Source organism: Streptomyces sp. SID5464 (genome assembly GCF_009862985.1).
Classification (GTDB): Bacteria; Actinomycetota; Actinomycetes; order Streptomycetales; family Streptomycetaceae; genus Streptomyces; species Streptomyces chartreusis_D.
Genome location: NZ_WWIQ01000003.1, coordinates 164,289 through 279,631, shown reverse-complemented (window position 1 = coordinate 279,631; position 115,343 = coordinate 164,289). Strand labels below are relative to the sequence as shown.

Below are 115,343 nucleotides of genomic sequence, written 5' to 3'. Positions count from 1 at the left end.
TGGTGATCGTTTACCTGTACTTCCTGATCCCGCTGATGGTCCTCACCATCACCCCGGCCCTGGAGGGTTTGCGCTCCCAGTGGCGCGAGGCCGCCCACAACAACGGCGCCACCACCCTCCAGTACTGGCTGCACGTGGCCCTGCCGGTCCTCGCGCCCTCGCTGCTCGGCGGGCTGGTGCTGCTGTTCGGCAGCGCCTTTGCCGCGTACGCCACCGCCGCGGCCATGGTGGGCAGTTCCGTGCCGCTGGTCACCCTGCAGATCGCGGACGCCCTGTCCGGGAACGTGCTGGTCGGCCAGGAGAACGTGGCGCTGGCCCTCAGCCTCGACATGGTCCTCGTCGCCGCCCTGGTGATGGCCGTGTACCTGCCCCTGCAACGGAGGAGCGCGCGATGGCTCGCCTGAACCTGTGGCGCTGGGGCGTCCTGGCCTGCACCGGCCTGTACTTCCTGGTGCCGCTGGCCGCGTCCGTCGTCTTCACCATCGACGTCCCCGGCCAGGGCTTCACCTTCGACGCCTACACGCGGATCCTCTCCACCGGCGGCTTCGGCTCCAGCCTGCTTCTCTCCCTGGAGCTGGCCGCCGCCACCATCGTGCTCGTCCTGCTTGTGATGGTGCCCGCCGTGGTCGCGCTCCGGCTGGGCGCACCCGCACTGCGGCCGGTCGTCGAGGTGGTCTGCTCCCTGCCGCTGGTGGTGCCGCCGATCGCGTTCGTCGCCGGCATCGGCACCGTCCTGAAGTGGGGGCCCGACCACCTCTCGCGCACCCCGCTGTTCCAGACCTTCGTGGCGATCCAGAACCCCGGCTTCCCGTTCGTGCTGGTCCTCGCCTACGTCGTGATGGCGCTGCCCTTCGTGTACCGGGCGCTGGACGCCGGGCTGCGCGCCATCGACGTACGCACCCTCGTCGAGGCGGCCCGCAGCTGCGGTGCGAGCCGCACGCAGGCGCTGGTCCAGGCCGTGCTGCCGAATCTGCGCGGGGCGCTGCTCAACGCCTCCTTCCTCACCCTGGCGCTGGTGCTCGGCGAGTTCACCGTCGCCCAGCTGCTCGGCTTCCAGCCGTTCGCCGTGTGGATCGTGAACGTCAGCGGTTCGCAGGCCCAGCTGTCCGTCGCCGTCTCCGTGCTCAGCCTGCTCGTCACCTGGGCACTGCTCCTCGCACTCGCCGGCGTCGGCGGGCGTAACCGAACCGCTTCCTCCCGGGGATGAACATGACCGCCACCATCGCCGGCCCGCCCGAGAAGGCAACCGCCACGGGCCAGGCCGCCACCGTCGAATTCCGGGGCCTGCGCCGCGAGTTCGGTTCGACCGTCGCCCTCGACGGACTCGACCTGGCCGTGCGGCCGGGCGAGCTACTCGCGCTGCTCGGCCCGTCCGGCTGCGGCAAGACCACCGCCCTGCGCGTGCTCGCCGGATTCGAGCAACACGACGCCGGTGCCGTGCTGGTCGACGGCCAGGACGTCACCCGCGTCCCGGCCCACCGCCGCGACGCCGGAATGGTCTTCCAGTCGTACAGCCTCTTCCCGCACCTCAACGCCGTCGACAACGTCGCCTTCGGGCTGCGCATGCGCAAGGTGAGTACCGGCAAACGTCGGGAGCGGGCCGCGGAGCTGCTCGACCTGGTGGGCCTCGGCGACCAGGGCGGCCGTTTCCCGCACCAGCTCTCCGGCGGGCAGCAGCAGCGCGTCGCACTCGCCCGCGCTCTCGCCCTGCGCCCGCGCGTCCTGCTGCTCGACGAACCTCTGTCGGCGCTCGACGCCAAGGTGCGCCTGACCCTGCGCGAGGAGATCCGCCGCCTCCAGCAGGAGCTCGGCATCACCACCCTGTTCGTCACACACGACCAGGAGGAGGCCCTGTCCATGGCCGACCGGGTCGCGGTCATGCGCGCCGGGAAGCTCGAACAGTGCGCTCCCCCGGCCGAGTTGTACGGCCGCCCCGCCACCGCCTTCGTCGCCGAGTTCGTGGGCACCATGAGCCGGATCCCCGGGCGGCTGCACGGCACGACCGTCGAGGTCCTCGGCCGGCGGCTCCCGGTCGACGGGCAGGCACCCGCGACGCCGGAGGTGGACGTACTGGTGCGGCCCGAAGCGGTCCATGTCGCGGCGGACGAGCACGGCGACGCCCGCGTGCTTGCCGCGGCCTTCCTCGGCGCGGCCACCCGTCTCACCGTACGGCTCGCGGACGGCACCGAGGTCAAGGCCGACCTGCCCACCCACGAGGCCGCCGCGCTCGGCGTGGGGACCACCGTACGAGTGTCGCTGCCCGATCGGCCGGTGCTGGTGGCCGAACGCTGAAGCTCATCGCACAAGCCCCCCACCGGAAAGAGAGAAAGAGAGAACCGTGACTCGACTCCCGCTCCAGGCTGTCCTGTTCGACATGGACGGCACGCTCGTCGACACCGAGCGGCTGTGGTGGGAGGCGGTGGAACAGGTCGCGGGCCGGGAGCTGACCACGGCGGACCAGCCGGAGGTGCTCGGCCGGCCGGTCGAGCACACCGCCGCGTGGCTTGCCGCGGCCACGGGCCGGCCGCCCGCCGAGCTCGCCGCCGCGCTGCACCGGGAGTTCAGCGACCGCGTCCACACGGGCATCGTGCCCCGCCCCGGTGCCATCGGCCTCCTCGACGCCCTCGCCCGCGACGGTATTCCGACCGCCCTGGTCACCGCCTCCCCCCGAGCTGTCGCCGACACCGTCCTTGCCGCCCTCGGCACCCACCGCTTCGCGGTCTCCGTCACCGCCGACGACACCGTGCGCACCAAACCGGCTGCCGACCCCTATCTCGCCGCATGCCATGCCCTCGCCGCCGACCCTGCCCGATGTGTGGCCGTCGAGGACACCCAGACGGGCGTCATCTCTGCCGAGGCCGCCGGCTGCGCGGTGCTCGCGGTGCCGTCCCTGGCGCCGATCGCCAGGGCGGCAGGGCGGACGGTGCTGGACAGCCTCGAAGGGGTCACCCCGCAGCGGCTGCGCGCCATGCTGCCCCGCGAGTTGCGCGTGCTCAGCTGGAACCTCTGGCACGGCGGGACGCAGGTGGACGACCACCGGGCCAAGCAGCTCAAGGTCATCCTGGACACCGGGGCCGACGTCGTCGGCCTGCAGGAAACAGGTGGCAGCGCCGCCCGGGAACTCGCCGAGGCGCTCGGCTGGCACCACCACGCGGCAGGCCAGAATCTCGGCGTCATCAGCCGCCACCCGATCATCGCCCGCCTCGGCGACCCCGGCGTCGGCTTCTACGGCGCGGCCGGCGCCCGCATCCTTGTCGACGAGGCTCATGAGGTCGACGTCTGGACAACCCACCTCCACCACACGCCCTACGGCCCCTACGAAGCAGCCTTCGACGGACTCCCCGCGGCCGAACTGATCGCCCACGAGGAGGTCCGGCTCGCGCAGATGCGGGACACCCTGCGATGGATCGCGCGGTCGGCCGCCGACACCACGCCCGTGATTCTCACCGGGGACTTCAACACCCCCTCCCACCTGGACTGGCCGGACGTCGCATGGCCGGTGACACAGGCCGCCGAGGAGGCCGGCCTGCGCGACTCCTACCGCGAGGCCCACCCCGACCCGGCCACCGACCCCGGCCACACCTGGTCCCCCGTCCACCCCGAACACGAGGACGGCAGCGGCCGCCCCGAGCCCCAGGACCGCATCGACTACGTCCTCCACAACGGACAGGGCCTGAAGGTCCTCGACTCCCGCACCATCGTCAGCGGCACCCCACGCGCGTGGCCCGACGTCACCGACAACGACTGGCCATCGGACCACGCCGCGGTACTCACGGCCTTCACCCTGCTCCGCGCGGAGTGACCGGCAGCGTCCGTCATCACGGCGTCGGGTGGAGCCGCTCCCGACCGCGCCCGACGACGACAGCCGGAAACACCGCGCCGCGCCGAGTCACATCGGTGGCGTCAAGCGGTTGCCCGCTGCCTGCGGCGCCGATTCAGGTAGGTTTCCGTGGCGCCGGCGAACCCGCATTCCGCCCCGGGGTGTGCCGCGCGATGTCACGCAGGGCGTGCAGCACGGTGTCAGGGTCGTCGGCGTGCAACTGGAGGCTGAGGTCGCCGCGGCACCAGTCCGGCTGGAGGTCGTGGTCGGGGAAGGAAGGCATCGCGGTCAGACGGCGGGGCCCGACCCGCCGAGGCCGAAGCGGTCGTCGAAGAGGCTCAGTCGGGTGAGAGGCATCCACCCGTCCCCGTGGCGGAAGCCGTCGAGAGTGCCCTGTGCGCGGTCCAACCTCCTTTCGCGACCGGCAGATCGGCATACCGGGTGGGGAACTGCACAGTGTCCTCGGCGAGACCGATGACGCCCCACAGACGCGGCGACCTTCGCCCGAGGCCGGAACACACCATTCCGGCCTCCCCGGGTCGTACCGTTCGTGACCGCGTCATGCTAGGCACGAGCCTTTGCTCGAACGGTCGTCCATGGGAACCCATGACCAGGAGTTCCCTCCCGGTTCCACCGGACGGCGCCGCGCGAGCGGGTTCAGCTTTGGCCGGCCGTGTCGCTCACTCTTTTCACAGAGGCCAGGACGTGCTGTGCGAGCCTCTTGGCGCTCGCAGCACCGTTGTCACCGCCGTCCGTGGACAGCACGCTGACGACTGCCGTGCCCGCGCGGGCGGCGATCAGCGTGGTGCCGCTTTCCCAGGCACTGTCGGTGAGCGTGATGGTGTACGCCTCGTCTCCGAGCCCGGTCGTGGAGGCGCCGGTGACCTTCACGGTGCTGTGGGTGTCGGCGTCGGTGTAGCTCGGGCACGCGGCGGCGACCTTCGCCACGTCCTTCATCACGTCCGCGGCCGTAGTGCCGCGGTAGACGTCGATCTCCTGGTCGAGCTCGGCGGACGTGTTCTTGTTGATGTGGGAGTCCTGTGCGAACGACACACCCTCCACGCCGGTGAGGCTGATCCAGCTGGTGGCTGCGAGATCGGCGCAGTGCGGCCTGGTGGCGCTCTTGGTGGCCGGTGCCTGGTAGGTGTCGCCGGTGTCCCGGGCGAGGCCGGGGTCGGCGGCGAAGCCGGACGGGAAGTACGACGCGGGAGCCAGGGCCTTCTTCAGCTGTGTGCCCGTCAGCAGACCGGCGTTGGGGTCCTTGGGCTTGGCCGGTGCGGTGGCCGCGGACGTATCGGCGGACGAGGCGGACGAGCAGGAGGCCAGGGCCAACGGGAGTGCCGCAGCGGCGAGCACCGTCAAGGCACGGGACGACAGACGCATGGAGGTCCTTGAAGAGAGGTACAGAGTGCGCCACGCCGAAGTGGGGGGGCCGGGACTGCTTGCATCCCACCATCGAGGATGCGTCCGGGAACGAGCGGGCGGGGCCCGGAAGTCAGCGGCCCGGCCGGACTGTAAAGCACCTACGGCCACGAACGAATGTGTGATCAGCCAAGGCTCGGTCAAGAGCGGTGCCGAAACACACCGGCCACCTGGCTCGGGGCGGGTTACTCCACGGACAGCAGGTCGTGCACGACGTATCCGGCGGAGTCCACGCCGGAGCTGCCGCCTTCCACAAGCGCCGCGACGGCGATGCGGGAGTCGTACGCCGTCAGCCAGCCGTTGGTGTGGTCGCCTTCCTCCGCGGTGCCCGTCTTGGCGCCGACGCCCGCCAGTCCGGCGAGGCGCGGTGCCGCCGTGCCGCTGGTGGCCACACTGCGCATCATCGACTGCAGATAGCCGGCCGTGCGGGCGGAGATGGGGCGGGACGCGGTGTCCTGGTGCTGCCCGGGCAGGATGATCGGCTGCTCGAAGCCCGCGTTGCGTACGGTCGCCGCCACCGAGGCCATGAAAAGCGGTGTGGCCGTGACCTTGCCCTGACCGATGAACTGGGCCGCCTGGTCACCGCCCTCGATGTCCGGCGGGATGCTCGGGTCGGTGGTGGCGACACCGCCCCCGATGGACCAGCTGCCCATGCCGAAGACGTTCACCGCCTCGTCGTGCAGGGCGGAGGCGTCTCCGTCATGCACGAGGTAGTGGAAGCCGTCCTTGATGAAAGAGGTGTTGCAGGACACCCTGAACGCCTGGGCGATCGTGGAGCCGGGGTCGGCCCTCACTCCCGGGTCGTTGTGGAACAGCTGGCTGTCGGCCATGAGCGAGTCCGTACAGGGCGCCGGACTGCTCGGTGTGAGACCCGCCTGGTCGAACAGGGCCGCCGAGCTGATGATCTTCATGGTGGAGCCGGGCGACTTGATGCCGTTGATGGCGATGTCGCCGTCCGCGCCCGTGTGCGCGATCGCGAGGATGTGGCCGGTTCGCCAGTCGAGCGCCACCGTCCCTGCGGGCCGGTCCTGGAGATGAGCGTCCTTCACCGCGGTTTCGGCCACCGACTGAAGACGGGCGTCGATCGTGGTCCTCACGACGGCAGCCCGCCCCTTGGAGAAGACCTTCAGCGTCTTGACGCCCGCGCCGGTACCGTCGACCACGGCCACGCCCGTGCCGGGTGTTCCGCCTGTGGGCTTGGCGTTCTTGCGGATCACCGTCGTGATGTCCCGCAGGGACGGGTAGGCGGACAGGTCCGTCTTTCCGTCGCCGGCGACCACCTTCACGGTGGTGGTGTCGGCCGGCAGCTTGCCTGCGGTCAGCGACTGGTCGTCGCCCAGGCCCGGGTAGAGCACCGAGTTGTTCCAGTGGGCCGCCAGCACACCGTCTGTGCTCTTCCGCACCGCCACCGCGCTGGGGTAGTTCCACGTGCCGCCCGCGACCTGGGCGGTGACGTCGAAGGTGACCTTGGTGGCGCCCTGCGTGACCGTCGAGGGCCCCACCGAGTGAATGTGATCGAACGACAGCTTCTTCAGGTGCAGGCCGTTCGTGTATCCCCGCAATGCCGTTGCGGCCGTGCCCGGCAGATCGGTTTCGTCGGCCGCGCCGCCGAGGTCCTGCTTGGACCAGCCGTCCAGGAACGCGCGGGTCAACCTGACGGCTTCGGCGTCCGTCGGCGGCGTGCTCGACACGGCTGACGCGTCGAACGTGCGCGCCGCCTTTGTCCGAACGTCACCCCCGGAACCGGAGGTCAGGGCATGCACCATGTTGTAGGCGCCGATTCCGCAGACGACGACCAGCGCGGTGCACGTACCGGCTAGGCCGATCTTCGCAACTCTGTTCACACGCCGGATCGTATGCACGTTCCATATACGCATATGCAGATCTTGGGTGGATCATTACCGGATCGATAGGACAACCGGCACCGGCCGGGGGCTCACGCGCCGTGACCGAGCTGACGGCCCGGGGTATGAGGGAAACGGTCCGTCACCGGCCCGTCACCTCAGGCTTGATCACGAGCCGGGGGCGGAGCCGGTCCCTGGTCCCGCCCCGGTCAGGGCCGCCTCGACGGGGCACGCGCAGTCGCCGTCTGCGGCACCGTCCGCCAGCGCCGCGAGGGCCTCGCGCATCCGCGCAAGGTCGGCGATGCGTGAGTCGAGGTCCGCGAGCTTGGCTTCGACGACGGCGCGCAGGCGCGATGACGGGACGACGCCCTTCTCCGAGAGCGTCAGGAACGCCGCGACGTCCCCCATGCCGAATCCCAGCCGTTGTGCCCGCTGCACGAAACGGGCGCGGCGGACATCCTCCTCCGAGTAGCGGCGGTATCCGGAGTGCGGGTCTCGCTCTGGGGAGAGGAACCCGCGCCGCTCGTAGTAGCGCAGAGTGCTCACCGGCACGCCGGCGGCGCGGGCGGCGTCGGTTGGCGTCATGGGTTCACAGTCTCTCGGGGGCTGATGGCACGTGCTCGCCGTGTCCGGAGCAACTCCCGCCCCTGCGCGAGCAGGAAGCCGATCTCGATCACGAGGAAGACCGCGAGCGCGAGCGTTACGCCGGCGGTCAGGGCATACATCATCAGCAAGGCGAAGGCCGCCCGTCCAGCGGTGTCGGCCGCTGCGGTCACGACGTCGGCGCGCACCAGGCGCACCACCGCCCACATCGTCACCAGGACGCCGAAGAAGTTGACGAACAACAGGTGCTCCGGCCCGAATCCGGCCGGTGCGCGTCCTGGCAGGCCGAGGGCGGTGTGCACGGCGCTGACCCCGTCGATGGCGAGCGGTGCTGTCAAAGGGGTCGCGAACACGGGCGCGACGGCGAGGTCGTAAAGAGCGCCGATCCGGACGGGGTCGGTCCGCAGGCGGCGGTTGGGATGCGTCATGCCGGCAACGGTGCACCCTGCACCGCGGTGCAGGGTCAAGCCCAGCCCGACACCGACCATGTTCAAGCAGGACGCCGGGCTACTCGGCCCAGGCGTCCGCCACACCTTCGGACCTTCGGTGCCCCATCCCTCTCCGCACCGTACTGCCCGTCAGGCCGCAGCCCGCCGTACCGGGAACATCGTCGGTACGGGATCGTTCGTGAGGAAATCGAGAATGAGCCGGTTGACCTGCTCGGGCTTCTCCATCGGCAGCGCGTGAGAGGTCCCCGGGACGACGGCCAGTTCGGAGTGGGGGATCGCGCGATAGAGGGCAATCGTGTGCTCGAGTGTCGTCAGGTCGTCGTCACCGACGAGGACGAGTGTGGGCGCACTGATACGAGCCAGGTCGTCGGTGGAGATGGTGGGCTGCGTACGGATCATGTCGACCACCTTGTTCACGACGACCGGCCAGTGGTCGGCGCCGTCGGGCGACGCGGCTTCGTACATCCCCCGGAACGCCGCCATGTCGGGGGCATCCGCCGACATGTGGTCCAGCAACGCCGGCGCCGCGGAGCATTCCGGGGCGGGGAGGAAGTTGGCCCCCATGGCCACTACCTTCCGGACCAGGTCGGGGCGTGCGATGGCGACGAGCAACGCGACGATCCCGCCGTCGCTCCAGCCGACGAGATGGGCGGGGCCGCCGACGACCGACTCGATGAAGGCGACGGTGTCGTCAGCCATGTCCTGATACGAAAGTGGCCCTTCGACGTCGGGCGTATGCCCGTGTCCGCGACGCTCGGGCAGGATCAGGCGGTACCGCGCCGCGAGGTCGGCTCGCTGGGCGCCCCAGGTCTCGTTCGTACAGAGGCCGCCGTGGAGAAGGAGCAACGGATCACCAGCGCCTTCCGCCTCGTACCACGTCTTCACGCCGGGTAGCTCAACGTATTCGCCCACCGTCCAGGCCCTTCCGCAGTGCAGCCGCTCACGGTCAGTATCCGCCGCCGATCGGACAAGCCGCAACGCGACAGATCGGGAACTCGCAGGTGGCAGGCCCTCAGCATCACCCGGTCAGCCCCCTTTGCCGGGCATCGCCGCCGGGGAGCCTAGCTGTGCACCGAGGACCGAGTGCCGGCCGGGAGATCTGCGGGGAGCACGATGAGCGAGTCACGTCCGGGTCGAGAACGCGTTCTTGCCGTAGGGATGGCCGTTGCCCGTTCGGGACGGCTGGCGACCCTGAAGCCTGGGAGCGGGCCATGGATCTGACGGCAGTGCGTGAGGTCGTCGACGGGCGGATCCCGTTGCCCTGGCGGCAGGGGGACGCCTGGCTGGCCGGCGGCACGACCCTGTTCGCCGAACCCCGGCCCGGCCTTCGGCGGCTGCGCGATCTGACCACCCATGGGTGGCCGCCGCTCACCGTGACCGAGGCGGGGATCGAGGTGGCGGCCACCTGCACGATCACCGAGCTGCTGGCGTTCGCCGAAACGCCCGGCACACGGTGGCCGTCGGGGCGGGCGCTGATCGCCGGCTGCTGCCGGGCGTTCTCGTCGTCCTTCAAGGTGTGGAACACCGCGACGGTGGGAGGCAACCTGTGCGCCGCCCTGCCGGCCGGCCCCATGATCTCCATGGCCGTGGCGCTGAGCGGCACCTGCCGGGTACGGGGCCTGGACGGAGCAGAGCGTGTCATGCCCGTCCAGGACTTCGTCACGGGGCCCGGGTCCACTGGATTGGCTCCGGGTGAGCTGCTGCGCTCGCTCACGCTGCCGGCCGGAGCACTCGCCGCGCGCAGTCTGATGCGCAGGGTCAACACACACGCGTGGGGCAGGTCGGTGGCCCTGGTCACCGGCACCCGGGGTCGGGAGGAAGGGCGGCTGAGCGTCACCGTCACCGCCGCCACGACCCGACCGGTGACCGTCGTATTCGAGTGCGTGCCGTCCCCTGACGAGCTGCGCGGCAGCCTGTTGTCCGCGCTCCCTCGCCGTCTCCTCCTGGACGATGTCCACGGGCGGCCGCCTTGGCGCCGGCACCTGGCCGTGCACCTGGCCGAAAAGGTCCGCAGCACCCTGGCCGAGGAGAGGTGACCCCGATGCCTTTCACCGTGTGCATCAACGGCCGTGCCGGCGATCAGCCGCCCCGGGCGGGGCAGTGTCTGCGCACTTACCTGCGCGAGCAGGGCTGGACGGGGGTGAAGAAGGGCTGCGACAGCGGGGACTGCGGGGCATGCACCGTGTACGTGGACGGCATGGCCGTGCACAGCTGCCTGTATCCCGCCCACCGCATCGACGGCCGCACGGTGACCACCGTCGAGGGCCTCAGCGCGGGCGGGCTCCTGCATCCGGTTCAGGAGGCGTTCGCCCGGGCCCAGGGGTTCCAGTGCGGCTACTGCACACCGGGATTCGTCATGACCACCGCCGCCCTGAGCCAAAGCCAACTGGACGACCTGCCACAGGCGTTGAAAGGCAACCTGTGCCGCTGCACCGGCTACGATTCGATCAGCCGGGCAGCACGCGCCGCCGCCGGGCACGGCACGCCACCGTCTGCCTCCCGCTGCTCCCCCGCCTCGGCGGACCCGGCCGCGCTCGATGTCGTCACCGGGGCCGCGCGATTCACCCTGGACGGCCCCGAGCCGGACGGGATGCTGCACCTGGCGCTGGTGCGCTCCCCGCACCGGCACGCTCGCATCCTGGACATCGACACCCGCGCGGCGCTCGCCGTGCCGGGCGTGCACGCCGTCCTCACCCACCGGCACGCTCCTGCAACCCGTTACTCCACAGCACTGCACGAGCGCACCGAGGACGACCCGGCCGACCTGCGGGTCCTTGACGATGTGGTGCGCCACGTCGGCCAGCGGGTCGCCGCCGTCATCGCCGACCACCCCGCGCCGGCCCAGGAAGCCAGCCGTCTGGTCCGCGTCACCTACCAGGTGCTTCCCGCCGTAGTCACTGCAGAGGAGGCGATGCGGCCTGGTGCCGTGCAGGTCGACGACGGGCCCAACGTGATCGCGCACCTGCACCGGTCCACGGGCGACGTCGACGGCGGCCTGGCCGAGGCCGACACCGTCTACGACCACACCTTCACCACCCAGCGGGTCCAGCACACCGCTCTGGAGTGCCACGCCGCCCGCGTCTGGACGGACGAGGGACGGCTGCGGGTGCACACCTCCACGCAGGCCCCGCACCTGGTACGCCGGCGCCTGTGTGACATCTTCGGCTTCGACTCGGCGCAGGTGCGGGTCACCGCGGGCCGCGTGGGCGGTGCGTTCGGCGGCAAGCAGGAGGTCCTGACCGAGGACATCACCACCCTCGCCTGCCTGCACACCGGTCGCCCGGTGCAGCTGGAGCTCTCCCGTGCCGAGGAACTCACCGCGACCACCACCCGGCATCCCTTCCGGACCAGGGTCACCATCGGCGCACGCCGTGACGGCACGCTCACGGCGATGAAGATCCACGTGCTCGCCGACACCGGCGCCTACGGCAATCACGGCCCCGGCGTGCTGGAGACCGGCTGCGCGGAAGGGCTGGCTCCCTACCGGTGCCCGAACATGACAGTGGACGCCTACAGCGTGCGCACCCACAACGTCCCCTCCGGCGCGTTCCGCGGCTACGGTGCCGCACAGATCGTCTTCGCCGTCGAATCCGCGCTCGACGACATCGCCCGCCGCCTGGGCCTGGATCCGCTGACCATGCGTGAGCGAGCCTGCCTGCGCCCCGCGGACCGGGCAGCGTTTCCCGGCGTGGGCGGACAACACGCCCTCATGGGAAACGCCCTGCACGACGTACTCCACGCCCTGGGGCAGGCACGTCAGGACCGCCGCCTCGAGGGCGGGCGGTCTGCCCCACCCGGGTGCCGCGTCGGTGAGGGCCTGGCCGTCGCCGCCCACCACAGCGTGCCGGCCGACGGCCACATCGCCCAGGCGAAGGCATCACTGGGTGCCGATGGCTGCTATGACCTCACCACCGGAGCCCCGGAGTTCGGCAGCGGCGCCGGCACCGCCCTGTGCCGTATCGCCGCCCGGACGTTGGGGACCAGCACGGCACGCATCCGGCTGCACCATGGCGACACCGACATCCTCGAACACGACACCGGAGGATTCGCCTCCACTGCCGTGCCTCTCACCGGCCAGGCCGTCACCCGCGCCTGCCAAGGACTTGCCGGACTCCTCGTCGACACGGCAGCCGCCTTCACCGACACCCCACCGGACGACTGCCACCTCACGAAGGACGCCGTTCGCTGCGCCGGAACGGTCGTGCCCCTCTCCGCCATTCACCGCTACGCCGAGTCGGCCGGTCTCCGCCTGCGCGCCGACGCCACGGCCGCCGCGGACGACGGTGACCTGTCCCTGTCCGTCAGCGCCCAGTGGTTCCGCGTCTGCGTGGACCCGGACACCGGCATCCTCAGCGTTCTCGACAGCGTCCACATCGCCGACGCCGGGCACATCGTCCACCCCGAGCAAAGCCGCGCCCAGATCGAAGGAGCCGTTGTCCAAGGCCTGGGCTGCGCCCTCAGCGAAGAACTGCCCACCGGTCCGGACGGTCTCATCGCCACGCCCGACCTGCGTTTCTACACGATCCCCCACCTTGGTGACTTTCCCCCCACCCATGTCCAGTTCATCGACCACGAGGGCGCAACTGCCCCCAAACCCCTCGCCGAACTGGCCATCAACCCCATCGCCGCGGCACTCGCCAACGCTGTTCACCATGCCCTCGGCATCCGCATCGACACCCTGCCCCTGCGCCCGGATTCCGTGTGGTCAGCCCTTGCCTCGGCTTCCGGCAGGACACGGACAGATGCCCGCAGCGGGACATGACGTAAGACTTGTCGAGCGACCTGTTCGGCAGACTGAGTCGAATAGGATGACGACATGGCTCATGTATCCGTGGCGGAGCGCCGCCCCCAACTGATCAAGGCCGCCATCGACCTGATGGCCAGGGAGGGCGTCGCCGCCGGCAGCACGCGCGCCATCGCCGCGGAGCTCGGTGTGGCACAGGCGACCGTGCACTACACCTTCGGCACGAAGGAAGATCTGTACCGGGCCGTCATGGAACAGCTCACCCAGGACCTCGTCGCCCAGGTGGAGCAGGCCGCGCCCACGGACGCGGGTTTCGAGGACACTGTCGTCACGCTCGCCGAGGCCCTGTGGCACACCGTGCTCGAACAGCCCGGGTCCTACCAGCTCCTCACGGAACTGTCCTTGTTCGCCCTGCGCACGCCCCATCTCCAGGACGCTCTGCAAGGCCACTACCGCGGCATCTCGGCCGTGACGGCGAAGCTGATCAGCGAGGCCGCCGAACGCACCGGCCACCAGCTCGCCCAGCCCGCCGAGACGATCGCGAGGTTCTTCCTCGCGGGCTTCGACGGGCTGACGATGCAGCACCTCACACTGCCGGACGAGGAGGCCGAACGGGCCTGCCTGCGGGCCCTGATCTCCGCCGTCCTGGCCATGACCTGAGGTCGCCCCCGGCCGGCGGGAAACGCGTCGAAAACCCTGTCGGCCGGGGCCGGGACAGACCGCCTCAACGAGCCGGGGCAGCCGGGGGGCTCCGGGTGCGGCGGGTGCGAGCGGCTGCGGGGACGCCACGGCAAGCAACGCCGTCACCCCGCCGGGAGTGTTATCCGGCGGGGTGCGTGGATCCCGGGCGACGGTTCAGGCGGTACCCGGACGCGGCGGCGATCAAGGATTTCTCGGTCGTGCGGTACAACAACCACTGGCTGATTTCCGAGGCGCTGGCCCACGCCCGACGGATGTACTACAGGGGAGTCTGCCCGGACCGCAGCAGGGGCGGCCGCGCACGGGCACCGGATCACCGGGGCCACCGCCTGCCACGTGGCCCGCGCCGGCGGCACCGTCGACCAGCTGACCCAACTGCCGGTTCCTTGGCGGTCTGCCGCTCACTGGCCGAGGGCCGCTGAACGCGCCGGATGATCAGCATGCCGATCCCGCCGGACACCAGGGCGAAGAAGGTCAGCAGGACGTAGAGGCCCGAGGGGCTCCATTCGATCAGTGCCGGAGTGACGAGTGCGAATCCCGACGCGGCGAAGCGGGCGACCGCCATGGTGGCCCCTGCACCGTGGCGCGTGCGGTCCGTCCCCGCGATTCGATCTGCCGTAGGCCGTGCGCTCGCCGGCCGCCTGTCAGCGGCTGACGCCGGAGCCCGGCGCTGTGCGGATCGGCGCCGATGAGCCGTAGCTCGATCCGGCGCCGTGCCCTCACGGTGTGCCGTTCCGCCGTCGCGCCGCGCGTCGTGTGGACCGGCGAGGGAGCAGCACCGGTTGCACGAGCCGACGCCGGTCCACGACGCCGCGGGCGTTGATGACAGCGAGCAGCAGGTCGACCGCTTCGGCGCCCACCCGGTCGGGGCGGAGGCTGACGGTGGTGACGGGCGGGGTGGTCGTCGCGTAGTCCGGATCCTCGCTGACGCACGCCACCAGCAGGTCGCCCGGCACCCGAAGACCGTGGTGCCGAGCGGCGGCGAGGATGTTGTGGCCGGAGTCGGAGTAGACGCCGATGACGGCGTCCGGTCTCGGATCATGGCTGAGCAGCCGGCTGACCGCGTGCTGTTCGGCCGTGAAGTAGTCGGGCAGCGAGGCGTACTCCTCCACGAGTGCGGGCGTGCGGTGTTCGTCGCACCAGGACCGGTAGGCATGCGCGATCAGGCGCGGGTACGCGTCGTCGTGAAGGGGCAGGGAGAGCCCGATCCGCCGGGCGCCGGACCGCGCGAGGTGGTCGAGCAGCAGGCGCAGGCCCGCTTCGTGGTCCGCGTCCACCCATGCGTCGCATCGACGCGGCTCGGGCGGCCTGCCTTCGCTGATCATCGGTACGCCACGCTCCCGCAGGATGGCACGCACCGGGTCGTCGGCGCGCGGTCCGCCGTGGATGACGCCGTCCAGCGGCGTGTTCAGCCACATCCACGGTGACATGGAACTCGGCATCGCCAGCAGCAGATAGCCACGCTCGTGCGCCGCCGACATCGCGCCGAGTGTCAGCTGGGCGTAGTACGGAATCTCGATGTACGGGACGGGCAGGTCGCCGTACGTCGTCATGGTCAGGCCGAGCACTCCGGTGCCCCCGCGGGCCAGAGCACGGGCCGTGCTGGCCGGGGCGTAACCGAGTTCCCGCGCCGCGGCAAGCACGCGCTGCCTGGTCGCCTCGGACAGCCGTCCGGTGCCGTTGAGCGCGTTCGACACCGTGGCCGTGGACACCCCTGCCCGTGCGGCCACGGCACCGAGTGTGGGACGCCGCCAAACAGGTGTGCTCTCCATGGGCACCCCAACTGCCGTGTGATCGCTTGCGGTCAAGAACGTAATCACTCACCGTACCGGGCGACGGCGACCCGGACCCGCCGCCGGGTGAGGAGTGATCTGATGCCAGATGTCCTCGACGACACCCTTGAGGGGCCCGTGGGCGGGCCGCTTCAGCGGCGGACGTTCGTGGCGGCGGCCGGGCGGGCGCCCTACGAGGCCCTGGCCCGCCGGTCGGGCCGACGGACGGCACACCATCACCTACGTCGCCGCGGGTCGGCTCCAGCCACACCGGGTACGCTCGGCGCTCCGACCGGTGGCGCATGAGGCGGGCTACACGGGCGTCGACCCCGACGGCGCGAACGGTGCCCCGTGTCCCGGCACGATCAGCGCCGGCCCGAGGGCCAGGACCTTCTCCCTGGCCGCTCGGAGCTGCTCGCGGTCGGGCGCGAAGGGGTCGTCGGCCGGTCCCTCGGCGGTCCACCACAGGTGGGTCAGGACCACCAGACCCTCGTCGGCCGTGACCAGGGTGCTGACGCCCTCGGCGGTGTGACCTGGTGTCGTCATGAGCGTGATCGACGGCGACAGCTGGTATCCGTCGGCATCACGGTCCTCCCAGATGTCGTTCTGGTAGATCGCCATGTGGTCGTGGAAACGGGCCTCGGCGAACAGGGCCGCGTTCAGCGTGTGGTCCGGGTGATGGTGGCTGAAGACCACGTCGGTGACGTCTTCGGGGTGCAGTCCGTGGTGCGCGAGCGGGTCCAGGATGAGACGGCGGTCCGCGACCATGCCGGGATCGACGACCGCGACCGTCTTGCCGTCGACGAGCAGGGTGACGGTACCGGCCACCCGCTCGTCGGCGTAGCCGGTGGTCAGGACGTGGAAGGCAGCGGTCATGAGGGTTCCTCGAGGATGGGTGTGGTGTGGGGCCGCACGAGCCGGTCACCGGGGAAGGAACGCCCGGGAGCCGGTGAGCGGGGTTCGGGACCAGTGTCGAGCGACGGTCTCTCGGGGCAGGGCGGAGACCACTCGCCGTGGACCTCGTCACGCCAGGCGCGGCGGCGGCCACCGATGCGGCGGCCGTGCGCACGCGTCCCGCCGCGTCGGTGCCACGGTTGAGGCGGCACTGGCGGTCGGTGGCCCAGCCGCCCACGGTCGGCCCGTCGGCCAGGCAGAGCGCTGCGGCGCGACTCCAGCTGCGTGAAGGCGATTCCTTCGACCGCCGCTACCTCTGCGAAAGCTCCGTAGCCGAACCCGTCACCGCCGAACGGCCGCCGTCAGGCCCCGGCTGCTTCGATGAACTCGCGCACGGCGCTGCGCGGGTCCCCCGAGCGGACCAGTGCCTCGCCGACCAGTACCACGTCGGCTCCCCAACCGCGGTACTCCGCGACATCCTTCGGGCCCGTCACTCCCGATTCCGCTACCCTCACCGTGCCTTCCGGGATGCCCGTCACGAGGTCGGCGAACACACCACGATCCACGTCCAGCGTCGTCAGGTCCCGCGCGTTGATGCCGAGGAGCTCGGCTCCTGCGGCGACGGCGCGCCGCACTTCGTCGGCCGTGTGCGCCTCCACGAGCGGCGTGAGACCCAACTCCCCGCACAGTCCCATCAGGTCGGCGAGCCGTCCGTCGTCCAGTGACACGACCATGAGAAGCGCGAGATCGGCTCCGTGAGCGCGGGCCTCCCACAGCTGATAGGGGTCGATGATGAAGTCCTTGCGCAGGACGGGCACGTCGACCCGGGCGCGTACGGCGTCCAGATCGGCGAGTGACCCGCCGAAACGCCTGCTCTCGGTCAGCACGCTGATCGCAGCGGCACCGCCCGCCGCGTACTGGACCGCGAGGGACGCAGGATCGGGAATGTCCGCCAGCGCCCCCTTGCTGGGGCTCCTTCGCTTCACCTCGGCGATGATGGACACCCCGGGCGACCGGAAGGCCGGCAGCGGGTCACGCGCGGGTGCCGCGTCCGCTGCCCGGGAGCGCAGCTCCGCCAACGGCGTCACACGCTTACGCTCCTCCAAGTCCTCGCGAACTCCCGCGAGGATCCCGTCAAGAACGCTCATAGTCCTCTCCCTGTCGAATCGTCTTGCACGGCCATGCGCAAGCCGTGGCCGGACACCGCCGCAGGCGGGGCTCAGGCCAGGCCGAACCGCTCGGCGTGCACTTGCCGGTGGGGAACCCCCAGCCCGCGCAGGGCGTTGAGCACGGCCGAGGTCATCGCGGGCGGACCGCAGACGTACACGTCCCGTTCGGTCATGTCGGGAACGAGGGCCCGGAGACTGTCCGGCTCGAACGGCGGACTCCCCTCCCCCGTGCGGCCGGTGAGCAGGTGCAGCTGCCCACCGTTGTCCGCGACCAGGGCTCGTACCTCGTCGACCAGCACGGCGTCGTTCTCGCTGCGCACCCGGTAGAGCACGACGACGTCGCCGGCCGGTTCCTCCTCCAGCAGCGCTCGAACCGGCGTGATCCCCACTCCTCCGGCGATCAGCAGGGCGCCGGGCCGCGTGCGGTGCAGCGACGTGAACGCCCCGTACGGCCCCTCGACGAACGCGCGGCTCCCGACCTGGACGTGCCGCAGCCCGGCGCTGGTGCTGCCGACCGCCTTGGCGGTCAGGCGCAACGTTCGGCCGTCGGGGGCCGCCGACAGGGAGAACGGATTGGCCAGCCACCAGTGGTTGTGCCCGGGGAACCGCCAGATGCAGAACTGGCCGGCCCGGGCCGGCAGCTTGTCGAGGTGGCGGCCGGTGACGCGTACCGACACCACGTCGTCCGACTCCGCCACCACCTCAGCGACCCGGAACCTGTGGTAGGCGTTGCGCCACAGAGGCATCACGATCCGCCCCGTGACCAGGGCACCGAACGCGAACAGCCACAGGGCCCACCAGTAGATTTTCGCGGGCCCGGAAGAGCTGAAGGTCGTGGTCTCCTGCAACTGGTGGACGAACGCCAGCCCCAACGCCAGGTACAGCAGCAGGTGCAGGCCGTGCCAGGTCTCGTACCGCAGCCGCTGCCTCACATACCGGGCGGAGACCGCGGCGACCACGACGACGATCGCCGCGGCCAGCATCCCGAGCAGGGAGGCCGGCACTCCGGCCAGCGCGAGGAACGTCTTCGTCATCGACGTGTCCTCGAGCCTCGCGTAGCCCAGCACCACCAGCACGGCGTGGGTGAGGATGGTCCACAACAGCGTGAAGCCGACCCACCGGTGCCACACCGTCAACCGGTCCATGCCGATACGGCGGTCGAGCCACGGCAGCCGGGCCACCAGCAGCAGCTGGAACAGCATCAGCACGGCGGCGTGCAGGCCGAAGAACTTGGCGACCGTGAGCACCCCGTTCTTGCCGGTTCCGGCGGTGAGGAACAAGACCTCGACGATCACCAAGTTGACGATGACAAAGGTCCACAGCGCCCACCGCGCCGCAACGACCGGAGGTAGGGTGCCTTGCCGCACCCGTGAAATCGTCGCCTCCACCGCTTCCCCTCTTGTCCATGTGACGCACACCGCGACAGGCACCGCGAGGCCGTGAGGACCCCGGCGTCCTCACGTGATGCTCCCGGCCGCCGTCGCCGGGTACGCTGGCTGATTAAAGTCTTAACCACAAGACATCACAAGGCTGTTCAGGTACATCGGCCCGGCTCTGAACGGCCCTCTTCACGGCGGGGACAGTGCGCTGATCCAGCATGACGGGGCAGCCGATCCCGGGTCGGTGCTCGCGGTCGATAAGCCATACATGGGATGTTCGCGGTCGACTCGGAGAAGAAGAGAACAGCAAGCAGGCCGCAGAAGCACCCATCGGCACGACGCAGCCCAAGAATGGCCCACGCGCACCGATCCTGACTCTGACATTCATGGGATGTTCCAGCCGCAATCGTGGTATCTATACGGATGCGCTTGTGGGCCGGTTCCGGCCGACCCGCTCGGTACAGGAGGGCCGGGGCAGAGGGGGACACCAGGCGGGCTCGGTGTTGTCAGTGCTCACAGCGCAAGAGACACCCCCACTCACGCCGTTCTGCCAGTACGTCAGGGCGGCCGCCGACGCCGAAGGGAAGGCGCTGCGGCCGAGCCGCTGACACGTACGGCGATCAGCCCCGCTGATTCAGCAATCACTCGCAGAAGAGGACGCTGCATGAGAAAGCCTTGGGTTCTACCCCTGATCGCCCTTGTCGCTGGCGCGCTCGGTGTGACAACGGCAGGTGCGGCCCCTGCCTCCGCCGCCTCCACAACGCCCTTGCGGGTCATGCCGTTGGGCGACTCGATAACCTGGGGCGTGGGAAGCAGTACGGGCAACGGCTACCGCGGCCCGTTGTGGGACAAGCTCGCGGCGGACGGCCATCCGCTGGACTTCGTCGGCACGCTGCGGGGCGGTTCGATGTCCGACCCCGACAACCAGGGCCACTCCGGGTACCGCATCGACCAGATCGCCGCACTCGCCGATGCCTCGCTGACCCGCTACCGGCCCAACGTCGTGACGCTGCACATCGGCACCAACGACCTCCAAGGCGCCTCCGAGGTCGACAGCGCCATCGCCCGGCTGAAGTCGCTGGTCAACCAGATCACCGCCGACGTCCCCGACGCAACCGTCCTCGTCGCCTCCCTGGTCGTGTCCACCAGCAGCTCGGAGGAGCGGTTCCGGGGCACGTACAACCAGGCCACCCGGAACATCGTCAGCGACGCACAGGCCGCGGGCAAACACGTCGGATTCGTCGACATGAGCAGCCTGACCACGGCCGACCTGGCCGACCCCCTGCACCCCAACGACTCGGGCTACCAGAAGATGGCGGACGCCTTCCACCGCGGCATCCGGTCCGCGGACAGCGCCGGGTGGCTGAAGAACCCCGCCCCCGCCCCGGCACGCGTACAGTCCGGAATCACCGGCAAGTGCATGGACGTCAACGGCGCCAACACCGCCGACGGGACCGCCGTCCAGACGTGGAACTGCGGCGACAGTGCCAACCAGTACTGGTCCGCCTACACCGACGGCACCCTGCGTTCCATGGGCAAGTGCCTCGACGCCGCCGGCGGGGCCACCGCCAACGGCACCAAGGTGCAGCTCTGGTCCTGCCACGGCGGCGCCAACCAGGTCTGGCAGCCGTACAACGGCGGCTACCGCAACCCCGCCTCCGGCCGCTGCCTCGATGTTCCGGGCTCCTCCACGGTCGACGGCACACAGCTCGTGCTGTGGGACTGCAACGGCGGTGCCAACCAGAAGTGGACCACTCTGACCGCCGGATGACCCCCGCTCCCGGGAGCTGAGCCCTCCCCGGGGCTCAGCTCCCGGGAGAACGTCCAGGCCCTTGACAGGAACAAAGGAATTACCTTGCCCTACAGCATCCGCGCGGGAGGTCTGGAACGGCACACCGCCGAAGAGATCCTCCGCATCGAGCCCTGGGGACCGGACGCCGTCCGCGTGCGGGCTTCGTCCGGGACCGTCGACCCCGCCGCGCCCGGCGCGCTGGAGAGCCCCTCGCCCTCCCCGCACGCCGAACTGTCCTTGTCGGACGACGGGTCCGCCCACCTGGTCAACGGCCGCATCGCCGTCGAGGCCGCGGCGGACGGCCGGCTGAGGTTCCTCCACGCCGCCTCGGGCCGTGAACTCCTCGCCGACAAGAGCCCGTACACCCACCACGCCGGCCCTCGCGTCTACGCGGCGGGCGGTCGGACGGAGCAGCACTTCGAGGGGTACGACGGTGAGCGACTGCACGGCCTGGGGCAGCATCTGCACGGACGCCTGGACCAGAAGGGCTGTGTGATCGACCTCGTCCAGGGCAACACCGTGGCCGCCGTCCCGTTTCTGCACTCCTCGCGCGGCTACGGACTGCTCTGGAACAACCCCGCCACCGGCCGCGTCGAACTGGGCGCCGACACCACCCGGTGGACGGCGGACGCCGGCGGGCGCGTCGACTACTGGATCACCGCCGGCGACGCCCCGGCCCAGATCATCGACACGTACACCCGGGCCAGTGGACGCCCGCCTCTCCTCCCCGAGTGGGCGTCCGGTTTCTGGCAGTCGAAACTGCGCTACCGCACCCAGGACGAACTCCTCGCGGTGGCACGGCAGTACAAGGAGCGCGGACTGCCGCTGTCGGTCATCGTCTGCGACTTCTTCCACTGGCCGAGGATGGGCGACTGGCGTTTCGAGGAGAGCGAATGGCCCGACCCCGCCGCCATGGTCGAGGAGCTGACGGACCTCGGGGTGAGACTTGCCGTCTCGGTGTGGCCCACCGTCGAGCCCGGCAGTGACACCCACGACGAGCTGCGATCGGCCGGACACCTCGTACGGGACTCCGGCGGCGGCCTGCTCACCTTCCCGTGGCCGTCCCGGCACAGCGGGGAAGCGCTGACACGCCCGATGGCGTACTACGACGCCACCCACCCCGGAGCACGCGCCGCGCTGTGGCAGCGGCTGGACGACAACTATCGTTCGCTGGGGGTGGGGTGCTTCTGGCTGGACGCCTGCGAGCCCGACCTGCCCAGGGAGGTCGCCGACCGCGCCGTCTACGCGGCCGGGCCGGCGGCCGAGGTCGCGAACCTCTACCCCGTGCTGCACACCCGCGCGGTGGCCGACGGCCTGCGCGCGGCGGGCGAGGACCGGCCGCTGTCGCTGGTCCGCTCCGCGTGGGCGGGCAGCCAGCGTCACGGGGCCCTGCTGTGGTCCGGCGACATCCCCACCACCTTCGACTCCCTCGCGCGCCAGATCAGGGCCGGGCTGAACGTCGCGATGAGCGGCATCCCCTGGTGGAACACCGACATCGGCGGCTTCGGCGGCGGCGACCCGGACGACCCCGCGTACCGTGAGCTGCTGATCCGGTGGTTCCAGTACGGCACCTTCAGCCCCGTCATGCGACTGCACGGGGACCGGAAGCCCAACCACCCCACCTTCTCGGCGGACATGACCGGCGGCCGGAACGAGGTCTGGTCCTACGGGGAGCAGGCGTACGGCATCCTCCGGGACCACCTGCTGCTGCGCGAGCGCCTGCGCCCGTACCTGATGAGGCTGTCCGAGGAGGCCCACCGCACCGGCGCACCGCCGATGCGCCCGCTGTTCTTCGACTTCCCCGAGGACGAGCGCGCCTGGGACGTGGACGACCAGTTCCTGCTCGGCCCCGACGTGCTGGTGGCACCCGTGTACGAGGCGGGCGCCCGGGCCCGCCGGGTGTATCTGCCGTCCGGCGCCCGCTGGCTCGACCTGGTCACCGGACATGGGAGGGAGGGAGGGACGGCGCTCGAAGTGGACGCCCCGCTGGAGCGCGTTCCCGTCTTCGTCCGCGAGGGGGCCTACGTCGCCGCTTTGCTCGGCTGACCTGCTTTGGCCGTAGGCCTGCTGATCACCGCGAAGGGGTACTCCCGCCAAGAAGGAGAGGAACCCCAGCCGACGTGCGGCTGGGGTTCCTCGCGGGTCAGCGTTGCAGGGTGAGCAGGCCCGGCCGGTACGGCAGTCGCACGTAGGGGGTGTCCGACGGTGTGGTGGGGGACAGGCCCTGGTAGAGGAACTGCAGGTTGCACGCGTCGACGGTCATGGTCTGGTCGGGGTTGTTGCGGACCAGGTCACCGTGGCTGATGCTGTTGGTCCAGGTGGCGCCGCTGTTGGCCTTGCCCGCGAAGGGGTTGCTCTCGGTGGCGGCCTGCGGGGTCCACGGACCGTCCAGGCTGGAGGCCGTGAACGACCGGAAGAAGCGGTCCTCATTCACACCGCGAGCCTCGACGATCATGAGGTACTGGTTCCGGCCCTGGACCTTGTAGACCTCCGGCGCCTCGAACAGGTTCTTCTCCGTATCGGTCATGACCGTCGTGTACGACGAGCCGAAGCTGCTCGGGAAGTTCCCGATCGGCATGGTCGACTTGAAGATGCCGCCCTTGTCATTGGCGAAGAACAGGTACATGTTCTGGCCGTCACCGATCAGGGTCGGGTCGATCGGGCCGCCGGTGGGGAGGCTGCCGGTGAACAGCGGCTGGGCCGCGGACCAGCCGTTGGGGTTGGTGGGGTCGCTCGACGTGCGGTAGACGAAGGGCCATTGGGTACCCCACCCATTCGAGGCCAGCACCCATATCTTCTTGGGCGCGAAGTAGAACAGCTTGGGCGCCACCGCGGACTGGCTCATGCCGGTCTGTCCGGCCGTCGCCATGTCCGACCAGTTCGTGAAGGGGCTGAAGCCCATCGATTGCCAGTTGCCGTCGGAGTACGTCGCGTAGACCAGGTGCTTGCCGTTGTACGTCGTGGTGGTGAAGTCCTTCAGCGAGAGCCACCCGTTGGCCGGCTGCGCCAGCGGCCCCGTCGAGCTCCACCGGTACGTCGACGGAAGAGCACAGGAGTTGGTCGTCCCGGACAGGCCGGTCCACTTCTGGTTGCTGCCGCCGGTGCAGTTCCACAGCTGCACCGCCGTGCCGTTGGCCGTGGCGCCGCCGCTGACGTCCAGGCACAGCCCGGACTCCACAGCGACGACCGTGCCGTCGGAGTTCACCCGCCACTGCTGGTTCGTACCGCCGTTGCAGGACCAGATCACCGGCCGGGTACCGGCCGTGGTGGCGTGGCCCGGGACATCGAGGCACTTGTTGCCGTACACGGTCAGCTGGTTGCTGTCCGTGAGCGTCCACTGCTGGTTGGTCCCGCCTGTGCAGTCCCAGATCTGCACGTTCGTGCCGTCGGTCTGGCCGGCGCCCGGCACATCGAGACACCGGCCGGAACCCACACCGCGCAGGGCGCCGCTGGTGGCCGCCTGAGCCGGGTTGGCGACGAGCATCGCCGCCAACGAGACCAGGACCGCAACCGTGGCGGCCAGGCCCGCAGGCAGGTGTCTGCGGCTGAAACTTCGTCTGTGCATGGGGGCCTCGTCTTCCTTGAGTGAGCTCGCGTGATTCGGGGGTGTTCGATCAGGGGCGTCAGGAGACGGTGAACAGCTGGTGGTCGGCGCCGTCGTACGGGCGTTGCTCCAACCGGTCGCCCTGGGCGGCGCCCGCGGTGAGGTAGAGACCGCTGTGGCGATTGAGGAGCCGGATACGGCCGTTGCCCGCGTCTTCCGCCAGCCATTCGTCGTTGGTGTTCGCGTTGGCTTCGTACGGGTACTGGATGGCCTTCGCGCCCGCGTCGCGTGAGGCCCACTGGACGACGACGTCCTTGTCGCTCGCCTGGTTGACGATCCGCGTGTATCCGTCGCCGAGGGGCACGAACGCGAAGCGCTGGTTGGTGCCGCCGGTGCCGGGCCAGCGGATGATCTCGGCGTCGTCCGCGAGGCTTGCGCCCTTCACGTCGAGTACGTGGCTGCTGCCGGCGACGGTCACCGTGCGGTTCCCGGTCGGGATGGCGGGGACCTTGGTCAGCTTGACCACGTGGCCGCCGCCCGCGACCGCCGGGACGCTCAGCGTGTCACCGGCCTGGATGACCTTGCTGGTGCGGGTCAGGCCGGTGGAGCCGTCGGTGGTGATCTCCGCGTGCCAGGTGCCGGAGCCGAGGAACGTGGTCGGGTAGCTGATGGTGGTGGCGCCGCCGCGCCGGAAAGCCCCGACGAACCAACGGTCGCCGTCGCGGCGCGCGATGACCCCTCCGGTGAGCGGGTCGCCGGAGACGTACTTCGTCTCGTCCCACGCGGTCGGCAGCATGCGCATCCACCGCTGTGCCTCGGGCCGGGCCTGGTAGTCCGAGATGCGGCTGCCGGGCAGCATGATGCCGCTGTCCAGGAGTACGCCGAGGGCGAGTTCGGCGGCGTCGCTGTTCGGGTTGCGCTGCTGGAAGCTCATCGGCGAGTAGTCGGCCGGGCCCAGGAGGCCGCGAGTGAACGGGAGTGCGGCCACGTGCCCGATGTCCCGGCCCCCGGGGTACTCCTCGCCGCGGACGGCCTCGTTGGTCAGCACGTGCGGCCAGGTGCGGTGGACGCCGACGGACAGGCGCGAGCCGTGCAGGTCGACCATCAACTTGTACCGGGCGGTGTCGGCCAGGGCCGCGTCGTACCACTGCTGACGGGCCTGGCTCTCGGACCCCATGAAGTCCATCTTGACGCCGACGACACCCCACCCGGTGATCTTGGTGAACTGGGCTTCCCGCTCGGCGGCCGTGTCCAGGTCCTGCCAGTGGTACCAGAGCATGATCCGCACGCCGCGGTCCCGGGCGTAGGCCACGAGCTCGGGAATGATCGCCTGGTTGTCCTTCCACCCGTCGTCCACCAGAAGGTAGGGCCAGCCCTGCGAGGAGGCGTAGTCGGCCCACTGCTTGAGCTTGGTCAGGTCGCGCTGGGTGTCCCACATGCCGTCCAGCCACGGCCACGCGGCGACACCGGGCTTGATCCACGAGGTGTCGGAGATCTTCGACGCGGGCGCGACGTCGTCGACCAGCGTGGACTCCACGACCGTCGCCGTGCTGCCGATGGCGGCGGTGCGCCACGCTGTGGTGAACGCGCCGGACCGCACGATCTGCGCGTCGGCCAGCGCGACGGTGAACCGGCCGGTGCCCTGGGTGTGGGTGAACTGGCCACCCGAGTAGTTGCCGTCCACACCGGACTCGGCGAGCAACACCCGTGCGCCGTTGGTCTGTTGGGCGAACATGCCCATGTCGTAGGAGCCCGTCGGGACGTCGGCGACCGTGGAGGTCGCATAACCCCTCTCGTGATCGGGACTGAACACCTGCCGGGACAACTGGGCGTCGGTCGGCAGTTCGAACGACGTCGCCTCTCTCAGCACCGTCGCACCCGACGGCAGCTCGTAGCGCAGCGCCATACCGTCCGCGGACGTGCGGACGTGCACGGTCATCTGCGCGGAGCCCTTCGCGAACACCAGTCTCGTCTCGGTCGCGGAGCGCGCCCGGACGCGGGACTTCCCCGCTTTGACCTCGTAGTCGTACGAGACGGGCGTATCCGTGCGTCTGACGAAGTCCAGTCCGGTGGTGAAGTCGGCCTGGCTGGTCACCAGCCCGATCGGAGCGGGTAGCAGGGCTTGGCGGCAGTTCCAGCTCGCGCCGAGCGAGAGGGCTCCGTTCACGTCCAGCGCCACGGTGGCGCGCACGCCGTCACAGCCGCTCTGTGCAACACCGGGCTGGACCGAGGTCCAGCTCCCCGGCGTGGCGGCGGACGCGGGCACCGCGGTGACCGAGCCCAGGCCGGCGAGGACGGCGGCGGCCGTACCGGCGACTCGAACCCCGCTTCGTTGGAGGAGTCTCATGTGGCCTTCCGGTGGTTGCAGGTGGTCCGCCGCACATCGCTCGCGCCGGGATTCGGAGGGAGATTGCCTTTACATCCCATCACTGTCAAGGGACAAGTCCCCCAAATCCTGGAGTTGGCCTTCAGCTAGGGCTTACCTCACGACTTTTGATGGGATGTATGGCGCTCGCTGCCTGCCGGTGGCAGGTCAGTTCGTGACGCGGAAGGTGGCGTCGCTGCGTCCTGTCGTGGTGGTGATCGGGTCGAGGCGCAGTTGGTAGGCGTAGTGGCGGATGTAGCGATCGGGGTGGTTGTAGGACTGGAAGGAGGACCAGGTCGAGTCGGCGAGTCCGGCGACCTGACGGAAGGTGGCGTCCCCGGCGAACTGGGCGGTGCCGTCGTTGCGGACCAGTTGGAAGTCGTTGTTGACGTGCCGCAGGAAGTAGCCTCGGTAGTTCACCGACTCGAAGGAGACGGTGCCGGAGCCCGCAAGGCCGGGCCGCAGCCGGAACTGGGCGTCGGGGCCGGTGATGTTCTGGTCGATGCGCACGTCGAAGGCGGCGTGGCGCACGTACCGGTCCTGGAAGTTGTACGACTGCAGCCGCTTGGCCGGGATGTCGCTCCAGCGGGCGAGGACGCGGGACTCCTCGGCGGCCGTGAGGTTCAGGATCGAGCCGTGGCGCTTCTTGAGTGCGCCCATGTCGTAGCTTCCCGCCGTCGGCATCTGGTAGGTGCCGGGGGCGGAGGGGTTGGTCGTCGTGACGGGCATGTAACCGCGTCCGGAGGAGTACTGGTCGAGGTAGAGCGCCCACTCGTTGCGGTCGCGGAACTTCATCCACATCGGGCCCTCGACCTGGGCGCCGGTCAGGCCGATGCCGGAGAGGTCGCCGAGGTTCGTCCAGGTGCCGAGGATCGAGTTGCTGCCTTCGAGGGTGATCTGGCCGTCGCCGGAGGCGCGCACGTAGCGGTAGTTGCCGACGCCGGCGGGCATCTCGACGATCTGGGTGTCGATGATCTCCTGCATGCCGGGGCGCTCGATGTAGATCTGCGGGGTGGTGATGGTGCGGAAGTCGCTGGTGTGGGCGTAGTAGATGCGGTGCTTCTTCACGCCGTTGACAGGCTTGTTCGTCGCCCAGTACAGGACGTAGTTGTTGGTGGCCGGGTCGAAGTGCGCTTCCGGCGCCCAGGCGTTGCGTCCGTCGGGGATCGCGCCGGCGACGTCGAGCAGCCACGGCTCCGACCAGTTGATCAGGTCCGTCGACTCCCACACCACGAGGTTGCGGCTGCCGTTGTACACGGCGGTCTCCCAGTTCTGGCCGCAGCTGATGCACAGGTCGGTCGCGATGATCCAGTACTTGCCGCCGTCGGGGGATCTCACGAGTGCGGGGTCACGCACCCCCTTCGTGCCGACCGTGGAGCGCAGGATCGGCGCCCCGCCGTTGAGGTCGTTCCAGTGGAGACCGTCCGCGCTGTGCGAGAGGTACATCTGCTGACCGTTCGCCCCCTCCCCGGTGAAGTGCAGCATCAGGTAGCCCGGGTCGGCGGCGGCTGCCCGCTGCGGTGTGACCAGAGCTTGGCCTGTGAAGAGCAGGCATACGGCGAGCAACATCACCGACAGCCGGGCGCGAAGCGCGGACATCCACATCTCCTGTCGTTGAGCCCAGGGCGGGCTACCGCACGACGCGAAAGAGCCGACTGGATCCCGGTGAGCGAGGGTGTCTCCTGCGTCCTGTTCTCGTGCGACTCCCGGTGGTCGGGCCGGGGGCGGCCTCCGTAGCGAACTCGCTGTCACACCAGTCGAGTTGTGCGGTATATCGAATGGCGTTCGTAAGATCGGGCAGACATTAAGTGGGCGAAACAGGGTGCGTCAATACGTCCGACATCCGCCGCACTCCCCCGACTCGATCGCGCGCATGCCGCACTCAGGCTCGCCTTTCGGAAGTGCTCCGAGCGCCGCCGACGCCAGGCATGCCTTTGTGACAGAAGCGTTGACCTGGACAGGTGCAGGACCTATCTTCTGGCCGAGTTTACGAACGGTGTTCGAAATACCGGCAAGGTGCGAACAGACGGTATCTCCGCACCATCAGCACCAGAGGGAGCACTCCGTGAGACCTGCGCTCACCCGTCGAACGGTCCTCGGCATGATCGCCGGCTCGGCAGCCGCCACCTTCACCGGTGTCTCGGCCGGCCCCGCCCACGCCGCCGTGCCCGCGTCACCCGGTGTGACGTACACGAACACCATCGCCGAGCAGCGGGCCGACCCGCACATCTTCAAACACACGGACGGTTTCTACTACTTCACCGCCACGGTGCCGGCGTACGACCGGATCGTGCTGCGCCGGGCCACCACGATCCAGGGGCTCACGTCGGCCCCAGAGACGACCATCTGGACCAAGCACGCCACCGGTGAAATGGGCGCCCACATCTGGGCCCCGGAGATCCACTTCATCGACGGCAAGTGGTACATCTACTTCGCCGCAGGCGCCGCGAACGACATCTGGCGGATCCGGCCGTACGTCCTGGAGTGCACGGCCGCGAACCCGATCACGGGCACCTGGACGGAGAAGGGCCGTATCGCGCTGCCGCTGGACACCTTCTCCCTGGACGCGACGACCTTCGCCGTGAACGGCAACCGCTACCTCTCCTGGGCGCAGAACGACCCGGCCGTCGGCCGCGGCACCAACATCTACATAGCGCGCATGTCCAGCCCGTGGACCATCACCGGCACTCCGGTCATGATCAGCCGGCCGACCGCCTCGTGGGAGACCGCAGGAGGCGAGACGGTCAACGAGGGCCCGGCCGTGATCCAGCGGGGCGGCAAGGTCTTCATGACCTTCTCGGCCAGCGCCACCGACGCCAACTACTGCATGGGCATGCTGACCGCGTCCGCCTCCGCCAACCTGCTGAGCGCGTCGTCGTGGGCCAAGAGCGCCGGCCCGGTCTTCGCCAGCAACGCCGCCACCAGCCAGTACGGCCCCGGGCACAACCAGTTCACGGTCTCCGAGGACGGCAAGTCGGACATCCTCGTCTACCACGACCGTAGCTACAGGGACATCAGCGGTTCCCCGCTCAACGACCCCAACCGGCGCACCCGCGTCCAGAAGATCTACTGGAAGGCCGACGGCACCCCCGACTTCGGCATCCCGGTCGCCGACGGTCTCACCCCGATCCGGCTCTCCTCGTACAACTTCCCCGACCGGTTCATCCGCCACTGGGAGTACCGCGCCAAGATCGAACCGAACGTCTCGCCGCTCGCCGACTCGCAGTTCCGCTTGGTCACCGGTCTCGCCGGCAGCAGCACCGTCTCGCTGGAGTCGGCGAACTTCCCCGGCTACTTCCTGCGCCACAAGAACTCAGCTGTGTGGGTGGAGAAGAACGACGGGACGTCGCTGTTCGCCGGTGACGCCTCCTTCACCGCCCGGGCCGGCCTGGCGGACTCCGCCGGCATCTCGTACGAGTCGTACAACCTCCCGGGCCGCTACATCCGGCACTACGACTACCTGCTGCAGGTCCAGGCTCTCAGCACGGCGACCGACCGGGCCGACGCCACCTTCTACACCCAGTGAGCCACAACCGCGGCCTGTTACCCCGCGGGCAGCTCCGACGGACTCTCTCGTCACGAAAGGGTGCAAGATGTCTTACTCCGTCAGCAGACGGCGCCTCCTGCAAGCAGCCGGGGCCACCGCCGCCGCGTCTGCCACCGGATCCTTCTTCGGCAGTTCTCCCGCCCATGCGGCCATACCCCCCGCACGGGCCGACATCGGTGTCTCCGCGCACCCCTTCGAACTCGGCCAGGTCCGGCTCACCGCAAGCCGGTGGCTGGACAACCAGGACCGTACGCGCAACTACCTGCGGTTCGTCGATGTCGACCGGCTGCTGTACAACTTCCGCGCCAACCACCGGCTGTCCACCAACGGCGCGGCCGCCAACGGCGGCTGGGACGCGCCGGACTTCCCCTTCCGCACCCACGTCCAAGGGCACTTCCTCACGGCATGGGCACAGCTGTACGCCGTGACCGGGGACACCACCTGCCGGGACAAGGCCACCACCATGGTCGCGGAGTTGGCCAAATGCCAAGCCAACAACAGCACCGCCGGTTTCAACGCCGGGTACCTCTCCGGCTATCCCGAGTCCGACTTCACCGCTCTCGAGCAGCGGACCCTGAGCAACGGCAATGTGCCGTACTACACCATCCACAAGACCCTCGTCGGCCTGCTGGACGTATGGCGCCACATCGGCAGCACGCAAGCCCGTGACGTGCTGCTCGCCCTGGCGGGTTGGGTCGACTGGCGCACCGGCCGCCTGAGCGGCCAGCAGATGCAGGCCATGCTGCAGACCGAGTTCGGCGGCATGAACACCGTGCTGACCGATCTCTACCAGCAGACAGGCGACGCGCGGTGGCTCACCGTCGCCCGGCGGTTCGACCACGCCGCCGTGTTCGACCCCCTGGCCGCAGGCCAGGACCAGCTCAGCGGACTGCACGCGAACACTCAGGTACCCAAGTGGATCGGGGCCGCCCGGGAGTACAAGGCCACCGGCACGACCCGCTACCGGGACATCGCCACCAACGCCTGGAACATCTGCGTCAACTCGCACACCTATGCCATCGGCGGCAACAGCCAGGCCGAGCACTTCCGCGCCCCGAACGCCATCGCCGGCTTCCTGAACAAGGACACGTGCGAAAGCTGCAACACCTTCAACATGCTCACCCTCACCCGGGAACTCTTCGCCCTGGACCCGAACCGGGTGGCGCTGTTCGACTACTACGAGCGGGCCTGGCTGAACCAGATGATCGGCCAGCAGAACCCGGCCGACGACCACGGCCATGTCACCTACTTCACCCCGCTCAACCCGGGCGGCCGACGCGGTGTGGGCCCGGCGTGGGGCGGCGGCACCTGGAGCACCGACTACGGCACCTTCTGGTGCTGCCAGGGCACGGGCCTGGAGATGCACACCAGGCTGATGGACTCCATCTACTTCCGCAGCGACAACACGCTGATCGTGAACATGTTCGTGCCCTCGGTGCTCAACTGGTCGGAGCGCGGAATCACGGTCACCCAGACCACGTCGTACCCGAACAGCGACACCACGACCCTGCACGTCACCGGCAACGCCAGCGGAACCTGGGCCATGCGCATCCGCATCCCGAGCTGGACCACCGGGGCCACTGTCAGCGTCAACGGCGTCGCGCAGACCATCACCACCACCCCCGGCAGCTACGCCACCCTCAGCCGCTCGTGGGCCTCCGGCGACACGGTGACCGTCCGCCTGCCCATGCGGGTCATCATGCGAGCGGCCAACGACAACGCGAACGTCGCCGCGATCACCTACGGCCCGGTGGTCCTGTCCGGCAACTACGGCAACTCCGCGCTCAGCTCCCTCCCGTCGCTGAACACGTCCTCGATCACACGGACCAGCAGCAGTTCGCTCGCCTTCACCGCCACCGCCAACGGCTCCACCGTTAACCTGGGCCCGTTCCACGACGCGCACGGCCACAACTACACCGTCTACTGGAACACCAGCGGAACCGTCCGTCTCGCCAACGTGGGCAGCGGTCTCGTGCTGGGCATCCAGAACATGTCCACGGCCGACGGTGGCCGCGCTCTGCAGTGGCACGACTCGGGCACCGCCGACCACGACTGGCAAATGATCACCGACGGAAACGCGGTCCGCTTCCGCAATGCCCACAGCGGCAAGGTGCTCGGCGTTCAGGACATGTCCACGACAGATGGTGCGACGGTCCTGCAGTGGTCGGACAACGGCACCGCCGACCACAGATGGACGCTGCTCGACCAGGGAGACGGGACTTACAAGATCCGCAACGTGCACAGCGGCAAGTTGCTCGCCATCGCGGACAACTCCACCGCTGTCGGCGCGTTCGCGGTCCAGGACTCGGACAACGGCACTGCCGACAACCGGTGGCGCATCTTGAGAGATTAGGGCCTGTGTGACGCTGTCGTCCCGAAAGGGAGAGGTGCGCCTGAGCGCAGGTGTTCCCTCAGCCACTGCTCGGTGTTGCTCACGTGCAGCAGCGCGGCGGCCTGGCTGAGGGCGGCGTCGCGGGTGGACAGGGCGTTGAAGATCGCCTCGTGCTCGGCCAGGGTGCGGCCCGCCGCCTTGTCGTCGACCAGACCGCGCCAGATGCGGGCGCGCAGGGTGCGGCCGGAGATCCCTTCCAGGAGGGTGAGGAGGGTCTCGTTGCCCGTCGCCGAGACGACGGCGCGGTGGAAGGCGGCGTCGTGGGCGTTGAGCCGTTCGACGTCGTCGCGGGCCTCGCGCATGGCGTCCAGGTGCCGCTTCACCTCGGCCAGCTGAGCGTCGGAGATCCGGGTGGCGGCAAGGGCCGTGGCCATCGGTTCGAGGAGTCGCCGTACCTCCATGAGGTCCTGCAGGGCGACCGAGTCACCCTGCAGGAGTTCCACCGCACCGCCGAGCCCCTCCAGGAGCAGACTCGGCTGCAGGCTGGTCACATACGTGCCGTCGCCGCGCCTGACCTCCAGGACCCGGGCCACGGCCAGGGCCTTGACCGCTTCGCGGGCGAGGTTGCGGGACAGGCCCAGCTGGGCGGCCAGGTCCGGCTCCGGCGGTAGCTTCGACCCCGGAGGCAGGGCACCGGTCCGGATCAGCTCACGGATCTGCTCGATGGCCTTGTCCGTCAGAGACACCGCACATCCCTCCCCCCACCGTGCCCCGCGAGCACGTCCGACCTGATCAGCCCCTGCGCGCGCAGATCGTCCCAGAGACTGTCGGGGACGCGCTGATCATGGAGTTCCACGTTTCGTCCGACCTGTTCCGGAGTCCGCATGCCGAGGGTGACGTTGATGATACTGGGATGCGTGTGCGGGAAGGCGATCGCGGCGGCGGGGAGGGTGGCCCCGTGCGCCTCGCAGACCTCGGCGATCGCCCGAGCGCGGGCGACCAGGGCCGACGGGGCGTCCCGGTAGTCGTACTTCATGCCCTCGGCGGGCCGGTCGCGGGAGAGCAGTCCCGAGTTGAACACGCCCACCGCCACGACGCTCTTTCCGAGTTCCCGCGCGGCAGGCAGGACGTCGTCCAGCGCCGACTGGTCGAGGAGTGTGTAGCGCCCGGCGAGCATGACCACGTCGGCGGCCGTCTCGCGCAGGAAACGGGCGAGCATCGCCGACTGGTTCATGCCGGCGCCGATCGCGCCGATGACGCCCTGGTCGCGCAGTTCGGCGAGGGTGGGCATGGCCTCCTCGGCCGCCTGCCGCCAGTGGTCGTCCGGATCGTGCAGGTAGACGATGTCGAGGCGGTCCAGGCCGGTGCGCTCCAGCGTGTCCTCGATGGAGCGGAGCACGCCGTCGCGGCTGAAGTCCCACTGCCGGCGCAGGTCGTCCCGTACGACGAAGCCCTCGGTGTCGACGCCGCGCGGTTCCTCGTTGGGCACCAGCAGCCTGCCCACCTTGGAGGAGATGACGTACGCGTCGCGCGGACGGCCGCGCAGGGCGGCGCCCAGGCGGCGCTCGGAGAGGCCGAGGCCGTAGTGGGGTGCGGTGTCGAAATACCGCAGGCCGGCCTCCCAGGCCGCGTCGACGGCGGCTGTCGCGTCGTCGACCGGGGTGACGCGGTAGAGGTTGCCGATCACGGACGCCCCGAAGCCGAGCTCGGTGAGGGAGACGGAGGTGTTCTGGATCTTCCGCTGGTGCAAGACGTGCTCCTGGGATACGGGCGACGGGGCGCAGGTCAGCGTCTGACGTGGGCCGACCCGCCCGCGACGAGGGCCTCGACCTCCGCGAGCGAGGCCATGGAGACGTCTCCGGGCGTGGTCATGGTGAGCGCGCCGTGGGCGGTGCCGTAGGCCAGGGCGCGCTCCAGGCCGGTGCCGCCGAGCAGTCCGTGGATCAGGCCGGCAGCGAAGGCGTCGCCGGAGCCGACGCGGTCCAGGACGTGCAGGCCGGGCATGCGCGGGCCGGTGATGAAGCCGGTTTCGGCGGACCAGGCGGCCGAGGACCAGTCGTTGACGCCGGCCGAGGGGACCTCGCGCAGGGTCGTCGCCACTACCTTCGCGTCGGGCAGGAGGACGGCGACGGAGGCCAGCGCGTCGGGCACCTCGTCGGCACTGACCCGCACGTCGCCCGGGTACCTCCCGGCCAGGCCCAGGGCGCCCACCACGACGTCGGCATGCCGGGCGAGGCGCAGGTCCACCTCGCGGGCGGCGTCGGCGCCGCCCCGGCCGGCCCACAGGCTGGGGCGGTAGTTGGGGTCGTAGGACACGGTGACGCCGTGCCGGCGGGCCGCCGCCATGGCCTCGTCCGCGACGTCCACCGTGGTGTCGGACAGGCCGGCGAAGACGCCGCCGGTGTGGAACCAGCGCACCCCGGCCGAGAACACGGTGTCCCAGTCGACGTCCCCTTTGCACAGCTGGGACACGGCGGTGTGCGCGCGGTCGCTGACGCCCAGCGCGCCGCGGATGCCGTAGCCGCGTTCGACGAAGTTCAGGCCGTTGCGAGCGGTACGGCCGATGCCGTCGTCGGGCACCCAGCGGATCAGCGAGGTGTCGACGCCGCCCTGGAGGATCAGATCCTCGACCAGCCGGCCCACCGCGTTGTCGGCGAGGGCGGTGACGACGGCTGTGCGCAGGCCGAAGCAGCGGCGCAGGCCGCGTACGACGTTGTACTCGCCGCCGCCCTCCCAGACCTGGAAGGAGCGGGCGGTGCGGATGCGTCCCTCGCCCGGGTCGAAGCGCAGCATCACCTCGCCGAGGGCCACGACGTCGATCACGTCACGCTCCTCTCCACCGCCTCGGCGGTCAGCCGGCGGATCTCCTCGTAGGCGCCCCGCCGAAGGTGGTCGGCGGTGGCCATCCAGCTGCCGCCGACGGCGAGGACCGCCGGGTGGGCGAGGTAGGCGGGCAGGCGCGGAGCGTCGATGCCGCCCGTCGGCACGAACCGTGCCCGGGGGAAGGGCGCCGCGAGGGCGCGCAGCATCGGGATGCCGCCGAGCGGCTCGGCCGGGAAGAGCTTGACGGTGTCGAGGCCGGTCCGCAGGGCGCGCATCAGCTCGGTGGCGGTGGCGATGCCGGGCACCACGGGCACCCCCAGCTCGGAGCACTTCGCGACGACCTCCTCGTCGAAGCCGGGCGAGACCACGAAGCGGGCCCCGGCCGCCACCGCACGCTCGGCCTGCTCGGGGGTGAGGACCGTGCCGGCACCGACGGTCAGGCCCCCATGGGCGGCCATCTCCTTGAGCACCCGCTCGGCGCCCGGAGTGCGGAAGGTGACTTCGGCACACCGGGCGCCACCCGCCGCGAGCGCGTCGGCCAGCGGTCCGGCGGTCCCCGGGTACCGAACGGTCAGCACGGGCAGGAGCCGGGCCCCGGCCAGGACGGTCGCCAGGTCGGCGCCGGTCATCGGCCGAGCCATCCGCCGTCGACGGGCAGGACGACGCCGTGCACGTAGGCGGCGGCGTCCGAGGCGAGGAACACCGTGGCGCCCGCCAGGTCGTCTGCGTCGCCCCAGCGTCCGGCCGGAATGCGGTCCAGGATCGCCTTGCTGCGCACCGGGTCGTCCTGCAGCGCCTGTGTGTTGTCGGTGGCGATGTAGCCCGGCGCGAGGGCGTTGACGTTCACCCCCCGTGGGGCCCATTCGTTGGCCAGCGCCTTGGTGAGGCCGGCGATGCCGTGCTTGGCTGCGGTGTAGCCGGGGACCGTGATGCCGCCCTGGAAGCTGAGCAGCGACGCCGTGAAGATGATCTTTCCCTGGCCACGGGCCACCATCGACGCGCCGACCGCCCGGGTCAGCGCGAACTGCGCGTTGAGGTTGACCTGGAGCACCAACTCCCAGTCGGAGTCGGCGTGTTCGGCGGCCGGAGCGCGGCGGATGGTGCCCGCGTTGTTGACCAGGATGTCCACCGGGCGCTCGCGTCCGGCGAGGTCCGCGCCCAGGGCCCGTACCGCCTCGGGATCGGCGAAGTCGGCCCGGATCGCCTCGAACGTACGGCCCGCGGCGCGAACGTCCTTCTCCACGGCGCTGCCGGACTCCTCCAGCGAGGCGCTGACGCCGATGACGTCCGCGCCGGCCTCGGCGAGCGCGCGGGCCATGGCCCGCCCGATGCCGCGCCGGGCGCCGGTGACGACGGCGAGCTTCCCGGTGAGGTCGAAGGCGGTCATACGGCGGCTCCCTGGGCGTCGTCGGTGCAGTCCACGAGGATCTTCATCACGTCGCCGCCGCCCTCCAGGGCCTCGAACGCGGCCGGGGCCTGTGTGAGTGCTACGACCTTGCTGATCAGCCGCTCGGCCGGGATGGTGCCGTCGGCGACCAGGGCCACCGCGCGCTCGAAGTCGCCGTGGTCGTACAACCGGGCGCCGACGAGGGTGAGTTCGCGCCAGAAGAAGCGGTGCAGGTTGACCTCGCGGGGCCGGGGGTGAATGGCGACGAGGCAGAGGCGACCGCGCACACCGAGGACGTCCACCGCCGTGTCCACGCCGGCGGCCGCGCCGGACACCTCGAAGGCGACGTCCGCCCCCGCGTCCCCGGTCCACCGCCGCACCAGCTCCGGCACGTCGTCGTCGGCCGGGTTCCACGCCGTCAGTCCCAACTCCTCGGCCAGCAGTCGGCGGTGGGCGCTCGGTTCCACCACCCGGACATCGGCGCCGGCAGCCCGCGCGACCAGTGCGATGAGGATGCCGACGGGGCCGCCGCCGACCACGACGACCTTCTCGTCCTCGGCAACCTCGGCCCGGCCCACGTCGTGCACGGCGACCGCGGTCGGCTCGACCAGCGCGGCCCGGTCGAGGGGAAGGGAGGCGGGCAGCCGTATCAGGGTGGAGGCGGGCACCGTCCAGCGCTGCTGCATCGCGCCCGGGGAGTCGATGCCGATGAAGTCGAGGTGCTGGCAGATGTGTTGATGGCCCGCGCGGCAGGCCGGGCAGGTGTCGTCCCAGCGCAGCGGCATCACGGTCACCGCGTCGCCCGGCTGCCAGCCCTCGACGCCCGGGCCGACGCGTACGACGCGGCCGGACATCTCGTGGCCCAGAACTGCGGGCGCCTGGACCCGGGCGTCCATGTCGCCGTGGAAGATGTGCAGATCGGTGCCGCAGATGCCGACGTAGGCGGGGGCCAGCTCCACCTCGCCGGGACCGGGAGAGGAGGGCGCGGCGGGAGCCGTGTCCAGGGTGCGGGCGGAGGTGTAACGGACGGCGAGTGTCATCGTGTCGTCAGGGTCCCTTCAGCGCGGACGCCGATGGTCAGCAGCAGGTTGGCGTAGGTACGGGTGTCGGCGGTGACGATCGCCAGGGCCAGGTCGGGCGAGCGTGCGGCCTCGTAGAACTCGAAACGGCCGAGCGTGTCGACCGGGACGGGCGCCAGCATCGAGCGGTACTCGGCGATGGCGGGCGGCTCCGGCTCGCCCTCGGGCGGCACCATCACGTGGGCCGACTCGACGGGCACGGCGCGCAGCAGGACGTCGAGCACGGTCGTGACGTCCAGCAGGCCGGGGGCCAGGTTGAGATGGACGGTCCGGGCGCGCTCGCCGGTGGCGGTGCTCGCGGGATAGTGGCCGTCGGCCAGCAGGACACGGGCGCCGTGGCCGGCTCCGGCCAGGGACTCGAGGATCCCGGGGTGCAGCAGTTCCGTCAGCAGCACGGCGTCCCCTCCTTCGGGTCAGGGGTCAGGTGGTAGAAGGTCGTCGCGGTACCGGCGAGCACCGCATGGATCTCGGTGCCGGAGCAGCCGTCCAGGAGTTCCTCGACGGTGGCGGCCCAGCGGTTCCAGCCGCCGGCGAGGACGCAGACCGGCCAGTCGGAGCCGAACATCAGCCGGTCGGGGCCGAAGGCGGAGAGGAGGACGTCCCATACCGGGCGGATGTCGTCGACGGTCCACTGTTCGAGGTCGGCCTCGGTGACCAGACCCGACACCTTGCAATGCACCTGGGGATGCCAGGCCAGGGTCCGCAGCTGCTGTGCCCAGTCGGTCAGGTCCCGCCGCGCGATGGGGGGCTTGCCCGCGTGGTCCAGGACGAGGGGCAGCTCCGGCAGCCGTTCCGCGAGGCGGATCGCCTGCGGGAGCTGGTGGCTGCGGACCAGCACGTCGTATCCGAGCCCGCGCTCCCCGACCGCTCGCAACCCCCGCTCGACGTCCGCCCGTTGCAGCCACTGCGGATCGGGCTCGCCCTGGACGACGTGCCGTACGGCCCGCAGGTACCGGCCCGCGGGCCCGGTCCGCAGGTCGTCGAGTACGTCACCGACCGCGGGGGACGTCAGGTCCACCCAGCCGACGACGGCACCGATCAGCGGGTCGCTGTCGGCCAGCGTGAGCAGGTCGCGGGTCTCGGGCACGGAGGCGATGCACTGGACGACCACCGTGCTCGTCAGTCGCCGTCCGGCGATCGGCCGGGTCGCGGCCGATCGCAGGGCGTGCGAGCCGAAGCTGCGGCGGATCGGCTCGTGCCCGGGCTCGTCCAGCCAGGGCTGCGGCCGGACGTCCAGGTCCCACACGTGGTGGTGGGCGTCGACGAGGGCCTGGGCGTCAGACACGAGCGGTCCAGACGGGGCCGTCGGGGTAGACGTACTCCTTCAGGGACTCGGCGTGCATCTGCGCGCTCAGCCCCGGCAGCGTCGGCGCCAGGTAGTGGCCGTCGACGATGCGCACCGGGTCGACGAAGTGCTCGTGCAGGTGGTCGACGTACTCGATGACGCGGTCCTCGGTCGTGCCGGAGACCGCGACGTAGTCGAACATCGACAGGTGCTGCACCATCTCGCACAGGCCGACTCCGCCCGCGTGGGGGCAGACGGGGACGCCGAACTTCGCGGCGAGCAGCAGGATCGCGATGTTCTCGCCCACGCCGCCGACCCGCGCGGAGTCGATCTGCACGATGTCCACCGCGCCGGCCTGGAGGAGTTGCTTGAAGACGACCCGGTTGGCGATGTGCTCGCCGGTCGCGACCTTGATGGGGCTGACGGCCTTGCGGACGGCGGCGTGGCCGAGGATGTCGTCGGGTGAGGTGGGCTCCTCGATCCAGTACGGCTGGTAGGGGGCCAGCGCGCTCATCCAGTCGATCGCGGGCTGGACGTCCCATCTCTGGTTGGCGTCCACCGCGATGCGGATGCCGTCGCCGACGGTCTCGCGGGCGGTGCGCATGCGTCGTACGTCGTCCTCCAGGGACGCGCCGACCTTCAGCTTGATCTGGGTGAAGCCGTCGGCGACGGCCTCGCGGGCCAGTCGGGCCAGCTTCTCGTCGGAGTAGCCGAGCCAGCCGGGGGTGGTGGTGTAGGCGGGGTAGCCCTGGTCGAGCAGGTGGCCGATGCGCTGTTCGCGGCCGGGCTCGGCGCGGCGCAGGATCTCCAGGGCCTCCTCGGGGGTGAGGGCGTCGGACAGCCAGCGGAAGTCGACCTGGGCGACCAGGTCCTCGGGCGACATCTCGCCGAGGAAGCGCCACACGGGCTTGCCCGCGCGCTTGGCGGCCAGGTCCCAGGCGGCGTTCACGACAGCGCCGGTGGCCATGTGCATGGCGCCCTTCTCCGGGCCCAGCCAGCGCAGTTGGGGGTCGTGGACGAGGGAGCGGGAGAACGCTCCGAGGTCACCGCAGACCTGTTCGACCGGGAGGCCCACCACGTGCGGGGCGAGGGCGGCGATGGCAGCGGCCTGGACGTCGTTGCCGCGGCCGGTGGTGAAGGCCAGGGCGTGGCCCTCCAGGCCGTCGCCGGCGTCGGTGCGCAGGACGACGTAGGCGGCGGAGTAGTCGGGTTCGGGGTTCATCGCGTCCGACCCGTCCAGGTGCTCGGACGTCGGGAAACGCACGTCCAGCACGTCGAGGCCGGTGATGCGGGCAGGGGCCGGGGAAGCGGACAGGGCGGATGACATGGCGGCAACTCCTGTGAGGTGCAGGGGTGATACGGCCCCTTGCGACGAGATGGGGGCGGCGGAGGACATCGGGCGGCCGCGACGGCTGCCCGGATCAGTCCTGGACCTTGCCGCCCGTGATGCGCGAGATGGTCAGCGCGACCAGGATGATCAGGCCGTTGAGGGCGCCGATCCACTGGGCGGGGACGCCGCCGAGCGTGAGCACGTTCTGGATCATGAACAGCAGGAGGATGCCGCTGAAGGCCCCGAACATGGTGCCCTTGCCGCCGTTGAGGCTGATCCCGCCGATGACGGCGGCGGCGAAGACGGTGAAGATGTAGCCGTTGCCCTGCGCCGAGGCGACGGAGGCGAGGCGTCCGGAGAGCATCAGTCCGGCGAGGGCGGCGAGCACGCTGCCGGTGACGATGACGATCCACAGCACCCGGTCGGTGCGGATACCGGCCGCCTTCGCGGCGTCGACGTTGCCGCCGATGGCGTACAGCGAGCGGCCGAAGCTGGTCCAGCCGAGCAGCACGATCGCGACGGCGAACAGCAGCAGGCAGATCCAGATGGACGCCGGCATCCCGAACCATTGGGCGGTGCCGAGGTAGAGCATCGACTCCGGCAGCTGGAAGAAGGTCTGGCCGCCGGAGATGCCGGTGAGGACGCCGCGCAGCACGATCAGCATGCCCAGGGTGACGATGAAGCCGTTGAGGCCGAAGCGGATGATGAGCAGGGCGTTGATCACGCCGACGAGCGCGCCCACGGCGAGGGTGACGGGGATGGCCCACGCGCCGGGGAGCAGTCCGAGTCCGTGGCCCGCGCCGGTCGGCACCACCAGCCAGGCCGCGACGCCGGGCGCGAGGCCCATGGTGGACTCCAGCGACAGGTCCATCTTCTTGACGATCAGGACCATGGTCTGGGCGAGGACCAGCAGGGCGATCTCGGACATGGTCTGCAGGACGTTGATGAGGTTGTCGGCCTTCAGGAAGACCGGGTTGACGATCTGTCCGACGATGGCGATGACCACGATGGCCGGGACGAGCGCGAGGTCGCGCAGCCGGGCCAGGGGTATCCGGCCGCCGAGCAGTGCGGTCCGCTTCGGCTGCCGAGGCCCCGGGGCCTTGGCGGCGGCGGTGTCCGCGAGGACGGTTTCAGGCATCACTTCAGGCATGCAGGTCCACTCCTTCCATCGCGGCCACGAGGTCGTGGTCGTGCCAGCCGCGGGCGATCTCCGAGGTCACACGGCCCTGGAACATCACCAGGACCCGGTCGCACATGCGCAGGTCGTCGAGTTCGTCGGAGGCGATGAGCACTCCGGTGCCGGTTTCCGCGGTCTCCTCGACCTTGCCGAGGAGGAACTCCTTGGAGCGCACGTCCACGCCCGCGGTGGGGTTGATCAGGACCAGCAGCCGGGGGTCGTCGGCGAGGGCACGGGCCATGACGACTTTCTGCTGGTTGCCGCCGGAGAGGGCGGAGACGGGCAGTTCGGGGCCCGGGGTCTTGATCGCGAGGTTCTCGATCATGCCCTCGGCGAGCCGGTCCCGGCGGCCGTGGCTGAGGAACCCGTTGGGGCCGAGCCTGCGCGGAACGGACAGGGTGGTGTTGTCCGCGATCGACATGCCGGGAACCAAGCCCTGGTGGTGCCGGTCCTGGGGGACGAACCCGGCGCCCGCGGCGAGCGCGGCGGGCACGCTGCCCGGCCGGGGCCGCCTCCCGGCGATTTCCACCTCTCCCGCCGCTGCCGCCCGCAGCCCTACGACGGTCTCGGCGACCTCGGTACGCCCGCTGCCGGCGGCGCCCGCGAGGCCGACGATCTCGCCGGCCCCGATATGGAAGCTGACGTCGTCGTACCCCTCGCCCCGCAGGGCGCGGACGTTCAGTGCGGCTGTGGCGCCGGGGTCGAGGGTGCTCGCCCGGTCCTCGCGCCGGTCGGCCGCCGCCTCGCCGGTCATGGCGGCGACGAGGTCGGCGTGGGGCATTTCCGCGACCGGAGCGGTCACGATGTGCCGGGCGTCGCGGTAGACCGTCACCATGTCGCAGATCTCGTAGATCTCCTGGAGGTGGTGGCTGATGAACAGGAAGGTCACGCCCTGGCGTTGCAGGTCTCGGATGCGGTCGAAGAGGCGGTTGATGGCCGCCCCGTCGAGTTGGGCGGTCGGCTCGTCGAGGATGATGAACCGCGCCCCGAAGGACAGCGCGCGGGCGATCTCGACGAACTGCCGCTGCTCGACGCTCAGGTCACCGGCCGGGGTCTGCGGGTCGACGTCGACCGACCAGGTCGACAGCAGGTCCTGTGCGCGGCCACGGGTGGCCTGCCAGCTGATGAGGCGGCCCCGTCCGTGGTCGTGCCGGTTCAGGAAGAGGTTCTCGGCGACGGTCAGGGTGGGGATGATCGTCGACTTCTGGTAGACGCAGGCCACCCGTTGCCGCCACGCGTCGCGGTCGCTGGGCCTGGGGGCCGGCTCGCCGCCGAAGGTCACCGTCCCCTCGTCGGGGACCTGGAGTCCGGTGAGGACCGACACCAGGGTCGACTTGCCGGCTCCGTTGCGGCCCACGAGCGCGTGGGTCTCGCCGGGCCTGATGGTGATCCGGGCGCCGTTCAGGGCCACCGTCGGACCGAATCGTTTGACTATGCCCGTCGCCTCGACGACGGGCGGGTCCGAGGGGGCCCGTCCGTCGCCCGCCGGGGCGGGCACGGGGGTGACCGTTCGCTCCCCGTCACTCATCTCAACCGCCTTGTTCTCGTACGCCGTTGCGTCACCGATGAGAAATCAGAGGGATCAGAGGAATCAGCCGAGGTTGTTGCCCCACAGTGACTTGTCGTCGCTCTTGACGCTGGGCACGCCGCCGTAGGTGCCGCCGTCCGCGGTGACGAGCGGGGCCGAGAGCTGGTCCTCGAGCAGGCCGTCGCGAACCTGGATGATGGTGCTGTCGTGGTCGGTCTTGCCGGGCTTGAAGGTCTTTCCGTCGATCGCGGCCTTGAGGTAGTACAGGGCGTACTTGGCGTAGAGGTCGGCCGGCTGGGAGACCGTGGCGTCGATCTTGCCCTGGGCGATGGACTTGAGCTCCTCGGGAATGCCGTCGTTGGACACGACGAAGACGTGCTTCTTGTCCTTCGGGTCCACCAGCAGGCCCCTCTGCTGGAGGACTTGGAGCGTGCCGGACAGGGCGAAGCTGGACTGCATGTAGATGCCCTTGATGTCCGGGTGGGCAGTCAGGTCGGTCTGCAGCTTCTGGGCGGCGACGGCGCCGTCCCAGTTGGTGGCCTCGCCGAACACCTTGATGTCCGGGTAGTGCTTCTTCATGCACTCGTTGAACGCCTCGGTGCGGTCGCGGCCGTTGATGGAGTCCAGGCCGCCCTGCAGCATCACCACCTTGCCCTTGCCGCCGAGCTTGGTGCCGAGGTACTGACAGGCCTTCTCGCCGTATGCGCGGTTGTCGGCGCGCACGACCATGAACACCTTGCCGGTGTCGGGGCGGGTGTCGACCGTGACGACGGGGATCTTCTTCGCCTCCAGCTGCGCAAGGGTGGGCGCGATGGCGGCGGTGTCCTGTGGGGCCATCGCGATGCCCTTGACCCCCTGGCTGATGAACGTCTGCGCGTTGGCGGTCAGCTTGGCGACGTCGTTCTGCGAGTTGGTGGTCTTCAGGTCCAGCCCCAGCTCCTTGGCGTACTGGGGCGTGTACTTGATGTAGGAGTTCCAGAAATCGGTGTCGGAGCGGGGGTAGTCGACGCCGACCAGCGGCTTGTCGCTCGACGACGCAGCGGTGGTGGTGCCGCTGCCGCACGCACTGAGCAACGCCAGTGCGGACAGGGCGGAGACGGCTGAACTGAGGGCGGTTCTGGGTCTCATCGGTGCTTCCTCGCGCCGGTCCCGTAGCGGGAGATGTTTCGCCTCGACGACATCTGTGGATCGCCGTGCGGAAGAGATGGGATGTTTATAGGTGCACCTTGGCCCGCTGTCCAGCCCTCTCGCCTGAGCTGTACCAAAAGCGCAGCTCCCTACCCACCAGAGGAAGGGGATTTCACTTTGCGGGAAAGATCCATCCCATCAATTCTCGCCGATGGATGGCTCCAGTCGACCACGAGACCCTGGCAGACATGCCATGTTTGGACAGCATCAAATCGCACTAAAATGGCATAAATGGCGCAAACTGCCTCAGGGAGCAGCGCTTTTCATCCCTGCACGCCCGTTGACATCCCAGGGAGACATGGCGAACGTTCATGCGTAACAAGCGGCGCCCTATGCACAGCAGCCACGCCCCCTCCTGTCCCCCTGCCTCCCCCCTGTCCTCTTCTGCCGAGGGATGTCTCCATGTCGAGTTCGATCAACAGACGCCACTTCCTGGCCAGTGCCACCAGCGTGGCCGCGGCGGCCGTTGCCGGAGGTGTGTTCGGTGCCGGCACCGCCCAGGCGGCGCCCAGCACGTACACGCCCGACTGGAACTCGGTCGACCAGCACCCGCCGGCCCCGGAGTGGTTCCAGGACGCGAAGTTCGGGATCTACTTCCACTGGGGCGTCTTCAGCGTCCCGGCCTTCGGCAACGAGTGGTACCCGCGCAACATGTACCGGGCCGGTGACGCCGCCAACCAGCACCACATCGCGACCTACGGCCAGCCGTCGGCGTGGCCGTACCACAACTTCATCAACGGCGCCCAGGACCTGGCGGGCAACTTCGTGAAGTTCGCGCCGAAACTGAAGTCGGCCGGCGGGAAGTTCGACCCGGACGAGTGGGTGCAGCTGTTCGTCGACGCCGGCGCCAGGTTCGCCGGCCCGGTCGCCGAACACCATGACGGCTTCTCCATGTGGGACAGCCAGGTCAACGAGTGGAACTCGGTGAAGAAGGGCCCCGGACTGGACCTGCTGAAGCTGTTCTCCACGGCCATCCGCGCCAAGGGCCTCAAGCTCCTGGTGGCCATGCACCACGCGTACAACTTCACCGGCTTCTACGAGTCCGCTCCCGCTCAGACCGACCCCAGCCTCAAGAAGCTGTACGGACAGCTGGGCCCGGCCGCGGAGAACCAGCTGTGGTTCGACAAGCTGAAGGAGGTCATCGACCGCGCCCAGCCCGACATCCTGTGGCAGGACTTCAACCTCGACGCCGTCGACGAGCAACAGCGCCTCAACTTCCTGGCGTACTACTACAACCAGGCGAACAGCTGGGGCCGTGAGGTCGTCGCCACGTACAAGGACGGCATGAACGGCAAGGGCGAGGTCTTCGACTACGAGCGCGGTGGCCCGGCCGACCTCACCACCCCGTACTGGCTGACCGACGACAGCATCTCCAGCAGCAGCTGGTGCTACACCCAGGGCATCGGCTACTACAGCATCCAGCAGATGCTGCACTCGTTCATCGACCGGGTCAGCAAGAACGGCAACGTGCTGCTGAACATCGCGCCGATGGCCGACGGCACCATCCCCCAGGCGCAGAAGGACATCCTGCTCGGTATCGGAGACCACCTGAAGCGCTTCGGCGAGTCGGTGTACGCGACCCGTGCCTGGACGGCGTACGGCGAGGGCCCGACGAAGATGGGCGGCGGCTCGTTCACCACTCCGCACGCCGGCACGCCGCAGGACATCCGCTTCACCCGCAACAAGGCCAACAACGTCCTGTACGCCACCGTCCTGGGCTGGCCCGGCAGCTCGCTGACGATCAAGACCCTCAGCTCGGACCGGATCAACCTCTCGTCCCTGACCTCGGTGAAGCTCCTCGGCTCCACCGCCGGCACCTACATCGACCTGCCCGCGCCCACCCAGACCTCCTCGGGCCTCACGGTCACCCTGCCCTCCTCGGCGCCGTACGGTGCGGGCGCCTACGTGCTGAAGCTCTCCTTCTCCGGCACGATCCCCGGCCTGCGGCCGCTCGCCGGCGCCGTCGCCTTCACGGACGTCAACTACACCGGCAGGGCCGGCGTGTTCAGCGTCGGCGACTACACCGCGGCCGACCTGTCCGCGTCCGGACTGGGCGCCGGCACGCTCTCCTCTCTCCGGCCGGCCCCCGGTTACCAGGTGATCGGCTACTCCGGAGACAACTTCACGGGCACCTCCTGGACGTTCACCACCGAGAACCCCGACCTGCGGGTCACCGGCAACAACGACCAGATCACCTCGCTGAGGGTCCAGTTCAACTCGGCGACGCACTTCCGGATCACCAACGCCACCAACGGCCTCGCCCTGGACAGCGGCGGCGACGTGGCCTCCGGGGCGAACCTCAAGCAGTGGACCTGGGACGGCAGTTCCAACCTGCAATGGCGGGCCGAGGCGGTCGGAGGAGGCTACTACCGGCTGGTCAACCGCACGAACGGCATGGTCGCCGACAGCTGGGGCGCCACCGACAACGGCTCGCCGGCCCGACAGGCCCCCTGGAACGGCGGCACCAACCAGCAGTGGAAGATCGTCCACCGGGGCGGTGACCGCTTTTCGATCGCCAACCGCACCACCGGCCTGGTCCTCGACGGCGGTGGCGACGTCTCCTCGGGCTCCGTGACCAAGCAGTGGACGTACGGCAGCAGCACCAACCTGCTGTGGAGCTTCACGGCCGTCTGATCCTCGGGACATGCGAGCGCTGCGGCGGCGTGATCTCCTACGCCTCCGCAGCACCGGCCCGCCCACCCGCGGTCGCAGCACCACGTCGTGATCACGCGTCAGCCGGGGCCGCAGCGACAGCCCGCCGCCGCGGCCCACGCTCCGGGCGACGGGGAACACGCTCACGTCCTGGCGGTCGACGAGGTCCCCGGTCGCCATCGCCAGGCGGATCCCCGGCCCGCCGTACGCGCTCAGGTGGCGCGCGCGATCACCAGGCCCGCGTCGGTGCTCCGCGGGTACGCGGCACGGCGTGTCTCGCCGAGCCGGCTGGGCGGTGTCCAGCCGGCGTGTACGGGATCGTGCGGGCACACGATGCCCGGCGATCGCAGGTCCGCGTGCCGCGAGTCTCGGTCCTGACCTGCACCTCCATCAACCGCCGATCGCGGCTCCGACCAGCCGGCTCTCGAAGGACCGCAGGATCTGTTCGAGATCCGTCGCGTCGAACGACGTCGCGTCCGTCCCGAGACTGATTCCGGCCGTCTCGGACATGCCCCACACATCGAAGGAGAGGTTTCCGGAGTACGCGTCGACGGGTTTGGGGAACCGTCGGTACCGGCTGGATGCCATGGCTCGGCCGAGGTCCTGCGGTGCCCTCTCCGCGCGAGCCCGGATCAGCGTGCGGGGCGCTATGGGGCGGATGTTGACCACGTACGGGTTGTGTGCGGAGCGGCCCAGTTCGGCGGAGACCTCGTCCAGGGATCTGGCGTAGCGGTCGGGCTCCCGCAGGCTGACGGCGGAGGATCTGACGAGTGCCGCGTCGACGGCCCGGCACAGCGCCGGGAACCGGTCGCTGCCCAGGGACGTGTCGACCGGGACGAGGGCCCTGCCGGCGATGTGGGCCACCGCCTCCCGGGCGAAGGTGGTCTGCCGGTTGGGCATCACGGTGTTGAACACGCAGTGGCCGACGCCGAGGTGCTCGGCGAGCGTGCACGCATAAGCGGCTTGCAGGACGGCGGCCGCGGATGTCCGGTACTGCTTCGCCAGACCGGCTGCCGCGAGGGCGACCGCCGCCGAGTCGAGGCATACGAAGTTGTAGACGGCGGCCTTGTGGCCCGGGGGAGCCTGGAGTTCGGGCATGGTGGACCGACGGAGCATGGCGCGGTCACGGGTGTCGACACGGTGGGCGTGCCGCAGCCCCGAGGGACTGGCTTCGAAACCTGCGATCTGCCGCGGGTGCCACCCCGAGCCGAGGTCGGCGCCCGGATCGGCGGCCAGTCGGGCTATGTGTTCGGCCGCGATCCGGGCGCCCGTCGTGTCCGCCGAGAAGTGGTGCAAGGACAGCGCGATGTGGACGGGTCTGCCGTCCACGGTGATGACGGCGGCCCGCAACGGCAGGTCGTCCGGGGCGAATCCGGGCTCGGCAAGTCGGAGCGTGAAGGCGCTCAGCTCGTCCTGGGTCGGCGGGGCGTCGGAGGCGTACTCGTCGACCTGGAGCACCCCGGAAGCCACGACGACCGCGCGCGGGGTCCCGTCCGCGGCACGTGGATACAGGGTGCGCAGCGCCTCGAAGTGAGCCATGACCGCGGCGAAGGCATGCAGCACCGCGGGCATGTCGGGCCCGCCGCCCAGTGGCCGCCCCATCCGTACGTTCCTGTTGCGGGGTCCGTGGAGATGGGGGTGGCAGCCTTCGCGCTCATGGGTCTTCTGCGACCAGGTCAGTGCATGCTCTCCGGCGGTGCCGGCGACGAAGACGACGTCATGGCGTGCGATCTGTCGCATAGCCGCCCCGGCCCTCCTCCGGTACGGACGACGTTCAGGCAGAGGATAGATCCGCGTGAGCCGCGTGCGTCAATGGCCGGGAACGTGTGGAACGCGGCGGCGAAGCGTCTTCTTGCCGCGTCCCACCGCTCGTTACCGCCCCCCGCCGCTCCTCACCACGTCCCGCCGGCGATGGCGGCCAGGTGGACACCGCCGCGCAGAACGACGTGCAGATCGTGCACCCCGGTCACCTCCGCCGGCATCCGCGCGCTGACCGTGCGCCAGTCGTACCGGCCGTCGGTGCCGGCGGTGACACGGAGGGCGGCGAGCAGGGTGCCGGCACCGGGAGGGCCGTCGGCGTAGATCTCGACGGTCGCGTCCTCCTCCGTCGCGCACGACACCTCGGCCGTGATGACCCGCGGCCCGTCTGCCTGGCTGCCCAGGTCGACCGAGCCGTAGCGCAGGGCGCAGGGGATGTCACCGGTCGTCGGGGTGACCGCCTCCCCCTTCTCCCGGGTGGCGTCGACGAGCGTGCCGCCTTCGTACTCGTCGAAGTCGACGGCCTCCAGTCGTCCGCCGAGGAGAGTGCGGACGGGGAGGGCGGGCCCCGTCACGGTGAGGGGCGCTGTCAGGGCGATGACTTCGGCCGAGTGCCCGATCAGGATCTCGTACGGTCCCGGGTCCACGGCGAAGGCGCCGGCCGAGACGGACCAGTGGGCCAGGGCCGCCGCGACGGGCAGCTCGAACTCCAGCCGACGCCTTTCACCGGGGGCGAGGGAGACCTTGCGGAAGTCCGTCAGTCTGCGCCTGGGCGCGCGGTGGCGGGCGGCGAGCGCGCGGGTGTAGAGCTGCACGGTCTCGGTCCCCGTGCGCGTCCCGGTGTTGGTGAGCTCGACGCTCACGGTCAGGGTGTCGTCGTGCGCCGCTTCCGGGGCGGACAGCCGCAGGTCGGAGTAGGCGAAGGTGGTGTAGGACAGGCCGTGCCCGAAGGGGTACAGCGGGGCGGTGTCGTGGTACTGGTAGGTCCAGCCGGCGCTGATGATGTCGTAGTCGAGACGGCCGGGCAACGGGTCGTCGCCGCGGTACCAGGTCTGCGGGAGCCGTCCGGAGGGTTCGGCCTCGCCGAGCAGGATCGCGGCGAGTGCCCGGCCCGTCTCCTGCCCGCCGTGGGACGTCCACACCACGGCGGGCAGGTGCTCGTCCGCCCAGTCGACGGCGTACGGGTAGCTGCTCATCACGACCAGTACGGACTCGGGGCGCTCGGTGGCGACGGCGCGCAGCAGGGCTTCCTGCGCGGACGGCAGCGAGGTGCCCGCGCGGTCCTCGGTCTCGCGGCCGTTGATGTGCGGGTCGTTGCCGAGGACGATCACGGCGACGTCCGCCGAGGCGGCGGCCGCGACGGCTTCGGCGATGCCGTCCCTGACGACCGTTCGGGTCCAGCGTTCCGCCTGCTCGGGGGCTTCGGCGGAGAGGGTGACGCGGCCGGTGGCGGTGTCCACGGCGGCGTAGCGGCCGTTGCTGATGTTGCGCAGCACTTCCGTGCCGTCCGGCTGGGCTTCCAGCCGGAAGGTCTCGTGGACGAACCAGCCGTTCGGCTGCGTCTGGTCGGCGGCGAGAGTGAGGTCGCCGTCCCTGAGGGTGACGTAGCGTTCCGTGCGCGCGTTGCGGAGGGTCAGCACGCCTTCACCCCAGTCGAACAGGTCGTGGCAGGCGTTGTCGCCCGCCTCCTGCTCGTCCGAGGGAGCACCGGCCACCATGGGCCCGCCGGGGTCGAGCGCCGGCACGCGCAGGAGGCCTCCGGTCGAGGCGGCGCGCAGGGTGATCCGGTCGACTCCCTCCGCGCGGACCGCTTCGGCGCCGCGCTCCTTGAGGGCCGTCTCCAGACCGGCGGCGATGGTGATCCGGTACGGCATGGTGCCGCTGTACCAGTCCTCGAAGAGGGTGTCCGCCAACGGACCGACGAGCGCGACACGCCGGCCGGGGGCCGGTGACAGCGGCAGTGCGCCGTCGTTCTTGAGCAGCACCACCGACTCCGTGGCGGCGCGCAGCGCGAGCGCCCGGTGTGCGGGGCTGTCCACGGCGTCGTCGCGGATGCCGGCGTAGGGGTCGAGGTCCGGATCGAACTCACCGAGGCGGAAGCGGATCGACAGGTGGCGTCGTGCGGCGCGGTCGATGTCGTCCTCGGTGAGCAGGCCGCGGTCGACCGCCGCGCGGAGCCGGCCGAGGGTGATGCTGCCGTCCTCGTCCAGTTCGGTGATGCTGTCGACGCCTGCGCGTACCGCCGCCGCGTGGGAGGTGGGGTGGTCGTCGAAGTAGTGCTCCGATTCGGCGAGGTTGGTCACCGCTCCGGCGTCGCTGCAGACGAACAGCTCGTGACCGGTGGGCTCGGCCCAGCGCCGTACCTCGGTCTCAAGCAGTGGACTGACATGGCAGGGGCGGCCGTTGATGAGGTTGTAGGCCGGCATGACGCCGGTGGCGGCGCCGGACGCGATCGCCGGGCGGAAGGCGGCGAGGTCGTATTCGTGCAGCACCCTCGGCGGCACCACGGAGGAGGTGATGTCGCGCTCGTCCTCGTTGTTGTAGGCGAGGAAGTGCTTCAGGAGCGGTGCCGTGCGCAGATAGACCGGGTGGTCCCCCGCCAGCCCGCGGCAGTAGCTGACGGAGAGCCGGCCGGTGAGCAGCGGATCCTCCGCGTACCCCTCCTCGTTGCGGCCCCAGCGGGGATCGCGCAGCAGGTTCACCACGGGGGCCCAGACCTGGAGGCCGGGCCGGTGGCCGTCGGCGGCGGGGCGCTGGTGGAAGGCGCGGGCCTCGGTGCCGACAGCCGTGGCGACCTCGTGCAGCAGTTCCTCGTCCCAGGTCGCTCCCAGGCCCACCGCCTGCGGGAACACGGTGGCCGGCCCCAGCCAGGACACACCGTGGAGCCCTTCGGTACCGGTCTTGAAGGGGGCCAGTCCGAGACGCGGGACTCCTGGTGAGTACTGGTAGAGCAGTTCGATGCGCTCGTCGACCGTCAGCCGGGAGATCAGGTCGTCGATTCGCCGGGCGAGGGGGAGCGCGGGGTCACGGAACGGCAGGTCGGTGGTGGGCGGCTCGGGGAATGTGGCGGCGGTACTCACCTGAGAAGTCCCTTGCAGGAGGTCCGAAGGAGAGGGCGTGGGAGGCGGGGTGAAGGCGGAAGGTGTCGAAGCGCTTCGACGGTGGCATGGCGTCGAGTCGTATGTCAATCACAGGTCGCCCAGCCGTCGCGAACCGTTCTTCCGGCATTGACGTTCCTCTTTGAGATTTCACCTCTAAGGCCAGCTCACTGGGGGTGAAGCCGCATGGACGGCGGGACATACCCTCACCCCCAACCATGCCTGTTACCGAAAAGTGACCTAGGCAGCCCGTTGTCGCCCCCGGAAACACGGCCTTAGTCTCACCGAAACGTCGAAGCGCGTCGACTCGGGATGCCGGACGACGCGGCGTCTGCCCGCCCGCCGGTCGGATCGACGCGAGCGAAGGGCCGCAACGACATGAGCCGTGAGACGAACCGCCGAGCCGTCCTGCGCACAGCCGCCGGCGTGGCGGGCGCCGCCTCCCTCTCACCGCTGCCCTCCGTCGGCAACGAGAACTACCAGGCCGTGTCCCAGGCACCAGCAGTAGCTCCTGCGAACTCCGGCAGACGCACTCCGGCCTCGGCGGTCCCCCGACTCGGGCCGACTCACCGGCACGGCACCCTCGTCGCGCCGGACGAGGCCTGCGGAATCGCCTTCTGGAGCCGGCCGGCCGGACCGCTGCTTGTGCGCAGGCCCCGTACGGACCCGCACCCGAAAGGCAAGGACCCGTCATGACCCATGCCCCGCACCTCTCCCGCCGAGGCCTGCTGGCCGCCGGGGCGGCCACGGCCGCACTCCCCCTGCTCGCCCCCTCCACTGCCTCAGCCGCATCCGCCGGTTCCGCCGCATCCGCCCGCGCGGCCGGGAAGGTCCGACACACGCCCTACACCTTCCGCAACGCCGAGATAGTCGGCGGCGGCTTCGTCACCGGCATCGTCTTCAACCAGAGCGAGCCCGGACTGGTGTACGCGCGCACGGACATCGGCGGCGCATACCGCCTCGACACGAAGTCCAGACGGTGGATCCCCCTCACCGACTGGATCGGCTGGGACGAGTACGGACACACCGGCATCATCAGCATCGCCACCGACGAGGTCGACCCCGACCGCGTCTATCTGGCGGCGGGCACGTACACCATGCCCGAGTGGGACCCGAGCATGGCGGCGATCCTGCGCTCGACCGACCGCGGCCGCACCTGGAAGACCACTCCCCTGCCGTTCCGGCTGGGCGGCAACATGCCCGGCCGGGGCATCGGCGAGCGGCTGGTGATCGACCCCAACCGCAACAGGATCCTCTACCTGGGCGTGCGCGGGGGCCACGGGCTGTGGCGCAGCACCGACCACGGCAAGACCTTCGCGAAGGTGACCAGTTTCCCCAACCCGGGCAACTTCGTCATCGATCCCACCGATCCCGACGGCTACAACGGCGACAACCTGGGCGTGCTGCAAGTCGTCTTCGACAAGCGCACCGGGCGCGCGGGCAGGGCCACCCGGACCCTCTACGTCACCGTCGCCGACAAGGAGAACATCCTGTACCGGTCGACCGACGCGGGAGCGACCTGGGAACGCGTCCCCGGGCAGCCCACCGGCTTCATCCCGCACCACGCGGTCTTCGACCACGTCGGCGGCTACCTGTACCTGGCGACCAGCGACACCGCCGGCCCGTACGACGGCTCCAAGGGCGACGTGTGGAAGCTGGACACCGCCACCGACACCTGGACCCGCATCAGCCCGGTCCCGTCCACCAGCGACGACAACCAGTACGGTTACAGCGGCCTGACCATCGACCGGCAGAACCCGGACACCCTGATGGTGTCCACCCAGGTCAAGTGGTACCCGGACTGCATCCTCTTCCGCTCCACCGACGGCGGCGCGAGCTGGACCCGCGCGTGGGACTCGGGCCCGAACTCCGAGCGCACCCTGCGCTATGACATCGACATCTCCGCCGCCCCCTGGCTGACCTGGAACGCCTCGCCGGCGCTGCCCGAAATGACCCCCAAGTTGGGCTGGATGATGGAGTCCGTCCAGATCGACCCCTTCGACTCCGCCCACTTCATGTACGGCACCGGCGCGACGATCTACGGCGCCGACAACCTGACCGACTGGGACAGCGGCGGCACGGTGCACCTGTCCGTACGGGCCCAGGGGCTGGAGGAAACCGCCGTCATGTGTGTGATCAGCCCACCCGTCGGCGCGGCACACCTCTTCTCCGGCGTCGGCGACGTCGGCGGCTTCCGGCACACGGATTTCCGCAAGGCGCCGAAGATGTACGACAGCCCGACCTTCGGCGGCACCCCTGCCCTGGACTACGCGGAGCTGGCGCCCCACACCCTCGTGCGGGTCGGCCACCCGACCAGCGGCTGGACCCAGCACTTCGCCGTCTCCACCGACAGCGGCGCCACCTGGACGCCGTCGGGCAGTGAGCCGTCCGGCGTCACCGGGCCCGGAGTCGAGGACCAGGCCGTCGCGATCAGCGCCGACGGCAGGCGGATCGTCTGGTCCCCGGCCGGAGCGCCGGTCAGCTGGTCCGACGACCACGGAGCGACCTGGACGGCGTCGAAGGGGCTGCCGGCCGGGGCCCCGGTGCGCTCCGACCGGGTGAACCCGGAGAAGTTCTACGCCTGTGCCTCCGGCGTCTTCTACCTCAGCACGGACGGCGGCAAGAGCTTCACGGCCACGGCGGCGACCGGTCTGCCCACCGCGGGGAACGTCCGGTTCAAGCCGGTCCCGGGCCACGAGGGCGACATCTGGCTGGCCGGCGGCACCACCAAGCCCACCACCCCCACACCGTACGGGCTGTGGCGGTCGACCGACTCCGGAACGTCGTTCACCAGGTTCGAAGCGGTGGACCAGGGCGACGTCGTCGGATTCGGCAAGGCCGCATCCGGTGCCACGTACCCCGCCGTCTACACCAGCTCCAAGATCCACGGCGTGCGCGGCATCTTCCGGTCCGACGACGCGGGCCGGACCTGGATCCGCATCAACGACGATCGGCACCAGTACGCCTGGACCGGCAACACCCTGACCGGAGACCCCCGGATCTACGGTCGCATCTACTTCGGGACGAACGGACGCGGAGTCATTTACGGCGACCCCAAGTGAGGATCGGCTGCCGGCCGCCCCGCTCCGCACCCGCCGTTCCGAAGGGGAGACCGACGTGGCCCTGCCGCCGGGGCAGGACGACCGGCTTCTCCTCTCCTGTGTGATCCCCCCACTCAGCACACATTCCGGAGGGCTGATGAGATTCCGTATCGGCTGGGCCGCGCTGCTCGCGGCGCTGGCTCTCGTCTTCACCCTGCCGAACTCGGCGGTGGCAGCGTCACAGACGTACTGGTTCAAGCACTACTCGACCGGCGGCAACGCCTCGACGTGGTACGCCAACGACAACTCCTGGGGTGTGAACTCCCCGACCGGCACCGGCTTCGTCGCCATGGTCAACGGCAAGGACTGGGGCTGGTCGTCCCCGGTGACCACGCTCCCCAAGAAGATCGGCGCCGTCAGCCCCAACAACAACACATGGTTCAGCCAGTCGGCGTGGCCGAAGTCCGGCTCGCGCTACAACGCCACGTACGACATCTTCATCGACCCCTACCCCGAGCCGAACAACCGCAACTCCAAGACCGAGCTGATGATCTGGCTCAACTGGTCCAACACCCAGCCGCTGGCGGACCGCTACGACGGGAACGGCAACGCGATCCCGACCGTGACCAACGTCAGCCTGGGCGGCCGCAGCTGGGATATCTACGATTACAGCTGGCCGAACGGCGACCACACCCTCAGCTTCCTCGACAGGAGCAGGTCCGGCTGGTGGTCCGGCAGCCTCACACCGTTCTTCGACTACGGCCTGAACAAGGGCCTCTACACCAACGACCACTACCTCAACAGCGTCATGGCCGGCTGGGAATTCGGGCCGGGTGACTACACGGCTCACTCCTGGGGCGCCGTGGGCTTCTGACGCAACTCTGCCCTTGCGCATCACCGCGCCGCACACCACCGTGCTCGCCGTCGAGTTCGACGGCGAGCACGGCCCGCACCGAGACACCGGCCCCACAGCCCGGCCACTGACCTGGAAAGGACACCATGGAGAACGAACAGCGGAGCTTCCGCTGGGGTCACGACGCCCTGCATCTCGAGTTCGTCCTCGGCGACGACGGCAGTGCCCGCCTGACGCGTCTCGGACTGCCCGGTGAAGCGGGCAGCGGCCCCGGTGCGTCCCTGCCGCTGGTCGAGGTGACGGCCGCGGGGCACGGCCGCGCCTGGTCGGGCAGCCGCCTGATCGGGACCGCTCTCGGCGAGCGGCTGCGCCACCGGTCCCACCGCTCGGCCCGCGACGGCGACTGGCACACGCTGACCGTGCATCTCCACGACCCGGAAACCGGGCTGGTCGCGGAGGTGACCTACCGGTCGCCGGACGGCATCCCCGTGCTCCGCGGCGAAGTGACCCTGCGCAACGAAGGGCAGACCACGCTGCACCTGGAATCGGTCAGCTCCCTCGCGGTGGGCTGCCTCACCCCGGCGGACCCGGCGGCCGTCGACGCCGCCGACCTGCTGTGGGCGGACAACGACTGGCTCGCCGAGTGCCGCTGGCAGCGACAGCCGATGCGGCGCACCACACCCGCCCTCAGCGGACGCGTGGAGTACGGGCACGGCAAGGCCGGCCGTGAACTGACCGGACAGGGCACTTGGTCCAGCTGCGGACACCTGCCCATGGGTGGCCTGACGGACCGGCGCACCGGCCGCACCTGGGTATGGCAGATCGAGCACAACGGCGGGGGCTGGCGCTGGGAGTGCCAGGAGCACGACCGGGCGGCCTACGTGGCGCTGTTCGGTCCCACCGACACCCACCACGGCTGGCGGCAGCCCCTGGAACCCGGCGCCGCCTTCCGCACCGTACCCGTGGCCCTGTCCTTCAGCGCCGACGGCGGCCCCGACGCCGCGTTCGCCGCACTGACCCGCTACCGACGCGCCCACCGCCGCCCGCACGCCGACCACCAACGCCTGCCCGTCATCTTCAACGACTACATGAACTGCCTGATGGGCGACCCGACCACCGACAAGCTGCTGCCCCTGATCGACGCGGCGGCCGAGGCCGGCGCCGAGTACTTCGTCATCGACGCGGGCTGGTACGACGACGATGACGGCGGCTGGTGGACCAGCGTCGGCGCCTGGGAGCCGTCCGCCTCACGTTTCCCCGGCGAGAAGGGGATCCACCAGGTACTGGACCGTATCCGCGAACGCGGCATGGTGCCCGGCCTGTGGCTGGAGCCGGAAGTCATCGGCGTCCACAGCCCGATGGCCAAGTCCCTGCCCGACGAGGCGTTCTTCCGCCGCGACGGCGTCCGCCTCACGGAGGTCGGCCGGCACCACCTGGACCTGCGCCACCCGGCCGCCCGCGCCCACCTGGACCAGGTCGTGGACCGCCTGGTCGGCGAGTGGGGCGTCGGCTACCTCAAGCTCGACCACAACATCGACCCCGGCTCCGGCACCAGCGCCGACCCCGGCGAGACCCCGGGCGCCGGCCTGCTCGGCCACAACCGGGCGCACCTGGACTGGCTCGACGGCGTCCTGGACCGCTATCCGCACCTGGTCGTGGAGAACTGCGCCTCGGGCGGCATGCGCTGGGACCACGCCCTGCTGTCGCGGCTGCAACTGCAGTCCACCAGCGACCAGCAGAATCTGCAGCTCTACGCGCCCATCGCGGCATCCGCACCCACCGCCGTCACCCCCGAGCAAGGCGCCGTGTGGGCCTATCCGCAGCCGGAGGACTCCCTCGACGAGGTCGCCTTCACCATGGCGAACGCCCTGCTCGGCCGCATCCACCTCTCCGGCCTCCTGCCGGAACTGGAGCCCGAGGCCCGCGCCCTGGTCCACGAGGCGGTCGCCGCATACAAGACCATCCGCGCCGACCTGGCGGAGGCCGTGCCGTCCTGGCCACTCGGCCTTCCTGGCTGGGACGACCCCTGGATCGCCCTGGCCCTGCACACCCCCGCCACCACCTACCTCACCGTCTGGCGCCGCCCGGGCGGTGCGGCCACCACCACCTTCCGGCTGTCCGAACGGGCGGACGGCGGCGCAGCCCGTGCCGAGGTGCTGTACCCCGCCGCACGTCAGGCCGCTGCCGTCTGGAACCCGGACACCGCCGACCTCACCGTGACCCTGCCCACCGCGCCCTCCGCGGCGCTCCTCCGCATCACGCGCACGCAGCCGGACGCTCCCTGAGCGCCGACCCTGCCGCCCACCCGACGAAAGGACGACCGAGGGTGCCCGCTCACAACCAGCCCGCCCACGCCGCCGACCCCGTGCTCCCCGGGTTCCACCCCGACCCCAGCATCTGCCGGGTCGGCGACGACTACTACCTCGCCTGCTCCAGCTTCGAGTACTTCCCCGGCGTACCCCTCTTCCACAGCCGTGACCTGGTGCACTGGCGGCAGATCGGCAACGCCCTGGACCGGCCGGAGCAGTTGCGCCTGCCGGTCTCCATGCCGTCCTCGGGCGGCATCTACGCCCCCACCCTGCGCCACCACGACGGCCGCTTCTGGCTGATCGTCACCAACTGCAGCGAGGGCGGCGGCAACCTGATCGTCACGGCCACCGACCCGGCCGGACCGTGGTCGGATCCCATCTGGGCACCGGGCGTACCGGGCATCGATCCCGACCTGGCCTGGGACGAGGACGGCACCTGCTGGTGCACCGTCGCCGGAGTCGCTCAGGTCCGCCTCGACCCGTCCACCGGACAGACGTACGGGACACCGCACAAGCTCTGGTCCGGCGGCCCCGGCGCCAAGGCCCCGGAGGCGCCGCACCTGTACCGCATCGGCGACTACTGGTACCTGCTCATCGCCGAGGGCGGCACCGAGCGCGGCCACGGCGTGTCGATCGCCCGCGGCCGTACACCCGCCGGCCCGTTCGAGCCGTGCCCGGCCAACCCGATCCTCACCCACCGCGGCACCGACCACCCCGTGCAGAACACCGGCCACGCGGACCTCGTCCAGGGACCCGACGGAGCGTGGTGGATGGTCTTCCTCGGGGTGCGACCGCGCGGCGGCACGCCCGGCTGGCACGTGCTCGGCCGGGAGACCTTCCTGGCTCCCGTGACCTGGGAGGACGGCTGGCCGGTCGTCGGCGAGGTGGCCCCGGACCCGTCCGCACTCCCCTGGCCCCTCTCCCCCGGACCCGTCCAGGAGCAGCGGGACGACTTCGATCTCACCGAGCTGCGACCGTCATGGATCTCGGTGCGGGACCGCCCCTGCGAGCTGTGCACCACCAAGGAGCGACCCGGATGGCTGACGCTCCGCGCGCGTGGCGGCTCTCTGGACGAGCCCGACGTGGTGTTCACCGGCCGCCGCCAACAGGACCTCACCTGCCGGGCACGCACCCTGGTCGACCCGGAGCAGGGGCGCGGCGGCCTCGCCGTCCGGCTGGACGAGCGGCACCACTACGCGATCGAGGCATCCGGGACGGACGTACGGGTGATCGCGCGCGTCGGCTCCCTGCGCACGGTCGTGGCCGAACTCTCCGTGCCGGCCGGGCCACTGGTCCTCGCCCTCACCATCGCGGACCCACCGCCTCCGCACGGACCGTGCACCGGACCCGACGTCGTCTCCCTCGGCGTCGAACAACCCGACGGCACGTTCACGGAGCTCGCGGCCCTCGACGGCCGCTACCTGTCGACGGAGGTCGCCGGCGGCTTCACCGGCCGCGTCATCGGCATGTACGCCGCCGAAGGCACCGTCCACTTCGACTGGTTCGACTACGAGCCCCTGGACCGCTGAGCCGACCCGCTCCCCCGCCGCACGACCCACTGAAGGCACGCACTCCCACTGAGAGACACGTCCACCGAAAGGGACGAATCATGAAGGACTTACCGCGACCCGCGCACCACCGCAGCCCCAGACCCGGCCGCCTGCCCTCCCTGCTGCTGGTGCTCGCCGTCATGCTGGGACTGGCCGGCGGCACCTCGACCGCCGCGACCGACGACACGGCGGAGCCGTCACGGTCCGCGGTCAGGGTTCCGGCCCGCGCCATGGACGCCGTCGCCGCGATGCAGCCCAGCTGGAACCTGGGCAACACCCTGGACGCCATTCCCCACGAGACGAACTGGGGCAACCCGAAGGCCACCAGGGAACTGTTCGCCACCATCCGCGGGCAAGGTTTCCGCAGCGTCCGGATCCCGGTGACCTGGTCCGACCACCAGTCCGCCACCGCCCCCTACACCGTCGACGCCGCGTACATGAGCCGCGTCAAGGAGGTCGTCGACTGGGCGCTCGACGAGGGCCTGTACGTCGTGCTCAACGTGCACCACGACTCGTGGCAGTGGATCGACGACATGCCCGCCGACCACGACGGCGTGCTGGCCCGGTTCAACTCCACCTGGACCCAGATCTCCCAGACGTTCAGGGACGAGCCGCGCACCCTGATCTTCGAGAGCGTCAACGAGCCGGTCTTCGAGAAGACCACGGCCGATCAGAAGGTCACGTTCCTGCGCGAGCTGAACACCTCCTTCCACAAGGTCGTCCGCTCCTCGGGCGGCGGGAACACCGACCGCCTGCTCATGCTGCCCACGGAGGCGTGCACGCCCTCCCAGAACCTCATGGACGACCTGTACACCACGATCAAGTCGCTGAACGACCGCAATCTCGTCGCCACCGTGCACTACTACAGCTGGTACCCGTTCAGTGTGAACGTCGCGGGCGGCACCCACTACGACGACAAAGCCCAGAACGACCTCAACGACGCCTTCGCCCGGATGCGCGACACCTTTGTCGCCAGGGGCATCCCCGTCTACCTCGGTGAGTACGGCCTGCTCGGCTATCCCGACACCAACCATCCCTCCCGCGTCGAGCGGGGCGAGGCGCTGAAGTACTACGAGCACCTCGGACACGCGGCGCGCTCCGTCGGTGTCACCACCGCGCTGTGGGATCCCGGAACGTGGGCCTACCTGAACCGGGAGACCCAGAAGTGGTCGGATCCCGCCCTGTTCGCCTGGATCAAGTCGAGCTGGACCACCCGTTCGGGAACGGCCTCCTTCGACAAGGTCTTCGTGCCGAAGTCGGAGCCGATCACGGCCAAGGGGCTCACGCTGCACCCGAACGGCACCCGGTTCCGTGGCCTGTGGCACGGCAGGACCAAGCTCGTCGAGGGACGGGACTACACCCTCTTCGACAAGACCAGGCTCGTCCTCACGGCCGGCGCGCTGACCCGGCTGACGGGCGACCGCGAGTACGGGGTGAACGCCACGCTCCAGGCCCGGTTCTCCCGCGGACTGCCCTGGCAGATCGAGGTGGTCACCTACGACGAGCCGGTGCTGTCCGACGCCACGGGCAGGACCGACGCGTTCACCATCCCCACCCAGTACCGGGGTGACGTCCTGGCCACCATGGAGGCCAGGTACGGCGACGGCAGCAACGCCGGCCAGACCGACTGGACTCCGTACCAGGAGTTCAACAAGTCCTTCTCGCCGGACTACGGGAAGGACACGATCATCCTGCAGCCCGAGTTCCTGGACGCGCTGCGCGACGGTGAACCGGTGACACTGACCTTCCACTTCTACAGCGGCGAAAAGCTCATGTACCACGTCAAGAAGTCCGGGGACTCGGTCACGGGCTCTCGCGTCACTCCGGCCTCCTGACCGGCCGGAGACAGTCACTTCCGTGCACTCCCTGTGGCAACGCAGGCAGTGCCGTTGAGGGTGTAGGAGCTCGGCGGGGCGGTGTTGCCGGTGTGGGATGCCTGGAAGCCGATGTCGACCGACGCGCCCGGAGCGATGGTGGCGTTGTGGGAGGCGTTCCTGGCCGTAACCCGTCCCGAGGCGACCGAGTAGTCCGCGTTCCAGCCGGAGGTGATGGTCTGGCCGTCGGGCAGGGTGAAGCCAAGGGACCAGCCCTCGATCGCGGCCGTGCCGGTGTTGGCGATGGTGATGTTCGACGTCAGGCCGGTGTTCCACGCGCTGACGGTGCTGGTGACCCGGCAGGACGCCGTCCCCGGCGGCGGGTTGGAGGTCTGGAACTGGGTGAAGAACTTCCAGACCTCTCCCGGCAGCCACGTCCTGGAGCCGCTGTCACCGGGGGCCCCGTCCTGGGGTGCGGCGATGTGTCCTTCGTCGAACGCGGCCCAGGCGACCGGATGCCCGGCCGAGCATCCCGAGTAGGCGGTGACCCGGTGCGTCAGGCTGCCCTGCGCGGGCTCGGGCGGGTTCTGGGGGGTGCAGCCGTTGTTCCTGACGAACCTGTCCCGCATCGCCCGTCCGCCGGAGATGCCGAGGACGCTGTCCCTGAGGCCGTGCACTCCGAGGTAGGCGATCGGCTGGGTGCCGCCGCTGCATCCGCTGAGCTGTCCGCCGCTCTGGACCGCGACCGCCCGGAAGACCGTCGCGCGGGAACACGCGAGGGCGTACGACATGGCGGCGCCGTAGCTGAATCCCAGCGCGAAACGCTGTGTGGTGTCGACGCACAGGTCCGTCTCGATCCGCCTGAGCATGTCGTCGACGAAGGTGACGTCCTCGCCGCCGGTGTTGGCCCAGCCGTTGTTGAGACCTTGGGGTGCGACGAAGATGGTGCTGTTGTTCGCCAGTCGCTGGAGGCCGTAGTAGGCCCAGGTGCCCGTTTCCACGGTGCGGCCCGTGGCGACGTCGGTGGAGGTGCCGCCCAGCCAGTGGAATCCCAGGACCAGCCGGTAGGCGCGGTTGCGGTCGTAGCCGTCCGGGATCCGCAGGATGAAGCTCCGGTTCTTGCCATCGCTCTGGATCGTGTGCGTACCGCTCGTCAGGGTGGGCGCTTTGCCGCATCCGGGGGTTGTGGCAGCGGTGCCGACGCGTGCGGCAGCCGTATCGGAGGCCGTGAGTGGGGTGTTCTCGCCCCGGCCGAGGCCCAGTGCGGTGCCGCCCGTGCTCAGGACGACCAGCACCGCGACGAGGGCGGGCCATAAGAGGGACCTTGTCCTTGCCATCATGCGACTGCCCTTCTGCAAGGTCGCGAGGACGTGCCTCACCGCCGGTTACCGCGCCGCCGTCACGGTGCTGCTGGGGGTGAACTGCCACCAGTTCATGTTGAGCAGGTAGCCGCTGCCGCCGGTGAACCGCAGATAGAGGTCCTGGGTTCCTACCGCGCCGGCGACCGGGCAGGTCACCGTCGTCCAGCTCTGCCAGCCCCCGGTGTTCGGCACACCGCACCGGCCCACGACCGTCCCGCTCGGCGAACCCAGGCGCAGTTCGACGGTGCCGCCGCCGCTGCCCGAGGCCACGCGCGCGGTGAAGGAGGACGCGCCCGGCCCGAAGGCCACGCCCTTGACCTTGATGTAGTCGCCGTTGTCGATCCAGCCGATGTTCATTCCGCCTTCGCCGGCCGGTTCCGTCTCGATCCCGGATCCCCAGGCGATCGTCTCGGCCTCCTGGCGTGCGTACGGGTTGAGCGTGCCGACCTGGGGGGCACCCGTGTTCGTCATGTTGATCGTCGGGATCGTGCCGTCGGCGTTGTAGGAGAACTTCTCCACCGCGACCGAGCGGGTGAAGCCGCCGCCGCCCGGGAGCGCGCCGTTGTGGTAGAAGAAGTACGAACTGCCTCTGAAGTCCACGATCCCGGGGTGGTTGGTGAAGCTGCTGCCCTGTGTGGGCATGACCGTCCCGCGGTAGGTCCAGGGCCCGGTCGGCCCGGGCGCCGTGGAGTAGGCGATGAACTCCGAGCAGCACTTGGCCGCGAAGACCATGTAGTACAGGCCGTTGCGCTTGTAGACCCAGGGCCCCTCCTCGTACAGCGTGGGACGGTTGGGGTCACCGGTGCGGGTGCCGAATCCCGCGGTGGTGAGCGGGATCCTGGTGACGCCGCCCGAGTAGGAGGTCATGTCGGCGTTCAGCCTGACGTACGACAGGTTCGGGTTGCCCCAGTACAGGTAGGCCTGGCCGTCGTCGTCGATGAAGACGGTCGGGTCGATCTCGCCGTTCTCCACCAGCGGTCGGCCGAGGGCGTCCCGGAACGGGCCGGTGGGGCTGTCCGACACCGCCACACCGATGGCCATGCGGCCGGTCGCCCGGTTCTTCACGGGTACGTACCAGTAGAACCGGCCGTTGCGCTCCACGGTCTGTCCCGCCCACGCGTCGGCGGACGCCCAGCTGAAGGTGGCCAGGCTGAGCGGGGAGCCGTGGTCGGTCCAGTTGACCATGTCGGCGGAGGACCACACCCGCCAGTCCTTCATGGTGAAGTAGGTGGAGCCGTCCTCGTCGTGCCCGGTGTAGAGGTAGACCCGTCCGTTGTGGACCAGCGGGGCCGGGTCGGCGGTGTAGACGTGCTGCACGATGGGGTTGTCGGCCCGGGCCGCGGTGGGCTGTACCGCGGCGGGAACAACGGCGAAGGCCAGCAGGAGGCCCAGGGTCCAGGCGACCGCCCGGGTGAGTCCGGTGCTGGTGGTGGGTGACGGCCGAGCCGGGATCATCGTGGCCTCCGGGGGACGCTGACGGACGCATGAGCCGTTGACGGGTGCGCTGAGTCCCTCACGTGCGGGTCCACTTCTGGTTGGCCTGGCCGTTGCAGGTCCACAGGACCAGCGGCGTCCCATTGGCGGTGCCGGCCCCGCTGGCGTCGAGGCACAGCCCGGCGTGGACGTTGCGGATCGACCCGTCGGAGCCGACGGTCCACTTCTGGTTGTTCTGGCCGTTGCAGGGCCAGGTGACGACCCGGGTGCCGTTGGCGGTGCCCTGGTTGTAGGCGTCCAGGCACTTGTCGCCGAAGACGCGGATCTCACCGCCGGCCCACGTGGTCCACAGCTGGTTGGCGGCCGTGTGGCAGTCCCAGAGCAGTACCGTGGCCCCGGCCGCGGTGGAGGCGTTGTCCACGTCCAGGCAGCGGCCGGACGCGGTGCCGCGCAGCCGAGAGGTGGTGGCGGCCAGCGGGCTGCCCCCGCTCACCCGGAAGACGGCCACGCCGTGCGCGGGGACACTCGCCGAGATCTGCCCGGACGTGCTGGACGTGCCGCCGGTCCACAGGTCGGTGAGGGTGAACGGTCCGCCGGACAGACCGACTTGTGCGGCCGTGGTGGTGACCGTCGCCGTTCCGCCTCCCCGGTTGAACAGGCCCACCGCGACCGAGCCGTCGGACAGGGGCTTGGCGAACACCTCTGTGCTGCCGTCGTCTCGCACCCTGCGTCCGCCCGCGCCCAGCGAGTCCTGGTTCACCGCCAGCAGACGCGGGTTGCGCAGGATCGCACTCACGTCCGCCGACATCGTCCGGATGTCGTTGCCGGCCATGAGAGGGGCGCCCATCAGCGACCACAGGGCGAAGTGGGAGCGGGACTCGGTCAGTGACAGGCCGGGGCGGCCGACGACCAGCATGTCGGGGTCGTTCCAGTGCCCCGGACCCGACTGCGCGGCCAGCGGCGCGGTGACGTCCAGGACGTTGCCGACGCCCATCGGGTAGCTGTTGGTGTTGTTGTTCTGCCAGATGTCGAGCAGATCCTCGGTCGTCCGCCACAGGTCGGCGACCTCGCCCCAGTTGTACTTGTCGCCGGTGGGGGCGTGGAAGCTGTTGGGGTTGATGCTGTAGACGATCGGACGTCCGGTGGCGCGCAGAGCGTCGCGCATGATGGTGAACCGTGCGATCTGCTCGCTGAGGGTGCCGCTGCCGGAGCACCAGTCGTACTTGAGATAGTCCACGCCCCACGAGGCGAACGTGGCAGCGTCCTGAGCCTCGTGGCCCTTGCTGCCCGTGGCGCCCGGGTAGGTGCCCACGCCTTGCGCGCAGGTCTTTTCGTTGGGCGCTTGGTAGATGCCGAACTTCAGGCCCTTGCTGTGGATGTAGTCCCCGAGCGCCTTCATCCCGCTGGGGAACTTGGTCGGATTGGCCCGCAGGTTGCCCGCCGCGTCGCGCTGCGGGTCGAACCAGCAGTCGTCGACGACGACGTACTGGTAGCCCGCCTCCTTCATACCCGAGGAGACCATCGCGTCGGCGGCCTGGCGGACCTGCGCCTCAGTGATCCCGCACCCGAAGCTGTTCCAGCTGTTCCAGCCCAGTGGCGGGGTGAGCGCGGGGCTGCCCGGCGCGGCCTCGGCGGTCGTGCCGGCGGAGGCGGTGACGCAGGCGGTGAGCGTCAGTGCGGTGGCCGCGAGGAGGCGGATCAGGCGTCCGCATGAGCGTCTGGGCACCAAGGGGCTCCTTAAATGTCAAGTCCATGACATAGCGGGTTCGAAATTTCGTGACCTATTCGGCAACTCAAGGCCTCACGGATATTAGAGAGACCTTCGAGCATGTCAATACCTACTACTGAAAGGCCTTTAACACCTGGCAACGAAGGGGACTGAGGCCGGCATATAGGAATTTTCCATACAATCGACCTCCCGAGACATGGGATCAGAGGTTCCGAATGTTTCGAAGCTACCAGCGATTGGTGCGAGAGGTATTGACGGGCTACACCGGCCTCCTATCATCCAGGGTGCTCGGCAAGTCGATCCATGTTCGAGATCGCGTACATAGCACAGCCGCTCCGCATGAACCGAGCAAGGCACCTCCGGGCAACTCCAACCATCACGGCTGGACCGCAGAAGGAGAACGCCACACGTGCGAATGTCATGGACTCATCAACCCTGGTCTCGTCGTCGCGCACTGACGGCAACCGCCGGCCTGGCCGCCGGTGCCCTGCTTCCTCCGGCCGCGGCCGCCTACACGAACCCGGTGATCTGGCAGGACTTCGCGGACATCGACGTCATCCGCGTCGGTAACGCCTTCTACGCCTCGGCCTCGACGATGCACTACTCGCCGGGCGCACCCGTCCTGCGGTCGTACGACCTGGTGAACTGGGAGATCGCCGGTCACTCCGTGCCCGTGCTCGACTTCGGCGCCAAGTACGACCTGAACGGTGCCCGCGGCTACGTCAGAGGGATCTGGGCGTCGTCACTGGCCTACCGGCCGAGCAACAGGACCTTCTACTGGCTCGGTCAGATCGACTTCGCCCGGACGTACGTCTACACCGCCACCGCCGCCGAGGGGCCGTGGAACAGGCTGACGACGATCAGCACCCCCTACTACGACGCGGGGCTGCTCGTCGACAGCGACGACACCCTCTACGTGGCGTACGGCAACACCACCATCAGCGTGGCCCAGCTCTCGCCCGACGGCCGCACCCAGGTCCGCACCCGGCAGGTGTTCACGACACCGTCGAGCGTCGGCACCCTCGAAGGCTCCCGGTTCTACAAGATCAACGGGCAGTACTACATCTTCCTGACCCGCCCCGCGAACGGCCAGTACATCCTCAAGTCGTCGAGCGGCCCCTTCGGTCCGTACACGATGCGGCAGGTCCTCCTCGATCTGCGCGGGCCGATCCCCGGCGGTGGCGTCCCGCACCAGGGCGGGCTGGTGCAGACGCAGAGCGGTGCCTGGTACTACCTGGCCTTCGTCGACGCGTACCCCGGCGGCCGGATGCCCGCCCTGGCGCCGGTCACCTGGACCTCGGACGGCTGGCCCGTCGTGCAACTCGTCGACGGTGCGTGGGGCACCTCGTATCCCAGCCCGGCCGTGCCCACTCCACCCCGCCAGGTCACCCCCATGATCGGCGTCGACACCTTCGACGGCACGAGCCTGAAGCCGAGGTGGGAGTGGAACCACAACCCGGACAACACGAAGTGGTCGGCCGGCAACGGCCTCACCCTGCGGACCGCGACCGTCACCAACGACCTGTACTGGGCCCGCAACACCCTCACGCACCGCATCCAAGGGCCCACCTCCACCGCCACGGTCCAGCTCGACCACTCCGCGATGCGGGACGGCGACCGGGCCGGACTCGCGCTGCTGCGTGACTCCTCCGCCTGGATCGGTGTCAAGCGCGACGGCGGCGCGACGCGGGTGGTGATGGTCAACGGGCTGACGATGGACGGCAACTGGAACACCACCGGCACCGGCACCGAGGTCGCGAGCGCGCCCGTCGCCGGCGGCCGCATCTGGCTGCGCGCGACCGCGGACATCCGCCCCGGCAGCGCGCGCCCCGGCACCTTCTCCTACAGCACCGACGGCAGCACCTTCACCCGCCTCGGGCCCGCCTTCTCCATGGGCAACGACTGGCGGTTCTTCATGGGCTACCGATTCGCCCTCTTCAACCACGCCACGCAGGCACTCGGCGGCGCGGTCCGCATCACGCGGTTCGAGCTGTCCACGCCCTGAGCGATCGGAGGATCGCACACCCAACCCCCCACCCCGCATGAGGAGAACCATGAACCCGCTGAAACGACTCGGCCGTCGCCGAGCCTCGGTGTTAGCCCTCCTGGCCACGGTCGCCCTCGTGACGCCGGGGACCGCGACCGGCGCACCCGACGACGTCAAGGCCTCCACTCTGGGCGCCCAAGCCGCCCAGTCCGGGCGCTACTTCGGAACAGCCGTGGCCGCCGGACGGCTCGGCGACGGCACGTACACGAGGATCCTGGACCGTGAGTTCAACTCGGTCACGCCCGAGAACGAGATGAAGTGGGACGCGACCGAGCGATCCCGCGGGCAGTTCACCTTCGGCGCCGCCGACCAGATCGTCAACCGCGCGGCGGCCCGCGGTCAGCGCCTGCGCGGCCACACCCTGGTCTGGCACTCCCAACTGCCCGGCTGGGTCGGCTCCATCAGGGACGCGAACACCCTGCGCGGCGTGATGAACAACCACATCACCACCGTGATGAACCGCTACAAGGGCCGGATCCACTCCTGGGACGTGGTCAACGAGGCCTTCGCGGACGGCGGCAGCGGCCAGATGCGCAGCTCCGTCTTCCGGGACGTGCTGGGCACCGGCTTCGTCGAGCAGGCCTTCCGCACGGCTCGGTCGGCCGACCCGGCGGCCAAGCTCTGCTACAACGACTACAACATCGAGAACTGGAGCGACGCCAAGACCCAGGGCGTCTACCGCATGGTGCGCGACTTCAAGTCGCGCGGTGTGCCGATCGACTGCGTCGGCCTCCAGGCCCACTTCGGCGCCGGCGGCCCGCCCGCCAGCTTCCAGACGACGCTGTCGAACTTCGCCGCCCTCGGAGTGGACGTCCAGATCACCGAGCTGGACATCGCGCAGGCGTCGCCGACCGCGTACGCGAACACGGTCAGGGCCTGCATGAACGTCGCGCGCTGCACCGGCATCACGGTCTGGGGCATCCGCGACAGCGACTCCTGGCGGGCCTCGGAGAACCCGCTGCTGTTCGACCGCAACGGCAACAAGAAGCCCGCGTACAACGCGGCGCTGACGACGCTGGGCGGCACGCCCGCCGCCACCCGCAGCACGCCCGCCGCCACCAACGGCACGCCCGCCGCCGCGCGCAAGGCCGGCAACGCCGCTGCTCTGCCCAACCGTTTCTCGTGGAGTTCCAGCGGCCCGCTGATCTCGCCGAAGTCGGACGCCACTCACAACATCGCCGGGATCAAGGACCCGACGGTCGTCCACTACAACGGCAAGTACCACGTGTTCGCCAGCACCGCCAGCTCCTCCGGCTACAACCTGGTCTACCTGAATTTCAGTGACTGGTCCCAGGCCGGCTCGGCCACGCACCACTACCTCGACCGCAGCGCCATCGGCCGTGGGTACCGGGCCGCACCGCAGGTCTTCTACTACGCGCCGCAACGCCTGTGGTACCTCGTGTACCAGACCGGCAACGCCTCGTACTCCACCAATCCCGACATCAGCAACCCGAACGGGTGGAGCGCGCCGCGCAACTTCTACTCGTCGATGCCGGACATCATCCGGCAGAACATCGGCAACGGCCACTGGGTCGACATGTGGGTGATCTGCGACAGCGCCAACTGCTACCTGTTCTCCTCGGACGACAACGGACACCTGTACCGCTCGCAGACGACCGTCGGCCAGTTCCCGAACGGGTTCACCAACACCGTCATCGCGGCCCGGGACTCCAAGTACGCCCTGTTCGAAGCGAGCAACGTGTACAAGGTGCAGGGCAGTAACCAGTACCTGCTGCTCGTCGAGGCGATCGGATCGGACGGCCGACGCTACTTCCGCTCCTGGACGTCGGGCAGCCTGGCCGGTTCCTGGACGCCCCTGGCCGCGTCCGAGAGCAACCCGTTCGCGCGGGCGAACAACGTCTCCTTCCCCTCGGGCGCGTGGACCCGGGACATCAGTCACGGCGAGATGATCCGTGCCGGCTACGACCAGACACTGACCATTCCCGCCTGCCGGCTCCAGTACCTCTACCAGGGCATGAACCCCAACGCGGGCGGCGACTACAACCTCCTCCCGTGGCGGCTCGGCCTCCTGACCCAGACCAACTCGACCTGCTGACCGACTGTGCCTGGGGAGCGCTCCCGGTGGGAGCGCTCCCCAGGCTCACCGCCGACCTTCGGACGCATCCCCGTCAGAAAGCCGAGGTAATGTCATGCGCCGCAGACTCCTCGCCCTGGTGGCAGCCCTCTCCTCGCTGCCGCTGGCGCTCACCGCCGCCCCCTCCGCCCACGCGGCCGACCCGACGACCATGACCAACGGGTTCTACGCGGACCCCGACTCCAGCGCGAAGCGGTGGGTCGCCGCCAACCCCGGTGACGGCCGGACGCCCGCGATCAACGCCTCCATCGCCAACACCCCGACGGCCCGCTGGTTCGGCTCCTGGAGCGGCACCATCGGCACCGCCACCGGCGCGTACGCGGGCGCCGCGGACGCCCGGGACAAGCTGCCCATCCTCGTCGCCTACAACATCTACAACCGCGACTACTGCGGCGGGCACTCCGCGGGCGGAGCGTCTTCGCCGTCCGCCTACGCGAACTGGATCTCCCAGTTCGCGGGCGGGATCGGCGGCCGGCCGGCCGTCGTCATCCTCGAACCGGACTCCCTCGGGGACTACGGCTGCATGAACCAGGCCCAGATCGACGAACGCAGGGGCATGCTCACCGGCGCGCTCGCGGCGTTCAACCGTCAGGCCCCCAACACCTGGGTCTACATGGACGCCGGCAACCCGGCCTGGGCGAGCCCGGCGACCATGGCCCGGCGCCTTCACGAAGCGGGCCTGCGACAGGCCCACGGCTTCTCGCTCAACGTCTCCAACTACCTGACGACGGCCGAGAACACCGCGTACGGCGCCGCCGTCAACAGGGAACTCAGCGCCCGGTACGGCTACACCAAGCCGTTCGTCGTGGACACCAGCCGCAACGGCAACGGCTCCAACGGCCAGTGGTGCAACCCTTCAGGCCGCCGTATCGGCACCCCCACCCAGCTGGGCGGAGGCGCCGAGATGCTCTTGTGGATCAAGGTCCCGGGCGAGTCCGACGGCAACTGCGGCGTGGGCACCGGCTCCTCGGCCGGGCAGTTCCTCCCGGAGGTCGCCTACAAGATGATCTACGGCTACTGATCCGGGGCCGCCGCCCACGGCATCCTCATCGCCTCCCGACGGTCGCGGCCCAGCCGAATCTGCCGAGGGACCTTGCCGGGCCTTGCCAAGCTTGTCCGGCTCGGTCCCGAGGAGGGGAGCGCAGTCGAAGCGCTTCACCACCGCTGCGAGGCTGAGTGGACGTCCATGGGCGCACAAGGGTCGGTTCCAAGATTCCTGCGAGGTCTGGGGTGGTCTCCCCCTGGGTCCGCGAGCTGCGACGATGTTGGTCTCTCGAAGATCCCCCGCCTGGGCATCGCGGCCTTGCGACGAGTAGGGCTGCTCCGAGCGCCGCGGAGCGGAGGCCGATCTAGTCTGGAAGCAGCCGCTGGAAACCAGCCCTGACGGGCACGGCTGTCCGGAGGAGGCGTGGCGCGTGGAGATGACCGGCAAGCAGGACGCGCCCACTGCCGTTGCCGTGGTGGACCCGGAGGGCTTGGTGAGCGGCTGGAGCGAGGGGGGCAGGCTCCTGCTGGGCTGGACGGCGAAGGACACCATCGGGCGCCCCGTGACCGACTTGCTGGTCGATCCCCCGCCACCCGGCTTCCCCAAGGGTTACGGCGTCGGTCCCGATCCGACGGGGTCCATCCCCCTGCGCCACCGGGACGGTTCCACGGTGGACGCCGTGGTGACGGCTCACCCGCTGCTCGGCCCCGACGGGCGGGCGCTGGGCCACGTGGTGACCATTCAGCGGTGGGGACGCCGCCCGGTGGTCGCCGACCGGGCCTTCGAACAGAGCCCCTTCGCTCTGGGCGTCTACGACCCCGATCTGCGGTTCCTGTGGATCAACGCCTCCTCGGCCCGGGTGATCGCGCACTCCGAGGAGCAAGTGCTCGGCAAGAAGTACCGCGAGGTGCTTCCCGAATTCGACCGCACGCTGTTTCCCGAAAGGGACGACAAGCCCTACACCGACGCGCTCGCCCAAGTGGCGAGGACGGGTGAGCCCACGCGTCTGATCACCGTCTTCCGCCCGCGCGGCAGCGACTACGCCAATGCCTGGGCCACCAGCATCTGGCCAGTCCGAGACGCCGAGGGCAGGGTCCGCGCGATCGCCAACTGGGGATTCGACATGAGCGCCGAGTACTGGGCTCGGCAGCGCCTGCTCCTCCTCAACGAGGCCAGCGGCGGCATCGGCCGGACCCTGGACGTGATCGGCACCGCCCAGGAACTGGCCATGACCCCGGTGCCGGGGTTCGTCGACCTCGTCACCGTGGATCTCTTCGACGAGGTGCTGCGCGGAGAGGAACCGCCCTCCGCGTCCGCGTTCACCCCCGGCGAGACCATCGTGCTCAGCCGTGCCGCGCAGCACAGCGCCAAGGGGGACACCAACAGCGCTCCCGGGCCCACGACGCCGGTCAGCCACACTCCCGGTTCCGTCGCCGCCCGCTGCATGGCCACCGGCAGGTCCACGGTCCAGCTCGCGGCTGGACCCGGCCAGGGCGGCGAATGGGCCTTCGGACCCGGACTCGCCGCCGACCCGGCCCACTGGCCACCGGGCAACCCGTTGATCGACGAGTCCCTTGCCGCGGAGGGGATGACCGGCCGGATCACCGTGCCGCTCCGGGCGCGCGGCGCGCTGCTCGGGGTCGTCGCCTTCTCCCGCCTGGACCGGCCCGAGGCCTTCACCGCCGATGACCTGATCCTCGCCGAAGAGCTGACCGCCAAGGCAGCCGTTGCCATCGACAACGCCCGCCGGTACTCGCGCGAGCGCACGACCGCGCTGACCCTGCAACGCACCCTGCTGCCGCAGGGGCTGCCCAACCAGGAGGCGGTCGAGGTGGCGTCCCGCTACCTGCCCGGCGGGACCGGCACGGAAGTGGGCGGTGACTGGTTCGACGTCATCCCGCTGTCCGGCGCCCGGGTCGCCCTGGTCGTCGGCGATGTCGTCGGCCACGGCCTGCACGCCTCGGCCAGCATGGGGCGGCTGCGCACGGCGGTCCGCACCCTCGCCGACGTCGACCTGCCGCCGGACGAGCTGCTGACCCACCTGGACGACCTGGTCCTCCACCTCGCCAGCGACCTCCAGCCCGCCGGCCACTTCCAGCCCGCCGGCGAGTCCGGTGCCACCTGCCTGTACACCGTCTACGACCCCGTCTCCCGACGCTTCACGCTGGCGAGCGCCGGCCACCCCCTGCCGCTGATCATCTCCCCGGACGGCACGAGGACACCCGTCACCGCGCAGCCCGGACCGCCGCTCGGGATCGGTGGGCTGCCTTTCGAGGCCACCGAGCTCGAGCTGCCCGAGGGCAGCCTGCTCGCCCTCTACACCGACGGACTGGTGGAGAGCCGCGAGCGCGACGTCGACCAGCGGATCACCGAACTGCAGCGAGCCCTGAACCCCTCGGCCACCTCGCTGGAGGCCCTGTGCGACACGGTGATGGACGCCATGCTCCCCGATCGCCGCACCGACGACGCCGCCCTGCTGCTGGCTCGCACGCACGCGCTGGCTCGCCACCACGTCGCCGACTGGGACGTCGAGCCCGACCACGCGCAGGTGCCCGTCGCCAGGAAGTTCGCCGTCGACCAGGTGGACGCCTGGGGCCTGGAGGAGGCGGCGTTCGTCACCGAGCTGGTCGTCAGCGAGCTGGTCACCAACGCCATCAGATACGGCGAGCCGCCGATCAGGCTGCGGCTGATTCGCGACACTTCCCTGATCTGCGAGGTTTCCGACGCCAGCAACACCGCTCCGCACATGCGCCGGGCCCGCGCCTTCGACGAGGGCGGCCGAGGACTGTTGCTCGTCGCCCAGCTCACCGAGGGGTGGGGCACCCGGCACACGACCAACGGCAAGACCATCTGGTGCGCTCAGCCCCTCCCCCAGCCGGAGCGGCACTGACGCGCATGCGCCGGGTCACGGGCGAGAGCTGTCCTCCACCTTCTCGAAGAAGAACTCGTGCTTGAGGAAGGAGACGTCGTACTCGTGACCGGACTGAGGCGGCAGCAACTGGGCGGCCTGGAACAGGCGCCACCCGTCGTGCAGCGCGGCAAGCCCGGTGGGATAGGGCGGCTCGTCGCTGTCACCGGTCGTCGGACGGGTCCGGCCGGTCCCGTCGTACCGGGACCAGCCGACGACGTCGGAGTCCAGAGCCGACGTCGCGAGATAGAGGACCAGAACCTGCTGCCTCATGCGTGACTCCTCAAGGTCGGCCGGTTGCTGACGCGCGTGACCCAGTAGTCGACGTCGAACGAGTCGTCACCGGTCAGGGCCCGCCACAGGAGGACCCGGTTGTAGATCTCCAGTCGGGCCGTGGCCCACTCGTACCAGGGGAAGTGCGTGTTGAGTTCCGCGGTCACCGCAGGGTCGTGCAGGTCGGAGACGTCCCACAGCCGCACCTGCGGCACGGTCGGGTTGAGGCGGAGCTTGTACATGTAGCGACGGCCCGCGGTGTCGTTGCGGCGGCCACTGTGCCAGATGCCGTGGTGCACGAGGACGACCGTGCCCGCCGGGCAGGTCAGACGGGTCTGCCCCCTGAGGTTCTGGACGCGGCCGACGTCCGTCTCGTTGATCCTGCGCAGGTGGCTTCCGGGCACACTGAGGGTGCCGCCCATCTCGGCGGTCACCTCGTGCGGGTAGTACATGAGCTGGATGTCGAACGCGTCCGGCCGCACGTCGATGATCGCGTCTCCGTGGAGCGGCTGCGCCTGTCCCTCGTGCGGCTCGCGCACATGCACCGCATGGTGGTCGACGGTCGGCTCGGGGCCGACCAGGCTCTCGACAGCGCCCGCGACGACCGGCAGGGCGAGCAGCTCGTGGACGAAGGTGTCCTGCGCGAACGCCCCGCCCAGCGGAGTGCCGTAGGACACTGCCGGCAGGCCCTCGGTCAAGGCCGCGACGGCCCGTTCATTGATTTCCTGCGGCACCACCCCGTCCAGGCGCAGGAATCCCTGCGCGACGAAGCGCGCCACCTGAACCGATGTCAGGAGTTGCTTGCTGGTTGACATGCGACGAACGTACGTGCCCTGTCCGGGCCGGTCGTGGGCTGAAATCGTCCAGTGCTGGTAATTTTCCGTCCTCGTGAAACACGTGACACTGCGGCTCGACGAGGCGCCCACCGTGGTCGATGCCGGCATCGGGGTGCACGGCGTCTCCACCGCCCACGACGTCTTCCGGCTGCCCGACCTGTGGCAGCTGCACCTCTACAACTACGAGGGTGCTCTGTCCCTCGGGCAGTCGGTCCACCCCATACGCCCCGGCCACGTCAGCCTGGTGCCGCCGAACACGGAGGTGCACTTTCACTACCGGGGCAGGTCGGAGCATTTCTACGTCCATCTGCGGCTGCACGAGGGCGGAACCACGCGGGTGGTGCCGGTGATGCGGGACGCCGGGGCCGAGAGCACCCGTCTGGCCGATCTGCTCCGGCACGCCGTGACGGCCATGCCGACTTCTCCCCGGCGAGCCACGGCCGAGGTCTGGACCGCTCTGTGGCGCATCGCCGAGTTGCCGAGGGACGACGGAGCGGGGCACCGCCACCCCTTCGTGGCAGCCGCCCAGGCCTACATCGAGGAACACCTGGCCGGCCCGCTGTCCGTACCGGACGTCGCTCGCGCCGTCGGGATCTCCCACACACACCTGACGCGCGTGTTCCGTGCCGAAGCCGGCCTCACGGTCGTGGCGTACATCCGGCACCGACGCCTGCAACGCGCCCGCCACCTCCTGTTGTCCTCCACCCTGTCCATCACCGCCATCGCCGCGGCCGTGGGCATCGCCGATCTCCAGGCCTTCAACAAGGCCTGCCGCCGTGAACTCGGCGCGAGCCCCCGTGACGTACGTGCGGCTGCCCCTGCGGGGCTGGACGGTCCTGGACCGGTACGCCGGCGGAGTTGATCGCCGTGCCGACGCACGCGGGCGTCGGACGCCTTTTGACTCCCGTATGGGGTTCCGTTCCCTGAGCGTTCAGCCGGTGATCCCTGTCGGTGTCGTGTGTGCTTTCTAGGGTCCATGAGGCTTTCCGAAAGAAGGGGCTCATGGACTCACAGCTCGCGATCCGGGCTCGCGGCATCACCAAGTGCTTCGGCGACGTCGTCGCGCTCGACGGCGTCGACCTGCATGTGACGCAGGGACAGATCCACGGCCTGGTCGGTCCGAACGGGGCCGGGAAGACGACCCTGCTCGGCCTCCTTCTCGGCCTGGCCGTGGCGGACAGCGGACGTTTGGAGATCCTCGGCACGCCGGTGGGCCGGGCGTTCGAAGCACCCGGCGGTGTCGCCGGGTTCCTGGACGGGCCGGGGCTGTACCCCTCGCTCACCGCCCGGCAGAACCTCGCCGCGCTCGCCGCTCTGCGGGGCGACGACACGCGGTCGGCCGGGATCGACGACGCACTCGAGCAGGTGGGGCTCGCGGACGTCGCCGAAGACCGCACCCGCGGCTTCTCCCTGGGCATGCGTCAACGGCTCGGCCTCGCCGCGGCCCTGCTCAGCACACCGCGGCTGCTGGTCCTGGACGAGCCCTGCAACGGCCTGGACCCGGCCGGGAAGAAGCACGTCCACGGTGTTCTCACCCGGCTCGCGCGGGAGGGGACGAGCGTCGTGCTCTCCAGCCACCGCATGGACGACCTGGAGGCCCTGTGTTCCGAGGTCACCATCCTCGCGACCGGGCGGATCGTCTTCTCCGGGCCGCTGGGCAAGTTGGCCGCCGAGAACCGTGAACTCGACTACCGGTTGGTCACGTCCGACCCGGAGCGCGCACGCCGGCTGGCCGCCGGCGCGCCGGGAATCCACCTGCCCGACGACGCCACGGGAGGCCAGGGCGGGGCGGTGCTCGTGGTGCGCGCACTGGTGCCCGCCCTCGACGACCTGGTGGTGCGGCTCGTCCGCGACGGCATCGCGCTGCGCGAACTCCGCCCGGTCTTCTCCCCGTTGGAGGCGGCCTTCCTGGCCCTGACCGAGCAGCAGAAGACCGACGCCGAGCACCAGGAGACCGGTCGATGACCGCAACCACGACCCCGACCCCGCGCCCCACCCCCACCGCCGCGCCCGCCACGCCCGCCGCGCAAGCGCACACCACCGCAGCGGGCGTCACAGTTGCCCGAAGCTACCGTTTCGAAGTCGTCAAGCTCCTCTCCCAGTGGCGGATCCGCCTCCTGCTCCTGGCCTGCTGGATCGCGCCGGCGCTCTTCGTGGCCGGGGTGAGCGCGCAGAGCACGCTGCCCACCGACACCCTCTTCGGCCGCTGGATGCACGCCACCGGGTGGGCCGGGCCGCTGGTGACGCTGGGTTTCGCCGGCACCTGGGCGCTTCCGCTGCTCACCTCCGTCGTCGCCGGGGACGTGTTCGCCTCCGAGGACCGGCTCGGCACCTGGCGCCACCTCCTCGTCGCCGTCCGCTCACCCCGCCGGATCTTCGCGGCGAAGGCACTGGCCGGTCTCACCGTCATCCTGCTGCTCGTGGCCGGGCTGCCCGTCTCCAGCACGGTCGGCGGGCTGCTGGCCGTCGGCGATCGGCCCCTGGTCGGCCTCGACGGTCATCTGCTCGCGCCGGGGGACGCCGCCGGCACGGTCCTGCTCGCCTGGGCCTGTGTGCTCGCCCCGGCCCTGGCCCTCGCCGGAATCGGGCTCCTCGGGTCGGTCGTACTCGGGCGCTCCCCGATGGGTCTGCTGCTGCCCGCGATCGTCGCGCCGGCGATGCAGCTCGCCCAGATGCTGCCGCTCCCCGTCGCCGTACGCCTCGCCCTGCCCGGCGACGCCTTCCTCACCTGGAACGGCCTGTTCACCAGCCCGGCACAGCTCACGCCGCTCCTCATCGGCATCGTTGTCAGTCTCCTGTGGGCCCTGACGGCCACGGCGCTGGCCTATGTCCTCTTCCTGCGGCGCGACTTCACCAACCCCACCGACGACGGCTCGGCGCGCCGCGCCGTCACCACGGCGGCCCTGCCGCTCGCGGGGCTGCTCGGCGTGACGGTCGCGGTCGTGGCGGCGACGACCACGGCCACCGGCTCCGGGATCGAGCAGGCCAAGGTGCAGCACTCGCTCGCCACCGAGTTCGCCCACCTGTACCGCCTGCAGACCGACCAGCTCCACCGGCCCGCTGTCACCGAGGCGCAGTTGAGGACCGGGGCGGCGTGCACCAAGGCCGGTGTCCAGGACGGCGCCCAGGGGCCGGGCAACGACTGGCGGTGCGTCGTCTCCTGGCACCTGCCGGGCGTCGCGGCCACCGGGTCGGCGGTCTACCAGCTCGACATCACGGCAGACGGGCGCTTCGTCGCCGACGGCGACGGACCGAAGGAAGTGAACGGCTACTTCCTGGTGCGGACTCCGAGCGGAGACGCACCGAACCCGCTGTGGCAGTTCGACGGCAACGTCGACCTCCTCGCCACCTCACCGGAGTCGCCGACTCCCTGAACTCTTCCTCTCCGCCCCCCCGATGCCCTCCGGGCCCCCCGGACCCTCTACGGCCACCCCCCGAACTCGCCGAATCCGAAGGAATGACATGCAGATAGCACGCCGCCGCCGGCAGGCTGAGAAGAAGTACTACGACCTGCTGGGCAGACGTGTCGGCCGCCGGGCCACGCTGGTCACGGCATGCATCACCACGGCCGCCCTGGCCACCGGCACCGCCGTCGCCGAGACCCGCCAGTTCGGCACCGACCAGGTCGGCCAGGTCACCGGCAAGGGCCAGGTCGTCTCCGCCGACCAGTACATCGCCCCGTACGGCGACCGCCTCCTCATCAACGACGGCAAGATCATGTCGTCGACGGTCAGCCCGGACGGCAGCCACCTCGCCGCAGCGGTCACCGACGGCGACGCGGCACTGGTCGTCGTGGACCTCGCGACCGGGCGGATCAAGCAGCGCGTCGGCACCAACGCCGCCGACGACCTGCGCATCAGCAGCGGCTCCGTCGGCCAGGAGGGTCCGACGTACTCACCCGACGGCAAGCAGCTGTGGCTGGGCCAGGCCGACGGCTACACCAAGTTCACGGTGAACGCGGACGGCACCCTCGCCGACCCGGTGACGGTCAGCATCCCGGCCGACGGCGGCAAGCAGGCCCTGGTCGCCGCGGCGGTGTTCTCCGCCGACGGTTCCACCGTGTACGCCGCGGTCAACGGCCAGAACCGAGTGGTCGCGATCGACGCGGCGACCGGGACCGTCAAGCGGAGCTGGGCGGTGGGCAACGCCCCGCGCGGCATGGCCCGGGTGGGCGACAAGCTCTACGTCAGCAACGAGGGCGGTCGGCCCGCGAAGGCCGGCGACTCCACGCTCAACTCCTACGGCACGCAGGTGCCGGCCGACCCGAAGACCGGCGCCACCACCACCGGCACGGTCAGTGTCATCGACCTGGCCGACCCGTCCGCCGCCGTCGGCACCATCGATGTCGGCCTGCACCCGACCGCCGTGTACGCCCGGCGCGGCGCGGTGTTCGTCACCGACACGGCCGACAACAACGTGTCGGTCATCGACACCGCCAAGGACAAGGTCGTACAGACGATCTCCACCCAGCCGTGGCCGGAGGCCTCGGTCGGCTACGAGCCCGACGCCGTGACCCTCACCGACGACGGCCACCTGCTGGTGACGCTCGGCCGCGCCAACGCCGTCGCCGTCTACCGCTACACCTCCCCGCAGGAGCCGGTCAGCTACATCGGGCTCCTCCCGACGGACTACTTCCCCGCCGAGATCACCACCGTGGGCAGGAAGGTCGTCGTCTCCAACACCCGCGGCATCGACGCCCGCCGCCCCGACAGCGCCGGCCACGGCACCCACGACACGACCTCCAGCCTGACGCAGTTCACCCTGCCCAGCGACCGTGTCATCCGCTCCCAGACCGCCAAGGTCTTCCAGCAGAACGGCTGGAGCGCCGGCTCCGTCCCGCTGGCCAAGGGCCACAGCCGCGCCAAGCCGCAGCCGGTTCCGGCGCGGATCGGCGACCCGTCGACGATCAAGCACGTCTTCCTGATCGTCAAGGAGAACCGCACCTACGACCAGGTCCTCGGTGACATCCCCCAGGGCAACGGCGATCCGTCGCTGACGCAGTTCGGCGAGAACGTGACGCCCAACCAGCACGCCCTGGCCGAGCAGTTCGGGCTGTACGACAACACCTACGACATCGGCACCAACTCCGCCGAGGGCCACAACTGGCTCATGCAGGCCGACAACCCCGAGTACACCGAGTCCTCGGCCGGCGAGTACGCGCGCAGCTACGACACCGAGGACGACGCCCTCGGCCACCAGAAGACCGGCTTCCTGTGGACGGGCGCCCAGGCGGCCGGCAAGAGCGTGCGGGACTTCGGCGAGTTCCAGCAGTTCCTGACCAAGCCGTCCGGCGCCAGCTGGCAGAACCTGTACTGCGACGCCAAGGACATGGACGCGACCGGCCGGGCCACCGCCTACCCGCTGAACTCCTCCTCACCGATCCCCTCGCTCAACAGCGTGTCGGTGCCCGGCTTCCCGAAGTTCGACACCAGCGTCCCGGACCTGTACCGGTACGAGATCTGGAAGCAGGACTTCGAGAAGAACGGCCCGGCGAACCTGAACATGTTCTGGCTCTCCAGCGACCACACCGGTGGCCCGGCGAGCCCGGCCGCCCAGGTCGCCGACAACGACCTGGCCACCGGCAAGATCATCGACAGGATCTCGCACAGCAAGTACTGGAAGGACTCGGCGATCTTCGTCGTCGAGGACGACTCCCAGGCCGGGCTCGACCACGTCGACGGCCACCGTGCCCCGGTCCAGATCATCAGCCCCTGGGCCCAGCACGGCACCGTCGACAGCCACTACTACTCGCAGATCACGATGATCCGCACCATCGAGCAGATCCTCGGGATCCATCCGATGAACCAGAAGGACAGCGCGGCCACCCCCATGCAGGGCGCGTTCACCGGGCACCCCGACTACACGCCGTTCACCGCACTGCCCAACCGCACGTCACTGACCGACGGCCTGAAGACCCCGCCGTCCTGCGGCCTGGACACCCCCGCCGCCCAGGACCCCGAGGCCGCGGCCGTACCGTCGGCGAAGGTGCCGGCGGACAAGAAGTCCCTCGCCGCCGAATGGGACGCCTGGAAGTCCAAGCAGCACCTGACCGGCACCCACGCCATCCCCGACTACGCCAACCCGGCCCAGATGAACCACCTCACCTGGTACCAGACCCACAACTGGACGCGCCCGTACCCCGGCGAGAAGAAGATCTACGCCCCGAACGACGTGCCCGGCGCCTACATCCCGTCGGTGGAGTCCGACGGCTGACACACGCCGGACCGGCAAGGACCCCTGCCAGGCCGACCGCCTGCCAGGGGTCCTCCCCGTACGGGTCCGTTCCGCCTTCATCCCCCGAGGAGCGGCGGGAACCCGCACTCTGCCCGGTCAGATGTCGTCCAGTGGGACGTCCTCGCCGGCGAGACCGCTCTCGTCGAACTCGGCGTCACTCATCGGCGAGCCGGCGAAGAAACCGTTCATGAGTTCGTTCAGGTCGAGCTCGGTGGCACCGGCCGGAGCGGTGGGCCTGGTGCCCTCCCGCATCCGCAGCGTCAGGCCCAGCTTCTTGACCTTGGCGTTCTCGGCCAACTTGGCGAGGGCCACGTCCACTTGGGCCAGCTCGCCGTTCTTGAGCGTGAAGTCCGCCGTCACCTTGGCGTTGGGAGCGTCCTTCAGGTCCTTGTCCGTCGGCAGCCCCATGCCCGGCGGCAGGTCCTTCGCCAGCGGGCGGATCTCACCGAACAGCTCGGTGATCAGCGTGCGGAAGGGGGCCGTGGCGGTGACGTGCTCGGTGCCGTCCCCGCCGCCGGTCGTCTTGAACTCCACCTCACGGGCGATGACTTCCCGGAGGGCCTTCACGAGCTTCTTCTGCGTCTTTGCGTCGAGGGACGGCGCGGGGGCGGGACCGCCCTCGGCCTCCTGGCCCTCGGCGACGGCCTTGTCCATCTCCTCGGTGCTGAACGTCACCCACTTGCCCTCGATGACGTCCTTCAACGCCCCGGCCTCCGGGGGCAGATCGTCGGCGTCCGGCACGGGGCTGCCCGACATCTTGCCCATGGCGTCCAGGTCGGCACGGACGTAGGCGCGGTCGCCGATCATCCGGTACTCGGCGAGGTCACCGTCCGGGGTGCTGAGCTTCATGGCGGTGCCGACGAGGTCCTTCTCACCTGACTCGTCGAGCGGCTTCTTCGACTGCACGGTCACGGTGATCTTCGCGCCGCTGAGCAGCTCGGCCGCTTCGTCCGGGATCTCCTCACCGGGCGCGGGGTCCGACCCGGCGTCCAGTGCCTTCAGGGACGTGACGTCGGTGTCCAGGTCGAGCTCGAAGGAGAGCGTGTTCTTCTTGCCGAGCTTCTCGAAGGCCCGGTCGAGCTTCTTGCCGGCGGACAGCTGCTCCACCGTCCCGCAGGCGGCCGAGCCCGCGAGGACGGCTCCGACGACGGCGGTGGCGGTCAGGGTCTTGCGTATGGGATTGATGACGGTCTCCTCGTGGCTCCGATCACGACGTGATCGATCAGAGGACTCACGACCCGCCCACAAGGTTGTGCTGTGCGTCTCGCTGAGGTCCTTCAGGGCTGCGGCCGACTCGACGCCGGCGGCCGGCCCGGCTTCAGACGTCCAACGGAGCGGCGGCGAACGTCTTGACCTGGCGTGGGGTCAGGTCGCCGACGGCCTCCAGGCGGTGCAGGACCTCGGCGCGGCGCTGCTCGGCGAGATCGGGGTGGTGGAGGGGGTCGTAGGCGGAAGGTGCCTGGACCAGGCCGACGAGGAGGGCTGCCTGGGGCCAGTCCAGCTGGGCGGGACTCTTGTCGAAGTACCCGCGTGCGGCCGCGTCCAGACCGTAGTAGCCGTGGCCGAAGTACGCGGTGGACAGGTACATCCGCAGAATCTCGGCCTTGGGACAGGCATGAGCGAGCTTGACGGCCAACGCGACCTGCTCCAGCTGGTCGCGCCGGGTGCGCTGCCCGTCGGTGTAGAGCATCTTGGCGAGTTGCTGCTCGATGGTGGCGCCCCCTCCGTCGCCCCCTTGGCCGCGTGCCCAGAACACCACCGCACGCAGCACTCCGACGGGGTCGATGCCGGGGTTGTGCCAGAAACGTGCGTCCTCGGTGGCCACCAGCGCCGCGGCGACCTTGGGGGGCGTGGCCGCATCCGTGTCGCTCACCGCGTGCGCGACGGCCTGGGCGCGCACCCGGACCTCCGCGTCACCCACCCCCGGAGTGGCTGCCAAGAGGACACCTCCCGCTGCCGCGAGCAACACGACCGCTCCGAGGCCGAGGACGCACGCACGGGTGATGAGTCGGCGCAGCCATCGAGGCACCGGGCGTCGGCGTACGAGTCCGTCGAGCGCGAGCACGGAACCGGTGACGGCGGCGAAGACGGCAACGGTGGCAGCGGCGTCGCAGCCGTAGCGGAACAGGGACCGGGCGAGCCCGAAGAGCACCGCGGCTCCGGCACCGAGGGCACCGGCGGCGGCGAACCGGCCGAGTGGCCTGGTGCGACTGACGTGGGATACGACAGCCATCATGGTCGAACGCCTCCCCTGTGCCCGGCGTTGATTCCTTATTACGTTCCTTATTACGCGCCATCCGCGTGAAATTGCCATAAGGCCCGGGTAGGGAATCCATGCCGTTTTTCTCATGAACTTCCCCGACAAGGGTCAAGATTCGGCAGCCCTCTCTGGGAATGTTCGGTCGATCCCTAGGCTGAGGGGCAGCGAACATCGAACGGCACCGTTCGGCGCGGTGACGCTCACCTTCAGGGAGGTCCGGATGAAACGTGATCCGGCGCCGGGGGTACGGCCGCACAACGGGCGCCGCAGAATCACCCGAGGCGTGCTGGCGCTGCTTTTCACGGTGCTCGCGGTCTTTTCAGGCACATACGCCTGGGCGGAGGAGAAGCTGGACCGTACGGTGAACCTCGGCGAACTGCCGGACCGGCCGCCGCCGGACCAGGGCACCACCTATCTCATCGCCGGCTCCGACAACCGCCAGACCCTGACGCCGCAGCAGCGGAAGGCCCTGCACACCGGCAACGACGACGAGGGCCCGTACGGAAACAGCGACTCGACGATGCTGCTGCACATCGGCGCCCATGGTGACACCCTGGTGAGTCTGCCGCGCGACAGTTACGTGACCATCCCGGCCTTCACCGGCCCGAACGGCGTGCGGCATCCGGCGACGACGAACAAGCTCAACTCGGCGTTCTCCCTGGGCGGTGGCCAACTGCTGGCCGAGACCGTCGAGTACAACACCGGCGTTCACATCGACCACTACGCGGAGATCGGCTTCGGTGGCTTCGTCGATCTCGTCAACGCGCTCGGTGGCGTCACCGTGTGCCTGGACCGGCCGATCGTGGACCAGGCCTCAGGGGCCGACCTCAAGGCGGGGTGCCGGAAGCTGGACGGCGGTCAGTCCCTCGAACTGGTCCGGGAACGCCACCAGGAAGCGGGCCAGGACCTCAGCAGAATGGCGAACCAGCAGAAGTTCCTGGCCGCGGTCGCCCACCAGGCGGAGACCCCGTCCACGCTCCTCAACCCGTTCCGGCTCTACCCGGCGCTCGACGCGGGTCTCGCGACCCTGAACGTGGACAAGGAGATGACCCCGTACGAGCTGGCGCGGATGTTCCTGGGACTGAAGGGGATCTCCGGCGGAAAGGGACACGAGCTGACGGTCCCGATCGCGAACGCGAACGACTACACACCGAACGCCGGTGACGCGGTGCTGTGGAACATGGCACAGGCCAAGACCCTCTTCGGTGAACTCCAGAACGATCAGCCGGTCACCATCCGGGACAACGACGCCGGCTCGGATCTGCGAGACGGTTAGCGGCAATTCCGTGGTGGCGATTCCGCCCTCGGCACGTGACGTCGTCCACACCGCCCGGGGAGGAGACTGTGAGAATCATGAGGCAGGCGCCGCAAAGGCGCCGGTCCGCGAACGAGATGGCGCACCTCGCCGCCTTCGCCGCCGTCTCCGTGCTCGCTCTGGCCGGGTGTGCGGCGAGCACGGCCTCGTCGGCGCCGCCCAGGCCGAGCGACGACACCGTGGAACCGGGAGACCTGGTCCGGGTCGTCAACCCGTCCAAGCCGGTGGCGCTCGACAACGGGGACGGCGACTGGAACCTGTCCTGGCCCCGGTGGACCACCCCGACGCCGCCCAGCACCTAGGAGGGCACACTCGGGTGAACGCCCCTCACCTCGCTGCTGCGCGGACTGGCCTCCGGCCGCTCACAGCCCAGGCCCGGGCGGTGAGCGCGATGGCACCGTCCGGCCTCCTCGTGACAGCCGCACTGAGCGCGTCACGTACCTGGTCCCGGTCGGCCGGGGCAAGGGACGCCACGTAGCCGGGTGCGGGGCCCTGCCCCGCCAGGAAGGGCTCCCACAGGTCGTCGAAGTCCGCGAAGACGGTGGGCACCTCGATCGGGGCGGTCGACACATCGACGAGTCCCGCGTCCGCCCACAGCCTGTGCAGCCGTTCCGGACGGCATACGGGGAATCGACGGCCTTCGTCCAGCGAGGCTGCGGACGGGTCCACTGCGACGGCAGCGTCCCAGAACCGGCGCAGGAAGCTCATGCCGCCGGCGTAGTCCCACACATACGTTGCGACTCGGCCGCCCGGCCGGACCACCCGGGCCATCTCGGCCACTGCCGCGGTGGGCTGAGGAAGGAAATTCAGTGTCAGGCCACTGACGGCGACGTCCATGGCGCCGTCGCGCACGGGAAGTGACATCGCGTCCGCCACGAGGAACCGTGCCGAGACGGGACCTGGGACCCGGACCGAGCCCACGAACGCCTCGGAACGGTCGACTCCCACCACCATGCGGGGCCGACACCGGGCGGTCACCGCTGCCGACAGGGCACCGGTGCCGCAACCCACGTCGAGCCACCGCAGATGGTCAGCGCAGTCGAGCCACGTCGCGAACTCCTCCGCCGCGAGACGACTCCACCGGCCCATGAACCGCTCATAGGCGGCCGCGGCCGCCCACACGTCGAACCGCTGCTCTTTCATGCCACTACGATCCCCGCGCCAGTGCCTCACGGGCCGCCGCCGTGCCCGTGTCGCTGCGGCCCGTGAGGCAAGAGGGCTGATCCCGTCAGGCGGGGCGCCTGCCGCGCTGCGATGTGGCCAGGTAGGCGACGAAGCCCAGGATGGCCACCGTCCAGGCCAGGGTGACGGGCTCCAGGCCCAGTGCCAGACCGCCGCGGGACTGACCGACCGCCATCCAGTCGGCGAGGGATGCGCCGAGGGGGCGAGTGACGATGTACGCGGACCAGAAGGCGGCCACCGCGTTCAGGCCGGCCCAGCGGTGGGCCAGGGCCGGTACGCAGATCGCGGCCGCGAAGAGGCCGACCGAACCCAGGTAGCCGAGGCCGGCCGTGGCGGTGAGGTCACCCGCGGCCGTACCCAGGGCGAACGTCGCCAGGACGGCCGCCCAGTAGAACCCCTCACGGCGACGGGTGTGGATGCCGTGGATGGACAGCGTCCGCTCGCTCGCGTACCAGAGGCCGAAGACGGCGGCCAGCACGGCGAGGAAGACGGGGGTCGACACCGCGTAGGGGACGCCGAGCCCGACGTGCAGGACGTCGGCCGCCATCGTGCCGAACACGCTGACCATGACGACGGCGGTCCAGTACACCCACGCGATGTGGCGGCGGACGGTCAACTGGACGGCCAGGGAGGCGACCAGAGCGAGTCCGCCGAGCGCGACCGCCGGTATCGGGCCGAGCACGCGGGCCAGGAGGTCGGATGCCGTCTCCCCCATGCCGGTCGTCAGGACCTTGATGATCCAGAAGCAGGCGGTCACTTCCGGGACCTTGTTCGCCATGGCGCGCAGGGGGGCGCGGCGCCAGTCATCGAGGAGGGGCTGTGTCGTCATGGCTCGCACGATGGCATGATCATCTGCTCGGACCCCCGTTGATTTGCCATTCTTGCGGGCTTTTGGTGGAGAAGTTGCCATGCCTTGCCCGATGCTCTGTGCGGCCCGCCGGTCGACGTACTGGCACAGCGCAGACTCACACCGGGAGCGTGCTGGCCCACTCGGCGACGGAGAGGACGTCCGCCTGCCTGGGGAACACCTTCTCGGTGAGGACGCGGTGCACCTCGGGGTCGGCGTCCAGGCACCCGTCCGCCAGGACGGTGAGTCCGAAGTCCAGGTCGGCCGCCTGGCGCAGGGTGGAGAGCACGACTCCGCTGGTGGCGATGCCGGTGAGGACCAGGGTGTCGATCTCGCCCGCCCTGAGCACCATCTCGAGGTCGCTGCCCGCGAACGCGCTCACCCGTCGTTTGGTGACCACGATGTCGCCCGGACGGGGAGCGACGTCGGGATGGATCTCGTTGCCCGGGTCCTCGGCGGTGAACGCGCCGGACCGTGCGGCGGCGCCGAAGGTCTTGTTGCGGGCGCTGATCTCCGGATGGCCCGGGCGGAAGCCGACGACGACGTAGACCAGGGGCAGGTCCGCCGCCCGGGCGGCGCCGACGGCTTCGCGCAGGCGTGCCAGGTAGCCACCGCCGTTGCCGAAGCGGTCCACGATGGACCGCTGGACGTCCATCACGAGCAGGGCGCTGTGGGCCACGTTCGGTGTCCTTTCGTGAGGTGGATCCGATCCCCAGGGATCCGGGTGAACATGTGACCGGTCAGGGTGTCCCGCTGGGCTGCGGTCAGGCGCTCCAACGAGTGGGCCGCCGCCTGTGTCCTCAGGCGTGGGTCGGCTAGGGGCTACCGATGTGTCCGCGTTCAACGGATCACTCCGTGGGCTGGACGAGTTCCAGGTCGACGGTCGTGGTGTCGGCGTGGTCGAGGACGACGGTGGAGGAGACCGGCGGGTAGCCGGCGGCGACGAGCGTGTAGGCGCCGGGGGCGAAGTCGGTGAGCGTGTAGAGGCCGTCGTCCTCGGTGACCGCCGTGGCGACGGGGATGCCGTCGGTGTCGAGCAGGGTGATGCGGGCGTCGGCGACGGGCCGGCCGGTGCGGCCGTGGCGGACGGTGCCGGCGAGCGCACCTGCGGGGTTCAGCGTCACGTCGTGCCCCGTGGCGTCGCTCGGGCCGACCTCGACCGGTGCGGCCACCGGGCGGTGCCCGTGCGCGCTCACCTGGAGGGTGAACGGGCCCGGAAGCAGGCCGAGGAGGGCGTAGCCGCCGTCCGGGCCGGTCGTCGTGGTGGAGACGACGTCGCCGTGGGCGTCGATGACCACGACGGTCGCCTCCGTCACCGGTGTGCCGTCCGCGTCCCGCACGGTGCCGCGCAGGCCCGTGGCGCGCGCCATCGTCACGGTGCAGGAGGCCGGCTGGTCGCCGACGGCGAGGTCGACGGCCCGCGGTTGGTGGCCCACGGCCGACGCGACCAGCGTGTAGGACCCGGGGCGCGGCCGGGGCAGGACGCAGCCGCCGTCCTCGCGTGTGCGGGCTCGGGCCGTCTGGTGACCGCGACGGTCGACGAGGGTGAGCGTGGCAGCGGCGACGGGGCGTCCGGCGGGGTCCTCCACCCGGCAGACGACGGTGGGGGTGTTCGCGTCGCCGGCCGCGGCTGCGCTCGCCGCGGCCGGTGGGGAGGCGGCCTCCGCGGTCGTGGCGGGAGCCGCCTGGGCGCGCCCGCGGATCAGCGAGGCGGCCGCGGCGGCCAGGGACATCGCGATGGCCAGGGAGAAGACCACGACCAGGCCGTCGTGGAAGGGCGGTGAGATGAGGTGCGGGAAGAACTCCCGGCCGGTCAGCTTCGCGGCGTTGGCCGGCGGCAGCTGGCCGAGGATGCTCTGACCGAGCAGGTTCTGGACGGGGTTGTAGCCGAGGAAGGCGGCGAACAGGACTCCCACTGGCGGGAGTTGGGCGACGGCGTGCGCGGCCTGGGCCGGGACGCCCTGGGCGGTCAGCCCGGAGCTGAGCGTCTGCGGCAGGGAGCCGGAGAGCCCGGCCACCATGAGCGAGAAGAAGACGCCCATGGACAGCACCATGCCGGCGTTCTGGAACGTGGCGCGCATGCCCGAGGCGGCGCCGCGGGCCTCGGCCGGCACGCTCGACATGATGATCGATGTGTTGGGGGCGGCGAACAGGCCGCCACCGAGGCCGTTGAGGAAGATCAGCAGTGCGAAGACCCCATAGCCGAAGTCGGTGGGCAGGGCGAGCAGTCCGGCGAACGAGGCGGCCATCACCACGAACCCGGCGGCGGCGAACAACCGCGCACCGTACCGGTCCGACAGGTATCCCGAGACGGGGCCGGCGACCAGGAAGCCGATGGTCAGCGGAAGCATGTAGATCCCGGCCCACAACGGGGTGTCGGCGTAGTCGTAGCCGTGCAGGGGCAGCCAGATGCCCTGCAGCCAGATGATGAGCATGAACTGCAGCCCGCCCCGGGCGATGGCGCCCAGCAGCGCGGCCGCGTTGCCGCCCGCGAAGGCGGTGTCGCGGAACAGGCGCAGGGGGAACATGGGCTCGGCGACCCTCGCCTCGATCACGCAGAAGACGACGAGGACGACGACGCCGCCGATCAGCCCGGCCAGCACCCAGGGGTTCGTCCAGCCCATCGTGTGGCCGCCGTACGGCTGGATGCCGTAGGTGATGCCGGCGAGCAGCGCGGTCAGCCCGACGGCGAAGGTGAGGTTGCCCCACCAGTCCATGCGTCCCGGCGTGCGCACGCCGGTCTCGTGCAGCGACTTGTACGCCCACACCGTCCCGATGAGGCCGATCGGCACGTTGACCCAGAAGACCGAGCGCCAGTTCCACGTCACCAGTGCCCCGCCCAGCACCAGGCCGAGGAACGACCCGGCGATGCCCGCGACCATGTTGACGCCGAGCGCCATGCCCCGCTGCCGGGCCGGGAAGGCGTCGGTGAGGATGGCAGCGGAGTTGGCCATCAGCATGGCGCCGCCGAGGGCCTGCACGATCCGCCAGCCGATCAGCCACAGCGCCCCGCTCCCTCCGTGGAAGGGGTCGAGGGAGAGGATCACCGAGGTCAGGGTGAAGATCAGGAATCCGGCGTTGTAGATGCGGACCCGGCCCCACATGTCGCCGAGCCGGCCGAGGGCGACCACCAGCACGGCGGTGACGAGCATGTAGCCCATCAGCATCCACAGCAGGTAGCTGACATTGGACGGCTGGAGCGGATCGAGCCGGATGCCGGTGAAGATCCCCGGCAGGGAGATCAGGACGATCGAGCTGTTGATGGTCGCGAGCAGGATGCCGAGTGTGGTGTTGGTCAGTGCCACCCACTTGTATCGGGGGTGGTCGACGCCGATCCATGCGCTGCGTCCGCGTTGCCGGGCGGGGCGTGTTTCGGCCGTGCCGTGGGTCGATTCCTCAGTAGCCATGGGGCTGCTCTCTCTGCTGCCTTCCGTGGGAGCCCGCGGGCTCCGCCGACTTCGAATCCGCGGCGGGCGGCTCGAGGCCTTCCGCGGCGGACAGGGGGCGGATGGAGCGCGGGCGCCGGACGCCGGTGGGCATCCGCCCGGACCGGACGGGGCGCCGGTGGGCATCCGTCCGGTTCTGGCGGCGCGGGGATTCGACGGCCCTGGACAGCGACCGGCGGTTCTCCCGGTCAGGCCATGTCGTCCGGTTGGCCGTTCAAGCCTGCGGGCTCGTCGACGATCCGCCGCACGAGTGGCAGGGCGGTCCGCATCGCCGAGCCCAGGGCTCGCCGCTCGTCCTCCGAGAGCGCGGCCAGCCGGCGGACCAGCCTCGCGTTCCTCTCCCTTCTGCGCTCCGCCAGCACGTCACGCCCGGCATCGGTGATGGCGACCAGCGTCACCCGTCCGTCGTCGGGGTCGCTGACCCGTGTGGCCAGCCCTTTGTTCTCCAGCCGCTGGACGAGCTGGGTCATCGACGGCTGAGCGACTCCTTCCGCCACCGCCAGCGCGGTCAGCCGGCTCGGCCCTTCCCGCTCCAGCCGGCCCAGCGTGGAGGCGGTCGTGAAGCTCATGCCGCGACGGTCCACCAGGCTCCGCACCACGGCGCCCGCGACGTCGGCCAACGCTCCGGCGATCTCCTCCGGCTCCATCTCGTCCACCCTTCGATTAATATCACTGACCTATATAGTTTCCCTATTAAAAATGGGTAAGAGCGTCAGCGACGGGGACGGAGCGGCCACGCCGGTACGCGCGGGCTACGGCCGTCATCGCCCGGCTGCTGTTCCGTACCCTGACGGCATGCGCATGCGCCCCACCCTGAGCTGGACCCCTGCCGAGGACCTGCCGCCGGGTACCACCGATCTGGAGCCGGTCGCCGATGCGCTGAGCACCCGAGGTGTGCTGGTCCTCAGCGGAGCGGGAATCTCCACGGAGTCGGGCATCCCCGACTACCGGGGTGAGGGGGGCAGTCTGAGCCGGCACACTCCGATGACCTACCAGGACTTCACCGCCGACGCACACGCCCGGCGCAGGTACTGGGCGCGCAGCCACCTCGGCTGGCGCACCTTCGGCCGAGCCCGCCCCAACGCCGGACATCGGGCCGTGGCCGCCTTCGGGCAACACGGCCTGCTCTCGGGTGTCATCACCCAGAACGTGGACGGCCTGCACCAGGCCGCAGGCAGCGAGGACGTCGTGGAACTCCACGGAACCCTGGCCCGGGTCGTCTGTCTCTCCTGCGGCGCCTTCAGCCCGCGCCGCGAACTCGCCCAGCGGCTGGAGGAGGCCAATCCGGGCTTCGCGCCGGTGGCCGCAGGCATCAATCCCGACGGTGACGCCGACCTCACGGAAGAACAGGTCGGAGACTTCCGCGTGGTGCCCTGCACGGTCTGTGGCGGCATCCTCAAACCCGACGTGGTGTTCTTCGGCGAAGCCGTTCCGCGGCAGCGAGTCGAACACTGCCGGGAGCTGGTCCGTGCGGCGACCTCACTGCTGGTCCTGGGCTCCTCGCTGACGGTGATGTCCGGGCTCCGCTTCGTCCGCCAGGCAGCCCAAGCCGGGAAGCCGGTCCTGATCGTCAACCGGGACCCGACCCGGGGCGACCAGCACGCCCTCACCAGGGTTTCCCTCCCGCTGGGGAAAGCGCTCACCACCGTGGCAGAGCGGCTGGGCATGCCCGTCAACAGCCAGGCACCGCCCAGACCGTGACCGTGGTCGGCCTCTGCCTCAACGGGCTACCGACGGAGGAGACGACGAGGTCGACGGAGGAGTCATGGCCGGACGCTCGCGGTAGGCGGCGATCGCGGTCTCGGCAAACGAGCGGATCAGTGGATTGGTGTCGCCCTCGTTCCATGCCACCACCACCCGGCTCGGCGGCATGTCGATCGGCGGCACCACGGCGAGCCCCTCTCCCGGCTCGTGGTCCAGGAGAGTCATGCCGACCGTGCCGTTCCAGAGAACGGCCAGTCGGCATTCCTGGCGCCAGGGTGTGGACCAGCCGGTGCGCGGCTGGGCGCGTCCTGAGCGAGCCGGCGGCGCACGGTGGAGGCCGGCAGGAAGGGCGCGATGCCGCGCTTGACGGCCTCGCTGGCCAGTTCGGGCGTTGTCCAGCGGGACAGCGGCGTGCCGGTCTCGGCGGGCAGTTGGCAGGCGAGGCCTTGACCTGAGCGGCGTGCAGCGGGGTGCAGGAGGGCGGGCGTCCGGTGCACTTGCGGTCGGCGAGGCCCGGCATGCCCAGATCGGCGAAGCGGGCCGTTCGGCAGCCCACGGGCCGCGTGCAGCACTGTCTTGGTTCTCCTCCATTGACGAATCCGGCCTGCACCGGCACGGGGGGACGCCGCCCCCGGGCTCGTAGCCGAAACCGTGCCGGACAGGGTGTCACACGCCCGCATGAGGCACACCAAGCCGCCTTCTTCAGCCCTTGGTGTGCGCCTGTTCCAGCTCGTGGGTCTGCGGGAGGTCACGCTCGCGGCGCATCGGGCTCATGGCGAGGATGAGCCAGGAGGGTGCGACGATGCCCGTCATGATCCACATGGCAGGCCGGTATCCGACGGCGTCGCCGAGCATGCCGCCGAGCAGAGACCCGATCGGGATGGTGCTGTGGTTGATCATCATGGCCGTGGCCACGACCCGGCCGAGCATGTGTGGCGGGCAGTAGGTCTGCCGGAAGCTGCCGACCACGATGTTGGCCACGGAGATGCCGGTCCCGACGAGGAAGGATCCCATCGCGAACAGCGCCAGCCCCGGTCCGGGCGTGGTCATGGGCAGGAGGAGCACGAACGGCGCGGTGGCGATCTGCAGGAGAAGCAGCCCGCGGGCGGTGCCGAACCGTCGGCTGACCCTGGTGGCCACCAGGGCGCCCACGATGCCGCCGGTGCTGCCGCTGGTCAGCAGCAGTCCGACCATGGCCGGGTTCAGCCCGACGGTGCGGACCAGGAACACGACCTGGACCGCCTGGTAGCCCATCAGCGCCATGTTGATCACGGCACCCCAGGCGACCATCGGCCGCAGGTACCGGTCCCGGCCCACGAAGCGGAGCCCTTCGGAGATCTGCTGCCGAAGGGGGGCGCGTTCCTCGTGCGGAGTGGTGTCCGGCTCGACCACGCCGATCCGCTTCAGGCAGACCGCGGAGACCAGGAACGTCACCGCGTCGACCAGGAGCGCGAAGACCGCGCCGAACGCCTGGGCGAGCAGCCCCGCCGCCCCCGGCCCGGCGACCCGGGTGGCGGCCTCGCTGCCCTGCAGCTTGGCGTTGCCCTCCAGGAGGTCGCGGCCGTCGAGCACGATCCGGATGTACGAGTGGTAGGCGGTGTTGAAGCACACCGCCGCAGTGCCGCAGGTCAACGCGGCGACCAGCAGGTGCTGAAAGGTGAGTGCGTCGAGCCACGCCGCCAGCGGAATGCTCACCAGTGCCGCGACGGCCACCAGATCACACGCGATCATCAGGGGCCGTTTGCGCATCCGGTCCACCCATGCCCCCACCGGCAGGCCCACCAGCAGCCAGGGCAACCACACCGACGCAGCGAGCAGACCGACGGCGGTGGCGCCGGCGTCCAGCACCTCGACCGCGATCAGCGGCAAGGCCACCACGGTGATGCTGTTACCCAGCCCACTCACGGTCTCGCCCACCCAGAGCAGGCGAAAGTCCCGTTGGGCGAATATCCCCCACCGCGTTCGGGGCCGGTCCGGCGTGTCATTCATCGGGTCCACCCGACGCATCATGCCGTGAGCACTTACAACCTGCCGCAGTGTTTGTGCAGTTGGGTGCCCCGACTCCACGGTCCACCGGCTCGTCTTCAGCCGTCCTTGCCCCGGTCTCACCACATCGTCGCCAACGTCGCCGGCAGACCCGCCCGGAACAGCACTTGCGGGACCGTGCGTTCCGTCCACGGGATCTGGGTGATCAGCAGGGCGCAGACCATGGCCCAGGCCGCCTGGCCCAGCGGCAGCGGCAACTCCCGTTTTTTGGGTCTCACCCTCCGTCGCGTACAGGTCGATGCCCACCCCGGCGAGGGCCAGGCAGAGCATGGCCAGCCAGCGGATGCCGCGCAGCAGACGGTAGGAGGCGTCGTCCAGGCCGCTGCGCATCGGCGCGGAGTCCGGGGCGGCGGCCAGCGCGTCGGCGTACAGGGTGGCGGCCTGCGCCGCCTTGAGGCCGGGTGCGGTGGCCGCCTTCCTCGTCTGCCGGGCCAGGGCCTGCTCGTGCTGCGGGTCGAGCCGGAGGATGGCCTCGTCGAGCTGGTCGGCGACGGTCCGGTTGCCCGCCATGTCGGCGATCAGCCAGGCCACCTCGTAGGCGTACACCTCCTCCGGTCCCAGCCGGATGGCCTCCTGAACAAGATCGCCCGCCTCTCGCAGGGCGGCGCCTTGGTCCTCGCGCCGGACCTGGCCGCCGTTGGCCCGCCCGGAGGCGGATCCCTCTGACGCGCCAGAGCCAGTCGGCGAGCAGCGCGTAGCCGTACCAGTGTTCCGGGGCGAGGCGGATCACCTCGTTCAGCACGTCCTCGGTCTCCAGGAAGCGGCCGGCGGCGCGCAGGGCGTGCGCGTGCATGACGAGCGCCCCGATGTCCTCGGAGTCCAGCGCCGGCGCCCGCTCCGTCGCCTCCAGGGCCTCCGGCCCGACCTTCTCGTCCCCGAGATGGCTGCAGGCGAGCCTGACCCAGGCCCGGACGTCGTCCGGGTCCTCCGCGAGCCGCCGCGCCAGCAGCTCCCGGGCCTCCTCGCACCGCTTCAGGTCGATGAGCACATCGGCCCGCTCCACGGCGGGGTGCACGGTCGCGGTCACAGCTTGCGCCTTTTCTTCAGGGGCGTCTCACGCTCAGGACGAGTCGCCGTAGCAGGCGGCGATCGCAGTCGCACGGTCGCGCAGGGCGGTGCGCAACGACTGCGGGGCCAGGGCTTCCGCGTCCGTGCTCAGCTGCCAAAGCGCCCATTCGGCGTGTCGTGAGTCCTGGAAGGTCACCTCCAGCCGCAGCCAGCCGTCTGCCTCGGGGTCTTCTGCGCGGACGGCCAGCGCGGCGTCCAGAAGGTCCTCCCGTCGCGCCGGGTTCACCCGTACCAGGACGGTGATGTGATCGCCACCGAAGAGGAACTGCGCGGAACGTTCCCGCCAGACCCGGTCCAGATCGACCCGATTCGGGCGCTGTGCCGTTTCCGGGAGCTCTTCAGCAGCCAACACCCGCGACAGCCGGTAGGTGCGGTCCGCGCCAGATCTCGTGGCCAGCAAGTAGCCACGGTCGCGTACGGTGACCAGGCCGATCGGGTCCACCGTGCGCCACTGTGGTGTCTGGCCCGTGGCCGCGTAGTGGATGCGCAGTTTGTGGCCGGCGAGCACCGCGCGCCGGACCTCGATCATGATGGTGTCGGGCACCTCTTCGGTGACCAGCCGACGTGAGAGCAGATCGCTCTCCGGGTCGACGAGAAATCGCTGGGCCGCGTCGCTCGCGGTGGCCCGGTGGCCTTCGGGCAGCGCGTCGACCACCTTCCGCATGGCCGAAGCGAGCGCCGAGCCGAGGCCGAACACCTGCTCGCCCCGCCCTGATCCGGCGGTCAGCAAGGCAAGGGCCTCGTCGTGGTTCAGACCGGTGAGCTCGGTCCGGAAACCGGGCGACAACGCGAACCCGCCGTGCCGGCCGCGTTCGGCGTAGACCGGGACGCCGGCCGCGGACAGCGCCTCGATGTCGCGCAGCACGGTGCGGGTGGACACCTCCAGCTCCCTGGCCAGCGTGTCCGCAGTCAGCCGACCGCGCTGACGCAGCAGCAGAACCAGCGAGACCAACCGGTCGGCGCGCATACGGAAACCCTATCGAAATACATGACTGAGGATGTCGTGATTTGCTGCGAGGCTCGTTGTCACGACGTCGCAGCCGGCGGTTGCCGAGCCGATGGACGTACGTACTCCCCATGATCGAACGGAGCTGACGTGGCAGTGGAACGAACGGCGGTCAACCCGGTGACGTGGTCGACGGAGGTGGGATTCAACCAGGGTGAGGTCGTCTCCGGGCACACCCGGACCCTGTACATCTCGGGGCAGACTGCGATGAGCGACGAGGGCAAGCCCCAGCATGACGGTGACATGGCGGCGCAGTTGGCGCTGAGCATCGACAACCTGGAGGCCGTGCTCGACGGGGCCGACATGTCTCTGGCGAACGTCGTCCGGCTCAACGTCTACACGACCGACGTCGATCTGCTTTTCCAGCACTACGGCGTGCTGGCCGGGCGGTTGGCCGCCGCCGGTGTGGCGCCTACCACCACGATGCTCGGGGTGACGCGGCTGGCGATTCCCGGCCAGCTGGTCGAGCTTGAGGGAACCGCCGTCGCGTGATGTGACCTCGCCGCCTCTGCCACCGGTGCCGGTCGAACCGGCACCGGTGGTCAAGTGCCCCGTATTCACGGCCCGTAGCGGCACCCTTCCGGAACCATGGCTGCAGCGGCGATCAGCGAGTGCCGCACCGGCTTTCAGCCATCGCGCTGGTGCCCCTCCTTCCCCACTCTTTGCAGGACAGGTCTTAGTCTTCCCTGCAGGGCCGGTGGCGATTTTCGGCCTGCCAGGTGATGAAATCAGTCACGTGGGCCGAGGTGAACACCGAGAGCAGGGCCCCCGAGCGCGGACGCGAGTCCCGGCTCCACGGCTCGATGAGCTACCGCCCTGCCGAAATCCTGTCAGGAGGACCGTTGCACCACGATGAGCGGGCAGACCGGCCCGGTAGCCACGGCGAGCACCAGATCCAACGTGAGTTGGGCACGGTCGGCCGCGCCGACCGCTTCTACGACGAGCAGGTTCTGGACCGGCTCAACCCACGTATGAAGGAGTTCGTGGCCCGCCAGGAGATGTTCTTCCTCGCGACTGCGGACAGTCACGGCGAGTGCGACAGCACCTTCCGGGCCGGCCCGCCGGGGTTTCTCCGGGTACTCGACGACACGACCCTGGCATACCCGGAGTACCGCGGGAACGGCGTCATGGCCTCGCTCGGCAACATCCGGGAGAACCCACACATCGGCATGCTGATGATCGACTTCTCTCAGGACCGCATCGGTCTCCATGTGAACGGCCGCGCACAGCTGGTCACCGATGACACGATGCGCCAGAGGGTTCCAGACCTACCGGTCGATCCGGTACCCGGCCGCCGCCCCCACATGTGGGTGGAGGTCGAGGTCGAGGAGGCGTACATCCACTGCTCGAAGCACATACCGAGGCTGGTCAAAGCACCGGTCCGGCAGAACACCAGCAGTGCGGACCGTTCCGCCGGCGACGGCGAGCAGGCCTGGGGCACCGACGACGCCAGGCGCAAGGGTGGCGACTACTTCGGAGCGGCGGCCCAGGAGCGCGGGCTGACTCCCCGCTGACGGCCGGCCGGGATTTGCCGCCGGCACCACTGCTCGCGCCTGTCGGCGCCCCCTCCCCCACCGCGGCGAAACCCTGTCCGATGGCCGGGGCGAGGCGACCACCACCGGACAAGGGAGGGGCCCGCCCCCGGACACCGCAGGTCAGGACGGGCTTCCCGTCCCGGACATGTCCCGGACGGGAGTCCTGCTTGGCGGTCACCTGCTGTGGTGCCAGAGTCTCCGTCGACACGACCGCCCGGGGCGTTCCCGGCGTGACGCATGTGTCGTCCGGTTCCGGCAATCGCCCTACGACCTAGGAGACTCATGAAGCTCCGTAAGCTCGCACTGGGAATCGCGTCCGCTGCTGCTGCCTTTTCCCTGGCCGCAGCCACTCCGGCAAGCGCGCAGGAGGACCGGGGGGTGACGCACGCGGTGAAGGCCCCGGCCGACTACGAGTTCGTCACCTACTACTACTGGCTCGAGGACTGCCGTCAGGCCGGCTACCAGGGCCAGAAGGACGGGGTCTGGACGAAGTGGAAGTGCATCGACGGTAGCTGGATACCCGGCGACGACTATGAGCTCTGGGTCGTCTACAAGTAAGTAGCGGCGGCGCTCCTGTGCCTTTGGCCCGCTGCGTTGACGGCCGGACGGTGACCGCTGTCCGGCCGTCCTCGTTGCGCCCACGAAGCCACACTCGCCGACTGCCAGGCCGATCAACGTCGATGGCAGGGTGTTTCAGTGGGTACGCCCGTTACGCCCGCGGCGGCGGACGACGAGGACGACGGCGCCCAGCACAGCAGCCCCGGCTGCGGTGACGATGAGCGTGCGGCCCACGCCCGTCACGGCCGGAGTGCCGCCGGACGGTGCCGCCGCAGTCGGCGTGCCGAAGGCGAAGGTGGTGCTGTCGTTGGAGGCGTCCGGGTCGTGAAGGGGGATGCCGGCCGGGCCGGGACGCACGGTCGCCGTGCCCTTGGCGCCGTCGTAGGTCCTGGCCGGCTTCACCCACAGTTCGAACAGCTGGCTCTCGCCTGCGGCGACACCGAACGGCACGGTGCACACGTAATGCCGGTGCCCCGCCTCGAAAGGTGCAGTCGTGGTGCCGCTGACCCAGCGACGGCAGGGGCCGTAAGGGCTGTCCTCCTCCTCCATGTGAGCGGTGCCGGTCGCGACCACACCCTTGGGCAGGACGACGTCGATCACGGCGACGGACTTGTCGTCGACCCCGTACGCGGAGGCCGGTCCGCGGTTCACGGCGTTGATGTCCAGGGTCCATTCGCCCGCCCTGCGGCCCGGTTTCGTCGTGGCATCGGCCGCGAGATCCGCGGAGTTGTCGGCCGCGACGGTGAACCGGCCCTCGGCATCGTTCTCGAATCCGCCTCCCGCTCCGGACGCCCGCACCAGGGTGAGCGCCGGGCCGGTGCCCTGGTGACTGCCGCCGCCGGGTTGTTCGCGCGGCTTCAGCAGGCGGACCGAGTAGTCGGTCACGGCGGTCAGGGTGCGCTTGCCGACCGTGGCGGTCAGGGGGCTGCTCAGCTCCACGGTGCCCCCCGCGGGCACGGAGTCCGAGGAGATCGGGAAGACGCACGTGACGGATGCCTGGCCGCCGGGTTCGCGGGGATCATCGCCTTCGCCGTAGGCGCAGTTGGAGAACTTACGGTCGAAGAGCAGACCGCCCACCGATTCCCAACGCAGCATGATGCGCCGGTCAGTGGCCAGATCCCCGGTGTTGCGCAGCCGGAGCGGCACATCGATCCGGGAACCGATCCTGGCGTGCGTCACGTCCGGCACCCGGCCGACGACCAGGTTCGGGGTGCCGACCACCACCTTCGCCTTCGCGGTGGCGCCGGTGGCGTGGTCGGCGGTGAGGGTGTACGTGACCGTGCCGCCGGCGCCCGGTGCGGCTCCCGCGTCCGCACGCAGGGTGAATGCGACCGAACGGCTCTGCGCGGCGTCCTCGTTGACGCAGGTGAGGACCCGCGCGTCTGCCGTGCACCGCGGGTCGTCGACCGTGACACTCGCGATGCCCGACAGGTCACGTGCGTCGATGACGAGCGAATCGTCCGTGGGAACGGGGACCTGCGCCCCGCCGTCCCAGAACATCCAGCCCACGGTGACCGACTGCGCCCCCGACCCCACGTTGATCTCCTCGTCGGCGCTGATCGTCGCGTACGCCCGAGTCGGCAGGGGAGACGGTGTCGACGGCGTGACAGAGGGATCGTCGCCCACGGCGATCGCGCTGGGCGCCAGGGCGAGCACCAAGGCAGCCAGCGTTGCCCCGAACACCGTGCGCTTGGAGTCCATGCACGTTTGATGCGCGAGATGTCCTGAAAGTTGCGGCCCCGGACTGCCCGGCGGCAGGAATCCGCGGGGTATCCGCCCGCCGCGCACCGTCGCGGTAACCGTCCCCCTGGCTGACGGTGAGCCAGATAACGCCGATGCGACTCGGTGTGTGCCGTATCACGCACTCAAAGGCGTCTAAGTTGCGTGCATCACAGCGGAAATGTCCATTTAGCATCCATCCTCGAAACGGACATCGCCGCCCGAAGTGGATCTCATCGGCATCCTCTGGGCGCGACGCCTCAAAGTGACCTACGACACAGCACTCGTGACGTTCCCCTGTCCCCCGTTGAAAGGTGCCCCGCTATGGCCGCTTACCTCTGCCCTCCTGCCGTGATACACGGCGAGCACTCCGTAACTACCAGCCAGATCGTGGCAGAGGTGAGCGACCGGCACCCGCACGCGGCATGGGCGCCGCGGATCGACGGCATCGCGGCCAGTACGGGCATCGACACCCGCGGGTGGATGCTGCCGCTGGAGACCGCCGTCGCGCCCGGCAGCGGCAGCGCCCTGCGGGCCGTCGGCATCGAGCCGGCCCAAGAGGCGCTGGCCCGCGGCGGGTTCACCCAGCAGGACGTGGACCGCGCGATCGCCACCCTCGAGACCATACCCGCGCCGCAGACCATTCAGGAGCGCACAGCGCCGGCCTGGGAGGCCGTCCGGTCCTACGGGGAGCGTGCGGCGCGCGGGGCCTTGCAGATAGCCGGGCTCGACGCCGCGGACATCGACTGCGTGATCACCAGTAACTCCACCACCCCGGCGCTGCCGGGTCTGGACATAGCCCTGGCCAACAAGCTTCAGCTGCGCAGTGACGTGATGATGCTGCCGGCGACGCAGTGGGCCTGTATCGCGGGGACCCGCTCCCTGGCCCTGGCGGCAGATCTCGTGGCCGCGGACCCCGACCGGGTGGTCCTGATCGTCATCGCGGAGGCGCTGAGCACGACCTACCAGCCCGCGGACGACACCCTTGAGTCTCTGATCGTCCGGTTGCTGTTCGCGGACACCGCGGTCGCCGCGGTGGTCACGGGCCGCCCGAGGCCCGAGTCGGTGCTGCGGCTGGACGCCGCCTGGCACCACACCCTGCCCGGCACGCAGGACCTGCACCGCCTGGAGACACGGGCGGACGGCACCCACTTCGTCATGGACCGGCGCGGACCGCGCGCCGTGCAGGAGACGGTCACCGCGATGTGGGAGTGGCTGCGCGTCCGTTACCAGGACGAGCCCGACTCCTGGCACCCCGACGTTCTGCTCGCGCACCCCGGCGGGACCCGGGTGCTGGAGTACATGGAGCAAACGATGCCCGCCGCGTGGCCGTCGGGGCTGCTGGACTACAGCCGGGACAGCTACACCAGCGGCAACCGCGGAGGCGCCGCCGTGTTCGACATCCTGCGGCGGGCGCATGACGCCGGGCAGCAGAAGCCCGGCAATCGCGCCGTTCTGTACGCGGCGGCACCGGGTCTCACCGCGACCGCCCTGGAAGGGGAGTGGCTCTAGAGCGAGGCCGCGCTACCTCGCGACTTCCGCCCAGACCACCTTCCCGGTGTCCGTCCACCGCACTCCCCACCGGGTGGTGACCCTGTGCACGACGCCCAGGCCACGACCGCCGTCGTCGAGCAGTCCGCCCCGCCTCAGAAGTGGCCTGCCGTTGCCGGTGTCGCCCACCTCGCACAGCAGGCCGTGACCGGCCCTGATCAGCCGTACCGTGATGGGACCGGTGGCGAAGCGCACCGCGTTCGTGACCAGCTCGCTGACCAGCAGCACCACGCTGTCCCGGGTGTCGTCCCTGGTGCGCCATTGCCTCAGCAGCGCGGAGACCTGCGCGCGGGCACGGGCGGGGGCGTCGCGGCGGGCGGGCAGCCGCCAGGTCGCGGTGTCCCCCTTGCGGTAGCCGATCATCCGCGCGAGCAGCAGCGTCACATCGTCGCGCTGGCGCGCGGGCGCCAGCACGGAGACGACGTGCCGTGCGGCCTGCTGCAGGGCGTCCCAGGGATGCACCGTGGACACGGCATCCGCCAGCCTGCCGATGCCCTCGTCGATCGACACGGCCGGATCCTCCACCAGGCCGTCGGTGTAGAGGGCGAGCAGGGAGCCCGGGGGTGCGTCGAACGTGTGCACGTCGAACGGCTCCCGCAGCGCGAACTCGGCGCCCAGGCCGGGGTGCGGGCGGACCGCGAGCGGGCCCGCGTGCCCGTCCGGGGAGACCAGGACCGGGGGGAGGTGGCCTGCGCTGGACAGCGCCACGTGGTGGCTGACCGGGTCGTAGAGGGCGATGCAGCACGTCGACCCCAGGGCGCTGTAGCCGGCCGCCAGCCCGGACTCCGCGTCGTCCAGCAGCGTCACGGTCTCGTCCAGGTGCTCCAGTACCTCGTCGGGCGCGAGCCCCGCGGACAGCAGCGCGCGGGCCTCCATACTGAGCTGGCCCATCGTTGCCGCGGCTCCCAGGCCATGCCCGACGACGTCACCGACCACCAGGGCGGTACGGCCGTCAGGCAGCGGAAAGCTGTTCACCCAGTCGCCCCCGACACCCGCGCTGTCGGGTGTGGCGGGCTGGTAGACGCTGGCGATCTGGATGGTGTCGCCGCCGGTCCGGGGCAGGAGCCGACGCTGCAACGCCAGCACCTGCGTGTGCTCGCGCTGGTGCTGACGAGCCAGATCGACGTGATGGGCGGTCCTGGCCACCAGTTCTTGCAGGTCGAACAGCTCGCTGTCGCGGAAGGGGCAGTCCGCCCGCCGCCAGACCTCCGCCACGCCCAGGACGACGGGCGGCGCGCCGTCCAGGACCAGTGGTATGCACGCCACACCCGCCGACCGCTCACCGGGCACCAGGGCACGCGCGACCCGCGGACTGGCGAATACCCGCTCGACCGCCTCACGGTCGGGTATGACGATGGTCTGCGGAGCATCGTCCCGCAGTACCGCCTGCGCCAGCAGGCGACTCGCGTCGCGGGGAAGATCGTCGCCCGGAGTCACATAGCCCTCGGGCCACGCCCGGTCCGGCACCAGGGCCGCTCGCCGCAGTCGGATGGGACCCTTCGCCCGACCGGTGACGCCCTCGCCCGTCCACACGGCGAAGTCGAGGTCGACGGCGGCCACGTCTCCCCAGGCCAACAGCGACTCCGCCAGCGACTGCGCGGTCTCGCCGATGTCCAGCGAGGTACCGATCGCGGTCTCGGCCGCGTAAAGGTGCAACCTCCTCGCCATGGCGATCAACGAGACGGTCAGGCCCTCCTCAGGCGCCGCTGCGGGCAGGATGCTCATCGAGACCACCAGCTCCGACCCGTCGCCGCGCCGCAGGCGCTGGATGCGGGCGACGTGCGCCTCTCCGGTCTCCACGACCTGCCGCAACCGCCGCGTGACCGTCGGTACGTCCCCCGGGGGCAGGAGATCGACGAACGGCTTCCCGGCCACGGCGTCCAGACCCGCGAATACGGGGGCGTCCAGATTGCAGCGGGTGATGATCAGATCCCTGTCCAGGTTGACCGCGCCGAGGATCTGCTCCTGACCGCCGGCTGCCGGGTCACCGGGTACGTGCCGGCGCGTGGTGCGGTCACCCTGCGCGTCGGCAGGATCGGCGGCCGCGTCCGCTCCACCGCGCGGGATGTAGCGCCCCAGGGCGCGACTGACCAGGTCGAACGCCGATGGGGACGAGGGCGACGGTGTGGAGTCCATGCGGCTCTCTCAGCAGTCCCCGGCGCGGTGCCGGGGCAGTACTCGGACCCGTGCGGCGGGGCCCCGAGATCCCTGACGCACACCTCATTGAATAACACCGGGGGCCGCTTCGCCCACAGCAGCGAATCGCACCGTGAACACGCACAGTGAGGGAATGCTGTGGCGGACGGGCCGTGCTCACCCTCCCGGGGCCGACCTGCGGACCTCGGGCGACCTGGCCTGCCCAGCCGGAATGACGGGCCGCGACCACGTCACATCGCGCCGGTGCCGGCGCCGTGGAGCGCTAGCGTCTTTCCCGAAGGAGGTGGGGGCGGGTGGACGTCATCGGCTGGCTGCTGAAAGGTGACCCGGCGATCCGCTGGCAGGTACTGCGTGATCTCACCGACGCGCCCGTGGAGCAGGTCACGGCCGAACGGGCCCGTGTCGCGGGCGAGGGCTGGGGCAGTCGGCTGCTGGCCCTCCAGCAACCGCACGGCCAGTGGCCCTCCGACGTGCCCGCGTTCCGCTCCGAGGCCGCGGAGAAGTGGTGGCATTCGCTCGGACCTGCACGGCAGGGCACCCTGTTCCCCGCGTGGACCTCCACCACCTGGAGTCTGGTGTTGCTGCGGGCGTTCGGTGTCGAACCGGACAGTGCGGGGGCGCGCCACGCCGTCGGTCTGGTGCGCGAGAACGTCCAGTGGGAGCACGACGGCGAGCCGTTCTTCTCAGGGGAGGTGGAGCCGTGCGTCAACGGCCGGACCGTGGCGCTCGGAGCCTACTTCGGCATGGACGTCACGCTGATCGTCGAGCGGCTCCTCGGCGAGCAGATGGCCGACGGCGGGTGGAACTGCGAGCAGGAGAACGGCTCCACCCGGGGGTCGTTCCACACCACGATCGACGTGCTGGAAGGGCTGCTCGAATACGAGTCGGCGACAGGAGGCGCCCCCGAGGTGGCCGACGCCCGGCTCCGCGGCCAGGAGTACCTCCTGGAGCGGCGGCTGTTCCGGCGGCTGTCGACCGGCCGGGCAATCGACCAGGACCGCAAGACCAACGGTCCGGCAGCCTGGACGAAGTTCTCCTGTCCGACCTTCTGGCACTACGACGTACTACGCGGTCTCGACTACCTGCGCGCGGCCGGCGTCACCCCCGACGACCGGGTCGCCGAGGCGATCGACCTGGTACGGGCCAAGCGCGACGCGGACGGCCGCTGGCCGCTGGAGAACCCCCATCCCGGCGAGCTGCACTTCCCCATCGACGACGGCGAGGGGAAGCCGAGCCGGTGGAACACCCTGCGGGCCACGCGCGTCCTCAGGTGGTACGAGCAGCAGGAACTCTGTCGGCCTGCCGGCCGAAGCCCCGGGGACCCCACGGGCCGCATGGACCACCCGTGCTCAGCCCTCGACGCCGGTGGCGGAGTCGGACGCGCCGACCGGCTTGGACTCCGGTGATCCACGTTGCCTCAGGTAGATGGCGAGGACGGCCATGGAGGCGACGGCCAGCAGTTCGGACTGCCAGTTCTGCAGTGTGCGGCTCCAGAAGTCCGCGGCGGACAGGTACTCCGTCCAGCTGATGGGGGCTTGCAGCCGGCGCAGTTGCTCTTCGTTGTAGGCGGCGACACCGGTGACGGACTGGGTCAGCCACGACAGCAGGAAGACGGCGCCCATCACCAGCCCCAAGGAGCGGGAGTACACAAAGCCCCGCCAGTCCGTGGCCGCGGCCCAGCGCGGAGAGTCGCCTTTGGCGTACGGGCCCACCATCTGGTCCCTGTCGGACTCGGTGCCGGCCTTGTCCAGTTCCTTGGATTCCGGTGAGCCGCGCTGCAGCAGCCAGACGGTGGCGAAGATGTAGAGGAAGAACTGCAGGTATTCCGACTGCCAGTTCTCCGTGACGTCAACGGCGAAGTCCGAGGACGTGAGGTAGGCGCCGAAGCCGAGGGGCGCCATACCGTCCGACACGAGTTGATTGTTGAACTCCGCGCGTCCGGCCACGGCCTGTCCGGCGAGTGCCAGCAGGAACGAGGTCAGGAAGAAGAGGCCGAGACTGTTGTGGCGGAGGAAGCGACGCGCACGACGCCCGGCCGGTGCGGTGTCCTCGCCGTGCTCCGGTGCCGGGGTCATCGGTGCATCAGTCCCAACGTCATGAAGTACGCCAGGCCGACCACGATCACGAGCAGTGTTCCCACGAACAACGTCTTCACGGTCCGTCACCCGCCCTCGATCTCGCACTGGTACGGGCGCTGCGGCCGGGGCCGGCACCCGGCCGCGGTGACCTTCCACCCCGCGGGAAAGCGGGCGAGGAAGAGGGTGTCGTGCTCCAGCACCACCCGGGCCTGATCACCGTAGACATCCACGCGCCGTACCGCGCCCGCCGCGGGAAGGCCCTGCTCACCGATCGCCTGCGCGCAGCTGCGCTTGGCCGACTGCTCCAGTTCCTCCCTGGTCGAGGGCGCGAGGGCGGTGCACAGGCGTTCACGCTGTCCGGTGTCGAGCGCCCGCTCGAATCGCGTCACTTGCGCGGTGACGCTGTCGCGCCGCTCGGAGGGCGTCCCGCAGGCACCGGCGGTGACGAGGACCACCACCGCCACGATGCCGGGGGTGCGCCGCCGTCCTGACATCCCGCCTCCCGTACGGCCCCGGCGGGACCGGGCCGCCCCGTCCGCCATGCGTTGATCAGCCGCTCACTCATGAGACACGGGCTCTTTGACGACTGCAACCGGTCCGGAGCCGATGGGGCGCGGGCAGGACGTCGCCTTGAGCCGACCGGTGTTCGATCTGCGGTTCCCGCACGGCCCGCAGATCGAGGAACTGTGACCGCCGGTCGCCGAGCCGTGGCCGTGCCGCGCCGTGCCGCGCCGTGCCGTGCCGGGGGCACGGGAACCGTTTCAGCCCTGCCGGTCCTGCCGGTCAGTCCTGCTTTCCGCGGCCTGTGAGCATGTCGCGCAGGCGGTCGACCATGCCGGTACCGGGCGCGAGGAGTTTGTTGGCGGGTGGGGTGTCCGGCGCCGAGGGGTGCGGGCGGGTGGGGGCGTGCTCCTTGGCCGAGCGGACCTTCTCACCCAGCTCCTCCAGGGCATCGGCGGAGCAGACGTCGGCCAGCATCGGGAAGAGCCGGTTCTCCTCGTCGCCGACATGGGCCGTGACGGCGTTCTTCAGCCGCACGATCAGGGTGTCGAAACGCCCGTCCCCGGGCCGGCAGCCTTCGAGCTCCTTGAGCATGCGCTCCACTTCGCCGTGGTCGGCGAGCTCCTTGTCGGCGAGGTCGTCCCCGCCGTCGACGTACCGGCGCACCGTCGGGTACAGGTACTCCTCCTCGGCCACCGAGTGCCGGATCAGCTCCATGGTGAGCCGGTCCGCCAGTTCACGTCGCCGCTCGTCGGCCCCCGGCAGCGCTTCGATCTGCGAGAAGAGGTCGTCCACCTCGCGGTGATCCGCGGTCAGTTCCTGGATGACGTTTCCGCCGTGGCCCATGGGCTTTCTCCGCTCCTCGTCGTTCTGAGACCCGGGGGCCGGCCGGCTCTGTCCAGCGCTCCACCGGCTCGCCACCCAGCAGGGATACCTGCCACGCGCGCGCCGGCGACCTCACGCAGGTCCGCCAGTTCACTCCGGTGGCGGACGGCATCCGGCGGGTTGCTGCGGAGAGGTGTCCCTCGCGCCGGTGATCGAACACCGGTCCGTGACGCCTGGGTGAGTGGAGGTCCTTCGCCGGACCACGCTTATGGGGGCATCCGGCGGGCACTTGTGTGGTGCCCGAATGGGGCAACAAACGGAAGGAGTTGCCGTGTCGTTCCTCTGGGCGATCATCGCCGGGCTGATCATCGGCCTGCTCGCCAAGCTCGTCGTTCCCGGGCGTCAGCCCATTCCCCTGTGGCTGACGGTCGTCATGGGCATCCTCGGCGCCGTCGCCGGCAACGCGCTCGCCACCGCCTTCGGTGTGCGCGACACCGGCGGTATCGACTGGATCCGCCACATCTTCCAGATCGGCATCGCTGCCGTCCTCATCGCGTTCGTCACCCCGTTGTGGGCCCGACGGCGCGCATGACAGCGGCCGGGAAGGCAGCAGTCGTGCCCGGCAGGTGCCAGGGGCCCACGCGGCCAGTGCCGCGGACGCGGGTGCGCACGCGCGTCCGCGGCGGAATCGACGCGGACTAGCCGCAGTTGGTGCCGGACTTTCCGAAGTGCACTCCATCGATCTGGCCCCACCAGTCCACGCAAGACCCGGCGGCGTCGACGTGGACCGGGCCGACGTAGGAACGGAGGAGGCCGCCGTCCTGGTCGTTGAAGATCTCGTCGCCGCTGCGCCGGATGAACAAGTCCATCGAAACCGGGTCACCCGCCATATTCCGGATGGCTACCGCGCAGTTCATGCCGGTGGCGGAGTTGTAGGTGAGATAGGCCGTGCCGATGGTTCCGACCGGCGTGGAGTTGACGGTCTTGTAGCCGGTGCCGCAGGCGCCGTTGTAAGCAGCGGTCGCGGTGGCCGGTGCCGCCGACGCCGTCGGTGCCAGAGCCGTCAAGGCGACGGCGCTCACGCCCGCCGCGACCGCGCCCTGCACCACACGCTTCATCCGTGACATGTGATTCCCCGTTCGTGTCGTCAACCAGACAGGCACGGGCAGCCTGGTCTCGCTGCCCGCCCGATGCTTTTCCGTACGCCATGTACGACCAGTCGAAGACCCCACCCGTTGTGGCCGTCACGGCAACGACTCCGTGCCAGATGTCATGGGCACGCACCAGCTCGGTGAACTCTCGGGCCGCGGGTTGCGGGCGCGGACGCGGGGCCATCGGTGCTGCCTCATCGGGAGGTGTGGTAGCCGTCGGTGGCGTTCATCGCCACGGGCACCGTGATGGAGCCGTTGCTGAAGGAGCCGGTGCAGCCGCCCGCGACGACGCTGATCTGGTTGTCCGCACTCTTGAGGGAGGCCATGCCGTCGATGCCGGTCTGGGCCGGGGCGTGGTGACGAGCATGATCCCGGACATGTCGCCGTACCACTCGTAGAAGGCGAACTCGGCGTCCCTGATGCCCGCCCGCTCGAACTTGGCTGCGTAGCCGATGAGGGCGCCGGAGTTGCCATCTCGGAGGGTGTGCCGTACTCCTCGATGGCGATCGGGCGCGGGCTGATTCCGAGGCTCGCCTCCGGCGCACGGTACGCCGAGATGTGGGCGGCGATGTCCTCGCTGCCCTGGAGCAGACGGCGACGGCGGGTACGTGCTGCGTATCAAGCGGCCGGTGCCGTGACCGAGTCCACTGACCGTTGGCCGCCGGCCCCGCCATCGACGTCGGCGTGCACGAGATGGTGGTCCGAGTACGAGGTGGGGCGCACGCGGTGCTCGAGTGGGGCCATGCCCCGCAGGAAGACGTAGTCGAACTTGCTCTGCCAGTCGGTGGTCGGCTCGCAGGTGCCGGCGGACGAGGGGCGACACCCGGAGTCTGGATCCGCGGCCAGCGCCCACATCGGGCTGAGTTCGGGAGCATCGGGCACCGCGTTGAAGTCGCCGAGAACGATGGCGCGGTCGTACCGGGCGACCTCTTCGGCTAGTACACGCACCTGGTCCGCCCGGACTGCCTCCTGACGTCGTTGGGCGAGGTGTGTGTTGAAGACCCGGACCCGCTGGCCGCCCACCACGGTGGTGACGGCCATGTACCCACGGTCCTCGGATCCGCCGTCGGGGTATTCCACGCTGACGCGCTCGGTCATCGGAGCCGCCGAGAGGACCGCCTGGCCGAAGGCTCCCGGACTCCACGGCAATCCACCGCAACGGCCCCAGTCCTGGAGAACCATCCCGTACTCGACGTGGTAGGCGAGCCCGTGCAGGCGCTCCAGGTACTCCCGGATCCTCTCGACGTCGCGCACGCACGCTTCTTGCAGGCCGATGACCTGGGGGGCATACGTGGCGATCTCCGCCGCCCGGTCGACGTTGCTCACCTCGCAGGGGTTGCAGATGTTCCACGTCATGACCCGGTCCGGTACGACATCCCTGGCAGCGGTGACGGGCAGTGACCTGCCGGAGAGGGCACCGCTCGGCGCACTGGGGCCGACGAGCACCATGCAGGCCACGGCCATGGCGCCCGCGAACAACCGCATGCCCCTTCCGAACACCATCGCCTCCTGAATGTCGCTCCGCATGACATCTGACGTCTCCAGGCACGAGGTTATGGGACGAACGTGTCGGCAACGCGTGCTTCCGCCGCCGAACCCGGCCTTAAGCGGGCCGGATCCGGCGGTGATCGCCGTCAGAGCTCCGCCGACGGCCGACGTGCGCGTCGCGGGTCACAGCGGTCACGGTCTTGCCCGGGGCAGCGAGAGCGGAGACGACGGGGCGCCCTGGGCGCCGATGGCGCCATGGATCACTTACGACCGCGGCAGAAATTGTGGTCTGGACGTGCGGGCCTGACGGGTTCGGCTGGTGTGATCAGCTGGCTCTGCCGCGGACGAGGACGAGTTCGGTGCTGGCCCGGCGGCGGGTGGGGCGCCGCGCGGAGCGGTCGGAGATTAGGCTGGGCCCGCGTCCGCGACGTGATCCGAACGACAGGCCCTAACCCACGCGGCCGTTCTCACGTCACTGCTGACCGGCCCCGCCAGCACTTCCCCCAGGTCGCAAGCCAATGGGGTAGTCGTAGCGTATGAACCCCTTGAAGCTCGCCACCTTGTCGTACAGTGCGCGGGCGGCGACGTTGTCCTCCTGAGTGGTCCAGTAGAAGCGGGATGCCCCCCGCTCCCGCGATGCATCGGCCACCTTCTCGATCAGCATCCGCGCCACGCCTCGGCCGCGTGCAGCCTCGTCGACGAAGAGGTCCTGGAGGTAGCAGCTGTCTTCCATCCAGAACGTCGGGTGGAACAGGTAGTGCGCGATGCCGACCAGCTTTCCTTGCGACCAGGCGCCGATGCCGTGGAACTCGGTGCCGCCCCGTAGCCGCTGCCAGGTCTGCTCGTAGCCCTCGTCCGGCACCATGGTGCGGTAGAACGCCTTGTAACCGCGCGCCAGCGCTTCCCAGGCGGCGCGGTCCTCCTCGCGCAACGAACCAATGGTGATCACGACTGCCTATCCTCACTCGCGAGCCTCACCTGATCTGCAGATCTGCGGGACACTGTCCCGGAGCCGCCCTGGCGGGCCGTGCCGTCGCCCGTACGCCTGCGTAGCGCCACCAGTAGGCTGAGCACGTCGTACGGACTCGCCGCGACCGGGTGAGCCCCGGCACGGACACCGGCGCGTGCACCCCACCTGGCGTGCACTCCCAGCGTTCCCGCGGCGTTGGCACAGTCGAGGTCCACTTCAGCGTCACCCACATAGGCAGTTGCCCCGGCCGGAACCCCGAGCTGCCGCAGTGCCAGCAACAACCCGTCCGGCGCCGGCTTGGGCCTGCCGACTTCGTCGCCTGCGACGACCACGCCAAATCGCGCGTCGATTCCGGCGGCAGCGAGCATGCTCGAAGCCACTCGCCGGGTGGCCGCCGTGAATACGCCCAGCCGCATGCCCGCATCGGCGACTTCGTCGAGCAGGGCCGGTATGCCGGGGAACGGCCGCAGGTCGGCGACGGCCGGATCCAGGTAAGCGTGGAACCGCTCGACCTCGGCGGGGCCACAGGTGCGGCCGAGGAAGTGTGCGAGAACCAGCTCCGTGTGGCCGACATGCCAGCCGGCGGCCACTTCATCCGGCGAGACCGGCGGGCCGCCGAGCGAGCGAATCGCGTCGGCGTACGCGCGGGACACCGTGGGGACGCTGTCCAGAAGCGTCCCATCCATATCGAACACAACTGCACGCATGACTCACGATCCTGCCTATGTCGTCGCGTTCGACGCCAGGGCCACTTCCTAAACACTGGCTACCCCCGAAGAACCTTCGACCGCCACCCCTCGCGCTGTGAACGCACCGGCCCGGAGCGTTAGTTGAAAGACCTACCAGGCGACCGTCGGGCGGATGCGGCCCCGGTACAGCGGTGGTTGAGTAGAAGGAGAAGAATCAGAAGGCAGAAATCGTGACTCGGGGGCGAGAGACAATCGAGGGAGGCCGTGACCATGACCGGCTTCAAGCTTGGCGAGCCCTTGGACCAGAGTCAGGAAAGCTTCACCAGCACCGCTCCGCCGGTGGTGTTCAGCACCCAGGCGACCGGGTTCGTAGAACTGAAGACACCCGAGGAGCTGCAGGCCTGGGAGGAAGCCCTTCGGACCACCACCGGTCTGGAAATCTCCGCCGAGAGCCTGGCCGGCCACGCCTGTGAGACGGGGTGCGGGCCCCACTGCTGCTCCGACATGTGCGACGCGGCATGATCCTGGCCCTGTCCTTCCACGACGACCTTCACGCCATCGCGGTGCAGCACGCGGTGCGCGCCCGCGGTGAGGAGTTCCACATCCTGGAGTGCGACGCGGTGAGCGGCAGACCCGGCCTGACCTGGCACCTGTCCGGGACGTCGGACGGCTCCGGAGCCTCGGCGGCGGTGCCGACGTCGGAGGGCCGGACGGTGCCCCCCGCGCAAGCGGAGGTGCTCTGGTGGCGCCGCGCGCGGGCGGACCAGCAGCTCACCATGTCCGCCGCCGGGTCGGACGGCACGGGTCTCGGCGCGCAGCAGGTCAGCCTGGTCAACAACGACTGCCGTGGAGCGCTGGGGGGAATCCTCGCCGCCTCGTTCCACGGCGAGTGGATCTCGCCGCCGGAGGCGACCGACCGGGCGTCCGACAAGGTCTACCAGCTGTGGGTAGCCCAGCAGGCGGGCTTCCGTGTGCCGCGGACGCTGATCACGCAGTCACGTGACGAGGTGGTGGACTTCACCCGCGAGATCGGGCGGGTCATCGTCAAGCCGGTCGTGGGCGCGCGGGGCCCGTCCCTGTACACGCGGTGGATCGAGGACCCGGAGGCGCTGCCTGCCGAGTCCTTCGCGGTGTGCCCGGCGACGTACCAGGAGTACGTTCCGGGTCGGCACCACATCCGGCTCAACTGCTTCGGCGAGCGCATGTTCGCGGCGCTCATCGAGACGGAGGAACTGGACTGGCGCCCCGACCTCAACGTCCCGATCACGCGGTGGCCGGTCCCCCAGGACCTGGCCCGGATGGTCCGTACGGTGCTCGACCGACTGGGGCTGCCCATGGGCGTGATCGACCTCAAGCTCACACCAGGAGGTGAACCCGTCTGGCTGGAGGTCAACCCCCAGGGTCAGTTCCTCTTTCTGGAACCGCTCACCGGCGAGCCGCTGACCGAGCACTTCGCCGACTATCTGATCACGGCGGGGCAGCTGGTGCCCCGTGGTGGGGCTGCCAGTTCGGTGAGGTAGCTGTCCACGGCGTCCTCCATGCACGGGCCGCTGGTGACGCTGCCGTGGCCGTGGCCCTCGTAGGTGAGGAGCACGCCGCTGCGGCCGAGTTGCCGGGCCACCGAGACCGCCCACGGGTAACCGGTGGCGGGGTCGTGCAGCGCGTTGGACACCAGGATGGGCGGGGCACCGTGTGCGTCCAGGCGGTGCTGCGGGTTGGTGGTCGGCGCGCCCAGACACGCCGCTGCCATGTGGATCGGCAGCAGGTAGGGCAGGTCAGGCGCCGTCCTGTTCATCATGGCGACGAGCGAGGCGTACTCCCGGTAGTCGCGCACAGGCAGGTGCCAGTCCGAGCAGAAGACCGGCGTGGCCGGATGCAGCGGCGCTGTCGAAGTGGGCGACGCGGGCAGCGGCTTGCTCGCCTCCATGCCCGCGATCGCCGTGGCCAGGCCGGCGTAGTCGGCCTCGTAGAACTTGCGGAACGCGATCTTGTTGACCAGGTCCGATGACGACAGCGAAGTGCCCGGCTTTGTCGGCGCCTCCAGCTCGCCGCGCCCGGCCCGGGCCAACAGGCCCTGCCAGACGGCGCGGACGTCGCGGCCGTGCAGCGCGCAGTTTGCAGCACCGTCGCACCACTTCACGAACTCCTGGAAGGAATCCTCTGCCGTGGCCGCCTCGGACCGCAGGAAGGCACGGGTGGTCGGGACGCTGTGGTCCATGACGCTCTCCAGCACCATCGCGCGCACGCGGCGCGGGTAGGTCTCGGCGTACTGCGCACCGAGCAGCGTGCCGTACGAGCTGCCGTGGAAGGTCAGTTTCCGCTCGCCGAGGGCGGCCCGGAGGGCGTCCAGGTCCCGGACCGTCTGGGCGGTGTCAAGGTGGTCGAACACCGGGCCGGTACGGGCACGGCAGTCGGCACGGAGCCGCCTGTTGTACGCCACGGTGGCGTCGAAGTCCGCCTGGCTCTTCAGCTCCGGTGACGGCCGCTCGGCGAGCAGGTGGCCGGAGCAGGTCACCGGGTTGCTGCCGCCCACTCCGCGCGGGTCGAAGCTGACGATGTCGAACCTGCGGCGGACCTCGGGGCTGAACCGGCTGATACGGCCCACCACCATCTGCACACCCGAGTCGCCCGGCCCGCCGGGGCCGAACACCATCGAGCCGACGCGTGTGCCGGGGTCGGTGGCCTTGCGGCGGGCCACGGCCAGGTCGAGTCTCGGCCCGTCCGGGTGGGCCCAGTCGACCGGCACCGACAGAGTGGCGCACTCGGCTCCCGGCTTCTCCGGGTCGTCACACGGTGCCCACAGCAGGACGCCCGTGGCAGACGGCGACGCGTGGACCGCGGGAGCGGCGGCGAGGCCGGTGATGGCCGCCATGGCGGCACCCACGGCCGTGGTCGTCCCCCGCGCGGCGATGCGCCGCAGTGCGGATCTGCCCCATAACGGCATGGATCCCCCTGGTGAAGAGAGCGGTTGTGTCAGGCGTGTGGACCCGGCCGGGGCACCGTCGTCACGTTAGGCGCACTGTCGACCTTGTGGTGCCCCTGTCAGGGGCTTTTCCGGGTCGGGTCGGGGACCGCTCAGGGGCGCTCGGGGCTCAGGGCGAAAACGATCAGGTCGGGTCACCACCTGATGGGCGGGCCCGGCGGGCGGGGCGCCCTACCGGGGCTGCTGTTCCGGCTTCCCGCCGTCGGCGTCGGCGTCGAACACCTTGGTCCAGGTGGCCTCACATCGGCAGCGGGAGTACTCGATCAGTTGCCCTTCTTCGGACACGCTCATCCCCTGGCTGAGTCGCACGTGCACATGATCGCCCATGGGGAGCCGCTTTCCTTGACGTCCGTTGCGTGACTCAGGGTGGAGGCTCGTCGCTTTTGCTGGCAATGCCGCAGATCACACCGTCTGTCGAGCCGGCGCGCGCCCAGGCAGTGCCCGTACTTGACAAGACGAGACTCAAGTTTTACTTCAGGACTATGAGCCAGCAGGGGTGAAAGCGCAGCTCGCAGCGGTGAGGAGGTGGCCGGGATGCAGGCGCGGGAGCAGCGAGCGAACCCGTACGCGGTGCTCGGGGTGGAGCCCTCGGCGTCGGCCGAGCTGATCACCTCCGCCTTTCGTGCCCGGGTGCGTGAGCTGCGCCCCGACACCCGTGTGGACGCGGCCACCGCCGCGCGGTTCGGGGAGGTGCGGGAGGCCTACGAGACCTTGCGTGACCCGGTCCTTCGCGCGGCCTACGACCACTCCTGCGAGTCTGCGCACGACCGCGTGCGTGCCCCGGCTCCGACCGTACGGCCCGCGCGGCGCCACGTCGTCCTGCTCGGGGCCGCCCGGCCCGAGCCTCCGCTGCGCGCCGGTCCCGTCCGGTGGGAGCGGACGGCCCGATGAGGTCCCGAGGCCCCGAAGAGCACCTGGGAGACAGTGAGGAGGGAGAAACCGGATGGCACGGGCGGTTGGCATCGACCTCGGTACGACGAACTCGGTGGTCTCGGTCCTCGAAGGCGGCGAGCCCACCGTCATCACCAACACGGAAGGCGCGCGCACGACCCCGTCCGTCGTGGCCTTCGCCAAGAACGGCGAGGTGCTGGTCGGGGAGGTGGCCAAGCGGCAGG

Annotated in this window: 91 protein-coding genes and 4 pseudogenes (1 of these 95 only partly in view); 39 read left to right on the top strand and 56 right to left on the bottom strand. The window is 70.1% G+C overall.

Annotated elements, in window-relative coordinates:
- The 4 genes in view from GTY47_RS03405 to GTY47_RS03390 are tightly spaced (at most 46 nt apart) and all read left to right on the top strand, a layout consistent with a single transcriptional unit that may run on beyond the window.
- Positions 1–404, top strand: the 3' end of a protein-coding gene (locus GTY47_RS03405; RefSeq protein WP_010038568.1) for an ABC transporter permease subunit. The gene continues 493 nt to the left of window position 1, outside the view; 404 of the gene's 897 nt are visible here — the last part of the coding sequence; the start codon falls outside the window, past its left edge; it ends in the stop codon at positions 402–404.
- The gene (locus tag GTY47_RS03400) at positions 392–1,207 is read left to right on the top strand and encodes an ABC transporter permease subunit (RefSeq protein WP_010038566.1); all 816 of its coding nucleotides are present in this window, start codon (positions 392–394) and stop codon (positions 1,205–1,207) included. Before GTY47_RS03405 ends, GTY47_RS03400 begins: the two co-directional genes overlap by 13 nt.
- Before the next feature lie 2 nt (positions 1,208–1,209).
- Positions 1,210–2,292 carry an ABC transporter ATP-binding protein gene (locus GTY47_RS03395; protein WP_010038564.1) on the top strand — a complete coding sequence of 361 codons (1,083 nt, stop codon included), beginning with the start codon at positions 1,210–1,212 and terminating at the stop codon, positions 2,290–2,292.
- Positions 2,293–2,338: 46 nt separating this feature from the next.
- Entirely contained in the window at positions 2,339–3,802 is a 1,464-nt protein-coding gene (locus GTY47_RS03390) for an HAD-IA family hydrolase (RefSeq protein WP_010038562.1), read from the top strand.
- A gap of 172 nt (positions 3,803–3,974) precedes the next feature.
- On the opposite strand, the pseudogene GTY47_RS03385 reads toward GTY47_RS03390, so the two are convergent.
- The 6 genes and pseudogenes from GTY47_RS03385 to GTY47_RS03360 all read right to left on the bottom strand — a co-directional run.
- A pseudogene (locus tag GTY47_RS03385) lies at positions 3,975–4,159 on the bottom strand (Dyp-type peroxidase domain-containing protein); the annotation flags it as partial.
- Between the two features lie 318 nt (positions 4,160–4,477).
- On the bottom strand, positions 4,478–5,203 hold the full coding sequence (locus tag GTY47_RS03380; protein WP_010038557.1) for a hypothetical protein: 726 nt from the start codon (positions 5,201–5,203) through the stop codon (positions 4,478–4,480).
- A gap of 224 nt (positions 5,204–5,427) precedes the next feature.
- Positions 5,428–7,086 carry a penicillin-binding transpeptidase domain-containing protein gene (locus tag GTY47_RS03375; protein ID WP_010038554.1) on the bottom strand — a complete coding sequence of 553 codons (1,659 nt, stop codon included), beginning with the start codon at positions 7,084–7,086 and terminating at the stop codon, positions 5,428–5,430.
- A gap of 168 nt (positions 7,087–7,254) precedes the next feature.
- Complete coding sequence (locus GTY47_RS03370; RefSeq protein ID WP_010038552.1) at positions 7,255–7,671, bottom strand: MerR family transcriptional regulator; 417 nt, start codon at positions 7,669–7,671, stop codon at positions 7,255–7,257.
- Positions 7,668–8,183: a hypothetical protein gene (locus tag GTY47_RS03365; RefSeq protein WP_158688403.1), complete on the bottom strand. Its 516-nt coding sequence runs from the start codon at positions 8,181–8,183 to the stop codon at positions 7,668–7,670. Before GTY47_RS03365 ends, GTY47_RS03370 begins: the two co-directional genes overlap by 4 nt.
- 84 nt (positions 8,184–8,267) lie before the next feature.
- Positions 8,268–9,050 carry an alpha/beta hydrolase gene (locus GTY47_RS03360; RefSeq protein WP_010038547.1) on the bottom strand — a complete coding sequence of 261 codons (783 nt, stop codon included), beginning with the start codon at positions 9,048–9,050 and terminating at the stop codon, positions 8,268–8,270.
- Positions 9,051–9,349: 299 nt separating this feature from the next.
- On the opposite strand from GTY47_RS03360, the gene GTY47_RS03355 reads away from it, so the two are divergent.
- From GTY47_RS03355 to GTY47_RS03345, 3 genes are read left to right on the top strand one after another with little or no spacing between them, the layout of a single operon-like run.
- Positions 9,350–10,174 carry an FAD binding domain-containing protein gene (locus tag GTY47_RS03355; protein ID WP_010038545.1) on the top strand — a complete coding sequence of 275 codons (825 nt, stop codon included), beginning with the start codon at positions 9,350–9,352 and terminating at the stop codon, positions 10,172–10,174.
- A 5-nt stretch (positions 10,175–10,179) separates the two neighbouring features.
- Positions 10,180–12,900 carry a molybdopterin cofactor-binding domain-containing protein gene (locus tag GTY47_RS03350; RefSeq protein WP_010038539.1) on the top strand — a complete coding sequence of 907 codons (2,721 nt, stop codon included), beginning with the start codon at positions 10,180–10,182 and terminating at the stop codon, positions 12,898–12,900.
- Between the two features lie 54 nt (positions 12,901–12,954).
- Positions 12,955–13,542: a TetR/AcrR family transcriptional regulator gene (locus GTY47_RS03345; RefSeq protein ID WP_029181083.1), complete on the top strand. Its 588-nt coding sequence runs from the start codon at positions 12,955–12,957 to the stop codon at positions 13,540–13,542.
- A gap of 758 nt (positions 13,543–14,300) precedes the next feature.
- Here the strand turns inward: GTY47_RS03345 and GTY47_RS03340 are convergent.
- The 4 genes from GTY47_RS03340 to GTY47_RS03325 all read right to left on the bottom strand — a co-directional run bounded on the left by GTY47_RS03340 (position 14,301) and on the right by GTY47_RS03325 (position 18,783).
- Complete coding sequence (locus tag GTY47_RS03340; RefSeq protein WP_029181082.1) at positions 14,301–15,311, bottom strand: LacI family DNA-binding transcriptional regulator; 1,011 nt, start codon at positions 15,309–15,311, stop codon at positions 14,301–14,303.
- 354 nt (positions 15,312–15,665) lie between these two features.
- Entirely contained in the window at positions 15,666–16,229 is a 564-nt protein-coding gene (locus GTY47_RS03335) for an MBL fold metallo-hydrolase (protein WP_010038531.1), read from the bottom strand.
- A 380-nt stretch (positions 16,230–16,609) separates the two neighbouring features.
- Positions 16,610–17,395, bottom strand: coding sequence for an indole-3-glycerol phosphate synthase TrpC (gene trpC, locus GTY47_RS03330; protein WP_029181081.1), 786 nt, complete (start codon positions 17,393–17,395; stop codon positions 16,610–16,612).
- Between the two features lie 71 nt (positions 17,396–17,466).
- Complete coding sequence (locus GTY47_RS03325; RefSeq protein WP_029181080.1) at positions 17,467–18,783, bottom strand: ferredoxin reductase family protein; 1,317 nt, start codon at positions 18,781–18,783, stop codon at positions 17,467–17,469.
- Between the two features lie 676 nt (positions 18,784–19,459).
- Here GTY47_RS03325 and GTY47_RS03320 point away from each other — a divergent pair.
- Together GTY47_RS03320 and GTY47_RS03315 are read left to right on the top strand one after the other, a co-directional pair.
- A complete protein-coding gene (locus GTY47_RS03320; protein WP_029181079.1) occupies positions 19,460–20,566 on the top strand; it encodes a ricin-type beta-trefoil lectin domain protein in 1,107 nt (368 codons plus the stop codon).
- An 84-nt stretch (positions 20,567–20,650) separates the two neighbouring features.
- Complete coding sequence (locus tag GTY47_RS03315; protein WP_010038523.1) at positions 20,651–22,633, top strand: TIM-barrel domain-containing protein; 1,983 nt, start codon at positions 20,651–20,653, stop codon at positions 22,631–22,633.
- 97 nt (positions 22,634–22,730) lie between these two features.
- On the opposite strand, the gene GTY47_RS03310 is transcribed toward GTY47_RS03315, so the two are convergent.
- From GTY47_RS03310 to GTY47_RS03300, 3 genes are all read right to left on the bottom strand, one after another.
- Positions 22,731–24,152, bottom strand: coding sequence for a non-reducing end alpha-L-arabinofuranosidase family hydrolase (locus tag GTY47_RS03310; protein ID WP_029181078.1), 1,422 nt, complete (start codon positions 24,150–24,152; stop codon positions 22,731–22,733).
- 58 nt (positions 24,153–24,210) lie between these two features.
- A complete protein-coding gene (locus GTY47_RS03305) occupies positions 24,211–26,478 on the bottom strand; it encodes a glycoside hydrolase family 97 catalytic domain-containing protein (protein WP_010038518.1) in 2,268 nt (755 codons plus the stop codon).
- Positions 26,479–26,664: 186 nt separating this feature from the next.
- Complete coding sequence (locus GTY47_RS03300; RefSeq protein ID WP_029181077.1) at positions 26,665–28,095, bottom strand: glycoside hydrolase family 43 protein; 1,431 nt, start codon at positions 28,093–28,095, stop codon at positions 26,665–26,667.
- A 502-nt stretch (positions 28,096–28,597) separates the two neighbouring features.
- Between GTY47_RS03300 and GTY47_RS03295 the strand changes: the two genes are divergently transcribed.
- Together GTY47_RS03295 and GTY47_RS03290 are read left to right on the top strand one after the other, a co-directional pair.
- Entirely contained in the window at positions 28,598–30,022 is a 1,425-nt protein-coding gene (locus GTY47_RS03295; protein ID WP_010038514.1) for a family 43 glycosylhydrolase, read from the top strand.
- 67 nt (positions 30,023–30,089) lie between these two features.
- Entirely contained in the window at positions 30,090–32,396 is a 2,307-nt protein-coding gene (locus GTY47_RS03290) for a beta-L-arabinofuranosidase domain-containing protein (protein ID WP_010038511.1), read from the top strand.
- Here GTY47_RS03290 and GTY47_RS03285 read toward each other — a convergent pair.
- From GTY47_RS03285 to GTY47_RS03230, 12 genes are all read right to left on the bottom strand, one after another.
- Entirely contained in the window at positions 32,393–33,121 is a 729-nt protein-coding gene (locus GTY47_RS03285; RefSeq protein ID WP_010038509.1) for a FadR/GntR family transcriptional regulator, read from the bottom strand. The two genes, GTY47_RS03290 and GTY47_RS03285, sit on opposite strands and share 4 nt — an antisense overlap.
- Positions 33,112–34,125, bottom strand: coding sequence for an aldo/keto reductase (locus GTY47_RS03280; RefSeq protein WP_010038508.1), 1,014 nt, complete (start codon positions 34,123–34,125; stop codon positions 33,112–33,114). Before GTY47_RS03280 ends, GTY47_RS03285 begins: the two co-directional genes overlap by 10 nt.
- Before the next feature lie 35 nt (positions 34,126–34,160).
- Complete coding sequence (locus tag GTY47_RS03275) at positions 34,161–35,198, bottom strand: sugar kinase (protein WP_010038506.1); 1,038 nt, start codon at positions 35,196–35,198, stop codon at positions 34,161–34,163.
- Positions 35,195–35,827 (bottom strand): bifunctional 4-hydroxy-2-oxoglutarate aldolase/2-dehydro-3-deoxy-phosphogluconate aldolase, encoded by a 633-nt coding sequence (gene eda, locus GTY47_RS03270; protein WP_010038505.1) that lies wholly within the window; start codon positions 35,825–35,827, stop codon positions 35,195–35,197. The genes GTY47_RS03275 and eda overlap by 4 nt, the downstream gene beginning before the upstream one ends.
- A complete protein-coding gene (locus GTY47_RS03265) occupies positions 35,824–36,585 on the bottom strand; it encodes an SDR family oxidoreductase (protein ID WP_010038504.1) in 762 nt (253 codons plus the stop codon). Before GTY47_RS03265 ends, eda begins: the two co-directional genes overlap by 4 nt.
- On the bottom strand, positions 36,582–37,625 hold the full coding sequence (locus GTY47_RS03260; RefSeq protein WP_010038503.1) for an alcohol dehydrogenase catalytic domain-containing protein: 1,044 nt from the start codon (positions 37,623–37,625) through the stop codon (positions 36,582–36,584). The genes GTY47_RS03265 and GTY47_RS03260 overlap by 4 nt, the downstream gene beginning before the upstream one ends.
- The gene (locus GTY47_RS03255) at positions 37,622–38,059 is read right to left on the bottom strand and encodes an RbsD/FucU domain-containing protein (RefSeq protein ID WP_010038502.1); all 438 of its coding nucleotides are present in this window, start codon (positions 38,057–38,059) and stop codon (positions 37,622–37,624) included. The genes GTY47_RS03260 and GTY47_RS03255 overlap by 4 nt, the downstream gene beginning before the upstream one ends.
- On the bottom strand, positions 38,050–38,949 hold the full coding sequence (locus tag GTY47_RS03250; RefSeq protein WP_010038499.1) for an amidohydrolase family protein: 900 nt from the start codon (positions 38,947–38,949) through the stop codon (positions 38,050–38,052). Before GTY47_RS03250 ends, GTY47_RS03255 begins: the two co-directional genes overlap by 10 nt.
- Positions 38,942–40,276 (bottom strand): L-fuconate dehydratase, encoded by a 1,335-nt coding sequence (locus GTY47_RS03245; protein WP_010038497.1) that lies wholly within the window; start codon positions 40,274–40,276, stop codon positions 38,942–38,944. The genes GTY47_RS03250 and GTY47_RS03245 overlap by 8 nt, the downstream gene beginning before the upstream one ends.
- 94 nt (positions 40,277–40,370) lie before the next feature.
- On the bottom strand, positions 40,371–41,417 hold the full coding sequence (locus tag GTY47_RS03240) for an ABC transporter permease (protein WP_029181076.1): 1,047 nt from the start codon (positions 41,415–41,417) through the stop codon (positions 40,371–40,373).
- 4 nt (positions 41,418–41,421) lie between these two features.
- Entirely contained in the window at positions 41,422–42,984 is a 1,563-nt protein-coding gene (locus GTY47_RS03235) for a sugar ABC transporter ATP-binding protein (protein WP_010038490.1), read from the bottom strand.
- Positions 42,985–43,047: 63 nt separating this feature from the next.
- On the bottom strand, positions 43,048–44,112 hold the full coding sequence (locus GTY47_RS03230) for a sugar ABC transporter substrate-binding protein (RefSeq protein ID WP_010038487.1): 1,065 nt from the start codon (positions 44,110–44,112) through the stop codon (positions 43,048–43,050).
- 462 nt (positions 44,113–44,574) lie between these two features.
- Between GTY47_RS03230 and GTY47_RS03225 the strand changes: the two genes are divergently transcribed.
- Positions 44,575–46,806 carry an alpha-L-fucosidase gene (locus GTY47_RS03225; RefSeq protein ID WP_010038475.1) on the top strand — a complete coding sequence of 744 codons (2,232 nt, stop codon included), beginning with the start codon at positions 44,575–44,577 and terminating at the stop codon, positions 46,804–46,806.
- A gap of 408 nt (positions 46,807–47,214) precedes the next feature.
- Here the strand turns inward: GTY47_RS03225 and GTY47_RS03220 are convergent, their stop codons facing one another.
- Together GTY47_RS03220 and GTY47_RS03215 are read right to left on the bottom strand one after the other, a co-directional pair.
- Positions 47,215–48,564 carry a condensation domain-containing protein gene (locus tag GTY47_RS03220; RefSeq protein WP_010038474.1) on the bottom strand — a complete coding sequence of 450 codons (1,350 nt, stop codon included), beginning with the start codon at positions 48,562–48,564 and terminating at the stop codon, positions 47,215–47,217.
- Between the two features lie 152 nt (positions 48,565–48,716).
- Positions 48,717–51,662 (bottom strand): glycoside hydrolase family 3 C-terminal domain-containing protein, encoded by a 2,946-nt coding sequence (locus tag GTY47_RS03215; RefSeq protein WP_010038471.1) that lies wholly within the window; start codon positions 51,660–51,662, stop codon positions 48,717–48,719.
- A gap of 396 nt (positions 51,663–52,058) precedes the next feature.
- Between GTY47_RS03215 and GTY47_RS03210 the strand changes: the two genes are divergently transcribed.
- The 6 genes from GTY47_RS03210 to GTY47_RS03185 all read left to right on the top strand — a co-directional run bounded on the left by GTY47_RS03210 (position 52,059) and on the right by GTY47_RS03185 (position 61,268).
- On the top strand, positions 52,059–52,376 hold the full coding sequence (locus tag GTY47_RS03210) for a hypothetical protein (protein ID WP_158688402.1): 318 nt from the start codon (positions 52,059–52,061) through the stop codon (positions 52,374–52,376).
- On the top strand, positions 52,373–54,742 hold the full coding sequence (locus GTY47_RS03205; RefSeq protein WP_010038467.1) for a sialidase family protein: 2,370 nt from the start codon (positions 52,373–52,375) through the stop codon (positions 54,740–54,742). The genes GTY47_RS03210 and GTY47_RS03205 overlap by 4 nt, the downstream gene beginning before the upstream one ends.
- A gap of 136 nt (positions 54,743–54,878) precedes the next feature.
- A complete protein-coding gene (locus tag GTY47_RS03200; protein ID WP_029181075.1) occupies positions 54,879–55,595 on the top strand; it encodes a cellulase B precursor in 717 nt (238 codons plus the stop codon).
- Between the two features lie 125 nt (positions 55,596–55,720).
- Entirely contained in the window at positions 55,721–57,859 is a 2,139-nt protein-coding gene (locus GTY47_RS03195) for a glycoside hydrolase family 36 protein (protein ID WP_010038462.1), read from the top strand.
- 41 nt (positions 57,860–57,900) lie between these two features.
- Positions 57,901–59,412, top strand: a complete 1,512-nt coding sequence (locus GTY47_RS03190; RefSeq protein ID WP_010038458.1) for a glycoside hydrolase family 43 protein — start codon at positions 57,901–57,903, stop codon at positions 59,410–59,412.
- 80 nt (positions 59,413–59,492) lie between these two features.
- Entirely contained in the window at positions 59,493–61,268 is a 1,776-nt protein-coding gene (locus tag GTY47_RS03185; RefSeq protein WP_010038457.1) for a cellulase family glycosylhydrolase, read from the top strand.
- A 14-nt stretch (positions 61,269–61,282) separates the two neighbouring features.
- On the opposite strand, the gene GTY47_RS03180 is transcribed toward GTY47_RS03185, so the two are convergent.
- Genes GTY47_RS03180 through GTY47_RS03170 form a run of 3 tightly spaced genes read right to left on the bottom strand, consistent with a single transcriptional unit; the run spans position 61,283 to position 65,768 of the window.
- Entirely contained in the window at positions 61,283–62,587 is a 1,305-nt protein-coding gene (locus GTY47_RS03180; protein WP_231911205.1) for a cellulose binding domain-containing protein, read from the bottom strand.
- A gap of 45 nt (positions 62,588–62,632) precedes the next feature.
- Positions 62,633–64,063, bottom strand: coding sequence for a glycoside hydrolase family 43 protein (locus tag GTY47_RS03175; RefSeq protein WP_010038455.1), 1,431 nt, complete (start codon positions 64,061–64,063; stop codon positions 62,633–62,635).
- Between the two features lie 58 nt (positions 64,064–64,121).
- A complete protein-coding gene (locus GTY47_RS03170) occupies positions 64,122–65,768 on the bottom strand; it encodes a ricin-type beta-trefoil lectin domain protein (protein WP_029181073.1) in 1,647 nt (548 codons plus the stop codon).
- Between the two features lie 418 nt (positions 65,769–66,186).
- Between GTY47_RS03170 and GTY47_RS03165 the strand changes: the two genes are divergently transcribed.
- The 4 genes from GTY47_RS03165 (at position 66,187) to GTY47_RS03150 (ending at position 73,788) form a co-directional block, all read left to right on the top strand.
- The gene (locus GTY47_RS03165; protein ID WP_173937432.1) at positions 66,187–67,776 is read left to right on the top strand and encodes a glycoside hydrolase 43 family protein; all 1,590 of its coding nucleotides are present in this window, start codon (positions 66,187–66,189) and stop codon (positions 67,774–67,776) included.
- 49 nt (positions 67,777–67,825) lie between these two features.
- On the top strand, positions 67,826–69,874 hold the full coding sequence (locus tag GTY47_RS03160) for a non-reducing end alpha-L-arabinofuranosidase family hydrolase (protein WP_010038446.1): 2,049 nt from the start codon (positions 67,826–67,828) through the stop codon (positions 69,872–69,874).
- Between the two features lie 94 nt (positions 69,875–69,968).
- Entirely contained in the window at positions 69,969–70,934 is a 966-nt protein-coding gene (locus GTY47_RS03155) for a glycoside hydrolase family 6 protein (RefSeq protein WP_010038444.1), read from the top strand.
- Between the two features lie 400 nt (positions 70,935–71,334).
- Positions 71,335–73,788, top strand: coding sequence for a SpoIIE family protein phosphatase (locus tag GTY47_RS03150; protein WP_040902990.1), 2,454 nt, complete (start codon positions 71,335–71,337; stop codon positions 73,786–73,788).
- A 15-nt stretch (positions 73,789–73,803) separates the two neighbouring features.
- Here the strand turns inward: GTY47_RS03150 and GTY47_RS03145 are convergent, their stop codons facing one another.
- Together GTY47_RS03145 and GTY47_RS03140 are read right to left on the bottom strand one after the other, a co-directional pair.
- Positions 73,804–74,079: a hypothetical protein gene (locus tag GTY47_RS03145; protein ID WP_010038437.1), complete on the bottom strand. Its 276-nt coding sequence runs from the start codon at positions 74,077–74,079 to the stop codon at positions 73,804–73,806.
- Entirely contained in the window at positions 74,076–74,894 is an 819-nt protein-coding gene (locus GTY47_RS03140; RefSeq protein WP_029181071.1) for a phytanoyl-CoA dioxygenase family protein, read from the bottom strand. Before GTY47_RS03140 ends, GTY47_RS03145 begins: the two co-directional genes overlap by 4 nt.
- 82 nt (positions 74,895–74,976) lie before the next feature.
- Here GTY47_RS03140 and GTY47_RS03135 point away from each other — a divergent pair, with 82 nt between their 5' ends.
- From GTY47_RS03135 to GTY47_RS03120, 4 genes are all read left to right on the top strand, one after another.
- Positions 74,977–75,777: an AraC family transcriptional regulator gene (locus GTY47_RS03135; RefSeq protein ID WP_078602797.1), complete on the top strand. Its 801-nt coding sequence runs from the start codon at positions 74,977–74,979 to the stop codon at positions 75,775–75,777.
- Positions 75,778–75,917: 140 nt separating this feature from the next.
- Positions 75,918–76,880, top strand: coding sequence for an ABC transporter ATP-binding protein (locus GTY47_RS03130; protein WP_010038434.1), 963 nt, complete (start codon positions 75,918–75,920; stop codon positions 76,878–76,880).
- Positions 76,877–78,289, top strand: a complete 1,413-nt coding sequence (locus GTY47_RS03125; protein ID WP_010038433.1) for an ABC transporter permease — start codon at positions 76,877–76,879, stop codon at positions 78,287–78,289. The genes GTY47_RS03130 and GTY47_RS03125 overlap by 4 nt, the downstream gene beginning before the upstream one ends.
- Positions 78,290–78,377: 88 nt before the next feature.
- A complete protein-coding gene (locus tag GTY47_RS03120; protein ID WP_010038430.1) occupies positions 78,378–81,128 on the top strand; it encodes a bifunctional YncE family protein/alkaline phosphatase family protein in 2,751 nt (916 codons plus the stop codon).
- A 117-nt stretch (positions 81,129–81,245) separates the two neighbouring features.
- Here GTY47_RS03120 and GTY47_RS03115 read toward each other — a convergent pair whose 3' ends face one another.
- Together GTY47_RS03115 and GTY47_RS03110 are read right to left on the bottom strand one after the other, a co-directional pair.
- Positions 81,246–82,256: a hypothetical protein gene (locus tag GTY47_RS03115; RefSeq protein WP_010038427.1), complete on the bottom strand. Its 1,011-nt coding sequence runs from the start codon at positions 82,254–82,256 to the stop codon at positions 81,246–81,248.
- Positions 82,257–82,467: 211 nt separating this feature from the next.
- Positions 82,468–83,385, bottom strand: a complete 918-nt coding sequence (locus GTY47_RS03110) for a biosynthetic peptidoglycan transglycosylase (protein ID WP_010038412.1) — start codon at positions 83,383–83,385, stop codon at positions 82,468–82,470.
- A 244-nt stretch (positions 83,386–83,629) separates the two neighbouring features.
- Here GTY47_RS03110 and GTY47_RS03105 point away from each other — a divergent pair, with 244 nt between their 5' ends.
- Complete coding sequence (locus GTY47_RS03105; RefSeq protein ID WP_063738899.1) at positions 83,630–84,685, top strand: LCP family protein; 1,056 nt, start codon at positions 83,630–83,632, stop codon at positions 84,683–84,685.
- Between the two features lie 77 nt (positions 84,686–84,762).
- Positions 84,763–85,026 (top strand): hypothetical protein, encoded by a 264-nt coding sequence (locus GTY47_RS40095; RefSeq protein ID WP_158688401.1) that lies wholly within the window; start codon positions 84,763–84,765, stop codon positions 85,024–85,026.
- 25 nt (positions 85,027–85,051) lie between these two features.
- Here GTY47_RS40095 and GTY47_RS03100 read toward each other — a convergent pair whose 3' ends face one another.
- From GTY47_RS03100 to GTY47_RS03080, 6 genes and pseudogenes are all read right to left on the bottom strand, one after another.
- Positions 85,052–85,867 carry a methyltransferase domain-containing protein gene (locus tag GTY47_RS03100; RefSeq protein ID WP_010038408.1) on the bottom strand — a complete coding sequence of 272 codons (816 nt, stop codon included), beginning with the start codon at positions 85,865–85,867 and terminating at the stop codon, positions 85,052–85,054.
- Positions 85,868–85,952: 85 nt separating this feature from the next.
- Entirely contained in the window at positions 85,953–86,735 is a 783-nt protein-coding gene (locus GTY47_RS03095) for a membrane protein (RefSeq protein WP_010038406.1), read from the bottom strand.
- A 136-nt stretch (positions 86,736–86,871) separates the two neighbouring features.
- Positions 86,872–87,432, bottom strand: a complete 561-nt coding sequence (locus GTY47_RS03090; protein WP_010038405.1) for an isochorismatase family cysteine hydrolase — start codon at positions 87,430–87,432, stop codon at positions 86,872–86,874.
- Positions 87,433–87,601: 169 nt separating this feature from the next.
- Positions 87,602–88,342 carry a carboxypeptidase-like regulatory domain-containing protein gene (locus tag GTY47_RS40620; protein WP_231911263.1) on the bottom strand — a complete coding sequence of 247 codons (741 nt, stop codon included), beginning with the start codon at positions 88,340–88,342 and terminating at the stop codon, positions 87,602–87,604.
- Between the two features lie 102 nt (positions 88,343–88,444).
- Positions 88,445–90,088: pseudogene (locus GTY47_RS40615) on the bottom strand (MFS transporter); the annotation flags it as partial.
- Positions 90,089–90,387: 299 nt separating this feature from the next.
- Positions 90,388–90,846, bottom strand: coding sequence for a MarR family transcriptional regulator (locus GTY47_RS03080; RefSeq protein WP_010038403.1), 459 nt, complete (start codon positions 90,844–90,846; stop codon positions 90,388–90,390).
- 148 nt (positions 90,847–90,994) lie between these two features.
- Here GTY47_RS03080 and GTY47_RS03075 point away from each other — a divergent pair, with 148 nt between their 5' ends.
- Positions 90,995–91,900, top strand: a complete 906-nt coding sequence (locus GTY47_RS03075; RefSeq protein WP_029181070.1) for an NAD-dependent protein deacetylase — start codon at positions 90,995–90,997, stop codon at positions 91,898–91,900.
- A gap of 18 nt (positions 91,901–91,918) precedes the next feature.
- Here GTY47_RS03075 and GTY47_RS03070 read toward each other — a convergent pair.
- The 4 genes and pseudogenes from GTY47_RS03070 to GTY47_RS03055 all read right to left on the bottom strand — a co-directional run.
- A pseudogene (locus GTY47_RS03070) lies at positions 91,919–92,170 on the bottom strand (hypothetical protein); the annotation flags it as partial.
- A gap of 435 nt (positions 92,171–92,605) precedes the next feature.
- Positions 92,606–94,495 carry an MFS transporter gene (locus tag GTY47_RS03065; RefSeq protein ID WP_231911204.1) on the bottom strand — a complete coding sequence of 630 codons (1,890 nt, stop codon included), beginning with the start codon at positions 94,493–94,495 and terminating at the stop codon, positions 92,606–92,608.
- Positions 94,496–94,890: 395 nt separating this feature from the next.
- Positions 94,891–94,937: pseudogene (locus tag GTY47_RS41800) on the bottom strand (hypothetical protein); the annotation flags it as partial.
- Positions 94,938–95,009: 72 nt separating this feature from the next.
- Entirely contained in the window at positions 95,010–95,984 is a 975-nt protein-coding gene (locus tag GTY47_RS03055; protein WP_010038391.1) for a WYL domain-containing protein, read from the bottom strand.
- A gap of 135 nt (positions 95,985–96,119) precedes the next feature.
- Between GTY47_RS03055 and GTY47_RS03050 the strand changes: the two genes are divergently transcribed.
- The 3 genes from GTY47_RS03050 to GTY47_RS03040 all read left to right on the top strand — a co-directional run bounded on the left by GTY47_RS03050 (position 96,120) and on the right by GTY47_RS03040 (position 98,116).
- Entirely contained in the window at positions 96,120–96,515 is a 396-nt protein-coding gene (locus GTY47_RS03050; protein WP_010038388.1) for a RidA family protein, read from the top strand.
- A 350-nt stretch (positions 96,516–96,865) separates the two neighbouring features.
- Positions 96,866–97,537, top strand: coding sequence for a pyridoxamine 5'-phosphate oxidase family protein (locus GTY47_RS03045; RefSeq protein ID WP_010038386.1), 672 nt, complete (start codon positions 96,866–96,868; stop codon positions 97,535–97,537).
- A gap of 303 nt (positions 97,538–97,840) precedes the next feature.
- Positions 97,841–98,116 (top strand): YSIRK-type signal peptide-containing protein, encoded by a 276-nt coding sequence (locus GTY47_RS03040; protein ID WP_158688400.1) that lies wholly within the window; start codon positions 97,841–97,843, stop codon positions 98,114–98,116.
- A gap of 135 nt (positions 98,117–98,251) precedes the next feature.
- Here the strand turns inward: GTY47_RS03040 and GTY47_RS03035 are convergent, their stop codons facing one another.
- Positions 98,252–99,817 (bottom strand): hypothetical protein, encoded by a 1,566-nt coding sequence (locus tag GTY47_RS03035; RefSeq protein WP_010038382.1) that lies wholly within the window; start codon positions 99,815–99,817, stop codon positions 98,252–98,254.
- Positions 99,818–100,159: 342 nt separating this feature from the next.
- Between GTY47_RS03035 and GTY47_RS03030 the strand changes: the two genes are divergently transcribed.
- A complete protein-coding gene (locus tag GTY47_RS03030; protein WP_029181066.1) occupies positions 100,160–101,347 on the top strand; it encodes a polyketide synthase in 1,188 nt (395 codons plus the stop codon).
- A 12-nt stretch (positions 101,348–101,359) separates the two neighbouring features.
- Here GTY47_RS03030 and GTY47_RS03025 read toward each other — a convergent pair whose 3' ends face one another.
- Entirely contained in the window at positions 101,360–103,522 is a 2,163-nt protein-coding gene (locus GTY47_RS03025) for a SpoIIE family protein phosphatase (RefSeq protein ID WP_010038380.1), read from the bottom strand.
- Positions 103,523–103,836: 314 nt separating this feature from the next.
- Here GTY47_RS03025 and GTY47_RS03020 point away from each other — a divergent pair, with 314 nt between their 5' ends.
- Complete coding sequence (locus GTY47_RS03020) at positions 103,837–104,949, top strand: hypothetical protein (RefSeq protein ID WP_010038379.1); 1,113 nt, start codon at positions 103,837–103,839, stop codon at positions 104,947–104,949.
- Here the strand turns inward: GTY47_RS03020 and GTY47_RS03015 are convergent.
- The 3 genes from GTY47_RS03015 to GTY47_RS03005 all read right to left on the bottom strand — a co-directional run bounded on the left by GTY47_RS03015 (position 104,893) and on the right by GTY47_RS03005 (position 106,968).
- A complete protein-coding gene (locus GTY47_RS03015; RefSeq protein WP_010038376.1) occupies positions 104,893–105,618 on the bottom strand; it encodes a DUF6766 family protein in 726 nt (241 codons plus the stop codon). The two genes, GTY47_RS03020 and GTY47_RS03015, sit on opposite strands and share 57 nt — an antisense overlap.
- Positions 105,619–105,704: 86 nt before the next feature.
- Positions 105,705–106,115, bottom strand: a complete 411-nt coding sequence (locus GTY47_RS03010; protein ID WP_010038374.1) for a hypothetical protein — start codon at positions 106,113–106,115, stop codon at positions 105,705–105,707.
- 289 nt (positions 106,116–106,404) lie between these two features.
- Complete coding sequence (locus GTY47_RS03005) at positions 106,405–106,968, bottom strand: hemerythrin domain-containing protein (RefSeq protein WP_010038372.1); 564 nt, start codon at positions 106,966–106,968, stop codon at positions 106,405–106,407.
- A 310-nt stretch (positions 106,969–107,278) separates the two neighbouring features.
- Between GTY47_RS03005 and GTY47_RS03000 the strand changes: the two genes are divergently transcribed.
- Positions 107,279–107,539 carry a GlsB/YeaQ/YmgE family stress response membrane protein gene (locus tag GTY47_RS03000; RefSeq protein ID WP_010038369.1) on the top strand — a complete coding sequence of 87 codons (261 nt, stop codon included), beginning with the start codon at positions 107,279–107,281 and terminating at the stop codon, positions 107,537–107,539.
- Positions 107,540–107,645: 106 nt separating this feature from the next.
- On the opposite strand, the gene GTY47_RS02995 is transcribed toward GTY47_RS03000, so the two are convergent.
- From GTY47_RS02995 to GTY47_RS02975, 5 genes are all read right to left on the bottom strand, one after another.
- Positions 107,646–108,065, bottom strand: a complete 420-nt coding sequence (locus tag GTY47_RS02995; protein WP_010038365.1) for a hypothetical protein — start codon at positions 108,063–108,065, stop codon at positions 107,646–107,648.
- A 227-nt stretch (positions 108,066–108,292) separates the two neighbouring features.
- Positions 108,293–108,424, bottom strand: a complete 132-nt coding sequence (locus tag GTY47_RS41560; RefSeq protein WP_267880839.1) for a hypothetical protein — start codon at positions 108,422–108,424, stop codon at positions 108,293–108,295.
- 292 nt (positions 108,425–108,716) lie between these two features.
- Positions 108,717–109,625, bottom strand: a complete 909-nt coding sequence (locus GTY47_RS02985; protein WP_010038363.1) for an endonuclease/exonuclease/phosphatase family protein — start codon at positions 109,623–109,625, stop codon at positions 108,717–108,719.
- Between the two features lie 433 nt (positions 109,626–110,058).
- Complete coding sequence (locus tag GTY47_RS02980; RefSeq protein ID WP_010038361.1) at positions 110,059–110,535, bottom strand: GNAT family N-acetyltransferase; 477 nt, start codon at positions 110,533–110,535, stop codon at positions 110,059–110,061.
- Entirely contained in the window at positions 110,532–111,263 is a 732-nt protein-coding gene (locus GTY47_RS02975) for an HAD family hydrolase (RefSeq protein WP_010038359.1), read from the bottom strand. The genes GTY47_RS02980 and GTY47_RS02975 overlap by 4 nt, the downstream gene beginning before the upstream one ends.
- Positions 111,264–111,515: 252 nt before the next feature.
- Between GTY47_RS02975 and GTY47_RS02970 the strand changes: the two genes are divergently transcribed.
- Both GTY47_RS02970 and GTY47_RS02965 read left to right on the top strand, forming a co-directional pair.
- On the top strand, positions 111,516–111,767 hold the full coding sequence (locus tag GTY47_RS02970) for a hypothetical protein (RefSeq protein ID WP_010038355.1): 252 nt from the start codon (positions 111,516–111,518) through the stop codon (positions 111,765–111,767).
- Positions 111,764–112,765, top strand: coding sequence for an ATP-grasp domain-containing protein (locus GTY47_RS02965; protein WP_010038353.1), 1,002 nt, complete (start codon positions 111,764–111,766; stop codon positions 112,763–112,765). The genes GTY47_RS02970 and GTY47_RS02965 overlap by 4 nt, the downstream gene beginning before the upstream one ends.
- On the opposite strand, the gene GTY47_RS02960 is transcribed toward GTY47_RS02965, so the two are convergent.
- Entirely contained in the window at positions 112,705–114,189 is a 1,485-nt protein-coding gene (locus tag GTY47_RS02960; RefSeq protein ID WP_029181065.1) for an alpha/beta hydrolase, read from the bottom strand. The genes GTY47_RS02965 and GTY47_RS02960 overlap by 61 nt on opposite strands.
- Before the next feature lie 210 nt (positions 114,190–114,399).
- Positions 114,400–114,555 carry a hypothetical protein gene (locus GTY47_RS40090; protein ID WP_010038350.1) on the bottom strand — a complete coding sequence of 52 codons (156 nt, stop codon included), beginning with the start codon at positions 114,553–114,555 and terminating at the stop codon, positions 114,400–114,402.
- A 207-nt stretch (positions 114,556–114,762) separates the two neighbouring features.
- Between GTY47_RS40090 and GTY47_RS02955 the strand changes: the two genes are divergently transcribed.
- A complete protein-coding gene (locus GTY47_RS02955; protein WP_010038348.1) occupies positions 114,763–115,119 on the top strand; it encodes a J domain-containing protein in 357 nt (118 codons plus the stop codon).
- A gap of 52 nt (positions 115,120–115,171) precedes the next feature.
- A partial coding sequence (locus GTY47_RS40605) for an Hsp70 family protein (protein ID WP_010038280.1) occupies positions 115,172–115,343 on the top strand: 172 nt, incomplete at its 3' end.

Coding starts and splice junctions, on each gene's coding strand:
- GTY47_RS03400 (WP_010038566.1), top strand. CDS start 392: ATGGCTCGCCTGAACCTGTGGCGCTGGGGCGTCCTGGCCTGCACCGGC.
- GTY47_RS03395 (WP_010038564.1), top strand. CDS start 1,210: ATGACCGCCACCATCGCCGGCCCGCCCGAGAAGGCAACCGCCACGGGC.
- GTY47_RS03380 (WP_010038557.1), bottom strand. CDS start 5,203: ATGCGTCTGTCGTCCCGTGCCTTGACGGTGCTCGCCGCTGCGGCACTC.
- GTY47_RS03370 (WP_010038552.1), bottom strand. CDS start 7,671: ATGACGCCAACCGACGCCGCCCGCGCCGCCGGCGTGCCGGTGAGCACT.
- GTY47_RS03355 (WP_010038545.1), top strand. CDS start 9,350: ATGGATCTGACGGCAGTGCGTGAGGTCGTCGACGGGCGGATCCCGTTG.
- GTY47_RS03350 (WP_010038539.1), top strand. CDS start 10,180: ATGCCTTTCACCGTGTGCATCAACGGCCGTGCCGGCGATCAGCCGCCC.
- GTY47_RS03345 (WP_029181083.1), top strand. CDS start 12,955: ATGGCTCATGTATCCGTGGCGGAGCGCCGCCCCCAACTGATCAAGGCC.
- GTY47_RS03335 (WP_010038531.1), bottom strand. CDS start 16,229: ATGACCGCTGCCTTCCACGTCCTGACCACCGGCTACGCCGACGAGCGG.
- trpC (WP_029181081.1), bottom strand. CDS start 17,395: ATGAGCGTTCTTGACGGGATCCTCGCGGGAGTTCGCGAGGACTTGGAG.
- GTY47_RS03320 (WP_029181079.1), top strand. CDS start 19,460: ATGAGAAAGCCTTGGGTTCTACCCCTGATCGCCCTTGTCGCTGGCGCG.
- GTY47_RS03310 (WP_029181078.1), bottom strand. CDS start 24,152: ATGCACAGACGAAGTTTCAGCCGCAGACACCTGCCTGCGGGCCTGGCC.
- GTY47_RS03305 (WP_010038518.1), bottom strand. CDS start 26,478: ATGAGACTCCTCCAACGAAGCGGGGTTCGAGTCGCCGGTACGGCCGCC.
- GTY47_RS03300 (WP_029181077.1), bottom strand. CDS start 28,095: ATGTCCGCGCTTCGCGCCCGGCTGTCGGTGATGTTGCTCGCCGTATGC.
- GTY47_RS03295 (WP_010038514.1), top strand. CDS start 28,598: ATGATCGCCGGCTCGGCAGCCGCCACCTTCACCGGTGTCTCGGCCGGC.
- GTY47_RS03290 (WP_010038511.1), top strand. CDS start 30,090: ATGTCTTACTCCGTCAGCAGACGGCGCCTCCTGCAAGCAGCCGGGGCC.
- eda (WP_010038505.1), bottom strand. CDS start 35,827: ATGACCGGCGCCGACCTGGCGACCGTCCTGGCCGGGGCCCGGCTCCTG.
- GTY47_RS03265 (WP_010038504.1), bottom strand. CDS start 36,585: ATGACCGCCTTCGACCTCACCGGGAAGCTCGCCGTCGTCACCGGCGCC.
- GTY47_RS03260 (WP_010038503.1), bottom strand. CDS start 37,625: ATGACACTCGCCGTCCGTTACACCTCCGCCCGCACCCTGGACACGGCT.
- GTY47_RS03245 (WP_010038497.1), bottom strand. CDS start 40,276: ATGTCATCCGCCCTGTCCGCTTCCCCGGCCCCTGCCCGCATCACCGGC.
- GTY47_RS03240 (WP_029181076.1), bottom strand. CDS start 41,417: ATGCCTGAAACCGTCCTCGCGGACACCGCCGCCGCCAAGGCCCCGGGG.
- GTY47_RS03235 (WP_010038490.1), bottom strand. CDS start 42,984: ATGAGTGACGGGGAGCGAACGGTCACCCCCGTGCCCGCCCCGGCGGGC.
- GTY47_RS03230 (WP_010038487.1), bottom strand. CDS start 44,112: ATGAGACCCAGAACCGCCCTCAGTTCAGCCGTCTCCGCCCTGTCCGCA.
- GTY47_RS03225 (WP_010038475.1), top strand. CDS start 44,575: ATGTCGAGTTCGATCAACAGACGCCACTTCCTGGCCAGTGCCACCAGC.
- GTY47_RS03220 (WP_010038474.1), bottom strand. CDS start 48,564: ATGCGACAGATCGCACGCCATGACGTCGTCTTCGTCGCCGGCACCGCC.
- GTY47_RS03210 (WP_158688402.1), top strand. CDS start 52,059: ATGAGCCGTGAGACGAACCGCCGAGCCGTCCTGCGCACAGCCGCCGGC.
- GTY47_RS03205 (WP_010038467.1), top strand. CDS start 52,373: ATGACCCATGCCCCGCACCTCTCCCGCCGAGGCCTGCTGGCCGCCGGG.
- GTY47_RS03200 (WP_029181075.1), top strand. CDS start 54,879: ATGAGATTCCGTATCGGCTGGGCCGCGCTGCTCGCGGCGCTGGCTCTC.
- GTY47_RS03195 (WP_010038462.1), top strand. CDS start 55,721: ATGGAGAACGAACAGCGGAGCTTCCGCTGGGGTCACGACGCCCTGCAT.
- GTY47_RS03185 (WP_010038457.1), top strand. CDS start 59,493: ATGAAGGACTTACCGCGACCCGCGCACCACCGCAGCCCCAGACCCGGC.
- GTY47_RS03180 (WP_231911205.1), bottom strand. CDS start 62,587: ATGATGGCAAGGACAAGGTCCCTCTTATGGCCCGCCCTCGTCGCGGTG.
- GTY47_RS03175 (WP_010038455.1), bottom strand. CDS start 64,063: ATGATCCCGGCTCGGCCGTCACCCACCACCAGCACCGGACTCACCCGG.
- GTY47_RS03165 (WP_173937432.1), top strand. CDS start 66,187: ATGTCATGGACTCATCAACCCTGGTCTCGTCGTCGCGCACTGACGGCA.
- GTY47_RS03160 (WP_010038446.1), top strand. CDS start 67,826: ATGAACCCGCTGAAACGACTCGGCCGTCGCCGAGCCTCGGTGTTAGCC.
- GTY47_RS03155 (WP_010038444.1), top strand. CDS start 69,969: ATGCGCCGCAGACTCCTCGCCCTGGTGGCAGCCCTCTCCTCGCTGCCG.
- GTY47_RS03150 (WP_040902990.1), top strand. CDS start 71,335: ATGACCGGCAAGCAGGACGCGCCCACTGCCGTTGCCGTGGTGGACCCG.
- GTY47_RS03145 (WP_010038437.1), bottom strand. CDS start 74,079: ATGAGGCAGCAGGTTCTGGTCCTCTATCTCGCGACGTCGGCTCTGGAC.
- GTY47_RS03140 (WP_029181071.1), bottom strand. CDS start 74,894: ATGTCAACCAGCAAGCAACTCCTGACATCGGTTCAGGTGGCGCGCTTC.
- GTY47_RS03130 (WP_010038434.1), top strand. CDS start 75,918: ATGGACTCACAGCTCGCGATCCGGGCTCGCGGCATCACCAAGTGCTTC.
- GTY47_RS03125 (WP_010038433.1), top strand. CDS start 76,877: ATGACCGCAACCACGACCCCGACCCCGCGCCCCACCCCCACCGCCGCG.
- GTY47_RS03120 (WP_010038430.1), top strand. CDS start 78,378: ATGCAGATAGCACGCCGCCGCCGGCAGGCTGAGAAGAAGTACTACGAC.
- GTY47_RS03110 (WP_010038412.1), bottom strand. CDS start 83,385: ATGATGGCTGTCGTATCCCACGTCAGTCGCACCAGGCCACTCGGCCGG.
- GTY47_RS03105 (WP_063738899.1), top strand. CDS start 83,630: ATGAAACGTGATCCGGCGCCGGGGGTACGGCCGCACAACGGGCGCCGC.
- GTY47_RS40095 (WP_158688401.1), top strand. CDS start 84,763: ATGAGGCAGGCGCCGCAAAGGCGCCGGTCCGCGAACGAGATGGCGCAC.
- GTY47_RS03100 (WP_010038408.1), bottom strand. CDS start 85,867: ATGAAAGAGCAGCGGTTCGACGTGTGGGCGGCCGCGGCCGCCTATGAG.
- GTY47_RS03095 (WP_010038406.1), bottom strand. CDS start 86,735: ATGACGACACAGCCCCTCCTCGATGACTGGCGCCGCGCCCCCCTGCGC.
- GTY47_RS03080 (WP_010038403.1), bottom strand. CDS start 90,846: ATGGAGCCGGAGGAGATCGCCGGAGCGTTGGCCGACGTCGCGGGCGCC.
- GTY47_RS03075 (WP_029181070.1), top strand. CDS start 90,995: ATGCGCATGCGCCCCACCCTGAGCTGGACCCCTGCCGAGGACCTGCCG.
- GTY47_RS03055 (WP_010038391.1), bottom strand. CDS start 95,984: ATGCGCGCCGACCGGTTGGTCTCGCTGGTTCTGCTGCTGCGTCAGCGC.
- GTY47_RS03040 (WP_158688400.1), top strand. CDS start 97,841: ATGAAGCTCCGTAAGCTCGCACTGGGAATCGCGTCCGCTGCTGCTGCC.
- GTY47_RS03035 (WP_010038382.1), bottom strand. CDS start 99,817: ATGGACTCCAAGCGCACGGTGTTCGGGGCAACGCTGGCTGCCTTGGTG.
- GTY47_RS03030 (WP_029181066.1), top strand. CDS start 100,160: ATGGCCGCTTACCTCTGCCCTCCTGCCGTGATACACGGCGAGCACTCC.
- GTY47_RS03025 (WP_010038380.1), bottom strand. CDS start 103,522: ATGGACTCCACACCGTCGCCCTCGTCCCCATCGGCGTTCGACCTGGTC.
- GTY47_RS03015 (WP_010038376.1), bottom strand. CDS start 105,618: ATGACCCCGGCACCGGAGCACGGCGAGGACACCGCACCGGCCGGGCGT.
- GTY47_RS03010 (WP_010038374.1), bottom strand. CDS start 106,115: ATGTCAGGACGGCGGCGCACCCCCGGCATCGTGGCGGTGGTGGTCCTC.
- GTY47_RS03005 (WP_010038372.1), bottom strand. CDS start 106,968: ATGGGCCACGGCGGAAACGTCATCCAGGAACTGACCGCGGATCACCGC.
- GTY47_RS02995 (WP_010038365.1), bottom strand. CDS start 108,065: ATGAAGCGTGTGGTGCAGGGCGCGGTCGCGGCGGGCGTGAGCGCCGTC.
- GTY47_RS41560 (WP_267880839.1), bottom strand. CDS start 108,424: ATGGCCTCCCTCAAGAGTGCGGACAACCAGATCAGCGTCGTCGCGGGC.
- GTY47_RS02985 (WP_010038363.1), bottom strand. CDS start 109,625: ATGCGGAGCGACATTCAGGAGGCGATGGTGTTCGGAAGGGGCATGCGG.
- GTY47_RS02975 (WP_010038359.1), bottom strand. CDS start 111,263: ATGCGTGCAGTTGTGTTCGATATGGATGGGACGCTTCTGGACAGCGTC.
- GTY47_RS02970 (WP_010038355.1), top strand. CDS start 111,516: ATGACCGGCTTCAAGCTTGGCGAGCCCTTGGACCAGAGTCAGGAAAGC.
- GTY47_RS02965 (WP_010038353.1), top strand. CDS start 111,764: ATGATCCTGGCCCTGTCCTTCCACGACGACCTTCACGCCATCGCGGTG.
- GTY47_RS02960 (WP_029181065.1), bottom strand. CDS start 114,189: ATGCCGTTATGGGGCAGATCCGCACTGCGGCGCATCGCCGCGCGGGGG.
- GTY47_RS40090 (WP_010038350.1), bottom strand. CDS start 114,555: ATGGGCGATCATGTGCACGTGCGACTCAGCCAGGGGATGAGCGTGTCC.
- GTY47_RS02955 (WP_010038348.1), top strand. CDS start 114,763: ATGCAGGCGCGGGAGCAGCGAGCGAACCCGTACGCGGTGCTCGGGGTG.